A 105,517-nucleotide genomic window follows, 5' to 3' on the forward strand; every position below is an offset into this window, starting at 1 on the left:
ACCTTTACCTTCTGTGCGCCTAACAGGGTGCCCATCTGCGCATAGTGCAGCTCTGTCTCCACGCCAAGGCCGTTTAACAGGCTCTCCGCATCGGACTCAGCTTCCCAGCCGTTCATGGTGGCGAATTCCCCCTCCAGCTCGGCTGCCTTGATGCCATCCTCATCTGTGAAATCTTCCTTCATATAGATGGCTTCTTTTTCCTTCATGATCTCATACAGTCTTGCATTTCCCATAATGACCGTATCCAGAACCGTATGCTGGTCATATTTGAAATGGTCCTGCTGCAGGAAGGAGAGACGCTGCCCCGGAGTGATGATCACATCTCCGCTGGTAGGTTCCAGCTGACCTGACAGGATCCTTAAGAATGTTGACTTTCCCGCTCCATTGGCGCCAATCAGTCCGTAACAGTTGCCCTCGGTAAATTTAATGTTTACTTCCTCAAACAATGCCTTCTTGCCCACACGAAGGGATATGTTGCTTGTGCTAATCATGTTCTTGCCCTTTCTTTACATCTGATCTTAATGCTGTACCCCTTAGGGATACGGTATTAATACTATGTCCATCAAAAGAGGGGTCATATCCGGCCCCTCTTTCACGCTGTTTACTCAATATCAGATTGTACAGGGAAAATGCTTATTTTGCAAGGGTTTTTCGCAAATTGATACATTTATTCCCTTTCTTTTGTCCGATCCGCCCAGGGGTGGATTTTAATCCCCCATAGGCTCTGTGATCCGCAGGTCCATCAGTTGGCTGAGCGGATCTCCACCGGATAATTCACACCCTGGGAATTTACATAGGTAACCCTTACCTTATCCCCGCTGTCCCCGGCCAGGGCGCCGTCCTCAATGGGGCAGTTGTCCTTGAGAAAGCTGAGCTCCTGCCCGTCATCGGTCTTCATGGAAAAACTGCTCATGGCATTGGCCGTGGTCACACCCTTCTCCGTGAGAATGCTCCACTCCTCCTGTTCAGGCAGGGCCACAACCAGGATCACATCCTTAAGCTCACCCAGAGGTTCCCCGATATATGCAATGGCGATATGAACGTCCTCTTTAATGTCAACCTCCACATCCCGGATCTCAGACTGCCTGATGTCATAGTCCTTTCCGTCATCTGCCTGAAGGGTAAATACCGAACCGTCCCCGGTCACCTTGGTGACCGTGCCCTGAAGCATGTGGTGCATCTCCTTTTGTTCCGGCTGGGCCTGGGTGGTCTCCTCCGCCTGGGTGGTGGTCTCCTGGGCCTTAGTGGTCTCCTCCTCACCGGCCGACTGGGTGGTCACTGTCTCCGCGGTTTCCACCGCCGGCTTCCTGGTGCACGCAGTGGCCAGTGCAGCCGATACTGCTATGGCCGCTGCTGCTATGATCAATGAATGTCTCTTCATAATATTTGTTCCTCCCGTCTTTATGGTATAATCTCCAGATTACTAATGAAGCTTAACACCTGCATTAAAAAATTTCAATGAAATTTCCCTTAAGCCTTTATTATTTTTCCTTTATCCGCACCGCATATCCTGCGTTTTTCTTACCACCTTCCCTGTGCGCGCCCAACATTTTTGGCAAAAATTCTCAACATTTTTGGCAAAATATTTTGGGAAAACGGGAGCCTGAAATAGTTCTCTTCAAGCTCCCGTTTTTGTCACTTATTTTGAGAATTCTGCTTTAAGAATTTCCTTCTCGCTATCCGTCAATTTCGCATAGGAGTTAATTATCTCTTCCGCACTTCCCTCTCCATTTTGAAGTCTTACTTTTATTGAATTAACGAATATTACTTTCTTCCATGCTTCCATAAAGTCAACCTCCCATTATTTGAGCAAGTGCTACTGACATGGCATCAATCAACTGCACGTTATTATCTACCTTACGTTCTAAATCACTTTTTTTCAACAGCCTTATTGTAATCAGATTATCAATTAGAGCTGGCTCTGCCGTCACCTCTTCTGAAACGGTATGGCCTTCTTCATCCACAATAGCTGACCAGCCCCCTATAGCTTCTTTAACAATATAATCATTCTGAATGTTATATGTATCTAACTTAGAATAATTCATGTACTGATTTTCGAGGATTCCCTGGTCTGACATCAAAGTAAGTGTAGAAAGCTCACTCTCTGTCTTGAAAAGTTTCAACAGGTCAATTTCCTGGGCCTGAGACTGTAATATTTGAACTTCTAGGGATGGAACATTTTGGTTCCTTATTACATTAAAAACTGGAACGGATATTCCTGTCATAGTGACCAATCTTGACATCACATTTCCTCCTCTTCTTCTGAATCATCTATACCGTTGTTATTGCAATCAGATGGTCCCCCTTTACCACTTTGATGTTTTCCCGGAAATGGTACATTTGCCGGCGCATCATACAGATATGGAGTTGGCTGCTTTTCTGCAAAATCCGGTCCTATTTCTTTCTTCTGTTTTGACATAATCTTGTCCTCCTTGTTTTTGAATAAATATTTAGACTTTGTGGTTATATAAATGATAAAAATCAGTGCATAGTATCACGCAATACGGATTTGAATTATAAAAGAGAATTTCCTAGTGCATCTTGGTTTGAAGATACAGATTATGCAAAAATACATACTGATTTTGGCGCTATCTGTACTTATGGACTATTGGTACACAGTTATGTAGTAGTTGATATTTTAAAAGATGCTAGTCCATACACATGTTTACTCAAATTCAAAAGGCAGGTAGCAGAACATACTATAGCATGGGATATAAAGCATAATGAAAAGGCTGTTTACATAGCCGTGAACGGGAATGTTAACACTAATCAAACATTAGCAGCAAATAGTCAAATCACTATGATTGGAACTTTCATGATAACATCAAAATAATCATTTATTGATTAATGGGATATGAAAAGGAAACATATCCATTCCCCGCCTGGCCTGACAAATTAATCTTCAGTTCGGTCGAATTATTATCAATGTAAACCACACCTATAGCAGCAGTTCCTATACCGTTCGAGCAGTAGCGGCTTTGTCCTATGGCAGATTTAGGCATCCCACTACAAATAAGCACGTTTTCCCTTGCAGAAGCAGATGGCGTAATAATCCGGCACCTTATGTAGCATATGCCTGATTTTACACGATAGTATATTTCACCCGTTATTTCAGAATCTATGATATCTTCAATCAGTGTGACTGCACTCATTGTTAAATCCGTATTGCGCACATCAGTATGTTAATTCATCAAAAACTCATTTTTATTCATTTTAGTTGCTGTGTACAATACGGATTTATCAGACCATGGAATTGTTAAGGCATATTCTGGGGATGCCGTCATTAATTCGGATTGGGTAAGTGCTGGAACCGTGGTATACAAAGTCCTTAACGGTACGTGTTTTGTGGATTTTGATATCACTGTAAAGCAGATTACAGCAATAAACACGCTGATTGTAAGCGGACTGCCTGAATCAACAATCGTCAGGCACGGGCGCATTACAGGCTGGGAAAACGGCGACATTTCTATGCCGTTTTACTTAAATAAAAAGGATATCATTGCAAATCCCTGTGGTGCAGGGAGGTATGCAGGATGTCTTTCCTTTTCAATTATATAGTTCGCCAACCGGTCCAACCGATTCCAGCAAGAGTATAACTTCGGACAAACAAGTTAGTATCTGACACTGCAAAAGCAACCTGAATAGCCCAGGCAAGCTCAAGAGACATACCGATAACAAAGCCATTACCAAATCCACTGACTCCCTGCTTATATGGTGTATTGAGTGTATTATTATCCCAAATTGCCATTACTACCGTCTCGCTTTTACCCTCAGTAAGGAAATTGCAGTCAGCAACTCTGCTCGCAAACCTGTTACTTAAATCCGTATTATGCCCGGAAATGCAAAAATATAGCACGCATAACAATTCTATATAATTATAACTGTGCTCAACATCCCCCATAAGCGTACTTTAAGTAAGCCTCCCATCTGGCAGGCCAAAAAAATCCTGTCAGATTTTAAGAGTTAGGATGCAGCATACATGTCGTACTCATATCTAATCTTTCCGGCACCATTTTTTGCATATATCCTGGTGGTTTCTACACTCGAATGCCCCATCAAATCACATAATGTTGGAAGCGGCATACCTTTGTTCAATGCACGCGTGGCAAATGTGTGCCTCAGCAAATGCGGAAATACCCGCTTACCCAGCCCTGCCTTTTTTGCAATCTTCCGGATAATGTTCTCCAGGGCATTCTTCTTTAATCCTTGATAAGGTGCCCTTTTTGATAGTATCACAGCCCCGCTCCTACGGTCCCCCAAATATCGTTCCAAATATTCCATCGCACGGTCATTAAAGAACACCATGCGCTCCTTCTTTCCCTTTCCTAATACTTTCCCACATCCCGCCTGAAGGTCCATATCTTCTACCCGCATACTGACCACTTCGCTGACACGACAACCACTTGCCAGGAACAGCTCCAGAACTGCATTGTCACGGATATTGGTTCCACAGGCAATACGCAGTTTCTCTACTTCACGGCTGGTCAATGCCTCCCGTATTTCTGCTACATACTTGATTGGGTCCACGGTGGACATAGGATTTTTTGAGATGTAGCCTCGTTCATGTAGAAAAGTAAAGAAGGAGCTTGCAATGCGCCGTTTGTGGTCTTTGGTGCTGGAGCTAATCTTTCTAGCCTGCTCATAATAATTAAGGCATTCCACCACATCCTCTCCCGCGATTTCCTGTACTGGCTTACCTACATAAATCAGTAAGTCCGTCAAAAAACGCTGGTATTGATTGACTGTACTAACCGAATAATTTTCAAACCTGATTTTCCCGATGAAAATATCCAATTCTGGAAAGCTGATTATGTTGGTACTCAACCCGGTTTCCCTTTTGGATATTTCGTAGTTTCGCAACACTGACGATAGTGCCCCGTCAATCACCTGCAGCGCAGGCCGGTCCAGTTCATTGGACAACCTGGCCATAAGCTCATCTTTTAACCTTACTTCATCCATTTGTTCTACCTCCATACAATAAATTTGGTATCTTTATTGTATGATAGGAGGCTTGGCAGCACCAGACTGCTTTACTGTGCGCAATACGGATTTAATTAACCCATTGCTTATAAAAACATTTACATATTCACAATCCATAACTCTTGCGCCTAATGGTGGACAGGAGATACGTATACCGATTACTGTACCAGATGGATATATGTTTCTATGTGTTACCAATGTAAAAAGCAATGGGAACGTTGCATACGCATGTTACATAGCGTCATCTTCAAACATCCTGACTTGTTTCGTGGGCAATGACCGAAATGAGCAGAAAATAATCCCGCAGGGTATTTCGGCAGATGCGCTGTTCATGAAAAAATGGTGGTGAATAATCATTTAAGCTATTGCAACTTTCCAGTCCATGAATCTTTCCAGGTACCATCAGTATCTAAAAATCGCAATGTAATACGTTTCTCGCCACTGTAGTAGAAATGTATTGCGTAGCCTGCTGCCATCGACATATTGTAATAGGAGCGAAAACCGAATGATTGGTCTGCATCATCGAAAAAAGGCTGTATTATAGCTACTTTTTCAAAGTTAAAACATGAAGCAAGTAATTTTAAATCCGTATTGAGCCCACTAATACTTTTTTGCAGCCCGTCTGTTATCTTCGTGATTTTGGGTCCCACATCCGCTGCCAGGACCTGCTGTGTGTTGACGCTGTCCAGCACATGGCACAACATGCTTTTTTCTATCATCTTGTTTGCCAGCCGCTCCAGGAATGCATCATTGTTAATCAGCTTCCCGAACAGGGCATTGTATACATCCGCGTGGACCGGGTCTGAGGTTTCCAGCTTTCTCAACTCCCGGATGAGCGCCGCCTGTTCTTCATTTATCTCAAAATTCGCCATCTTCCCTGCCTCCTAAAAGATATCGTCAAACGCAAAGGTCATCTCCTCGTCATCATCCTTGTTCTTGTCCGAACAGGTGCGTATCATCACCAGGTCACCCTCCGCATCACACAATGCCATCTCATTGATGGACGTGTTGGCCAGTTCCTCCCTGGATAAGGTACAGATATACCGGAAGTTGGTGTCCGTCACCTGCTCGATGCTGCTCAGGTCCTTCCGTAACAGCTCGTTTTTCAAGGTGTTATCATCCTCTGATGGCGTCCCGTCCGCGCCGTTCCCAAATGCCATCTGTGTGACTGCCGGCAATGCCTTGATGCCCGCCCTGGCCTTCAGTATCTTATTCTTACTCAACTTGGTTATCGTTGTACTTGCCATCAGATTTCCTCCTCTATGACTTGTGCATCCATATGTTTGGCTCCATCATTGTACGTGCTCCCATCATGGATTCTCCAGTGATGCCAGGTTGTACATGTCAGCCTTCCCTCCTCATCCTCCTCCATCCGGCTGCGTATGTGCAGGTAGGGCAGGTGGTTTCCAATCACATTGTCATGATGGATGCTTCCATCGTTGTCGTGCTCCCCGTTCAGGATGTTATTGTTATACCAGCGCATCTCCGCCCGTATCAGGATGTCATGGGGGCGGATGCATTCTTCCAGTCCTGCGTCCTGAATCCGGTACAGGAAACGGTAACGGTCCAGCCCGCTTACCTTCTTTACCCGCCGTACCTCCCGGCGGATGATATCATGGCCGAGGTCAAAGGAATCATCTATATCCCGGGACAGGATGACATAAAATTCCGCCCAGTGCTCCCGGCTGCCCTCCAGTTCATACGCCGGCACCATCTCCACATCGGTAAAGCCCAGGGACCGCACCGCCTGGAGCGTGCCCACCTCCGTCCCGCCAAGCCGGCAGGTGTCTGCATACATCATCAGCCGTACCCGGAAGTTTTCCCAGGTTTCGCCCTCATAGCGCGTCAGTTTCCGGTCCAGGCCATGCTCCGGAAGCATCCGTGGGCTGGCTGTCCTTACCATGCCTTCCTCCCGTGCCCGCCGGAGCATGGTCTTGTTTTCATCGAACAGCCGCCCGGTCACTTTGAAATAGATATACCACTGGTTCCTGGCCTTCCTTGCCTGTTTGAAGGGCGTGGACAGCAGATAATACATATATTCCCCGAATGTCTCCAGCATGGCGTCCCTCCTATGTGTTCCTTACCTTGACCGTGATACTCCCCAGCATGACCACATTCCCGGCCGGCAGCTCCACATCCACTGCGGGGGCCGTGAATACGGTCTTACGGTAGTCCGGTATGCTCTGGCGGAGCACATACCGGATATCATCCTGTAAGAATAAGTTGAAGTCCGTCCGGTTGGACAGGGACATGGCCCCCGCTATCAGGGACCGGGCCGTTTCCTCCACATCCGTCACCCCTGCCCCCTGTTTGAGGTACAGGGTGATGTCCACATCCTGATAGGTGATGGTTCCGGACTTTGCCAGGTAGTCCTCGTAATTATCCTTCAGCTGGTCCGCCGCCGCCTGGGCCTTGCGCACCAGCTCCTCGCTGGCTTCCCCCGCCGTCCCCACCACAATCACATCCACCGTTCCCTGCCCCCTTGGATGCTGGTCATCAATGTAGGCGCACATCACACCCGGGATGGCCTCCACGGCTGCCTTCAGCTTGGCCGATGTGGTATTGGTGGACAGTTCCTCCCAGCTGGACAGGGTCCGGCTGCGTAAGCCGGCTTCGCTCTCTTCATCTGCCCCCTCGGAATATATCCATCCCTGCCGGTTCGTGACCTGCGACACGCCCTCCAGGTATATCATGCTTACCCTTATCTGGTCCTCACTCACATTGTAGCGCGCTCCGGCCGCTTCCGCCTCCACCAGCACGCTGCCCTCCGCCTGGCCGGCCTGTATCACCGTATCCTCTAACGTGTAGTAGACCAGCTCATCCCCGTTGATGTCCGGGGCCGTCTTGAACATATGTCCCTTCGTCACGGTCAGGGCCTGCCCGTAATCGGACCTGACAAGGGTCACATATCCCTGGGTCCGGGTCGCCGCCTTCCGGAACTTGGAAAAGTCCGCCGCCTTCAGTTCCAGCCACCTGCCTTCCGCATGCCGCAGGAACTGGTTGTTCAGGATGGTCCGCGCCAGACGGAGCAGCTCGATGTGTATCTGCACGCAGATACGTGTCAGCCAGTAAAAGACGCCTCCGCTGCCCCACTTGGTGATGGTAAACCCTTCCGCCGCCAGCTCCTCCTTCAGCTCCTGCATCTTTGTATCGGCATCAGGGACCGGTATGATTTCATCCAGAATGCTTTCATCAATCAACGAGTTTCACCTCCGCCCCGTCCAGTTCCAGGTCCATCTGATAGGACACATCCTCATTTGCAATCTTAAATCCCACATGGATGTTCACTATGTCATCCCCCATCCGGGACACGCCAACCCCAATGCTGTGCGGGTTGATTTCATCCCGCTTCCTTAACTTTTCCGTGACCCGGTTCTTTATCTGCAGCTCCTCCAGTTCGCCTATCTCCCGGTGGCAGAAATCCAACAGCGACCATCCGTAATCGGAATCAAAAAAACATTCCCCCTCCATGGTCAGGGCCTCCAGGCGGATGTCCTGCAGGAAACAGTCCAGGCCGCCCGCCAGTGCTTCCTCTCCCGATGCCAGGGGGACCGGCTGCCCGGTATCGTCTAACATCAGGTCCGTTTCCGTCAGTATCATAAGCATCTCCCCAGGATGTACGGCCGGCACTGCCCATATAAAAGCCCGACTGCCACTACATCCCCTTTCTTCAGGACCTGCTCCGTCCTTATATAAGGAATCGCGGGAAAGGCTTCATCCGTCTCCCCGTTTTCCTTCAGCAGCCGCAGCGTCACATACGATGCCCCATCCTTCACGGTCCCTTCCATCACCTTTGCCTGGTACAGGGCCGGATGGCGTATATGCGGATAGTCTGTCCCTATGGTCTCATTCACCGTCAGTTTGACAAATTCGTCAAGAAAACCGGCCATTTTGAATCCCCTTCCTTCCAGCTAAAATGATACATACATCCTCACGCTTCCCGTTTCATCCGCCTTCACCCGGACCGAGGTCACAAGGGCCTCCCCGTCAAACTTCCGGTGTCTTATCCGGATACGCTCTCCCTGGTGAATCCACGGGACCCCGATGGTCTTGATTTCGTTACCGCCGTTCCATTGGTTGAAGGAAAGGATGTTCTTCCCTTCCTCCAGTACATAGATAAGCGTCTGCTCTTCCCCGGTCCCCCAGAAAAACCGGCCGGACCGGAAATAAAAGGATGCCTCCAGACCCCAGACCCGGCCCACCTCCTGGATAAGCTCCGCCACATTCATGCGCGGGACCGGGACCACATCCTTTTTGGGGTACATGGTATCGGACAGGCGGTAATCCGCAATCCCGGCCCTTCCAAGGCCGAACCGGATGATATCCTGCGGACAGCAGTCCAGGAAGGTCTCCTTTACGTAGGTCCGTTTCAGGAACAGTGTATCGTCCAGTATCCGGTAAGGCCCCAATGCCTGGCCGTCCGCCATGTATCCGGTTAAGAGCGTGTCATAATCCCCGTCATAGCCCAGTTCCACCTGGGCCGGGGCCATGGATGCAAGGTCCAGGAGCCCGGCATAACCGGGGTCATATTCCAAGGTGGCCCAGCTGCACTGCTCCCTCCGGCTGGAATGGCATTCCACACGGATTCCCTGCGTGAATACCTGGTCCCCAACGGTTATCCGGAACCGTGGCGTAATCAGTTTCCGTTCTGCCATGCTACCTCCTATGTATCCCGGGCCGGGCTCTCCGATGTCTTATCCTTAATCCTGGGGGCCTGGCCTCTCTGTGTGTTCAGGTATTCCTGGTAGCCGGTACTGATTCCCTGGGCCTGTGACGTCCCTGCCTTGCTGCCGGAGGATGCGTTTTTCCCGCTTCCCGCCGCCTTGGTCTGCACGGTGACCGGCAGGCACTCCCAGAATTCCAGCGCTGCCTCCCCATAACTGTTTTCCGTCTTCTTGGACAGGTCGATTCCTTTAAAATACACCAGGTTCAGACCGCAGGCTGCGGCCTGGCTGTTCACCACCGGCAGCGGTATGGCAGCCGTCTGCCCCGGCGGCTTGAACAGCAGCTGGATGGTCTGCACCATGCCCTCAACGCTTTCCCCGGCACTGGGTTCCAGCAGCAGGTCCACATTCATCTTCAGCGGTTCGTACCCATTGGGCTGGTAGCCCAGGGTCACGTTATTGTCATCCGTCACCGCGTCAATCACGGCGGCCCCGGTTATCTCCAGCTTCTTTACGAGGCCCGGGACGGCCACCCCCGCCACCAGCATGGATGTATCCTTTATGTACAGCATTCTTCCTTCCTCCCAGCCGCTTTCTATGCAGGCGTGACCGATACGTTCCCGTTGGTCTTTTCCTTGATGTCGTCAATCAGCTTGAATAAGAGCGGCAGGTCCTTCAGCCGTTCCAGGGACACATGCAGCTCCAGGCGTTGGATGACGGTCCCGCCTCCCTGCTGCCTCTGGCTCCATATGTTTCCCTGGCCGGACGGTTTCCTTTCTTCCTTCCCTCCGGTCAACAGCCTGGCAAAAGCCGCGCCTCCTTCCTGGTTTTCATCACTCAGTGCCTGGAATGCGTCCCTCGCCGTATCCGCCGGCAGGGAGGCCGTCTGGCTCATGCCGGTATGGATGGTCTCAAACACACGCCGGCCGGACAGGGTAAGCTGGGACAGGGGTCCCTCCTTCGCATCGGAAAAGGGCAGCATCTGCCGGATTCTGGACAGGGCCCCCTTCACCGCCTCCACCGGCTTGTTCACGGCGGAACGGATTCCTTCGGTAAAGGTCTCCATTATCTTGGTGCCGGACTGTTTGAACAGACCTACTGCCCCGTCCACCACACCACGGACCTTTGCCAGGCCCTGGCTCCACAGCTCCTTGATGCCGTTCATCTTTCCTCCCGTCAATGTATTCAGGAAATCAAAACCTGCCGTATAGTAGCCCTTGACGCCCTCTACCGCAGCAGCCGCAATCCCACGTATGCCCCCGCCATTCTGTTCATAGGCATTTTTCATGTTGTCCAGCTTCTGTCTGACAGTCCCGACCGCAGCCCCCATCACGTTGCCCATCACGTTCCGGACCGCCTCCATCCGGCTGCTGACAGCCCCGCGGACCCGGTTGAACACATTTGATACCGTGGAGACAATCGCGCCGCCAATGTTGAAGAAGAAGTCCTTCATGGCCTGCAGGCCCGCCCGTACTTTCTCCACACAGGCATTCCAGACGTTCTGGATGAAGGCGGATACCTTATCCCAGTTCTTCCAGAGCAGGATAAGCCCGGCCGTCAGGGCCGCAATCCCGATGACAATCCAGGTCACCGGATTGGCTAACAGGGCTGTTGTGAAGCCCCACACACTGGATATCAGGCCCGGAAGGGCCGCAGCTGCCGAAGCAATCCCCTGCCGGACCATGTTGAGCAGGCCGGCCCCCATGGCCTTGATTCCATCCGCGGCGTACATCCCGTAAATCCGCAGGGTCTCAAAGCCGCTTTTTAAGCCGCCCACCATGCCGATGGTCCGTGTTATCGCCGTCCCGAAGATGCCGATGATGGAGGTCACGCTCCCCGTCACGGTCAGGAACATCCCGAGGAACAGGACCGCGTTCAGGATGCCGGATGCAAGCCCCTGGTTCTCCGCAATCCATTCGGACGCCTTCCCCACGGCCTGCCCTGCCTTCCCAATCCAGTCATTCACGGTCGGCAGCAGGTTCACCCCCAGCTCCTCCGTCACGTTGTGTAACCGCTGTTTTAACACCGTATACTTCTGGGATTCCGTTGCGTTGATGGCCGTTGCCATCTCCTGGGCGGCGCTGCTTCCTCCTCCCAGTGCATCATACATATCCAGGATGCCCGTCTGCAGTTCGCCTGTCTTCCCGTACAGGAGGTCGATGACGGCCACCGCCTCGTCCGAGCCGAAGGCCTCTTTTATCTTTTTCTTCTCCACCGCATCAATGGTATCCCCATACTTGCTTTTCAGGATTCCCAGGATTTCCGGCAGGCTCCTGAGCTGCTTGTCAGCGTCCAGGAAGTTGAGCCCCAGCTTCTCACCCGCCCCGGTGGCGGCATTTAATAACGCCTTATATTTGGTGGCTGCCTCGCTGCCCGACATGGTGGCCTGCAGCATGCCCAGCACGGACAGCTGCTCCTCCAACGGCACATTGGCCGATGTGGCGGTCCCTCCCAGGGCGCTGATGGCCGAGGCCATCTCCGAGCCGCTGGTCTTATACGCCTTGACAGCGGTCGCAATACCGCCCGCAAACATCTCCCCGAATTCCAGGTCTGACAGTTCTGAGTAATACCCTTTATAAATGCCATACCCGGTCGCAAACAGGGAGGTCATCTCCCCGGTCGTGGACTTGGTGGCCTTGGCCGTCAGGCCGGCCAGCTCCGTGAACTGCGCCACCCCTTCGTCCGTCAGGGACGCGATGCCCGATTTGATGTCATAGGCGGCTGTGATGAAATCAGCCTTTGTGGTCCCGGCCCAGGTGTCTGAAAACTGTCTGGCCGCATCCTCCACCGCTTTCAGGTCTGTGATTCCCAGCGACTTAAGCTCTGCCAGGGCATCCTGGGTCTCGAAGGTGGAACCGGCAATCTTCATCATCCCGTTTGTGATTCCCACGCCCGCCGCCGTCATCCCACCTCCGGCCAGGGCCGCCATCCCAAAACCGGACTGCAGGCCCGACAGGCGGGAACCCAGGTTCTGGGACGCCCTCCCCATGGGGGCGGTCAGCTGGTCCACCATGTTCAGTACCACGCTCAGCTTATAAACAGATTCCATCCCCATGGTTCGTTCCTCCTTGTGTCACGGGCTCGCTTATGTTATGATGATGGTATAAAGATGTGTTTGGAAAGGAGGCGCTTGTATGTTCCATGGGCTCTGGCTCATAATGGCACTCATACTGGCCGTCAGCCTGTCACTGTACCTTGTGGTCATGGCCGTCCTTGTCACCGCATATCTCCTGTTCTGTGGTCCCTATCTGTGGTGGGCCTGTGCCCATCTCCCCAAGGACAGGCGGCCCTTCTCCATGGGACGGGATTTCCACAACGCATGGCGTTTTTACCGCTCCAGGCTGACAGGCAAGCCCCCGGTCTTTCTATGACTGGGGCTTTTTTATTCCTGGAACAGGTTTCCCAGTGCCCGGGTGAATCCCTGTTCCAGGTCATCCTGCCGCCAGCGGCGTGCGCACCTGGCCAGGCCCGCCAGACGGATGAAGTCATCCGCGTCCATCCCGTCCAGTTCTCCCGGTATCATGCCGGAAGGCAGGTACATATGGATGAGCAGCCGGCTGGTCCCCACGAAGTCCGCCTCCAGTTCCCCCTGCGCATCCTCTATAACTTTTTTACTGCGGTCGCCTTTGACAGGCCAAGCATGGCCAGCAGCTTCTCCCCAACCGACAATGCCATGGCCGGGTACTCCTTAAAGTCCGCCTCCAGCGTCTCCCGCTGGTCCGGATGGATGTTATCCAGGCAGAATGCCGTCAGGGCCTTGCTGTTTGAGGTCTGGACCGTCTTTAAGTACCGGTCGTAGGATGGGGTTTTGGGTTTACGGAAGAAATAGGTCTTGTCCTCCTCCGTCTCGTCATCCACCTGGAGGGTGACGGTCACCTCGTAATACTTCTCATCCGTCCCCTTTAGCTGCTCTCTCAGTTCCTTTGCTTCCATTTCTTTCTCCTCTTTCTTATAATTAGAAATTCACGCCGTTTAACTTCCCGCCACGGCAGGCAAAACCGTCCAGGGATACCGTGTTCTCCTTATCCCCCTGCTTTGCGGAAAAGCTGTGCTTGTTAAGGATGACCTTGTTTAAGACATCCGTCACCGTATCCTGGTCCTCATTGGCATAGGATACGGTTATCTTGTCAAGCAGCAGGCGGGACAGGGTCTTTCCCTTCCGTTTGCACCAGGCTAACAGCACGTTGTAATCCTCACGCCCCATGACCACCTTCACCGTATTCTTCTTGTTTCCGGTCCCATAGCCGCATGGTGCGCCTCCCCTGCGGTAAATGAGCTCCGCTTCCTGCTCAAAGTCATAGGATATCTCCGTGATGGCGATTTCCTCCAGCCCCGGGACATTGATGGTGATGTCCTCCCAGCTGTATACCTTTCCGTTGACCATTTCCCAGTCCCTCCTAATTCCTGTATGGGTTCTCCATGGCCAGGCTGAACCGGAATTCCCGGACATACCCCCTCGGCACAAAGGATATCACCAGGTCCAGGCGCTCATCCTGCAGGATGTTCACATGCTCCAGGTCCTCAATGGACACGGAACCGCTTGACAGTTCCCCGGCCTCCGCCATGTCTTCCAGGGGGATGTTCAGGGTCTCCAGGATGTTGTTGATATCCGTCTCCATGTCATCGGAGGCGCTGATATCCATCTGCACCATGTTGACAGCCCGCTTGTAGATTTCCCGTATCATCTTGTTCAGTACGCGCACATGCTCCGCATACCGGTAATCGCTGCCCTCGCGGCACAGCACACGCGCGTTGTTTACATAGCATCCGTCAATGCCGTAGTACTTACGCCAGGTCAGGTAGCCGGCGTCATCCAGCTCGCTGATATGGTCCTCAATGCCCTCCGGCATGAGCCGGGTCATCTTGGCCTCCGAGATGGAAAAGGTATCCACGCGGCCTATGGACTGGGCCACGCCGGCTATCCCGTACAGCCCCGCCACAATCCCGGCGTTGTTGATGCACTGCTCCCGGCCGTCCCAGCGTGTGTACTGGGACCAGGCGCTGCACACCTGGACGTAATAGCTGTCTATCCCCTTGGCCTCCGCCTTCAGCGCGGCGGTATATTCATCCAGGCTTTCCTCCGCCCCTTTATTACGTGCCTCACACAGGAAGAACACAGGGCGTCTGTACAGGGACAGGAACAGTTCCGCACTGGCAGCCAGGGAGGCCCAGAGTGCTTTCGCGGATGTCCCGGCCACATGGATGAACTCAAAGTCCAGGTCACTGTTATACAGGCTTTCCACCGCCTTTAGGACCGCGCTGTTGCTCACGGCCGGGGCCGTGGTTGAAAACCGGTAGGTATCCCCTGCCTTGAATTCTTCCGCAAATGTAAGGGTGATTCCGGTACCGGCAAGCTCCTTCTTCCCGCTGAGCGGGATGGTCTCCTCCGCTTCGTAGCTGTATCCGCCATTGACGGAGCAGCAGAAGGCTGCCGTATTGGGCGGTCCGTCCTCCGTTATCTTCAGGATGATATCATATGCGTTGTTCGGTGTCCCGCTTACGCTTACGGTCCCTCCCCCCGTCCCGCTGTGGGCAACCTCCCCGTTGGTACCTGCGGTCTCCGGACGGACCGGCACGCAGTAAATCCGGGATGCCCCGTTCTCAACGCTGTCAATGCAGGCGTCCGCCAGGGGGCTGAGCCCCAGCTTTTCCTTCATCTGCTCCGGTTTCATGCTCCCTGTAATCAGGATGGGGACCGTTGTCTCAACCGGGGAAGCCCCAATCTTTACGTGGACCCCGGTCCCGGTGCTTCCGGAATTGCCCAGGCTCCCGTCCTCCACAACAAATGTCACGTCCCTCAAGCTCATCTTGTTCCTCCCGTTCCTGCCATGGGTCCCTCCTTAAATGCAGTGACGGCTTCCAGGTATTCCTGCTCCGTCACCTGTTTCCCGGGCCTCCAGCCCTTCAGGCACAGGGTGCCGGCGTAGACGGCCGGACCCGTGCCGTGCACGTTGTACCAGTGTTCTATGGTCTCATGGACAGGCACAGCCGGTTCTGCTGCGGTCTCCGCGCCCGTCCCCTTTTCTTCCTTTGCCATTGCCTTTTTCCTTTCCCTTTCTCAGGCCGGCCGGATTCCTCCGACCGATGCCGCTTTCTTTTTGTCATCCCGGTAAATGCCCCCGTGGAAGGTGACCGGTATCTGGCATGCGATGTTGGCCTTCAGGATGCTGTCCTCCTTATCGACCCACTCCACCTCTCCCAGTTCAATGTCCACATAGTTTCCATCCAGACGGATTCCTTGTCCCAGCGCTTCTAAGAACGCCAGGAAGATGGCCTCACAGGCCTCCTCCGAATATTCCCCGATGACCACCTTGAAGCGGGTGTCCACGGCATAGACCTTGGTCCGCACGCACCGAACCCCGTTTTGGTCTTCATAGTTGCGTTTTGAGCCGTCTCGCGTGATGGTCTGGCCTTCCCGCAGCACCGCTCCCACATGGCTGTCCGTCTTCAGCTGCAGCCGTTTCCAGGTGGTAATCACTTCATTTTTGATTCCTGCCTTTTCAAGGCATTCCTTCAGGTATTCCTTTTCCCGTCTCATCAGGCCCTCCTGACTGCGTATTCCACTTCGCTTCGGATTTCCTGCAGGTCCTCATCTGAAATCCCTAAAAATGGCCTTGCAGGGATATGGATGGTCACCCTCTTTGCCGTGACCCACACACCCTTGTACCGGAACCTCAGGTACTTTGCCTTCTTGGCCCGGATGGTCCTCTCATCCCCGTACTGGTGCGTGGCCGCGTAAATGGTATTGGTCCCCACCGCCGCTCCGGTGGAATCCGCGATGGCCCGGATGGACTGCTTCAGGCGGGTGGTCTGGGTCAGCGTGATGCCCTGTCCCTCCTGTTCCCGCAGGGAGACAGGCCAGGGCTTCCCCTCCGGGCTTTTCCTGCTCCGGAACCGGTCCATGGTGGTGGACCGCAGCCCCTCCGCCACGTCCTTCATCAGTGCGGACCGGTTTATGCCCGACAGGCCCGCCAGCTTTTTCTGGAGCTCCGGGAAATCCCCGGACAGGGTTGTGGTCATCCGCATCTTAAAGCCCCCTCATGGTTGCCCTGGAAAACAGCCTTGGGCTGGATGATATCCGGAATCCCTCCGCTGCTGCTTTTGACGGGTCCGTGCCTTCCTTCACGATGTCGGTCTCACCTTTTGCCACCTTTGTTAAGAACGCGATGGCGTTCTTATACCGCGTCAGGTAGTTGTTCTCCCGTTCCCCTTCATCGATTCCCGCCCGTGAAATCAGGTTATAGACCGCGATGTCCTTTGAGTACTTCCGGATGACCGCCGGCACGGGGGACATGGGGACCGGGTACCGCTTCATCAGGTACCCGTCTATCTCCGCATCTGCATCCCCTATAGCCTCACGGGCCAGGGGTTCCAGCATCTCCCGGCGTTTTTCCGGGTCCTCAATGTACCGGTCGCCGATAATAGGGTTCATGGCATCCTCTTTCAGCATGTCCATGACGTCCCCCGCTTCACAGTATGCCATGTCTGTCTCCTTCTCTTCCCTTAGCTTGATTCCCCTGTGCTGCCATAAGCCATCTGCCAGAAACCGTAGCCTACGTTATTGCGCCCGTCCGCGCCGTACAGAAATTCGTCCCGCATGAATACATTGTCATCATTATCCGCCGTCTTACTGACCAGCTTTATCTTCTTGCGCTCCTGGTAGATGATGGGTTTCAGGGACCTCCTGGTGCACAGGAGATACCACGCGTCCTCCTGGGCTGCCAGTTCCGGCTCCACCAGAAGTTTTGCTGTCCCCTTGTACACATTGGAGCTGCCGTTTATGAACTCCGCTTCCAGTATCTGCCGTCCCATCTCCTCATTGGCCGGGGATACCACTAACAGGTCCGGCACCAGGCCCAGGCTCTTGCCCTTGTCCCCCACCAGGCTCATGATGGCGGTACGTCCCGCCTTGTAGGCCTCCATGGATAACTTCCTGGTGCCCAGGTTGGATACCTTTTTCTTTTCTACCGGGTGGTCCGCACTGAAAAAGGGCTTACCATCATAACACGCGTTTTTAAACCCGGCCATGAGTGCACCGTAGCACTGTTCATTGGGATGACGTGCTGCACACTCGCCAAGGTTCTGGAACATCGGGTTGTATACGCCGTAGGTATCATCCTCAATGTCATCCCGCGGGACCGCAATGGTCATCTCAAACTTCTTGTTCTTGATGACATAATCATAGGCACTCAGGTTCTGGATTTCACGGTCCCCAATCCATTCCCGCATCTGCGGCATCTGCCCCAGCCAGTTATAGGACTGGTCCCGGGTGGTGCTGGGTACTGTGGTTGCTATCTGCTGGTAGGTCGTTGGCGTTTCCGCCAGGGCCTTGTTGAAAATCACGCTGTATCCGATGGACATGCTCCGGATGTTCGCCTGGTTAATAATCATGGCTGTTTCCTCCTCATTCTTATGCTTGCTTACTCCGCGGCCGGCATGGCCGGCTGGTTGAACCACACCGTCACCCCGTCCGCTTCTACCGCCAGCACCGTTCCGGCCGGGCTGCTTCCCGTGGAGGCCATGCTGATGGTGACCGCATCCTCCAGATAGCAGGTCCTTAAGATATCCGTTGCCTTTGCCTGGCTCCCCGGGGTGGCGGAATTCTCCATCACGAATGCCCCGCGGCGCACCTTCACCCGGATGTCCCCGGCCTCCCCGTTCCGGTTATCCGCCGGCTCCAGGGCCACCCCGGCCACCGTGAGGTTGGCCGCCTTCGAGGCCGGCACCGCATATCCGTCCGTCCCAAGGGCCACCATGGTGGCCTCCGTGATGGCCGCGCCGGCTGCCACCGGCAGCACCAGCGTATTAGGGTCTAACTTCTCATTCCCCGTCCGTATCATCTTCCATACCTCCATACTTCTTTAAATCCTCCTCGGTCACGCCCTGGTTCTTTAAAATCCTCCAGTCAACCCCGTCCTGTTTCCGTTCATCCGCCGCAAAGGCGGTCTTTCCCATGGGGACCACCACCGGGGCCTTCTCCACAAATTTGGCAAAGCCCTTGGGGTCGGACAGGGCGTACGCGACCGCCCATTCCTTCTGGGCCGGGGACAGCTTCCCATCCTTCATGGCCAGGCCCACCAGTTCCTCCGCTTTCTGGCTGGCCGCCTGCTTTTCAAGCTCCGCCACCCGCCGCTGCAGGGCAGAGTCACCGGCCTTGAATGCCATGATTCTTGCCGTCACATCCTCTGTCCTTGCATCTTCCGGAAGGCCTAACAGGTCCAGCACGGTCTTGTTGGCTACCAGCTGTGTCCCTTCCTTTGCCGGGCCCTCCTTTCCTTCCTGGCCCCCCTGTCCTTCCTCCGCTGCCTGCTGTGTAAGCTCCTTAATCCGCTTCAGGACGTCCTCTTCTGCCGTCCCTTCCTCCAGCCCCAGAAGTTCAATCAGTGCACTTAATTCCATTCTTGGTTCCTCCTCTTCCTCAATGCTCAATGCATCGGAATTTATGATTGCAAACATACCGGTGATGGCCGGGGTATTGGTCAGCGCCGCGCTGTGGAACACCGCCGCGTGCTGGTCTGCCTTTTTAACCAGTACCACCGGGGACAGGTAGCGGTATTCCTTGTTGGCGATATACTCCCGCCCCTTTTGGGTCCACTCCACCCGGGCCATCAGGGCATCCTCACCCGGATACAGGTCCTTTATCCAGCCGGCCGCCGGGGCCTGCACGTCACTCAGGGTCTGGTGCTCATAATCAATCACCAGGTCCAGCCGGCGTGCCTTGAACTGCCGGATGATTCCGGCAATATCCCGGTCATCCACCTCAAAGTCTCCCTTTGTGCTGCTCACATGCCCTTTGGGCAGCACCCGGATGACCTCCGGCACCCCGCTCAGGTCGATTCCCGACAGGGGCCGGACCGTTAATTCTGTCTTCTTCATCCCATGCGCCTTTCTGTTTTGCGTTTTAACGCGCCATTGACGCGTTTTGACGCGTTAAATTTATCCGGGGCTGGAATTCCCCGCCGGACGGTCCGGATTGGCCTTACGCGCCTTCTGCTGTTCCTGGTACAGCCTCCTTAAGACCGGTGGGAATGCAGCCAGGTCCGGCTTCCACTCCGCCTTCGCCGGGTTCGTCCGGAACTTCGGGTCCGGCAGCAGCGCCTCCGTCTCTCCTGTGGCCATATTGGACGTATCCGGCAGGGCCTGCTCCACGGTAAGCCCCATACGCCTTACCTGCTCCTCCGTCCTGGAGACAACCATACACCGGCAGCCGAATCCGTTGGGCGGATACCAGATATCCCACACCGGGGAATCCGCTGGGAATACCCGTCCGTCCATGGCCGCGTGGCTTTCCCTCACGTGCCCGTCCCCGGCCGTCTGGTACTGCCAGTACCTCCGCCGTCCCATCACATCCGGGTCCGTCATCTGCTGGTAATGGCCTACGCTGTAGGCTGTAAGCATGTTCTGACGGAAGATACGGTCCGCATGATAAGGCGTCAGGCCGTCATAGCCCCTCTCCTCCAGGAAACGGTCCATGTTTTCCTGGAATCGTGCCTTCGTGGTCCCTTCCTCTATGGCCCTTTTCAGTTCCTCCAGGAACTGGTTCAGGACCTCAAGCTCCGTATAACCGGCAACCGAAAATGCCAGGGGGCGGTACCATTCCTTCAGTTTCCTGAAGTCCTCATACCGGATGACCCCCTTCCGTTCCAGGAACGCTAAGGCTTCACCGAACACCTCCGGCTCCGTCCCTTCCTTCAGTTCCTTTAATATCTGCTCATCCATCCTGCATCCGCCCCAACATGTTTGATACATACATGACCTGCTCCACCAGCTGGTCAAAATCCTTCACCTTCATGGCATTGTATAACTGCCGCAGGGCCTCCTCGTCCTTCAGCTGCTCCTGCAGGCCTTCCAGGCTGTCGCAGTGCTCCACCAGCTCCAGGACCGGTGACATCATCTGACGGAAAAAGGCACCGGACTGCTTCACGGCCGCCGCCTCCAGGCGGTCCAGCACCCGCTGGCCGTCTGCTTCCTTTCCATCGGCCTTCAGTCTGAGGCCCTGGAACATGCCGGTGCCAGGCTGCCCCATCCCCTGCATCCCGGGAGCTGCCGGGGCCTGCCCAATGGTTTCCTCCCCCTTTTCCGGGGCCGGGATATTGAACTTCTTGTACAGCCAGCTCTTGGGGATTTCCAGACCGGTGGCCGCCAGGGTGTTCACGATTTCCGCGGTTTCCTTCAGGTCATCCGTATCGGTGGCGTTCAGGACGAAGTACGGTACATGGGCCCGGACGCCGAAGTTGAACTCCACCAGCGGCCGGATGAGGTCCCGGCGCACCGTCTCCATCACCGCCTTGCAGTCCGCCTCCGTCAGGTCCTTCCTCACATCGTTATGGGTCTTGGACTGGGCGTAGGAACCGCCGGAATCCGATGTCAGGGTCTGCCCCACGATGGCCTTGCTCATCTGTTCATCACAGAACCGGGCCAGCCTTTCATAGATATCCACGCTGGACTGCTTGTTGGATTCAATAAACCTGATGTCAGTCCCGGACGGCACGATACCCGCGGCATCCGTCCCCATCCTTACGATGGCATCCATCAGGGCTGCCTTATCCTTTTCACTGGCCGTTGCGTCATAGGTCCCCAGCCGCAGGGGCATCCCGTAGACCTCGCAGAAACTGACCCAGTCCTTCAGGTCATAGTTTTTAAACAGGTACATCCAGGCCACCACCCGCAGCACGCCATACCGGGAAGGGTGGCCCGAACGCGCCTTGTAACGGTGGACGATGAACTTGTTTTCCGGAAGGGGTATCCCTCCCGGGAACGCCTCCGTCCGGAGCATGAGCGCATCGGTCAGGGTATCATAATAAAACTTTTTCTGGTGGACGTACTCAATGTTCCCCACCACCACATGGCCGTCCCGGTATTCCCACTCGATTTCCTGGAAACTGATGCCCTTTCCGATGGCATCCAGGATGTCCATGAGGTTGTCGCTGAACCCGTCCAGCTCCTTCAGCTGTTCCTCCACGAAAGCCGCTATCTCCTGGTCTGTTCCGTCCTGCGAAAAGGGCTGCACCTCCCAGTCCAGGCCCGTCACCGCAAGCTTGCGGGTCTGCAGCTGGGAGAACAGATGGGTGTCCTTGCTTTCCATCTCCTCGAACAGCTCCATCTGCCGGAAGGGGTCCCCGGCGTCCGCCTCCTTGAATATCCGGGCCAGCTTTACCGGTGTCAGGCCGTCAGACGGGTAGCTGCTGAATTTATCGTTCACATCCCGGATGGCAACCGCTGCCATGATGGGCCCCCCGCCTTTTGCCATTTCCGGTGGGAATCCCTTCTTATTCTTCTTTGCCATCAGTATGCCCCCTCCCCAAACCGCATGGCCCGCCTTAACACGGACTTATAGTCTGTCTTCTTCGCCATGGACTTCACCGCCACCGCCAGGGCCACGGCCATCTGAAGGCCGTCCGGGGCATCATCATTCCTGCCCATCGGGAACTCCTCCAGCTGCTTAAGCAGCGTCTTATGCTTCCGGTTAAACTTGATATACCCGTTTTTAATGTAGGGCTGCAGGGACTGGATGCGCAGCATCTTGTTGGCAGTGGACTGGATTTCCTCGATGGGGATGTACTCCCCCAGTTCTGCCGACAGCTGCGCCATGACTTCCTTGAAGAAGTACTGGAACTGCACCGTCTCCACCCCGAACCGGAAGAACCCCTTATGGTAATCGCGCTTCAGGCGCCTTGACATCTCAAACACGTCCTGGATGATGGCATCCGGCTTCCTGCGTTCCACGCTGGCCGCCTCCACATACATGTATCCGGTGTACTGGTCCAGGGCCAGGTTGATGATGGAGGACGTGTCCGCCTTTTTGTTCTTCCCCAGGGACGGGTCATTGGACCCGACAAAGAGGTAGCGGCTGTCCGTAAAGTCCACCAGCTCCTCCTCGTAGTAATCAAACCACTCCGGGTTGAAGGCCGCATTGTCCGGGTCGATGGGGTTGTTCTGCAGCTCGCTGTTAAAGGCCGCCTCCCCGTCTGATACGCGGATGACCATCAGCTTGTAATAATCCATCTTCTCCGGCCACAGGACCTGGGTTCCTATCAGCATTTCCGCCTCGTTTGCCTCGTAAAATTCCCGGGCGTGTTCCTTGTGCTTATCGTCAAACAGGTTGGTATAAATCTCTGTCCAGCGCTCCCACAGGTCCTCCCGCCTTGCAAAGGACAGCACGGCCTGATAGGTCCGGGAATCATACTCCGGATTCTTCAGTACCCCGCTGAGCAGGGAATCGTAATGGAGCACCGTACCGATGTACATGATATCCGTATAGGTATCCCCTGCTTTGGATACCGCCTTCTTAAACCAGGATTCCAGCTTCCGGCGCTGCTCCGCCGTGTTGACGTTCTCGTCATTCTCCACATCGTCCAGGACAATCAGGTCCGGCCTCCAGGCCCGGTGCCGGCGGCCTCGTATCTTCTTTCCGGAGCCGATGGCCTCAATCTTGATGTCCTGGGCCGTCAGGATGACATTCCCCTTCCACACCTTTCCCTGCTGCCGGCCGAAGTCCTCCTGGATGTCCCGGTTTTCCTCCAGCTCTGTCTTGATGTCCGTTAAGAACCCTTCGGCCTGGTCGGACGAATCGGACAGGATGATGATGTAATGCTTGTACCGGTACAAAGCCGCGTGCAGGGAATCCTTAAATGTAAAGTTGGTGGACTTTGCATGGCCTCTCGGCGCTGCCACCACGTTCCGGCTCCCGTCCAGCCGCGAGATGACGGCTGCTTCCTGGTATGGATTGCGCCCCTTCAGCACACCCTTAGTCCAGACCGTGTCCAGTTCTTCATGGAAGGCTGGGGATTTGCGGACAAAGTAGTGTTTTAAATAGGCCCGCCCAAAATATCCCAGGTCGATGGCCGCCAGGCGCTTTCTGAGCCCTCTCGAACCCGTCAGGGGATGCCCGTCCTGGTACAACCGCATCAGTTCCCGGCGCTCCGGCTCATGGTCCGTCCGGCGCAGGACATAGGCCTCAAACAGCTCCCGCTGATAGGCTTCCCGTTCCTGTTCCTCCCGGCCTTCCTCTTCGTCCAGGCGCTCCAGGTATTCGTTGATATCAATCATGCAGCATCAGCTCCTTTGCACGGGTCAGGATTTCCTTCAGTCTTACCTTCAGCTCCGGGTCTGACTTGATGGTCTTCATGATTTCCTCCTCCATTTCCTTAAAGGCCAGGTCCGCCTTATCCTTCATGTCCTGGCGGACCTTATCCTTATAGACCTTGGTCCGGCTCAGGGATGCAATCAGCCGTCCCACCTTGTCTAATGGCAGGTAGTCAAACTCATCCTCCGCTGTTGCCAGGCGGTTAATCAGACCATCCATCATCAGCATCAGGCCCGCCTCGGTATAATCCGCATCCGGGTTCTTTCGGACCACATTTACCAGGGCCTCGGTCCGGGACTGGGCCTCCAGTAAGCGCTGGGCGGCCGTGTTGCTCCGGACCGCATACCGCCCCACGCTGCTTTTGCTGATTTCATAGCCCTTTTCCTTCAGCCAGCCGCTGACGTCCTGGTAGCTGTTGGATGTATCGGAAAGCATCACGTCTACCTGTCCTTTGATTTCAGACGGCAGTTCGTCAATCTTGGAGGATATGCGGTTCTTCTTCCTCGTCCTTCCCATCAGACATCCACTCCCGCGTCCTCTATGGTGCCCTCCGCCAGGTCCACACCGGCCTTGGTCAGCCGTATCACGGCGTCCTTGGCGTATGCGTTGTAGGCGGTCACCTTCAGGTTCGTAAACTCAATGTATCCGGCGTCCTTCAGGTAGTCCAGGTATTTGGTGATGTCCGGGGATACGATTAATCCCGCCGCTATCATGGAGTTGGACAGCTGCCTGGTCAGCGCCGTGTTGTTATATCCCTTTACCAGGGACCGTATGATATAGCCCCTGACTGCCTTGTTGTGCTGGATTTCAGCCAGCTCCCTATCATCCATCCGTTTTGCCTCCCTGTCTTACCAGTAACCGGTCCAGCTTACTGTCCATGGACCGCATCTTGTCCTCCACCCCGTTCATGCTCCGGAAGAAATCCTCCCGCAGCACGAAGGTCGTGGCAAAATCCCCCTTGATGGAGCTCAGCTCCTTCTGTACCGCCTTGATGTCCGCCTCCTGCTTGTCCTCCAGCTTGGTGACCCGCTCGTCAAACCTGGCAATGGTGCTGTCCAGCTTGCTCCCGACACCGCTTACGGACCGCTTGAAGTCATCAATCATCATCTTTACCAGGAACCAGAGGACCGTCCCCACCGCAGTGGCTGCCATGCCGATTGTGACTGCATCGTTCATGCGCTTCCTCCCGGATGTCTGTATCTTGCCCACAGCTGTGCCAGCTTCTCCCAGCCGTACATGGCCAGGAAGGCCACATAAAAGGCCACTACCAGGGCCAGGACCGGTCCCCACCAGGCGGCCGCGGCCTCCGTGCCGGTCACATACCACCAGTAAACCAGCTGGCATAGGATGACCGACAGCACAATCACCTGCACGGCCGTGGGTATCCTCCCCAAAAAGCCGATTTCCTTGGTTACCTCCGTGATGACGCTGACCGTAAAGGCCGCCACCGCAATGGCTGCCATCATGAGGGCCAGCTGCTGGGTATACTGCCCCGCCAAGGTCTGTAATACGTTCTCCATTTCCCATTCCTCCTCGCTCGTTCTGTCTGTCCTGGGACAAAAAAACAGGACATGACTTTCGTCATGTCCATAGGATAATCCATCTGGAAACATATTGTTAGCCCAAGCATTTTGGACAACTCATCTTTTTCCAGCCTCTCCGGATTCCCCGTCCAGGAACTCAAACAGGCTGATTTGTGTCGGGTCCAGGTCCCGTACAATCTGTAATATCTGGTTGGTGGTCAGGTCGTACTCCTTGGCCAGTTCCTTGGCGTTCCGGCCATTGTATTCCCGCCGTATCCGGCGGTTCCGCGCCGGGGCCAGGATGCGCTCCGCCTTGGGCAGGTATATCTTGTCCCCCATGAAATACCGGGACAGCTTCAGCACGTTCTTTAAACCTATCATTTCCACCACCAGGCGGTACGGCTCCGCGATATCCTCCAGGGTGGTATCCGCTTCCAGCTCCTCCATCAGCTCCCTGCGCATCCGTATCCCCTCCTCTTATTCCGCCAGGCCTTCCCACTTAAGTGCGCCGTCCGCATCCGGGGTCAGTATGACCGGCTCCGTGACCATGCCGCCGGCTCCGTCCATCAGGTACCATTTCCCATCTATGGTCTGCTGTCCCTTTACCATGGCACCATCACTTCCCAGATAGTACCAGTCCCCCTGGTACTGGTACCAGGTGTCCCTGACCATGCGGCCGGCCCCGTCAAACCAGTACCAGCGGCCATCCACGTCCAGGTACCAGGCGTTACGGACACATTGGCCTGTATCCCCCAGGTAAAACCGCCAGACGCCGTCCTCTTCCTGCCAGCCGGATTTCCTGGCCGGCTCCTCCGGGACCACGTCATCCAGCAGATAGCGCCGGACGCACACCAGTCCCTTGTTCCCGCGTTTGGTGGATGTCTTCGTGTTCTGGCGCTGGGTACAGTAGGATACCATGTTCTTATAGGATGGGCGGCCGCTTCCGTGCCCGCAGATGATGGTATCCTCCCCGTCCAGCGTATGCACCATCTCCACATGGCCGATGGTCTGCGGCCGGCTCTCGTCCGTCCCGGCAAACTCCAGCATGTCACCTACCCGCAGCAGGCCGATGTCCCGCACCTGGCCGTCCCGGATGGGGACGTCCACCGTCACCAGCCGCGCGGACTGGTAGATGCCGGCTGTGTTCAGGATGCCGAAACCATATCCAGCTTCCTTGTATGCATAACAGATGGAGCTGGAGCAGTCGCTGTAATAGTTCCCATCACTGTGTTTCCGGTAGCAGTAGTCCCGCAGCGGCTGGCTGTAGTGGTTCCTTCCGATGAGCTCGTCATACTTCCTGGCCACGGCCTGTCTCTTTTCGTCTGCTTTCATCACTTGTCCTCCCTTTCATAGGCAATTTCCAGCTTCAGCTTGGATGTCACAATCAGGGACCGCTTGATTTCATCCATGCTCCAGTCAATCCCCTCATCCGGCAGGATGGCCTGTATCAGTTCTGCGTTTTTAATCTTTGATATGTAGTACAGGTCCATGTCCAGGTTGGGGGCGGCGGCCTCCGCGGCCTCCTCCGTGGTCCCCTTGCCCAGATACCCCAGGACGGACAGCAGTGTCTTCTTATCCTCCTTGTAGTCCCCCTTCAGCCTCCGGGCCAGCACCTCCCTCTGGCCCTCGCTCACCGGTACGCTCATCTCCTTCAGGTAATCCTCTAATGTGTACTCAAAGGTATAATCGTTGGCGGCAATGGCCTTCAGGGCCTTCTGCAGCTTCCTGTCCAGGGTATAGGTGGTCTTCGTGGTCTCCGTCACCAGCCCTGTGCACACATCCTCACCGATGGCCTGTTTTAACCGGGGCATGTTGAGGATGTCTATCTCCTTCGGCTCCGACACGGCCACATAGCTGCCATCCGTCCCGTACATGCGGCAGTACTGGTTATTCCGGTCCTTTAAGACCGACAGTCCCCGGTTCTGGATTTCCGCCTTGTATTGCTCCAGGGCGGACTTGGCATCCTCGGCCACCTTCATGGCCGCCACGGCCAGGTCCACCAGCTCCTTATCATTTACCAGTCCCAAATCCATCATGCAAGCTCCTTCCGTTTCTGCTTCACGTATTCATCCACCAGCTGGTCTGCGCAGGCACGGCAGACCCCTTTGCCATTTTTCTTAAGATGGATTTCCCCGCTGCCGCAGTAGATGCAGCGGGCCTGGTAGGCCCGGATGACCAGCTCGTTCCTGTCATTGACCTCCAGCTCAATGGCGTCCCTGGGTTCCATCCCCATGGACCGCCTGAGTTTCACGGGGATGTTGACCCCGCCCTTGCTTGTAATGCGCTTGTATTCCATTGCTTCCTCCTTCTTATCCCATATCCCAGGTATGTCCCTCCCGGATGTCCTGGGCATGCTCCTCATCCAGGCGGGCCGTGGCCGCCAGGAAGATGTCCAGCATGGCGTCCTTGACTTCCTCCACGCCCATTCCGCGTTTTACTGCCTCCGCTGCCACGATGGCGGCGAACACCCCCAGCATCCGGGCCATGTCCTCCATGCTCACGTCCGTCCCGCCCATCCGGATGGTCCCGTCCTCCCGGACCAGCTCTATCCGGGCTTGTGTTGGTTCCATAGGCCCTCCCTTAAAACTTCTTTTTTCCTATCAGCGTGTTGACGATGGCCTCCACCTCGTCCGCGGCCCGGGCCAAGCCGGCCCGGCTGCTGCGCATGACTGCCTGGTACCCTTCACACATCTCCTTCAGCAGACGGATGCGCTCCTGGTATTCCTGTATCTGTCCTTCCCCCTCCTGCAGGATGGCCTGGTAGGCACGGTTCTGCTCCTCCGTTTTACGCCTTGTCTCCTCCAGGCGTCCCTGGGCTTCCTCCAGGCGCTGGACCATCCGTTCCACATACAGTTTGTCCAGGTCCGGCCCGCAGCCAAGGTCCACCCGGTACAGGGTGATGACGTTGTGGTTCTCGGCATTGGCCAGCAGTATCCACAGGCCGTTCACATATACCTCCTTGGGTACCCGGTCCTTCCCGCCCTCCGTCCGGCCCGTATAGACCCGTTTCCCGTAACGCAGCATCCGGTTGATTTCTTCCTCTATCCGTTGGCTGTGCTCTGCCACATAGGCGGTTATCTCCAGCCGGCTGTCCCGGTCCTTGCACCGCTCGGCATAACGTTCCTTTGCGTGGTTGCTCACGGTATACATGGATGTTTCCTTTCCTGTCTCCATCCCTTCGTCCCTCCTTATTCATCCTCCGGCATGACATAGGTCTTGGGTGGGATGGCCACAAAGGCCGGCTGATGACGTCCGGTAACCAGGTCCGTCCCTCCCGTGCAGGAGATGTAATTTGACTGTTCCTTCAGGATGGCCTGGAGCACCTCCTTCGCCCGCTCCTTCCGGCGGTAAAACCCTAAGGCATGCTCCTTCCGGTCCGTCTTCCGGTTAAGCAGGAGCACGTAATCCGGCCGGCCGGTACCCGGGGCTACAATGCGTATCTCATCCATGGATTCCGTGGTCAGCAGCCGCTCCTTATTCTGTGTCAGTATCCACATGTTCCTTCCCCCCTTCACCATCCGGTTCCATGCCGGTCTCCTCCGGCACTCCCGTTACCATCTCCCTTATGTAGCGGTGCGGCACGTTGCAGTCCACGGCATTTTTCATCAGTTCCGCGGATGTGCTTTCCCGTATGAGCCGGTAGAAATCGGAAAAGGTGACCTCCACCCGGTCCTCTTTTGAGAATGCATCCAGTAGCGTTCCCATCTGTTTCTCCTTCCTTCCGGTATCCCGGAAATGTTACTTTTTCTCAGTTTCCATAGCCTTCCTAATGGCCCTTAACTCCTTCAGGATTTCAATTAACACCTTCAGGGTTTCGACCTTGGTCGTATACTCAAACATTGCCATGATTTCACCTCCATAACCACCCCGGCTCCTGGCCTTTCCTCTTCCGTACCGGCCTCAGGACCTTCAGCCTGGTACCATCCCACAGGACCTTCAGCCTGGCATGGTCCCACTCCGCTGCCCAACTTCCACGCATGGGTTCCTCTATCCGTTCAATCAGATAACGAGCCTTATACTCCCTGCCGGTATCACTATAATAGGCAATCAGCTGATGATGACGGATATCCAGCAGTTCCATAAGTTCAGAGTTTCTATACTCCCCCATGTACCTGCCATGGTCATACAGCCTGAAATAGGCTGCCCGTCCTGCCATACCGGTCCCCCCTTCCCCTCAAAACCAGGCCTCATCTACCGGAGCGCTTCCACCATGAGCTGGATGCCTGCCTTCATCCCGGCTATGTAGTTCTCTTCCTGGGCCCTTCCTGATAGCTCAATATCCATTTCCTCTAATTCGTCAAACGCCTCCAGCTGGCCTTTTTTTAATGTTTTCCGGAATCTCTGGTGGGCTTCATAGTTCTCCTTCATCCAGCGTTTATATGCGCGGGAATAGTCCATTCCGTCAGCCGGACGGAAATCACCATGGAATATGCGTTTAAAGAGCTTCGTATGTTTCCCTGGCATGACTACACCTCCTGTCCTGCAAACGCAAAACACTCCGTTCCGATTCCTTCTTCATCCAGGACAATAATCCCCTTCCCATCCGGGATACCAAAGAGTCCATAAGCCGCCCAGTTGCAGCCAGACGCATCTCCCGCCTTCGGGGCCCCCTTTCCCGTATATCTTCCAAGGCACTCCTGGCAGGCACAGTTTGGTCCTTTGGCTCCGGCCTCTTTAAAATCCCTGATTGATGCAATATGTCCGCACATGGGGCACTCAAACTTCCAATCCATGTAGTCCTTACCAAAACGTCTTTTTCCTTCCTCCCTCCATTCCTGGATTGTCATTATCTTATGCGTGGCATCCTCAACGACCTTGGTCGCTCCTGTGTGTAACTTAATTGTCCGTTTCATCTCCACTCTCCTCTCTTTACTATTCTATCCTATGGCTCCGGCGCACTATCTCCTCATGGTACTGCTTTGCATTCTCCGCCTTCCGGTCCCATAAGGCCCACATGCAATGCAGGACCCCCAGGAGGTAGGACTGGGCAAGGGCCGCATCCGCCCAGGACTTTTCATCCAGATAATCCTGGTATTCCCGGTATTTCCGGTCAAACAGCTGCATCAGTCCTTCCATCAGCTCAGCATCCCTTCCGGCGTATCCTTCTTCATCTGCTCCTTCTCTATTTCCCGGCGCACATGTTCCCCCAGCTCCAGGGTCTGCTTCAGCTGGACCGCCTCCCTGGCAAGCTGGCTTTCACGGAGAAGGGCCTCCACCTCCAGCTCCATCCAATCGGATTTTTGTTGCTGTGTAGCTGGATGCCCCAGGTAGATGGCCGTGGCTTCCAACTGCGCACATAGGAACCCCGCCATAGCAGACCCAAACGTCCCCTTACCTTCCTTATCCTTCATCCCCGGCCATCCTCCTTTTCCGGCTTCCGCTCCAGGATGGCCTTCATGGCCTCAATCAATCCCTGGCACTGGTAATAGGTCAGCCATTCCACTGCGTCCACCCGGTACATCCGGTGGCACAGGGCACGGACCTGCCGCTCCTCCCAGCCCAGCTTCTCCTTCAGCTGGCCTATCTTTCGGCGCTGCCGTCCGGTCTGCGGGTTCCCCCTGCGTTCCGGCAGCCTCCCTTCCTGCCGTTTGATATCGTCCTTCTGTTTCTGCAGGATATGGCAGACATGGGACAGCTCCGACCGGTTCAGCTCACGGATGCTGTCCTTCCCGGTCTCACGGGCCACCAGCAGGTGCAGCTCCTCCTCGGTCAGCCCCAGCTCCTTTGATTTGGCTAACCCCCACAGGGTCTTGATGGTATACCTATATCCCGTTCCCATAGGCTTCCCCTCCTCCTGGCAGGCAGGGCACTTCCCTCCTGAGCCGGCTCCTGCGTTCCTGTAGGAACACAGGGATTTGGGGTCCCGTCTCCCTGACCTTTGGCGCAGCCGGTTCCCGCACCTCCGCGGAACTGGCCTTCAGGTTGATATCATAGGCTCCCAGCTCCCCAAGTTGCTGGAGGATATATCCCATGATGTCCGCCTCCCCCAGGTTCACCTTGTCCTCCGGGCATGTGTATGTGATGGTCAGTATCTTACGTTTCATCGTCCATTCCCTCCCTACAGCAGCATCATGGCGGATGCCTCGTTGATGATTGTTTCCGTGATGGTCGTCTGTTCCCGTTCCCGCATCAGACGGATGACGTTGTTCATGGTCCGGTCAAACAGCCGGAAACAGCCGTTCTTGCTGTTCCTGGCCCGGCTGGTCAGCACCTCCATGGCCCTCTCCTCCACGCTCCAGTCCTCCAGGTAGCGCTCTACCTCGGTTTTTCCCAGGCCATGGAGCCGGTACGCAAAATCCATACGGTTGGCAAACCGTTCATCATACGCAGCCAGGTGGGCCTCCAGGGACAGCTCCCCGGCCAGTACCATCCCTACCGCGGCCGAATCCATGATGGTGCGCAGCAGCTCAATCTTCTTGATGGTGTACTTGTTGATGAGCTTGTCCGCCTCGTCCACTATCATCAGATACCCCCGGTTCACGTTGAAGAACTCACAGATTTCCTCCAGACGTTCGTCATTCGTACCGTAGCGCTTTGGCAGGCACAGCTGCTTCTCTATCCGCCTTACCAGGTCCCGGCAGCTCATGGACTCGTTGCACTCGATGTAGATGACACGGGGCAGCCTGGCGTACTGCTTCAGGCTGTAGGTCTTACCGTAGCCGGACCGCCCCACCACGATGGCGCTTCCCTGCTGTTGCTGGCACAGGTTGCAGATGCCTACTATGTTGATGTAATCATTGGATTCAAACACATCCGGCTTGCCTCCCATCCGGGGCGGCGCTTCCTCTTCCAGCAGCGGCTCCTGCTCTCCCGCTTCCTCCGGTTCTTTCTGGGAGGCAAACTGGCGAGCAATCTGCTGGGCATACTTATCTGCCACCTGCGGTTTTTCCTGCCGGAAGGCTGCTTCCTGTTCCTCTGTCTCCTCCAGCCACCTCTCCAGACGTTCCTCCAGCTTTACTGGCCTGCTTGGATATTTCCCGTTTAAGTACTGGCTCAGCATGGAGCGGGAGCACTTCATCCCTTCCTTATCAAACTGCCAGGCCAGCTCCGCCTTGTTCATGTTTATGATTCTTAATCTGAGGCACACACGTTCTGCCAGACTTTTCATTTATGATACCCTTCCTTTCCGTTTGATTGGTTTATGTGTTGGGACTTAACCCATGTTGCGCAGCTTCTCCAGCGCCTCACGGCCCTGCCTGGCGATATATTCCGACTGCCGCGCCGCCTTCCTGTGTTCCCGGTAGCTCTCCTCCTTCGGCAGCGTGATGACCTTCTGGCTGTTCCCTGCCCCTTCTATCATCATGCTTCCCACGATGGTGTTAGCCTGAGCCGCGCCGGCAATCCGTTCATCCAGCGGACATCTCATTTCCTTCAGCTTCTCACGCACATCCTTCATCTGCTGCTTCTGGAGCCTGATGTGGCGCTCTAGCGCCTCCTGCGGGACCTTGTGGGCAATCTTTAACAGCTCCTGACTCTCTGCCTCACAAATCATATGGCCGTCCTGGGTGTCAAATACAAGCAGCCGGGTTACGTCCTCCGGGTCATACTTGATGTCCACAGGCCTGTCCATGTAATAAATCAGCTCCGGATGGTTATAGACCTGGCCGAATTTCCGGATTCCCACGTTATATACCCGTGCCCGTTCTGACTTCATCAGCTGCAGCAGGGCAAAGGATTTTGGCGGCAGGGCCTTCTCATACCGTTCCCCTTTGTCAAACAGTTCCTGCGGGGTACAGTATGTTTCTCCCTGGTTTTTCAGGCCCCTGTGGACCTTCACCGCATACACGTTGTGCAGGTAGTGGCTCCACTTCTCATAAAACTCCTCCATGGTCAGCAGCTTCCCCTGTTCAAGCATACGCTTGATGTCCTTGTCAATCTTGGCGCTGGTCCTGCTTCCTGTCAATGTACCCGTGTAACTCTTAAACCACCGGGAGAATCCATCGCATACCGTCTTAAACAGACGCTCTATTTCGGATTTACTCCATGGCTCATAAGGACGGCTCCGGTGGAAGTCCTCTATCCCAATGGTGTGATAGAATCCCGCTTTTACCTCCTCAAATCCGGCATACCGTTCTGTTTCTTCCCGGGTGGGATAGCGTTTGACGCCGGTCAGTTCCCTGGAGGTATAGTCCTTTCCGTTGTCAATGTTCAGGTACTTCGGCATCCCTCCCGGGGTTCCGTACAATACCTTAATCAGGGATTGCTTCAGTATCTGGGCATTGGCATCCCGGCAGATGATATCCCCCAGCACCATGCGGCTCCTGGCGTCAATCCAGGCCACCAGCTTAGGCTTGATGGCCGTCACCTTCCCATTAGGTAGCTTATAGGAGACCCAGCAGTCAAAGGTATGTTCATCCCCCAGAAGGACCTCCATGACCTGGAGGGACCGGGTATCGCGCAGGGCCTTCACCATCCGCTTGTTCTTCCACGCCCTGTCACCTTTGGCTGCAAGGAAATAGGCGCTTTCCAGCTGCCCGTCTGCCATCAGGTGGGAGATGTAACGGCATACACTCTGGTAAGATGGGATGGGCCAGCCATTGGCCGTACCGATTTCCAGCAGCTTGTCATACAGCATCTGGCGCTTTCCTTCATTCCGGGCAAAGTCCTTGTCGAACCAGATGTTGTGTATCTTCTGCTTCACTTCCGGCGTAAAGGTGGGGAAGGTGTTGGAATCCTTGGGTTTCCGGCACAGGCACAGGACCTTGTAATAATCGTAGTTGGCCCCGGTCTCCCGCAGCATCTTCAGGGCCCACCCTGCTGCCTCCAGGTATTTGTCCATGTGGCGGTACAAAGTCCTTTGGCTCATTCCCAGCTCCGCCGCCTTACGGATGATGTACTCCGTCTTGTCTGCATCCGAATAGTTGATGATGTCCTGCAGGAGCCGGGACAGCTCCACCGCCTTGTAATATGCCTGGCTGTGGTTCTCTATGTACCAGTTCACATCGGTATCCAGGTACCAGGGCTCCTCTGGGGGCAGGTTCTCCATCACGATATCACTTCCTTCTTCTGTATCTATCTTCTTCATGGCCCGGTAGGCCTTCTGGGCTTTGGGGCTTAGGTCAGTAAGTTTGATGTATTTTCGCTCTTTTCCACCAGATAAAATTTTCTCTTTTCGTAACACAATTTCTGCATTCTCTTCTCTACGGGAAACCTGTTTCATAAAAGTTCTATATAACATCCCTTCTAATTCAGCAGCATCTTTCATAGATATATAAATTTCTTCCATCAGATTTTCCCCTTTCTGTTGCAATTTGGCTGTTGGTATAGTACAATGCAGATGTGTATTTATCGGAACGCCCGACCTTCCCCCAGAAGTAGGGCGTTCTTCTTTTATGCAAGTCCATATCCAGCCCCCTATGCCACATCATTCTCATTTATCTTGAGAATTTTCAGCATTTGCTTCCGGTACTTATACCCAGGCCTCTTTCCCTTCAGCATCCGGCATAGTTCTTGAGGGGTCGTCCCCAATATATTTGCCAGCTGGACCTGGGTCATCTCCAGTTCAATCAGACGCTTCTTGACAATCTTTCCAAGCTCCCTTGTCTTTACATCTGCCATCTTACTCACTCCTATATAATCTTCTGGTCCGTTTCTTGCCTGTTCCAATCCGCTTAAGTTCCATTCTGCTTACCACTTCCAAAAACTCTCTGGTGTCCTTTATCACCAGCCAGTTCTCTGGTTGCAGGCCATGAAGTTTCATCTCCTTTTTCTGGCTTAAGGTTGGCTTTTTGCCATTTTTCATGAGAATTACCACCTCCGGTTTTATTTATCTGACCCTGTCAGGAAATGATACCCGTCAATCATTAGGCAGCCATTAGGGCTAATCCTTACTTCAAGATTTGCCAGTATCCTACGCTCTATCGCACTTATAATTGTTACCTCAGCTGATTCAGCCGTCCCTTTTATATGGGCTGTCGCTGATTCATTCAAAATCGCTTCAACTATGTCTTTCATTTCCCTCTTTTTCGGTATGCTCAATGCTTTCGTCTCGCGTTGGACCAGCTTCATGATTTTGACAAGCATATCACTCCGCTCCGTTGCCTGGCGCCACTTTTTTTCAAAGCCTTCCTTTGGATAGCCCCGTTTCCCTTCCAAGGTGTATTCATTGATACGTTCGTTCTCGTCCACCCATAAATCTTCCAGGTATAACAGTGCTTTATGCTTCCAGTCCTCTTTCTGTTCCTTCTCCTCTTCATCTGTTTCAAAATAATCAAGGACTTCAGCAAACATAAACTCTAAGTTCTTTTTTACCATCTGCCTGTCAGCCTTGAATGCATCCAGTTCAATAGTAATCCTTATTCCCGATGATTTTATATTCCCGCGAGCGTCTATTATAGATGGTTTCTCAAATGAAAATTTCTGCGGGATGATTTTTATTTCCGGCATTTCAATCTTCCCCTTTCTTAAGGTCTTTATATATGTTAAAATGGCACTGAAAGGTATAACGATACAGCCTTTCAGGGGAGGTGAGCCCCATGGTTATCTCGCCAAAGAGGCTGCCAGAAGTGAAAAATGATGCGTTGACCCGTATTGTTTCCTTCGCTTCTGGCAACTCGATTGACTGGAAATTCGTTTCCGGTCAGGTCAGTGAGGATGGTTCCTGCTCTGCTGACTTTGAAGCAGATGCTCCGAAGCCAAAAAGCAAGTTCCGCCTCCATGGTGAGGTTTCCCAATATGGGGAATCATACCACTTCAGTGCCATTTAACATCTGGCACAGGGAACCATCAGCTTTGGCTGGTGGTTCTTTCCTTTTATAATCATAGGCCAGGAACCTGGCTTTCAAAGAATGTTGCTTATTCAATCAGACTTGATTGCAGATATGCCATGGATTCAAGTTCTTTTCCTTGAAGTAATCTTCAAAATGTGGTACTTTTGTATTGGCTTATAAATCATCCATATAGATATAATAAAATAGGATATCCTATTTGTCAAGCCATTTTTTAGGATATCCTATTGTTTATCTATATTCTTTCAGGAGGTTCTATGGATAATAATATGATTGGTCAACGAATACGTGAACGTAGACTTCACAAAAAGTTAACCCAAAAACAGCTCGCATCACTAGCTAAAATACGTGGAAGTATAAGTGAATTAGAAAATAGCAAGTATTTACCATCTGCTGAAACATTACTTAATATATCTCAAATATTGGATTGTAGCATTGAATGGATTCTTACCGGAGAGGATAGGATATCCGATAATGCAATTCCCGAACAATTATCGGATATCCTGCCTCTTTTAAAACAATTATCACCACAAAGATTGGAGGAAGTAAAAAAATTTATTAACTATAAACTCTATGAACAAGAAAATGACTCGGAGTTGTCATCAACCTCGAATCATGGAAAAAACGTCATGGACGGAAATAGTGAAATAGCCTAATTTTTTTTTCTTTGTTTTGGCCTATAAATAAACCAAATAGGGGCATTTGCTTTAAGCCCTTTAAATTTCAAAAAAATATCTACAAAGCCTTGAAGATTCAGCAAATGCCCCTATTTTTATTTTTTTTCAATCAGGGCATTTGCTTATCGTTGTCATTCGCTTAATTTTACACGATTAGTTTTATGTCTTTTAACGCGTTAATCCTTGATTCTGCGTACTTTTCACATAATTTTATAACATTGATTAACGTTAATTTTTAACGGCTCAAAAAAAGGACCTTTCCATCAATTTTCTTGAAAAAGGTCCTTTTTCTATATTATCCTCATTTTATTTGTCAATAGCGATTTTCCTCTAAAAACCGCCGAAACCCTTGATATACCGTCACTTCCCGCCATATCCCACTCACTCCTCCTCTGTCTCGGTTTTGTCAAATATCTTGGTAACCTACATTCCCAAACGAACAGCCGGCCAGCCGGCACACTGTAATCCCGGGCAGAAACCGGAAATACATCAGCATAATAATCATCTTGCATCTTGGCGATAAGTCCATCCGGACACCTCCCTGCTTTCTTATATGTACTCTCGGAATCTCCTGGTACATCTTAAAATAAAGTATGCCCAAATGCACGGGGAGTTTTACAGGAAACATTGAACTTTTCCATGACAGCCCTAACTTTACGGCCGCCTACAAAAGACCCGGAGATGCCTATGTGGCTGCCTGTTTCAATCCGTATAAATTTAGGACCGCATAAATGTAAGACAAAATCCACCTGCAACACACTGTGGTATCATCACAGCGTGTTTCTGTTTGGGTATGTCTCCCTTTTTCTATTGACTTCCCCCTCCTGTAACGGTATGATAGACAAAAAGGCATAAGGAGGCACTGTCCCTATGTCCGCAAAGCAGAAGGATTCCTTAAAACATCAGGTTTACAGCGCCCTTATCTCTGATATCATCAGAGGCTGTACACATTCGATTCTATATTTACCGAAAAGTTCCTTATTGAAAAATATAATGTAAGCCGGGCGCCGGTGCGTGAGGCCCTGACCATGATGGCAGAGAATCAGATTCTGGTGAGCATACCACGACACGGCTATAAATTCAAACAGCCCAGCGAGGGCAGGCTGTTAAAAGCCGACATAGAAAGTATCCTGTGCGTCAGCCCATGGATCACCAATACAAATCAGGACAGGGAGTAAACAACACATGAACCGCACATCCAAACAAGACATGAACAGTCAGCTGGCCGGAGCCAAAGTCCTGCCCCTTTTGATCAGGCTGACCATCCCCATCACAATCGCCCAGCTGGTAAATGCGCTGTACAGCATTGTGGACAGAATGTACATAGGCCACATGCCGGAGGCAGGCACCCTGGCGCTCAGCGGGATCGGCATCACATTTCCCATTATCATGATAGCCGCCGCCTTCAGCTGTATTCCCGGAATGGGCGGCTCACCCCTGGCTTCCATTGCCATGGGAAGCGGAGATCTGGAAAAGGGGCGCAGATTTCTCTCCAATGCATTTGTCCTTCTGGTTGGAATCGGACTGATCCTCACCGTGGTGTGCACGGCATTTCTCACACCCATGCTGAAGGCATTTGGGGCTGACAGCTCCACCCTGCCCTATGCCCGTGATTATCTGAGCATCTACCTGGCCGGGACTGTGTTTGTGGAGATATCCATGGGCATGAACCCATTTATCAACGCCCAGGGATTTACCGGGGTGGGCACCTTTACCATTGTGATCGGAGCATTTTTAAATATTGTCCTGGATCCCATCTTCATATATGTGCTGGATATGGGAATCGCGGGGGCGGCTGTCGCAACCGTTATCTCACAGGCGGTATCCGCTGCCTGGGTCCTCTATTTTCTGTGTTCGGACCGCGCCACCCTGCGTCTTAGGATCAGAGACATGAAGCCCATGGCAGCCATCATCCGCCCCATGTGTGCCCTGGGCCTGTCACCCTTTACCTTCCGTGTCAATGAGAGTATTGTGGTCATTGTCCTCAACTGGCTCCTGATCCGCTACGGAGGCGCTGACAGCAATCTGCACATTGCTTCCATGGCCCTTCTCACCAGTGTAAGCCAGGTATTCTTCATGCCCCTGATCGGTATTATCACCGGCGCCCAGCCCATTCTCAGCTACAACCTGGGCGCGGGAAATTACGGGCGGATCAAGGAAACCATTCACTACGCCAGAATCCTGAGCATTGGCTGCGCCACCCTTATGTGGTTTTTCCTGGTGGCATTTCCCGGACCGATCTGCCGCATGTTCACCAATGACAGCCAGCTCCTGGGCCTTACCACGATTACCATGCGCATCATGTTCAGCACCGTGCTTGTCATCGGCCTGCAGATGGTGAACCAGAACGCCTTCGTGGCCCTGGGCAATACATGGTACTCCTTTATCTTCGGGATCATGCGCAAGCTTCTCCTGCTTCTTCCCCTGGCGATCTTCCTGCCCCATATCATAGGGGTTTGGGGAATCTACATGGCCGAAGCCATCTCCAATGTATTGACCACCTTCATCACCCAGATTTATTTTTCCAGGTATATGAGAAAGCTGGCCAAAAATTAAACATAGGATTTCCAGGGACAGCCCCTTACACCAGGAGCGTCATCTCTGGAAATCCTATGTTTTTTCATATGAACATCATGGCACAGCCATGGATTTGATGTTCCTATGGCTGAATATCACTGAAGCATAGCCCCGTACCGTCCCAGGAAGCTCTGGGTCCTCTGGTTGTCCGAGGCAAATACCTGCTCCGGTGTTCCCTGCTCCACGATCACCCCGCCTGCCATAAAGATCACCCGGTGGGAAATATCTCTGGCAAATGCCATCTCATGGGTCACAATCACCATGGCAATGTCCAGGTCTGCCAGGGATTTGATGACCTTCAGCACTTCGCCTGTCAGTTCGGGGTCCAGGGCTGAGGTAGGCTCATCAAAAAACAGGATCTTGGGATTTAAGGCCAATGCCCTGGCAATGGCCACACGCTGGCACTGTCCGCCGGAGAGCTGGCACGGATAGGCATTTTCCTTATCCTCCAGCCCCATCTTCATAAGAAGTTCCCTGGCCTCCCGGTACACCTCCTCCTTATCCCGCTTCTGCACATGGATGGGGGCATCCGTAATATTCTTCATCACACTGTAATGGGGAAACAGATTAAAGTTCTGGAACACCAGACCATACTGGCTCTGGATTTCCTTCAGCTCTTTTTTCCCCGCATACACGGCCTTTCCCTTATCTCCTGTCCAGGCCGCTTTCTTTCCCAGATAGATCACTTCGCCGCTGTCCATATCCTCAAGCATGGTGGCGCAGCGCAGAAGAGTAGATTTGCCGGAGCCGGAAGGACCGATGATGGAAACGATCTCCCCTTCCTCCACACTCATGGAGATGTCCTTGATCACAGACAGGTCTCCAAATGACTTTTCCACATGATTTAACTCTAACAGCTTCATAATCCACATTCCTCCCGCTTTTACTGGTAATAATTCAGCTTCTTCTCCACCCATTCCATTCCCACGGCAACCACCAGATTGAACACATAATAGAACAATCCTGCTGCCACAAAGGGGATCATGTTGGTCTGGGAAGCCGCCAGCGCTTTGGCAATGGAGAACATTTCCGCCACACTCAGGGTAAAGGCAAGGGACGTATCCTTTACAAGGGTGATCACCTCATTGGTGACAGAGGGAAGGATCCGCTTTACCACCTGGGGAAGGATGATCTTAAAAAATGTCTGAAACCTGCTGTATCCCAGGATCTGCGCAGCCTCATACTGCCCCACGGGCATGGACTGGATCCCGCTTCTGTATATCTCAGCAAAATAAGCGGCATAGTTGACGACAAAGCCGATAAAGGTGGCCCACAGCCTGTATCCGCTGCCCACCTTGATCCTGAACAGGTAATAGGGGCCAAAATATACCACCATCAGCTGGAGCATCAGGGGGGTTCCCCGCATGATGGATATGTAGACCTTTACAATGGCCTGAAGAAACTTGTTCCTGGACATACGCCCAAAGGCCACCACCAGGCCAAGGGGCAGGGAGAAAACAAGGGTGACCAGGAATATCTGTATACTGGTTCCCATACCGCCTGCCAACTGCAATATCATCTGCTGGATCGTCATTTTACCCATAACCTATACCACCTTCAATTTTTATCCTGAAAAACCATGCAAAGCCGCTGGGATCAGGCGGCTGTTCCGGCTACTGAAAGCCAGGACAGCACGCCTGCGCAGCGGCTTTATTTTCCTTCATTCTCTCTGTCTGCACCCTATTTCCCGATGGTGGTAACATCCTCTCCAAACCATTTCTCAGAGATGCTCTTTAATGTGCCGTCAGCAGCCATCTCCTCCAGGGTTGCCTGTACCTTATCCCGAAGCTCTGTGTTGCCCTTCTTAAAGCCAACACCATACTCTTCTGCGGATAATGTATCCTCCAGGATCACGAAATCAGCGTTCCTCTGCTGGATCTGGTATCCTGCCACGATCACATCCATGGCAATGGCGTCAACCGCGCCCTGCTCCAGATCCATGAAAGCCGTGTTGTAATCAGCGGTTGTCAGCAGTTCCTTAAAGGTGGCTGTCAGATCCGGCACTTCCTTCAAAGCTGCCTCTGCGGAAGAGTCCACCTGACACTCCACTACCTTGCCTGCCAGGTCTGCCTGGCTTGCAATACCGGAATCCTTTCCAACAACAAATACCTGGGTATTTGCCATGTATGCTTCCGTCCATGTATAGTTATCTTCCCGGCCGGTCATGGTAAAACCGTTCCAGATACAGTCAATGTTTCCTGACTCCAGTTCCATATCCTTGGAATCCCATGCAATGGGCTGTGGCTTATATTCAAGGCCAAGACGCTTTGCAACTTCCTGGGCCAGTTCCAGGTCAAATCCCGTAAACTCACCGTCATCCCCAAGGAATCCCATGGGAGGGAAGTCCTGGTCAAATCCAACGACCAATGTGCCTCCGGCGCTCTCTGCCTGAGCCGCTTCTGTGGATGCGGCCTCCGCCGATGTATCGGCTGCCGTGGTGTCCTCTGCCGAAGTATCAGCTGCCATGGTATCGGCTGCCGTGGTTGCGCCCCCATTGGAACCGCCGCACCCTGCAAGGGATAATGCCATCACAGTAGCAAGTGCTATGCCCGCCAGTCTCTTTTTCATAATAATATCCTCCTCATAATAAACACTCAAAATTTACGGCATGAAACCATGTTGTCCCAATGCCGGTGCTTTTGACACGCTATCATATTAGCACACTAAAGTGCATATGTAAAGAGGAAAATGCTATTATCATGTACAGGATGGATGACCCAGGCATGGCTGGCATATCCCGCAAGATGCCTGCAACAGTTATTGCAGCAATGCCTGAGAACAAAAGATTAAAAATGAATCAGTCTGTTTTATAATATTCTTTTCAGTTCCCCCAGGGCACAGATCTCCAGATCAGGCCGGACCCCTGTCCTGTTAATCAGGCCGGAAGGGTTATACCAGCAGGTGGCTGTGCCGGCTGCCTGGCCGCCTTTTATATCGGAGGAAAGGGAATCTCCCACTAAAAGCATGCGCTCCGGGCAGACGCCCGGTATCCGCTTAAAGCAGTACTCAAAATATTCCTTTTGTGGTTTCTGGCTTCCCGCATCCTCGGAGACAAAGATATCCTTCATGAAACAATCCAGGCCGGAGGCGGCCAGCCGTTTATATTGGGTGGATGAAGTGCCGTTTGTGACCACATACAAGTCATACCGCTCCTTCAGATATTGACACAGATCCAGAGCCCCATCAATAAGAAATGCTGAATCATCCAGCTGCCTGCGGTACAGATTTTCTGTCGCATGGCCATCTACCGTGATCCCAAGCCTGGCAAAGAACACATTAAACCGCTCCCATACCAGACGTTCCTTGGTAACCTCCCCCCGCTCAAAGGCGGACCAGAAGCCCTCGTTGATCTCATGGTACAGTTCCAGCCGTTCTTTTGTGGGCTCTACCCCGAAAGTTCTCATAACATGTTCCATCCCCAGCTTTTCCGACAGCTTAAAATCCAGGAGTGTGCCGTCCACATCCAGGAGAATGACATCATATCTCCGGTCCGTGACCTGCATTTTATTCTCCGTCCCCATAGACAATCGCTCCTCCGCATATTGTATACACTACCTGACCGGTCAAGGTTTCTCCCAGAAACGGGCTGTTGGATGATTTAGATTCAAATCCTTTTACGGTCCACTGCCTGTTCTCATCAAAGATCACCAGATCGGCCGGCGCGCCTGCTTCCATCCGGCCGCAGTCCAGCTTGTAAAGCCTGGCCGGATTACTGCTCATCTTTTCCATCAGCTGCACCATGGTCAGATGGCCGGGCTTTACCAGGCTGGTGATGCCCAGGGCCAGGGCTGTCTCCAGTCCCAGGATCCCGCTGGGAGCCGCTGTCAGAGGACGGTCCTTTTCCTCCCTGCTGTGGGGCGCATGGTCGGTGGCGATCATGTCAATGGTTCCGTCCTTCAGGCCCTGGATCAGCATCTGCCTGTCCTCCTCGGTACGCAGAGGAGGATTCATCTTGGCCAGAGTGCCGTGCTTAAGCACCGCATCTTCAGTCAGTGTAAAATGATGGGGTGTTACCTCGGCCCACACCTTTGCACCCAATTTCTTGGCCAGGCGCACCATTTCCACGGAGTGGCCGGAACTGATGTGCTGTATATCCACCACAGCCCCTGTATCCAAGGCGATCATACAGTCTCTGGCAACCAGTGAATCCTCTGCCAGGGCAGGCGACCCGTAGATTCCAAGCTGATCTGAAACCCTGCCGTGATTGATCCCGTTTTCTTTGATAAATGCCTTGTCCTCCTCGTGGAAACTTAACACAGTGTCCAGCCGGGCTGCCTTTTCCATGGCCGCACGCACGAAGTTCCCCTCCATCAGAGGGATTCCGTCATCTGTAAACCCAGCGGCTCCAGCTGCCAAAAGTCCCTCCATGTCCGTCATATCCCGGCCGTTAAAACCTTTGGATACAGCAGCGCAGCTGAGAACGTGGATTCCCGTCTTTTTTCCTTCCTCCAGCACATAGCGAAGCGTCTCTTCATTGTCCACAATAGGCTTTGTATTGGCCATGCAGACCACCGTGGTGAATCCGCCCTTTGCAGCCGCCTTCGCGCCTGTGTGAATATCTTCCTTGTAAGTGAGTCCCGGATCGCGGAAATGCACATGTACGTCCACCAGACCCGGCGCAACGATCATGCCGTTTGCATCTATGACACGCTCATAATCGCGGGATGCCTCCCGCCCGGCTGTCTGCCGCCCAGCTGTCTGCTGCCCAGCCGGTATGATCTCAGCGATCCGCCCTCCGTCCAGCACCACATCCGCCTTCATATCTATTCCCTCTGCCGGTCCGATCACGCGGCCGCCTTGAATCAAAATCATACTCCTGTTCCTCTCTCTCTAATCTGATCATATAATAAAGCTTTCACCCTTTTTACGGATCTCATGTATCCTGTCTCCATAGGATTTGGCACACGGCAGCGCTTTAAACCTGGACGCTGCTTCAAAATCTCCCCAAAAATGCATGGGGAACACCACATCTGCCCCAACCATGCGCATGAAATCATCCATACCCAGGTAGAAATCCTTTTCCTGTCTCGGGTCGATCAGCATAAACGCCACGTCAATATGGCGTCCGGCCAGTTTGGCAAGCTCCTTGTGATAGTTCTCACTCATCCTTTGGTTATCCTTCTCCGGCTCGCCTTCCCACACCCAATTGTTCAGATCCCCGGCGTGGTAGATAACCTGTCCCTCCGCCTTTATGAGAAATGCAACTCCCTCGTCCGTGGATTTAAAAGCCTCAATCTCCAAGGGCTGCCCGGCTCCGTCCGCCAAACACCCGCTCTCACCCGGCCCCATGAACGTGGTCCTGCCCAGAAGTTCCTCCGGCACCTGCCTTCTCCAGATATCGTCCGACAGCACATAGGTCACCTTTCTGCGCCCGTCCGACAGGTCAAAAATGGAGCGTGAAAAATGATCCCCGTGCCGATGGCTGGCAAACACAAACAACGGCTTGTCCTCCGGTATCTCCGGTATGTCCCCCTCAAAATAGTCAAACAGAAGCGCTGTGTGTTCCAGATCTGCCATAAAGCTGCTGTGATGGATATATGTTATCTTCATAATCTCTCCTCCTGACCTTTATGTGTACTCCGGAAGTACACTTATATATGTCTTATAGTAACATAATCCGGAAAATACGTATAGTTTTTTCTGATGGTGAATTGGATGTCTAGGGAATTCCGGAATTTGGTAAAAAATGCACCTGACCCCAACGGATCAGGTGCACAGGTAACTCCATCATTACATTGCATGGTAAAATCTTTTCCATTTCCCTGAAAAGAACCTCCAGCCAAAGAACGCCGACCGCACCACCCAGTCCGCGATCATGGCCCACCATACGCCCACTGCGCCCAGCCCCAGTCCGACAGCCAGCAGGAAGCTGAATCCGATGCGGAACAGGATCATGGACATGATGGATATGCACATAGGAAATTTCACATCATTGGCAGCTCTTAACACATTGGCCAGGCAGAAGGAACATGGCCAGATAAAGATGGCGCATCCGTTATGGATCAGCACCAGGATCGCTCCCATGCGCAGAGCCTCGGGGGACAGGCCGTACAACCGCAGTGTAAGGGGCATGGTCAGTATGACGGCGATACAGCAAAGGCCGCTGACCACATAGGTGAGCTTCATCATCTTTTTGGCATAGTACTCCGCCTGGTCAAAATCGCCTGCGCCCACCAGGCGGCCCACCACAGTAATGATCGCCAGGCTCATGGCCTGGCCGGGGAGCACGCCCATGCCGTCCAGGTTATTGGCAATGGCATTGGCGGCAATCTGGGTGGTTCCGAACATGGCGATGATGCCCACCACCAGCACACGGCCCAGCTGGAAGATACTGTTCTCGATCCCGTTTGGTATCCCAATATTTAAAATCTGCTTCATCATCCGCCGGTTGATCTTAAATCCGGTTCCGATATATAGGTCCAGATTCCTGTTGCGAAGGCGGTATAAAAGGATAAAACAGGCGGTCATACGCGATATCAGGGATGCCAGGGCAGCACCCGCCACGCCCCAGTGGAATACAAATATAAAGAGGGAATCCCCGATCACATTGATCACATTCATAATAATGGATGCCTGCATGGATATCTTGGAGTTTCCCATGGAGCGGAACAGGGCCGCACAGGAATTATACACGGACAGGAACGGATAGGATAGGGCCGATATGACCAGATAGACCCTGGCATTCCTCATCACATCCTCTGCCACCCCCTGATAAATCAGGGATAAAAAACCTTTTCTGAACAGGATGCACAAGATCATGATCCCCAGGGACAGCATTCCGGTTATGATCAGCAGCTGGTCTGCCGACTGGCAGGCCCGGTCCCGCCGTTTCTGTCCCAGATACTGGGAGGACACCACGGCCCCTCCTGTGGCCACCGCTGCAAATATATTGATAAACAGAGTATTGATCATGTCCACCAGGGATACGCCCGAGGTGGCCGCCTCCCCCACACTGGATACCATCATGGTATCCACCATGCCCACTGATACAGCCAGGATCTGTTCCACGATCAGCGGAAAAATCAGCTTTCTTAAATCTGCATTGGAAAACATGTATCCCCCCGGATTCCTTTTTTCCATGTGCCTTTACCGTCCTTTGTGCTGCGGCATCATCATCCTGGCCGGCTCATATCCAATATTTACCGGACCATATAAAAATGACGCAGAATGTTTTCTATAAAAGCCTACTCCAACCAACATTCTGCGTCAATCTTCAATTTATCCAAAAATATTAAGAGTTCCGGGGCTGACACATCCGCTTTTCACAAAGGGCTGGAAGTTTATTTTGAAGGTCTTGATTTCTCTTGAACCAATTCACTTTCAAAAGTAACTTTTGCAACAGCATGATTTATTGTAGTTCCAGTAAACCCCACAACGTACTCTTTCTCTTTTTGTAGATTATTGAGCGAAACTGTAACGGTTTTACCACTGGCATTTTCATTCCATGTATTGCTCCATAAAACTTCGCCTGCATTTCTGTCTTTTATTTCCACAATGCCGCTTTCTCCATCCCGCAGGCTGTACACAATCCCATTCCCGCTGCCTGGGACTGTTCATCCCTGACCTTCATCTCATAGAACCGGTAACCGCCGCTCATATTCCAGGTCCTGGCTCCGGCCTGGTCCAGGATCCTCTGCGCAATATAACCTCTAAGACCGATCTGGCAGGTGATGTAAATATCCTTTGAAAGATCCAGCTCGCCCATACGATCCCTCAGGCTGTCCAGAGGAATGTTGATAAATCCGGGAATGGTGCCTCCTGCATATTCTCCTTCTGTCCTCACGTCCAGCCGGATGGCGTCCTCCGGAATCTGATCCAGATCCTCCAGGTAAAACGGACGCATCAGACCGTCCATGATATTGCCGATCACATATCCGGCCATATTCACCGGATCCTTGGCAGATGAAAATGGAGGCGCATAGGCCAGTTCCATTTCCTGCAGATCATACCCGGTGAGCTTAAACCGCACTGCATTCGCCAGGTCATCGATCCGCTTGTCCACGCCTTTCCCGCCCACGATCTGGGCGCCCAGGATGACAGCTGTCTCAGGATCAAATAAGGTCTTGATGGTCATCATATCGCCGCCAGGATAATAACCTGCCTGGGATGCGGATGTGGTAATCGCTTTGCGGTAGGGCCTTCCCTGTGCCTTCAGGGATTCCTCCTTCTCCCCTGTGACCGCCACCGTCATATCAAAAAACTTCATTACGGAAGTTCCCTGGCTCCCCTTGTAGGCGGTCTTCTTTCCGCAAAGATTGTCGCCCACAATACGGCCCTGCTTGTTGGCCGGGGATGCCAAGGGGATCAGGACTTTCTGTCCGCTTACCACATGTTCCACCGATACCGCATCACCCAGAGCATATACATCCGCCGCTGACGTCTCCATGTACGTGTTTACAATGATCTCTCCTCTGGCTCCCAGCTCAATGCCGCTGTCCTTTAAAAATCCGGTGTCCGGGCGTACGCCGATGCTCATAATCACCATGTCGGCAGGAACCTTTGCACCGTTTTTCAAAATCACACCGCTCCCATCCATGGCCGTACAGGTCTGTCCCAGATAAAGATCGATTCCTTTGGACCGGATATAATTATGTACCCCATGGGCCATATCCATATCAATGGGCGGCATCACATGGGAAGCCCCTTCCACCACAGATACCTTAAGGCCCTGCTCTGCCAGATTCTCCGCCATCTCAAGGCCGATAAACCCGGCTCCTATGACAGCGCAGGACACCGGATTATGCTCCGTAACATAATCATGGATCGCATAGGTATCCGGTATATTCCTCAGGGTAAACACATGATTCTTTTCCATGCCCGGGATTCCCGGACGGACAGGGCCTGCGCCTGGTGACAGCACCAGCTTGTCGTAGCTTTCCTCATATGTCTCCCCGCCATGTTTTACCACCACACACTTCCTGGCAGTATCCACGGCAGCCACCTCGCTCATGGTGCGCACATCCACATGGAACCGGGTGCCAAAACTTTCCGGTGTCTGCAGCTGCAGCGCTTCCTTTTCCGTGATCACACCGCCAATATAATACGGCAGGCCGCAGTTGGCATACGAGATATATGAACCTCGTTCCAGCATGATGATCTCTGCCTGTTCGTCATTCCTGCGAAGCCTGGCAGCTGTTCCGGCACCGCCGGCAACCCCTCCTACAATTACAACCTTCATCACTGACTCATCTCCTTTTCAGATACTGAGGGCACACGCAGGCTGTCCGGATATGGCAGCCGGTTCCCTCTTGGGGAATCTGCCCTTGTCCCTATTATAGTACGGAAATGAGAGATAATCCAGTTCTCCTGTTTTGCCGGATGGATTTTTTACTCTTTTCTGCGTCTTCATATTACAGGGCGCCGGCTATACACAATATATACAAAAACGCGGATTTAGTTCAGAATACTAGACAATTTGCCGGGATTTCGGATGGTTTAGGCGGTAGTGAAACGATATAATGAGGTTACAAACAAACACGGAAAAGACAGGGGGATGGGTATGACAAGGGAAGAGATTCTGGTCCATGTGGACCATACACTGTTAAAGGCAGTCTCCACATGGGATGAAATACAGACACTCTGTGAGGAAGCCATTGAGAACCGCACGGCTTCGGTCTGTATACCTCCCAGCTATGTAAAGCGGGTGTCAAATGTCTATGGAGACAAGCTGAATGTGTGCACGGTCATTGGATTTCCGCTGGGATACAACACCACGGAGACAAAGGTTTACGAAACCCAGAAAGCCCTGGCGGACGGAGCCGGGGAAGTGGATATGGTGGTAAACATCGGTGATGTTAAAAACGGCGAGTTTGCCAGAATCACACGTGAAATCGAGGCAGTCAAAAAGGCTGCGGGGAGCCATGTGGTGAAAGTAATCATCGAGACCTGCTATCTGACAGAGGATGAGAAAAAAGAGCTGTGCAAATGCGTTACGGACGGGGGGGCCGACTATATCAAGACCTCCACTGGATTTGGGACAGCAGGAGCCAGGGTCGAGGATATCCGGTTATTTAAGCAGTACATTGGCGAGGGTGTGAAGATCAAGGCTGCAGGAGGTGTGAAGACCAAGGAGGATCTGGAGACGTTCCTGGAGGAAGGATGCGACCGTATAGGTACCAGCTCCGCCCTCAAGCTTTTGAGCGGACAGGAAGCAGGCACCTATTGATTCCATACTCTCAGTGGACAAGGGCACACACTCCCCTTGTCCACTGAGGGTATATAAAACATAAACCACATTAACAAAGTTTAAAGGAGGATAAAGGTAATGAAAAAAAGAAAAATAATCCCGGTTTTATGCGCAGCAGCAGTGGCGGCCAGCCTGGCAGGCTGTTCAGGCAGTTCAGGTTCTGCGGCAGAGAAAGGCGCTGACACCCAGGCACCTAAGGCTGAGGCCGGTGCAGAGGCAGGGAAGGATGAGGCAGCCGGGGCAAAGAAAGATGAGGGAGGCTCTGGTTCCGCCAATGAGAAGCTGATTATCTACAGCCCTCTTACAGAGTCCATGATTGATTCCATGCTGGCCATGTTCGAGGAGGACACAGGCATTGACACTGAGTGTCTGGCCATGGGTACCGGGGATGCTCTGAAAAGAATCCAGACAGAAGCCGACAACCCTCAGGCAGATATCCTTTGGTCGGGAACCATTGGAACCGTAAAGAATAAGAGCGAATATTTTGCAGATTACGTAACATCCAACGAGGATGCGTTCTATGATGAGTACAAGAACACAGAGGGAAACCTGACACGTTTTGATACCATCCCATCTGTTATCATGGTGAATACGGACCTGATTGGCGATATTAAGATTGAGGGATATGAGGACCTTTTGAATCCTGAATTAAAAGGTAAGATTGCATTTGCAGACCCTGCGGCATCCTCTTCTTCCTTTGAGCATCTGGTAAACATGCTCTACGCAATGGGCGGCGGCACTCCTGACAATGGCTGGGACTATGTAAAACAGTTCTGTGCACAGCTGGACGGCAAACTGTTAGGCGGTTCTTCCGCAGTATATAAGGGTGTTGCAGACGGAGAATACACCGTTGGACTTACCTTTGAGCAGGGTTCTGCCCAGTATGTGGGCGCAGGCGCGCCGGTTAAGACCGTTTATATGAGCGAAGGCGTCATCTTCCGTGGTGACGGAGTATACATCATCAAAAACTGCCCCAATGAATCCAATGCCCAGAAGTTCGTGGATTGGCTTACCAGCAAGGATGTACAGGAATTTATGAATAACACCCAGTACAGAAGAACCATCCGCAAGGATGTGGAGGCAGGAGACGCCATGGTTCCCATGGACCAGATCAAGGTGATCCAGGATGATGAGACAGACACCGCGGCACACAAGTCCGAGTGGCTGGATGAATTTAAGGAGCTGTTTATAGAGTAAACAAATCCAAACATCAGGTGTTGCATGAACAGTACATACATCGGGGGCGTGGCTTAATATGTCAGCCCCCTTCATTTTAGAAGAATTGAGGGGAAACGTATGAGTGTTTCAATCGGAATCGACAATGTTGTAAAGAAATATGGGGACATGACCATTATACCGGACCTGTCCGCCTTTATAAAAAACGGTGAATTTTTTACCCTGCTGGGACCCTCAGGATGCGGCAAGACCACCCTGCTGCGCATGATTGCCGGGTTTAACAGCATAGAGGGAGGAACCATCCAATTTGACGACAAGGTCATTAATGATATACCGGCCCAGAAAAGAAACATCGGCATGGTGTTCCAGAGCTATGCTATATTCCCCCACCTGACGGTCCGTCAGAATGTGGAATATGGCCTGAAAATCCGCAAGGTGCCAAAGAACCAAATGAAGGAGCGGGTGGATGAGATCCTGAGGGTGGTAAAAATTGACGAATACCAGGACCGTCTGCCGGAGCGTCTGTCCGGCGGCCAGCAGCAGAGAGTGGCCCTGGCAAGGGCCATTGTCATCCATCCCCAGGTGCTTCTTATGGATGAGCCTTTGTCCAATCTGGATGCCAAACTGCGTATTGAGATGCGCAGCGCCATCCGTGATGTGCAGAATCAGGTGGGCATTACCACGGTTTATGTGACCCATGACCAGGAGGAAGCCCTTGCCATATCAGATAGGATTGCAGTCATGGAGCTGGGCATTATCCAGCAGATCGGAAGTCCCCAGGACATCTATGCAAGACCATACAATGCATTTGTGTCCACCTTTATCGGCCATTCCAATCTCTTTTTCGGAACCGTAAAAAAACAGGGAAGCATACCTTCGGTTGTGTTTGCAAACGGGTACCATGTGGAGATGCCCAACCTTGTGGATACGGTAACAGAGGGACAAAAGGTGGTAATTTCTGTCCGCCCCGAGGAATTCTCACTGAACCCCGAAGGTATGGAATGCGAAATTATCAGCAGGACCTTCCTGGGCAAATACACCAACTACTTCCTGCGCTTTGGAGAAGGCATGGTGCTGGAGGATCAGCCCAGTATCGAGTACTCCCAGGATTTGGGCCATGTGGACCGCATATTCAAAGTGGGAGAAAAGATACGCCTTAGACCAAACCCTAATAAAATCAACGTGTTCACCCAGGACATGGAACAGAGTCTGATAAAGGATGTGAAGAGATATGACGAATAAGAAAATCAGATGGGACTTCTGGACCATCGTGACAGTGGTTATCATTGCTCTGTTTGCCCTCTTCCTTCTCTATCCGCTCATCAGCCTTTTCTTAAGCGGTTTCAAGGACACGGAGACAGGGGTTTGGACCATTGACAACTATGCCAGGTTCTTTTCAAAGAAATATTATAAGAGCGCATTGCTCAACTCATTTAAGCTGACCTTCTGCGTAACTGTGGTAGCCATTGTACTTGGGGTACCTCTTGCCTACTTTATGTCGTTTTATAAGATAAAGGGAAAAGGGGTGCTGGAAATCCTGTTCATCATCTCCATGATGAGTCCCAACTTCATCGGCGCCTACTCCTGGATTCTGCTTCTGGGAAGAAGCGGCACCGTGACCCAGTTCTTAAAGAGCCTGGGAATCCATATGCCGTCCATTTACGGCTTTGGCGGAATGCTGCTGGTATTTGCCCTTAAGCTGTATCCGTTCATCTATATGTATGTGTCGGGAGCCCTTAAGAAGATAGACGTGGCCCTGTCCGAGGCCGCAGAGAGCCTGGGATGCGGCGGACTTAAAAAGGTGTTTACCGTAATCATGCCCCTGGTAACCCCTACCCTTATAGCAGCCGCCCTTCTGGTGTTCATGAACTGTATGGCTGACTTTGGTACGCCTGCCCTGATCGGCGAGGGATACCGCGTCATGCCTACCCTGGTCTATTCAGAGTTCGTGGGAGAGACGGGAGGATCCGCCAACTTTGCAGCATGTATGGCAACCATTATGGTGGTAGTCACCGCAACGGTGTTCCTGCTGCAGAAATGGTATGTAAATACCAAGTCCTTTACCATGAGCTCCATGAGGCCCATCCAGCCCAAGGAGGTCCATGGTATCAAGGGGTTTTTCATCCACCTGTTCATCTATCTGCTGGCAGCAACCTCCATCATACCTCAGTGCATGGTTGTATATACCTCCTTCCGCGCTACCAAGATGCAGGTGTTTGTGGATGGTTTTTCCCTGGAAAGCTACCGCAAGGTATTTTCCACCGCTGTCCAGTCCATTAAGAATACGTATCTGTACTGCCTGGCAGCCATTGTGATCATTGTGGTACTGGGAATGCTCATTGCTTATCTGGCAGTGAGACGCAAAAGCTGGCTCACCAACATGATAGACACCATTGCCATGTTCCCTTACATTGTACCGGGTTCTGTCCTTGGCATCACGCTGCTGATTGCATTTAACCATCCTCCTATGATGCTGGCTGGTTCCGCCATCATCATGGTCATATCCCTGGTCATCCGGAGGCAGGCCTATACTCTTCGCTCCAGCTCCGCCATCCTCTATCAGATCAGCCCGAGCATGAAGGAGGCTGCCATCAGCCTGGGAGATTCGCCTTCCATGTCCTTTGTGAAGGTGACAGCGAAAATGATGCTTCCCGGCGTTGCGTCCGGCGCCATATTAAGCTGGATCACACTGATCAATGAGTTGAGCTCTTCTGTCATGCTTTATACGGCCAACACAAGGACAATGTCGGTGGCTATTTATAACGAAGTCATCCGGGCCAGCTACGGAACTGCAGCTGCCCTGGCAACCATACTGACAGTTACCACCGTAGTATCCCTGCTTATCTTCTTCAAGGTGTCAGGCAATAAGGACGTGACAATGTAGCTGTCATATGATAAACTGAAACGTGCAGTATTGTGCAAAATTAATGATAAAAGGTGCAGGCGTATGGAGAAGCGAAAACAAACATGTTTCAGGGACGAAATCCGGAAAAGTTTGATCTTCCACGCGCTTGCGCCTTGTTTTATATCGCTGGTGGTTTTACTTCTGGTGTTTACCGCAGTGGGATCCCAGCAAATCATCCGCAAAAGCAGCACCATGCTGGAACACTTTTCCAGGGAGTTTGAGGGTGTTATTGACAGCTATGTGGACGGGAACAAGAAGATGGCGGGAGAACTGGATGTGGAACGCTTTAAGGGACAGCCTTCCTATAAAACGGAGGCAGTGTCCGACATTTACCGGTTTCTTAACAGCCAGGTTTACAGGGGGGACTATTACCTGTTTGACCAGGAGCGGAACCTGGTCTTTTCCACCAACAACCAGGCCGGCGTCATACAATACATAGGCAATTACCTGCCCTGGAACACAACGGACCAGAATGACAGTAAAAATGACTGTATCTTTATTTACGACAACACGGGGGTGGACGGCAGGGCGCTTCCGGCATGGCTCATGTTCCAGACCGTTGTAAAGGACGGCAGGCTTCAGGGCTACAGCGGTTTTGTGCTGAAAGCCGATGCTTTTAAGGAGCAGCTGGGAAACATAGAGCAGCCCGTGCTGCTGATCAATAAGTTCAACCGGCTGTTCACAGACGGAGTGTCCAGGTTTCAGAATGACCGGGGGCAAGCTGATGGAGGAATTCCGGGACGGCGGCAACCTGGTGCACCTGGATAACAGATGGTACTACACGGGCAGCGTGTCCGTGCTGGATGGCGAGGCCTCGGTACAGGTCATATATGACTGTACCTCTTTTGTCCAGCTATGCTTTATGTCCCTGGTGCTGGTGGGATTTCTGGCCCTGGCAGTGACCCTGGCCATTTACCGCAGCGCGGGCAAGGTGGCGGACAAGAAAACGGAAATCATATACGACCTCATAGGCGCCCTGGACCAGGTGGAGAAGGGTGATCTGGATGTGTCTTTGAAAATCACCTCCGGGGATGAGTTTGAACGCATTGGCCATTCCTTTAACACCATGATCGGGAGCATACGCCATCTGCTGGACAGGCATCAGGAACTGGCAAAGGAAAATATGCTGGCCACGGTCCAGATTCTGGAATCCCAGTTTAATCCCCATTTTCTCTTTAACACCCTGGAATCCATCCGGTACATGATAAAGTTCGGACCGGGGGAGGCGGAGAAAATGCTGGTCAGCCTGTCCAGGATGCTTCGCTACAGCATCCAGAACGGCAAAGATGTGGTGACGGTAAAGGAGGAAATGGATTTCATTAACCGGTATCTGCAGGTCATGCTGTACCGGTATGGGGACCGGTTAAAATACAGCATTGACCTGGAGGAGGGAAGCAAAGGCGCATCCATACCAAGGATGACCCTGCAGCCCATTGTGGAGAATTCCATTAAGTACGGTTTTGGAGAGGACAGGGACTGTCTGGAGATCCGTATCCGCACCAAAATACAAAACGGAATCCTTTCCGTTATCATAGCGGACAATGGAGTGGGAATACAGCCTGGGCTGTTAAAGGAGCTGAAAGCCAATCTGAGACAGGGGCAGAACCAGACGGATCATATCGGCATCTATAATGTACATAAGAGAATACGCCTGGTATATGGCAGCCGGTTTGGAGTTGGGATTGACAGTACAACGGAAAAGGGGACAGTGGTGACGCTTCGGGTACCATGTGAGGAGTGAGGCACACTCCCGGCGTAAAGATGGGGGGATCTGTCATGTTATTAAAAGTAGTGATTGTGGAGGATGAGGAAATTATCAGAAATGGGCTTACCTTTGCCCTGAACTGGCTGGATATGGACTGCATCATTGTGGGCACGGCCAAGGACGGGGCAGAGGGGCTGGAGACCATACGGAGGGAACAGCCGGATATCGTGCTGACCGACATCAAGATGCCCAAGATGAACGGGCTTAAGATGATAGAGACAGCCATAAAAGAACAGCATTTTTACAGTCTGGTGCTGACCAGCTATTCGGAATTTGAACTGGCCCGGCAGGCCATCCATATGGGGGTTACGGACTATCTGCTAAAGCCTGTGGACGAGGATGAATTAAAGGAATCCCTGGGCAAAATCCGGCAGCAGATAGCCTATGCCAGTAAGTATGAAAAGATCGAAAGGATATCCCAGGACAGGATTCTGACTGTTTATGATGAGTGGAAGATATTTGACAGCGCAAAGAACAGCATGGACCCTTACGTAAAGAGGACCTATGAGTTTATCAAACAGCATTATAAGGAAAAGGTAAGCATTAACCAGGTAGCGGAAATCCTGGGAGTCAGCACCAGCTATCTCAGCAGGAAGCTGAAGGCAGGGCTTAACACCACCTTTGTGGACCTGCTAAACCAATACAGGATCAAAAAAGCCCTGAACATGCTAAACCAGGGCACCATGAGGATTTATGAGATATCCGATGAACTGGGCTTCAGCGAGTATAAACATTTCTGCAGCGTATTTAAGAAATATACCAATGTAACGCCCTCGGAGTTTTTAAAGAACGGCGGCGTGGCTGTGGTGGGTGAGAAGGAAACCCACGGGTGAGATAAAAGGCCGTGACGAGACGAAAAGCCGCGGTGGGATAAAAGACCGCGGTGGAATTCATAGGTAAATAAAAAGCGCATCTTTTTCTGTATGTGACATGCAAAAGAAGATACGCCTTTTTCTTGAATCTCTTTGTAATTCAGTCATGGGGAATATCCCCTATTCCACCAGCTTGCGGATGGCCTGCTCCTGCTCATCAAACAGAAGCTCCTTATTGTACTGGTAGTACCGCTCACACTCATACTGCTCCAGGAACCAGACACAGGCCTGGCTGGTATTCAGTTCAGTGACAAAGATGACCATCTCCTGGCCGTTGCCAAATGCGGCCTCCATGAAATCAAAGGCGTGCTCCAGCTTAAGCCCCAGTTCTTTCTTAAGCTCCTCGTAGGCATCGCTTCTGGACATAAACTCACCCCTGACCCACTGCCATGCCTCATCCTTCCCCGTAATGGTCCCGGACTGCATTTGCTTTACAAGTCCTTCCATAACGGTCATGCACCTGCGGTTTATGCGGTCCTCCTGCCTTCCCAGAAGACCGCTCTTCTTTTTCCGGACCCGTTCAGCTTCCATGGAATCTATGAGATGCCTTAACACCTCATCCGGCCTTTTCTCTGTACGCGCCTCTATTCGTGTCTCTATCCGCGCCTCTGCCCCCGGCTTTGCCCGCATCTCTGCCCGCATCTCTGCCCTCGGCTCTTCCCCCGGCTCTTCCCCCGGCTCCAGTTCCTGCCGGAAAGCTTTCAGCTGGACCATTAAAAGTTCCATGACCTGGTTTTCCATAAACATGCCCTTAAATCCATCCGCCAGCTTGGACAGCAGCAGTCCGGTGACACTTAAGCGCTCATCAAAGGAAGCCCTTGCCACCTTATCGCACAAGTCCTCCCTAATGATCCCCTCCAGGATCTGATCCACCTGGTACTGGTTCTGATATTTATAATAAAGTTCCAGATAATTGGCAAAATCCTTTGCGATCCTGGGATGCTGGATGTATTGACCGATCACATCCCTGTCAGCCCTCTTTTCCAGCTTTTCATAGACCAAGATCAGCTCGGACAGATCCTCCCAGCCCCTGGGAGTGGCAAACAGCTTTCCATCCACCGTGGTCTCTATATGGCAGAAATTCTGCCCCTTGATCCCCAGGTAGGATATAATGGCCGGATGGATATTTTCCTTATACGCGTATTCCTTCCACACCCCAAGGTCCGGCTCCACATCGATCCTTTTAATACGGTCCAGGGTCACCACATCAAACTCCCGGACCGACTTATTGTACTCCGGCGGATTTCCGGCAGCTGCTATGATCCATCCCTCGGGAATCCGGTGGCTGCCAAAGGTCTTGCACTGGAGAAACTGCAGCATGGTGGGTGCCAGGGTCTCGGACACACAGTTGATCTCATCAATGAAAAGAATACCTTCCTTCAGTCCTGTTTCCTCTATCATATTGTAAATGGATGCCACGATCTCGCTCATGGTGTACTCCGTCACCGTGTACTCCCGGCCTCCAAACATTTTCTTCTCTATAAAAGGGAGTCCCACAGCGCTCTGTCTTGTGTGATGGGTGATGGTGTAGGCCACCAGCCCGATCCGGCACTCCCTGGATATCTGCTCCATGATCTGGGTCTTTCCCACACCGGGAGGACCTATGAGCAGAACCGGCCTCTGCCGGATGGACGGAATGGCATATTCCCCATTCTCATCCTTTAACAGATACGCCTCTATGGTGTTTTTTATTTCTTCCTTTGCCCGTTTAATGTTCATAAATTATGGTCTCCTAAATCCTGCTCTCCTGTGTCCTTGGGCTTACTCCCATACTCCATGATCTGTTCCTCCTCCAGCACCACCTTCATGGCCCAGGCCGGAACGGATTCATCGGAAAACATGTTTTCAATAAATACAAATGCCGTGTCATAGGGCGGCGCCTGTACAGGATAGATTCCCTTACCGTCCGTAAAATAGATCAGCCCCCGCAGGTTTCCGATCTCCCTGCTGGCCCGAAGGCCGTTCACATACTCAAAAGCCGGGCGGAAATCCGTGCCTCCAAGTCCTTTGATCTCAAAATGCTCCATGTAATCCTTAAGTTCCTCCGGCTCTGTTATTACCACATCCGACTGAACCTTGTCATCACACTGGATCAGATGGATATGGACCTTCCGGAAATAGCTCTCGGTTTCAGACAGCACATCATAGGTTTCCTCCAAAAACCGCCGGACCAGATCTCCGGAACAGGACATGGAGGTGTCGATCACGATCACAAAGTCCAGGATCCTGTAGACTTCCTTTGATTCCAGCGGCTCTATCAGCGGCATATTGCCGTACAGGGACAGTCCGTAGGTGTAAAACGCATAATCAAAGGAATCGGGATCCACCTGCATTTCCTCCCTCATCACCGCAAATTTTCGGAGAAACTGGCTGTAATCATACCGCTCCCTGTTCTCCACCTGGACCTGGTCCAGCAGGCTCTGGTTGTCCTCTGATTCCTCCTTGGAACCGGTCTCCATCTGGGTCTGCATCTTTTCCCGGTTGTCATCCCACTGGTTCTGCCGCGGCCTGGACTGTTTTGGGTCATCCTCCTGCTCCCACAGGTCATGGCTGTCCACAAAAAACTCAGACTTCAGAAGCTTCACGCGGCGTTCCGGAAGGTTCATTTTCTTAAGCGCCCGGTAGATCCGTTCCGCTGTCAGGGGAACCGGGCGGTTTGCGCGGCCTGTACGGCCTTCCCCCGGACCACCCGGGTCCCTCCTGCCGTCATCCTGGGCCATCGCCTTTTCCAGGCGCAGATAGGTCTCCCTGCGCAGGGGATTCTTCGGCACATGGACACATTTCTGGTACAGTCCGTCAATTACAGACTCCATGGCGATGTCACAAGCCAAGTCCCAGTATTCCTTATCCCTGTCCTTACGGTTATACATATGGCAGAACAGACAATGGAACAGCATGTGCAGATATGCGCGGTTCACCCGGTTTCTTCCCTTCTTAAAAAGACCGGCAAGATACTCCGGCCCATAATAGATAAGCCATCCGTCCGTGGCCACCCCGTTCCTGTTCCAGTCAGCCTCAAATCCCAGACTGCTGAGGGAAAGATCCAGGAACCTCATATTCAGATATAATTCATTCCTGGCCTGATAGAGGATTCTGGTGCATAAATTAACCTGGTCCAGTTCCTCCAGCTGCCTGTGTCTGGTCGGATCTGTCATTGTCCATTTCCCGCCGCCATGGCTTCGTGTTCTTCCTTCAGTTCCTCATACAGATGATAAAAGGTCCAGGCGCTGTTGTGCTCGGTCAGCACTGCCTTCAGCGCGATCTTAGGCACTCCCGCTTTTCTCAGGTTCATGAGCAGTTCATCCAGACGCCTGTTTGAGAACTGCTTCAGCACCATCATTTCCACCGGGATTTCAGGAAGGCTTTTGTCTGCGCTGCCATCCGTATCCCGGGGCTGGAATCCTTCCATTCCCGCCAGATATCCCACGGTTTCCATCACCTGGTCCGGGCCAATGTTGCGGATCCTGATTCCCATTCTCACCAGCACGCTTTTCATCATGGCCACATACTTCATGGTCTCCGGCCTGCCCGGGTTATAATATAATACTGTCTCTGTTGTTTTCGCCATTCTATTTTACCTCGTTGATCATATGAGTCCCTTTATTTGAACAGATCATCACTGTCCAGCATTAGGGTAAAGGGCCCGTCATTTAAAAGTTCCACCTTCATGTCCGCCCCAAACTGTCCCTTTTCCACCACGTCTACGTACTGTCTGCACCGCTCCATAAACCGCTTGTACAGGGATTCCGCCATCTGAGGAGCACCGGCTTTGGTAAAGCTTGGACGGTTGCCCTTGTGGCAGTCCGCGTACAGGGTGAACTGGCTGATGATCAGCAGCTCTCCCTCCACATCTGCAAGTGACAGGTTAGTTTTTCCATTTTCATCCTCAAATATTCTTAAACGGCAGATCTTATCAGCCATTTTTTCCGCCAGCTGCACGGTGTCCCCGTCAGCCACTCCCAGCAGGATCATGAATCCTTTTCCAATCCTCCCCAGCAATTCGCCGTCCACGGTTACGCTTGCATGGGTCACTCTCTGTACTACTGCTCTCATATGCGTTGTCTCCTAATCATTTCCCATTGTCCATTGCCTGCGCCTTTATCTGATCATCATTTTCAGGTATTCCATCACGGTTTCCGTGGCTTCCTCCCTGAAAAGGATTTCCCGGGCGCGCACCGGGTCATCCGTTATGATGTTGTCCACTCCAAGAAGCTTCATCTGCTCCAGTTCCGTCTTGCTGTTCACGGTCCACACATGGACCGCCTTGCCATCCTCATGGACCGCCTCCACCAGGCGGCGGTTAACAAAGCTGGACCGGATACTGATAAAATCAAAGTCATCACTTTCATAATATTTTCCATAGGCGGCCGCAAGGATATAACCGGTCCTCAGGTCCGGATTAAATTCCTTCACCCGCTTTAAGTAGGAGGGCTTCACCGAAGTGATCACGCATTGTTCCTCCATGTCAAACTCCATGACCATGGCAGCCACCTGCTCCGGCAGGCCGGTGCTGTCCCCAATGCTTTTCAGTTCAATGTTCAGCTTCATACGGCCCTTGCATGCTTCCAGCACCTCCCTGAGGGTAGGGATCTTCTCCCCTGTATATTCCTTTGAAAAATGGCTTCCCACATCCAGTTCTTCCAGCTGGGAAAGAGTCATGGTCCCAAGCCTTCTGTCCACCCCCGCCACCCGCTTCAGGTTCAGGTCATGGCACACCACCACCACTCCGTCCGCAGAAGTCTGCACATCGATCTCGCTGTAATCCGCCATCTCATCCATGGCTTTTTCCAGGGCAGCCATGGTATTCTCCGGCGCCCGCCTGGAACTGCCCCTGTGGGCGGTTATCTCTGTCTGGCCCAGTACGGACCAGTCAGGGGAGGAGCCGTTATACACCATGTCGAATATCAGAAACAGACTGGCCCCAGCCAGCGCCCCCGTGATGGTAAGCATCCACTTTCTTTTAATATGCATCTGACGGGGAAGAGAAAAATCCCACGGGAGCCTGTGATTATTTTTCATCTCAAACTGGTAATACACCACGGTCAGGGCGCCGAAATCCACCACAGATACCAGGAGGCTTCCTATTAACAGCACCACGATCTCCAGCCTGCTGCACACCGCAGCCAGCACAGCCATGGCGGCATAACCGTCCACAAACAGGCTGACCACCACAGCTGACACAACCACGATCACGGAGTGCAGAACCAGCAAAAACAGGATCAGCAGCAGGTTCAGGGCCAAAAGAAGCACCACCGCCCCAGGCCATCTGCCCTTTAGAAGCTCCAGGCTGCGCCGGAAGCCGTCCCGGAAGCCCTTTTGCTCAATCATGCAGGTAAAGAACACCAGCATAGTGGGAATCCCGACCAGAACCAGGCCAACCACAACCAGGACCAGTCCCAGACGGGTGGCCGGGCCGTGAAGGATCTCATACATGACAAAATTAAGGGGTTTGATCCTTGTAAGCAGACGGATCAGCAGATATGAATTCATGGTCAGATACTCGGCCAGGGCCAGGGGCAGCAGTTTCCAGTCCCTCTTGTTATACTCATCCCATGTCTTTCCCAGGGCCCCCCTCAGTATGGCCAGGGAGTCGATCTTCCTGGAATAGGCAGACGCCTGATAAGCGGTGATCAGGCCCCCGATCTCGATCACCAGAAGCACCATGCCCACGGCCAGGGCCAATGCCCCGCAGATGATGGTGACAGGGCGCCAAAGAAAGGCCCCCATATTGCTCATGGTAAGGTAACTGTACCCTGCCATGCGCAAAGAGAACCTGAGAAGCTGGTTAACCAGTCTGATATAGAATGTACCTGCAACCAGCCGGTAGAGTACTTCAAAAACCACCAGCTGGCGCAGGTTCAACTTAATAACCTGATCTGTCTCCCTGATCAATCTGTTCACTGAAATTCTTCTTCCGTCTTTTCCTGATTCCGATCCTCACGCTGCTCTTTTGCAAATGCCGTGATGGCCTCATTCAATGAGAACATCTTGGCATCCAGCATATCTACCATATCAGCGCATGCCTTTAATTCCTTCAGCAGGTTCTCAGGAGCATTCCCCTCAAACTTGTAGGCTATCTTGTGTTCCAGGCTGGCCCAGAAATCCATGGCCACCGAGCGTATCTGTATCTCCACCTTGGTCTCCACCGGGCCATCGGTCAGATACACGGGGACGGTCACCACCATATGGTAGCTCTTATAGCCGTTGGGTTTCGGATTCTTGATATAATCCTTGACATGGAGGACGGTCACATCCCCCTGGGAAGATATCATCTCTGCGATCTGATATATATCTGATGTAAAGGAACAGATAATGCGTATGCCTGCAATGTCGCTGAGGCGCTCCATCATATTCTCAATGGAAACCTCATATCCGTCCTTTTTCAGTTTTTTCACAATGCTGTCAGCGGTTTTCAGCCTGGACTTGATGTGTTCAATGGGGTTATAGTCATAACGGCTTACAAACTCATTATTCAGGATCTCGATCTTGGTATTAACCTTCTTTAATGCTGAATCATACAAAAACATGACCGAACGCCACTGATCAACCTGGTCGTCCGCTTTGGGGATATTGGACATTCCTATCCCTCCTTATCTAGTTCGCTTTAGAGTTTCAGCCCCTTTAACAGGTCGCCCAACCCTGTGGATACCGATCCGGTCTCCTTGTAGTCAAATGTCTCGTGCTCTTCACGCTCTGCAGTCTGCTCTGACAGAACCCTCATGCTGAGGCTCAGTTTTCCGTTCTCCATGCTAAGTATCTTCACCTTAACGGTCTGTCCCTCTGTGAGCACAGCGCCGGGGTGTTTGATCCTCTGCGTACTGATCTGGGAAATGTGCAAAAGTCCGTCCACACCGTCTGCCAGCTTTACAAATGCTCCGTAAGGCTTGATGCTGTCCACGGTTCCTTCCACCACATCCCCTGCCTTAAACTGCTCCATGCGCGCCTTTTTCTCAGCTTCCTTTTTCTCCCGCTCCACTTCGCGTCCGGAAAGCACCAATCTCTTCTTCTCAGGGTCTACGGTGATAATGATACACTCCACATATTTCCCCTGCCAGTCTTCCAGTTTCTCCACATACTCTGTGGACAGCTGGGAAGCCGGGATAAATGCGCGCACTTCCTCCAGGGTTGTAACCACACCGCCCTTAACCGCCTCGGAGATCTTCACCTTCACGACTGTCCTGTCATCCATCATCTGCTGGAACTGGGCCCACTTTGCGCCCGCGCCGCTCTCTTCCTCTGCCAGTTCGATCTTTCTCTTGTTCAGGGTCTGATAGGAAGCCTCCAGCTCAGCTGCAAAATCCTCCATGGTCTCCACGGGTTCCTCAGCGGTTACTTTCTCCGCAGCTGCTTCCTCTGGGGCAACCTCCTGGGCGGTTACCTGGCCTTCTAATTCCTTGTTCATTTCTTCGCTCATAATAATCTCCTCACCTTCTGTATCTATAGCAAAATATATTCCTCTCCATTATAACAACAACCCACCTAATATTTCTATAGTTTTCTTATAAAAATTATACCAAATTTTACATTTTTATTCTCATTTTGTTTCTTTTCACTACAGAGATTATGTGGTATGATTCAGACAGCGGTAAATATACGTAAGAAAGGACCTGTATTCCATGATAGATCTTTTGGATCTGCACACACACACAACGGCCAGCGGCCATGCATATAACTCCCTTTATGAGATGGCCAGATCAGCCTCGGAACGTGGTATGCGCGTCTTCGGCTGCTCAGACCACGCGCCGGCCATGCCCGGCACCTGCCATTATTATCATTTTATCAATTTTAAAGTCATCCCCAGGACCCTTTACGGCATGAAGCTGATGATGGGCATAGAACTTAACATTATGGATTACGAAGGAGGGGTTGATCTGGAACAGGATCTGCTCCAGAATTTGGACTATGCCATTGCCAGCCTTCACCACCCATGTATAGAGAGCGGCACCATGACCCAGAATACAAACGCATACCTGGGCGTCATGAAGAACCCTGCCATACACATCATAGGCCATCCGGACGACAGCCGTTATCCGGTTGATTACGATACCCTGGTCAGCGCGGCCAGGGAACACAAAACCCTTTTAGAGGTTAACAACAGTTCCCTGAACCCCATGAGCTTCCGCCAGGGCGCAAGGGAGAATTACCTGAAAATGCTGGAACTCTGCAAATACTACAAAACCCCGGTCATTGTGGACAGCGACGCCCACTGCGAAGCGGATTCCGGAGACCACACCTTTGCCCACGCCCTTTTGGAGGAGGTCAGCTTCCCTCCTGAGCTGGTGGTGAACACCTCCCTTGACCTTCTGGCCGGCTACATTCCCCGGCTCACCTCCATTCTGGCGCAGCCGGATGATGCCAGGTGCGGTCAGGCGGGCAGGGACGCAGGAAATACAACGTCAGCAGGCGGCACAGCATCAGCAGGAAACACAGCATCAGCGGGAGGCACGGGCAAATGATCAATTTCCTGAACCTGGAGTATTTCCTGGTGGCAGCGGAAGAACTGAATTTTACAAGGGCGGCTAAAAAGCTGTTTATTTCCCAACAGTCCCTGAGCAACCATATATCCAATCTGGAAAAGGAGTTTGATGTGGTGCTGTTTAACCGCACCTCCCCCCTCACCCTTACCTATGCGGGCCAGGCTTTAAAGGCCAGGGCCAGGGAGCTTCTGGACCTTCGTGATGAGACTTATAAGGAGATCTCCGATATCAAGGATTTTTCAACAGGACAGCTTGCCATCGGTGTATCCCACACCAGGGGAAGGGTCATCCTTCCGGAAATCCTCCCCACCTACCAGGCCCAATTTCCAGGTATTGAGCTGCGGCTGGTGGAGGGCAATTCCAGCCAGCTGGCATCGGATCTGCTCCACGGCAACGTGGACCTGATGATCGACCTTCTGCCTTTTACTGTGGAGAATGTGGAGACCGTCCCCATCTGCGGCGAGGAGATCCTCATGGTGGTACCGGACGAACTGCTGAAAAAGATATATCCCAACCGCCTGGAGGAGATCAAACAGATCCTATCCTCCACGGCGGATGTCACGCTGCTCGAAAGGTGCCCCTTTGTTTTGTTAAAAAAGGGCAACCGGATCCGCACCATCTCCGATGAGATATTTGAGGACGCACAGATGAGCCCCAGGGTGGTACTGGAAACGGAAAACATTGAAACAGTGCTGGCCCTGTGCGCAAAAGGAATGGGGATCACATTTTACCCGAAAATGTTCATGAATCCAGACCAATCCTCCCGCTCCTACCGCAATGCCATGCTGGAAAACAGTCATCTGAACCTGTACTCCTTAAACTATTCCAGAGCCCATGGCGTACTTGGCATCGGCTACCACAAGGGCCGGTACATGTCCAGGGCGACCAGGGAATTCATCCGCATTGCCCGGGAACGCATTCCCTATCCGGCCGACCGTCCGGCAGAATAAACCGATTCTGAAACACCCCGCGCCTACATATCATAAGCTCAGGGTGTTTTTTCTTCCATAATCTTGACAGATAAGATGGAATCTGCTAGAATACAAATAGTAACTGTTATCATTATTACATCTTATAGAAGGAGATGCTATGAAAACTTTAAAGTATAGCCGTCAGAGGGAATCCATCAAAGCCAGTCTGATGAACCGACATGACCATCCTACGGCAGACGCCCTATACGCCAGCATCCGTGAAGAATTTCCCAATATCAGCTTGGGGACGGTCTATCGCAACCTGAACCTGCTGGTTGAAACCGGAGAGATAAAGAAACTGACCTGCGGAGACGGCGCTGACCATTTTGATGGTGATATCCGGCAGCATTATCATTTTGTATGTACGGAATGCAACCAGGTCTATGACATGGATTTAGGAGCCCTTGAGGAACTGAATCAGGAAGCCCAGGAGAACGCTCCGGGAATCATTGACAGCCACTATGTGCTGTTCTACGGCCGGTGTAAAAAATGTTTGGGAAAAAAAGTTGATAAAGGTATTGACAAACCGGCATAAATGATCTATATTAATATCAGTAACAATTACTATTATCAATTCAAGCAAAAATAACAAACCTGTTCCGGATGCCAGACATCCGGAACGTAACTTAAATAATGAAAAGGAAAAGGAGAATATTGATTATGAAGAAATGGGTATGTACAGTATGCGGTTATGTTTATGAGGGAGAGAATCCACCTGAGAAATGTCCACAGTGCGGTGTTCCTGCATCCAAGTTCAAAGAGCAGGAAGCTGACAAGATGGCATGGGCATGTGAGCATGAGGTTGGTGTTGCACAGGGTTCCCCTGAAGACATCATGATGGATTTAAGAGCTAATTTCGAGGGTGAATGTTCTGAGGTTGGTATGTATCTGGCCATGTCCAGAGTGGCTCACAGGGAAGGATATCCTGAGATCGGCCTGTACTGGGAAAAGGCAGCTTTTGAGGAAGCGGAGCACGCTGCCAAGTTTGCGGAGCTGTTAGGCGAGGTTGTTACCTCCTCCACTAAGAAGAACCTGGAGATGAGAGTAGCTGCTGAGAACGGCGCTACCGCAGGTAAGTTTGACCTGGCTAAGAGAGCAAAGGCCCTGAACCTGGATGCGATCCATGACACGGTTCATGAGATGGCTAAGGATGAGGCACGCCACGGCAAGGCATTTGCAGGACTGTTAGAGAGATACTTTGGTTAATAAAAGCGTCATGCCGCCGGCCTAATAGGCCGGCGGCATTTTTATGTTCTGTTTGATACCAATTGTCAGTATTTCAGAAGATTCCTATTGCATCTGGATATTATCTGTAAATCTTATACATACAGCTTTCACTTGAAAGCGTTTTTTGAATTATCCTATCACTTCTCTGCGTTATAATCAGCACACGCCTTTGTCACAATCGTTTCTACATCACTATTACTATCTGTTATAATCTCCTGAACCGCCATTGACAGCACTTCACTAAGTTTGCTGAAATCTACAGGAGCAACCCCTATCGTACCATTGGCGTCTACATAATCAACAAACCATTTTATCCGCTGTCCATTGGGATCTGTCTTAAAATAATCATCCTCCATAGCTGATTTACGGACAGGAACCTCCCCAGATACTTTCGCATAAGTGGACTGGCTGGAAGTTTCTACAAAATTTTTTATGTATTCCCACGCAAGTTCCGGATTTTTACTGTTTTTAGGTATTCCTAGTGCCCAATAGCTGATATAAGATGGTCCAGGAACCTCTCCTGTTTCGCTTGGCAAAGGCATTAACCTCAAATATTCTTCTCCAATACCTTCCAAATATTTGGAGGCCCGATGACTGCCATCCCAATACATAGCTGCACGCCCGGCCGTGAACATATCAGATGTTTCATCATATTTTAGACTGGCCACATTACTAGGAACTACCTTATATTCAAATACCATGGATTTAATCAGATAGAATGCCTTCATTGCTTCAGGTGAGTCAAATACGGCCTTCCCATTATTGTCCAGCAGCTTTCCCCCAAAACTTTCAACCATGGGCTGAAGATAATCCACTGCTGCTGGCTGGGCTGCCGACCCCCAAAACATAAACCCTGATGCTGCACTGCTGTTCATTTTTTCTGCTGCAACAAGGAACTCATCCCAAGTAGTCGGATCTTTTGTAATGCCAGCTTCTTTCATCAGATCATCCCGCACATAAACGCCATAGGGTATAATAGACATAGGAAGCGCATACTTTTTCCCGTTATAAGTACCAATTTCATCCCATAGAAGAAAATCTTCTTTTGTTGCCTCATCAAAGTCTCTTTCTATGAAATCATCCAGAGGCATTAAAGCATCTGCATTTGCCTCTACACTCAAAGACTGCATTCTAACAAATGTTACATCTGGCGGATTTCCCGACTCTACTCCTACAAGAAGCTTTGGTTCAACCTGCTCCCAGCCTACAATTTCCGTAGTCAATCCATACCCTGTCTTCTCGGTAAATGTTTTCAGCACTTCTCCCGCCCCTTGTTCTCTTGGTGAATCTCCTCCCGGCTTCAGAAATCCAAGCAATGAGATAGTCTTTGCGTCATCTGCTACCGAAGCATTTTGCCCTGACTCAGCGCCCTGGGTTGCATCCCCTGGCGAAACACTTTGAGTTTCTGTCCCTCCGCAGGCCACCATGGATATTGCCATCATACAAGATAACCACATGCCAACAATACTTTTTTTCATTAATCCTTCTCCTTTCAATTAATATATTATAAGTGTTTGATAAACATCTCAAACCTTTAATTTTATGCCATATCAGCTGGAACTAAGAGTTCCTGCCGTCATCCCTTGAACAAAATATTTCTGCAGCATTAGAAATACAATAAGAATAGGTAATATAGAAATAATACTTGCTGCAGATAAAGCCCCCCATTCAACGCCATAATCAGTCTGGAACAAATGTAGAGCTACAGGAAGGGTCCTCATATCCTGTGATTTTGTCAGGTTTAAAGCTAAAATAAATTCATTCCAGGCATTTGTAGCTGCAATAATCCCTCCTGCGATCAATGACGGCTTCATTATTGGCACGATTACACGCCAGAATGCTCCCCAGGAATTGCATCCATCCAACTTTGCAGCTTCCTCAAGGCTTTTAGGTATAGTACGGTAATAAGACTGCATCAACCATGTAACCAGAGGAATTATAAATGCTGAATATACAAATACCAATATAATATATGTATCCAAAAGCCCCAAGCGATTGGCCATAAAGTACATAGGCATTGCATTCGCAAATCTTCCTACCGCCATTCCTGTTAAAATCATAAACATAATAAATCCTTTTCCTGGAAAATGAAATCTAGCAGCCCCATACCCAGCAAACATAGAAACTAACAAAGTTACCGCAATAGATAATACAGTAACAATTGTACTGTTAAGCATAAATCTGAGAAAGTTATCCTGCGTAAGTACCTTTATATAATTATGTAAAGTAACCCGCTTGGGTAAAAGACTGGGCGGATACGATAATATCTCTCCTGTCTCCTTAAGGGACGTACTAATCGTCCATAAAAAAGGTACCAGAGTCAGGATAACAAACATTAATAAAACAATCTGGACAATTATTTTTCCCATAAATTTCCGACTCATAGTTTTACCTCTCTCCTAATAGTAGTCTTCTTCCGAAATCATTTTTTTATAAAAGAAAACAAATACCAAATTAATTACCAACATTACAGTAGTAAGAGCCGATGACAGCGGTATGTTAAAAAATGTGAATGTCTCTTTGTACAGCCTAATACTTAATATTTCCGTGGTATAGATAGGTCCGCCGCCAGTCATGGAAAGAACAAAGGATACGATATTAAAAAAACTCATAGTCAATACAATAATCATTACCAGCACAACTGATCGGATAAGTGGTAGGATGACATACCAGATACGTTGTAATTTAGAACATCCATCCACGAGAGCCGCATCCTCCAGTTCCACTGGAATTGCCGACAAAGCGGCTAGGATCATCACCAGGGAAAAACCTAGCGAACGCCACGCATTTAGAACCGTTACCGTTATTAAAGGCGTAATCCTTCCTTCAAAGAAATTTGGCAGAACTATTCCCAGCATATCACTCCAGTAATATATAATACTCATCTGCGGATTCAACACCCATGTCCACATTAATGCAAGGACCACCTCATTTGTCACCCAGGGAATCAAAATGATAGTACGGTAGATTGAATTAAGCTTTCCTGGTTTCCGAATAAGCAACGCCAGAATAAATCCTGCCACAAGGGCCAAAATAATGCCTCCTATCGTAAAAAACAGAGAGTTAAAAATATTGATCCAGAATCTTGTATCTCGCATCAGTTTTACATATTGTCCAAATCCTACAAATTTTACTTTTTGGAATATATTGCTTTCATACAAGCTGTAATCAAAAGCAAACACCAGTGGGAATACGGTTGCCAGACTGACAATAATAAATGCAGGTGCAATCCACAAATATCCTTCCTTTGATCTTTTTATGTCAGCCCACAGTTTTTTCTTTTCCATATCCATCGCCTCCCTGACGTTTGAATATTACACCCTGGTCTTCTAATAACCGGTGCAACTCGCCTGTATCAATATCGTGAATATCCTCCAGCCCCTTTGCAACTGCCAGCGCCGCTGCACTTCCTGCTCCCTGTCCTCCAACCATACAGGGTCCTATTCCTCTAGCTGCAGACTGCGCCTCGAATGTTGCAGATATGCATTTTCCCGCTACAATCAGATTCGACAGAGAACAAGTAAGGCTCCGCAACGGAATATCGTAAGCCCCATCGCTGTCAACTTTAAATTCCCTAGTAGAAGGAATATGTACACACCCATCAGGATCGTGGAAGTTAGGCGGATATGCCCCCATACCTACTGCATCATCAAACAATCGATGTTCAATGATATCGTCCATAGTCAATACGTAATCACCTATCATACGCCGGGCTTCCCTTGCCGCCAGGTCATAGATTTCCGCAATATACGCATTCTGAAATCCATCCACGTGTTTCTTTAAATATTCCACAACCCGGAATGCTTCTTCTCTCAGAAGGAAACTGGCACGGCTGACCTCCATGATATCCAAAGGATTAATGCTGGCACTGGTACAGTTAAGAATTACATCATCATTTTTACCGTGGTAATAAATTCCAAGGGACCTGGGCATATAATCAAATCCATCCAGCTTCCAGGGACACCAGTATTCGATTCCTCTGCGTATTCCTCCTGTTTCTTTTCGCCATGGATCATGATTATCTATATTAATGTACCGGTTAAGGAATTGCTCATACCGATCCATTTCCACCCCAAATACCCGGAACATATTAGAGGTACATTGCGTAATACCATGGGTTCCATGCTCCCATCTGACTCCCGCCATATTGGCCAGCATCAGTTCTCCTGTTGTATCAATAAAATATTTAGCCGCAAGCTTCTGCCTTCCAAGCCTGGATACTACCTCAATTTCTTTAATTTTTCCATTTACCAACCTGACATCGCTGAGGATGGAGAACAACATAATATCACAACCCGCATGATAAAGTTCTTTTTCAGTTACATACCTGGCAGTTTCAGGATCCACAGAAGCAAGCCCTGTGATCCATTTGTCTCCATCTCCATGATATTGGAAATAACCTCTCCCTGCAATTTCCTGACATTTTTTTACCAGTTCATCGGGTATACCTCCAATCACCTGTTGAAAATTATTGTCAAAGAACCCTCCCCAGGTCATTCCAATAGATGACAATCCACCCATATGGGCACTGGCCTCCACAATAAGGACTTTTTTGCAGCCATTTCTTGCTGCAGCCAGAGCAGCTACAACACCTGCAGTCCCTCCGCCTACTACTATTATGTCATATATTAACATAATGTTACCTCCCGGCTAATCATCAAAGATAACGCTCTGCTCTTTAAGAATCTGCCGCAATTTTTTTATATCCAAACTATGAATATCTTCTATACCGCTTTCTGCTGCAAGAGCTGCCGCCGTACCAGCCCCCTGGCCTTCTACCATACATGGTCCAATGCCTCTAGTTGCAGACTGAGCTTCAAAAGTAGCAGATATACATTTTCCCGCTACAATAAGGTTTGCAACAGAGGATGTAAGGCAACGCAAAGGGATATCGTATGCTCCATCACTCCCGGAATCAAATTCTCTTGTGCTTGGAATATGTACGGTTCCAGTCGGTGAATGTACATCTGGAGGATACGCTCCCATACCGATGGCATCTTCAAAATGCTTATGGCTTACAATATCCTCCATGGTTAAAATATAGTCTCCACACATTCGGCGTGTTTCTCTGGCAGCAAGATCATAAACTGCTGTGATATAAGCATTTTCAAATCCAGCCACATTGTGCTTCAGATAATCTACCACATGGAATGCCTCTTCCCTTAACTGATAGCTGGCTTTGCTTATCTCCATAATATCCAACGGATTAATATAAGTACTGGTACAGTTTAGAATTACATCATCATTCTTTCCATGGTAATAAATTCCCAGGGATTTTGGCATATTTTCGAACCCATCAGGTTTCCATGGACACCAATACTCAATTCCCCTTCGAATAGCACCGGTTTCTTTTTTCCAAGGATCCTGATTATCTGTATTGATATACCGGTCAAGAAAGGCTTCATATTTATCCATATCAACACCCAATACCCGAAACATATTGGAAGTACTCTGCGTAATACTTTCATCACTTCCATGCTTCCATTTTACACCGGCCATATCGGCCAGAATTAATTCTCCTGTGGCATCTATAAAATAATCAGCGCTTACTTGTTGCTTCCCTAGTCTTGATACAACCTCAATATGGCGTATTCTTCCATTCTCCATTTTCACATTATCTAGTATAGAAAATAACATAACATCACAGCCTGCATCATAAAGCTCTTTTTCCATCACATATCTGGCTGTTTCAGGGTCTACAGATGCCAGACCTGTTATCCATTTATCCCCATCTCCATGATACTGAAAATAGCCACGGCCAGCTATTTCTTTGCATTTCTTCACTAGCTCATTGGGAATGCCTCCGATTACCTGTCTGTAATTATTGTCAAAAAAACCTCCCCAAGTCATTCCGATAGCAGACAATCCTCCAACATAAGAACCAGCCTCAATAAGAAGTACTCTCAACCGTCCTCCTTCAGCCGCGGCCAGGGCTGCCACAGCACCTGCTGTACCCCCTCCTACAATCACAACATCGTACTCCAACATAATAGAACCTCCTTGTATTTTCTTTCCTTATACATTTTTAAACAGCAGAATAAATGCAGCTATTGTCATAGGAACAAATAAATTCACGTCCGGAAATGCCTGTACTTTTGCCGAAATAATTACTGCAAGATCCGAGGCAGCTGCCATAGGGCTTCTTTCATTGCTGGTAAATGCAATGGTTCTTATTCCATATTGAACCGCCTGTTCCACCATATTAAGGGCTGCTTCCGACTCCCCAGTATCGGAAATCACCAATGCCAGACCTGTTTTTCCAGAAGGAACTGGAAGAGGATTTCCTCTGTAAGCAGCATATCCATCTCCCTTTACTATGATATGACGAACCATAAAATCCACAGCCGCCATCACTTCCTCAGGACCAAACACAGAGATAACTGTCTTTCTACTCTCCTGAAAATACTCACAGAAACTTTGTTGCAAAAAAACGCTGAAATTTTTTATTACCCCTTTTAATGCCTCCTCAGTTACAGTAATTTGGGGGTTGCCTTCCTCTGCCTGGGAATGGCGTAAAAAGAATAATAAATCTCGATATCCGCTAAAGCCCATCTTTTTTGCTAACTTAACCAGTAATGCCTGGGATACAAAATTTCTTCTGGCAACTGCATTGATCGTCATATCCTTGTCGTCTTCCTGTACATCATTTTTAATTGAATTCAAAACATCCTTTTCCAAAACAGAAAGTCGTTCGATCATAATCTTCTGCATGATTCTTTTTCCTTTTCCTATAGAAGCTATCGTTAAGTATCACTAATTGTGAATGTTGGAGGGGGGTATATTTTCTATCTTTTTATTTTTTACGGCTTAATTATATATTTTTAAAGTACTATTTTCAATATTTGGCAAGAATCTATGTGCTTTTTCATGGATTCGTGAGAAAATTCACTTTTATATTTCGCAACATTAAGATTTAGACCTTTCTATAACCATTTACACATCCAAGATGGGGATCTTTATACTTACTTTTACAATTAGGAATTTTAGGAGGTATATTTTGGCTAATAAAGCCATCTGCCGCCAATTGTCATAGAATCTTCAGAAATATTTCCTTGAACAAGGCCTGCATCTGTGCTAGAGTGTGTTTGAATCAAGATGGGAGGTCATTTTTTGATACAGAACATACTTTGTTTTCTGGAGGGATCAGCCGGGACATATCCGGATAAACCGGCTTTTTCCGATGAGCATACAAGCCTGACATACAGGGAGCTGTTGGAGCTGTCCCGCCGGATCGGCACCTATCTCGGCCAGCGGTCCGGTCCGCGCCGTCCTATCCCTGTGATGACTGAAAAGAACGTATTTGCCCTGGGCGCCTTTATGGGTGCTGTGACAGCCGGATGCTTCTATGTATATCTGGATCCCAGTCAGCCGGCCAAACGTCTGAACCGGATTCTGGACAGCCTTCAGGCCCAGTGGATGATCGCGGACAGTGAAAGCCTTAACATAGCTGGAGATATCACATTTTCCGGAGAAATAATAGACCTTGAAACACTGAAAGCCCTGCCGCCTGGCAGCACGGACTCCGGCCTTCTGGCATCCATCCGTAGCCAGTCCCTGGATACGGACCCTCTGTACGGGATTTTTACCTCAGGTTCCACAGGCACGCCCAAGGGAGTGGTGGTGGGTCACCGCTCAGTGATCGATTTTATAGGACATTTTACAGACATGTTCCATATCACGTCCCAAGATGTGATCGGCAACCAGGCCCCCTTTGATTTTGATGTTTCCGTAAAGGATATTTACTCCACCCTTAAAACCGGTGCGACCATGGAAATCATACCAAAGCGGCTGTTCTCCATCCCCACCGGGCTTTTGGATTACCTCTGCCAAAAGCAGGTCACCACAGCCATCTGGGCCGTTTCCGCCCTGTGCATCATCACTACCCTGAACGGTTTTACTTACCGTGTGCCCACACACCTGGATAAAATACTGTTCAGCGGGGAGGTCATGCCGGTCAAACACCTGAACACGTGGAGGAAGTATCTTCCCCATGCCATGTTTGTCAATCTGTACGGTCCCACTGAAATCACCTGCAACTGCACATACTATGTGATAGACCGGGATTTTGAACCGGGAAGTACGATTCCCATGGGAACTGCATTTCCCAATGAAAAGGTATTTCTGCTGGATGAGGAGGACCATCTTGTGACCACTCCCCACAGACAGGGGGAGGTCTGCGTGGCAGGCACCGCCCTGGCCCTTGGATATTACAGGGACCCGCAGCGGACCGGTGCATCCTTTGTACAGAATCCCCTAAACCAGTCATACCCTGAGATCATCTACCGCACGGGCGACATGGCCTGTTACGGCCCGGATGGCCTTTTGTATTTCCAGGCAAGAAAAGATTTCCAAATCAAACACATGGGGCACAGGATCGAACTGGGTGAGATCGAGACAGCCCTTATGGCCGTGGAGGGTGTTACCAGGGCCGTATGCATTTTCCTGGAGGAAAAAAACAAGATTGCTGCATTCTATGAAGGGAATGCCCATAAAAGGCAGATTGCCGCCGGGCTGGAACCGCTGCTGCCCCGCTATATGTTCCCAAATATTTACAAAAATCTGGATCAACTCCCGCTTACAAAGAATGGGAAAATTGACCGGAAGGCCCTGAGGGAACTCTGCGTCTAGTGTACTTCCAGAATCTCCGGGTACTCAGATTTGTGCGTGACTGGCGAAAAATCAGCCGCAAAGATGGATGCCGGAGGGATTCCGAGAGCACGCTCTGAAAAAGGAGGTTTTATGGACGATCAGATACTGCAAACAGCCGCTGATATGTACGGCACGCCGTCCTATGTCTTTGACCTGGATGAATTCCATCAACGTATACGGCATATGAAAGAAATATTGGGCCATGAGATAAAGATCTGCTATGCAATGAAAGCCAACCCCTTCCTGGCAGCCACATCCGCCCAGGCAGCCGATGGTCTTGAGGTGTGCTCTCCCGGGGAATACGCCATCTGCCGGCGGGCGGGCGTCCCCGGGAAGAAGATCGTACTATCCGGCGTTAACAAAGAACCGCAGCAGATCCTGGAAGTGATGGGGGAGGGAGGGGCTGCGGCCTTTACCGCCGAGTCCCTGTACCAGCTTCAGATCCTGGAAGCATGTGCTGCACAGGAATCCGGCCAGAGAACCGCGCAAAAATCCGCTGTCCCTGTCCTGCTGCGCCTGACCAGCGGAAACCAGTTTGGGATGGATGAGGAGACGGTCCGGGCCATTATCCGGGACCGCGGCTCTTATCCCCACCTGGATTTTATAGGACTTCAGTACTACTCAGGAACCCAGAAGAAACAGATGTCCAAGCTAAAAAAAGAATTGGAGTACCTGGATGGGGTCCTGGCCGGGATCCGGGAGGAACTGGTGTATGAACTTCGTGAACTGGAATATGGACCGGGTCTCTCTATTCCATACTTTGAGGGCCAGGAAATCCAGGATGAGGATCTTATGCTCAGGGAATTTCGGGATTTCCTTGACCAAATGGAATTTACGGGAACCATAACCCTGGAAGCCGGCCGGTTCCTGGCAGCCCCCTGCGGCAGCTATATCACCCAGGTGGTTGACCTTAAGCGCAGTCAGGGACAAAATTACTGCATTGTGGACGGAGGCATCCACCATGTGAACTATTACGGACAGGCCATGGCCATGAAGATCCCGCTCCACCGCTTTATGCCCCGGCAGGCCTCAGGAAGACGGGAGGAAGAACGATGGACGGTCTGCGGATCCCTGTGCACTTCCGGAGATATGCTGGTCAAGAATCTTCCCCTGCCCGATCCGGCAATGGGGGATCTTTTGGTCTTTGACCGCATCGGCGCCTATTCTGTGACGGAAGGGATCTACCTGTTCCTGAGCAGAAGGCTGCCCAGGATCCTGACCTATACAGAAGCGGACGGGCTTTGCCTGGTGCGCAGGGATCTGCCCACGGATCCGCTCAATGACGGCAGTATCCATATCGATCAATTATAAAAGGAGAATAAAACATGGATGAATTATTAGAAATTTTAGAGGATATCAAACCCAATGTGGATTTTAAGACCTGCACGGACCTGATTGACGGTGGGTATCTGGATTCCTTTGATATCCTCTCCATTGTCAGCGAATTAAACGATGCATTTGGCGTTGAGATCTCACCTGTGGATATTGTACCTGGCAACTTCAACTCCGCAGACGCTTTGTGGAAAATGGTACAGCGTCTGGGCGATGACTAACAGAGGGAGGACGGGATGTCTTTTCTCTCAATGAACTTCCTTCTTTTCCTGGCTGCAGCCGCCCTGGGATATTATCTGATTCCGGGACGGCTTCAGTGGGTATGGCTTCTTTTGTTCAGTTACCTGTTCTACCTGGCTTCAGGCACATGGGCGGCGGTGTTTATCCTTACCACCACCCTCACCACCTTTCTCGGGGGCCTGTGCCTGGAAAGGGCGGATCTCAGACTGGCTCTGATCCTAAGATCCATAGAGAACCCCATACCCCGGCAGAAAAAGATATTAAAAGAGCGTTACCGCAAGTACAAGAAATGGATCACAGCCGCTGTGCTCCTTATTAATTTCGGCATACTGGCTGTTTTAAAATACCGCAACTTTGCGGTGGAAAACATAAGCCGGATGTTCGGCGCCCCCTATACCCCGGGAAATCTTCTGCTTCCCCTGGGTATTTCCTTTTATACCTTCCAGTCCATGGGGTATCTCATTGATGTTTACAGAGGGAAATATCCTCCTGACCACAACCCCTTCCGCTTTGCCCTGTTCGTATCATTTTTCCCGCAGATCCTTCAGGGTCCCATCGGACGCTATGACCGGCTGTCAGATCAGCTCTTTGGCCAGAGGACCTTCTGTCTTTCACGGATCGAAAGCGGGCTGCAGCTGATGCTTTGGGGATATTTTAAGAAAATAGTCATTGCGGACCGGGCCGCGGTCATTGTAAACCAGGTGTTCGGCAATTACGAATCCTACGGGGGGATCGTGGTCATTACAGCGGTCCTGTTTTATTCCATTCAGCTGTACGGTGATTTCTCCGGAGGCATGGATGTGGTGATGGGCGCTGCAGAGTGCTTTGGCATTTCCCTGGACGCCAACTTTAAACGTCCCTATTTTGCGCGGTCCATCTCGGATTTCTGGCACCGCTGGCACATTACCCTGGGCACATGGATGAAAGACTATGTATTCTATCCCTTTTCTCTTTCCAAGGGCATGAATAAGTTTGGAAAATACTGTAAGAACCACTGTGGAAAACATATAGGCCGTGTCCTTCCGGTGTGTATAGCCAACCTGCTGGTGTTTTTCCTTGTGGGCGTATGGCATGGACCTGCATGGAAATATATTGTTTACGGCCTCTATAACGGCGTGATCATTGCTGCCAGCAACCTGTTTGCCCCCTGTTACCAGAAGGCAGCCAAATCCCTCCGCGTCCCGGCGGAATCCAGGGCCTGGATGGTGGTCCAGATCCTGCGGACCTTTATACTGGTGAATATCAGCTGGTATTTTGACATGGCACCAAGTCTTGGGGCTGCCCTGACCATGATGAAGAACACGGTGAGTGGATTTTCCCTTTCCGCGCTCACAGATGGAAGCCTGTTAGATCTGGGGTTGGACAAAAAGGATTACGTGGCCCTTGCTCTATCCTGCGGGGTCTTGTTTGCTGTCAGTTTTTTCCAGGAAAACCATATGGAAATAAGAAAGACCCTGGCCAGACAGCCCCTGGCCGCCAGGTGGAGCGTGTATCTTCTCCTGCTCTTTGCCATTCCCCTTCTGGGGCAGATCAATCTAACGGGAGGAGGTTTTATCTATGCCCAGTTCTAATTGGCTAAAAGCCGCCAGGGCTGTCCTGTTCCCGGCCCTTTGCCTGGGGATTACCCTGGCGCTCAATTATGCCCTTATTCCTCCCGGTTCCGTGAGGATCAATCTTCACAACCTGAGGAATGGACAGGACTATGACACGGTATTCATCGGGACTTCCCACGGACAGTATGGAATCGATCCCGGAACCATGGACCGGGACGGGATCAGTTCCGTCAGCCTGTGCATGGCAGACGCCTATCCGGATGATATGTACTACCTGCTGCGTCTGGCCGCTGAGACCCAGAACCCGTCTCAGGTGGTGTATGAGCTGGACCCATCCTACTGGATGAATGAGCAGCGCAGCGGTTCCACCGAGATATTCTTTTACCAGGACTTCCCTCCATCCGCCGCAAAGTTCCTCTATTTCATGGACAAAATAGCAGGGCTGGATTTCCGCTCCACCCTGGCGCCCTGGAGCTATTACCGGAATCTTTACGCCCAGATACCGTCCAATATACAAAAGAAGCTAAGTCCCGCCTACCGAAGCTACGATCCCACCATACTGGATGTCCCTGCCGGCCATTACGGAGGACGGGGATTCATCTACCGCAACCGGGTGGAGGGCGAAGACAAGGGAACCTTTAACAATATTCCCTGGGATGAAAGCCGGGTCAAGGAAAAGGCACTCCGGTATTTTGACCGCATCGCGGCATTTTGCAAGGACAGGGACATAGAGCTGATCGTCATCACCACCCCTGTCCCCCTTGACACCCTTTCCCAGTTTGAGGAATCCTATCAGGCCTCCCATGAATATTTTACCGGCCTAATGGAACGCTACGGCCTGAAGTACTACAACTTTAACTACATGAATCCCCAGCTTATGGACCGTACCATGGAGGGATACTGGGATTATGACGGACACATGGACGGAATTAAAGCCCGGGAATACAGCACCATACTTGGAAGGTTCCTTGCAGATATAAAAAACAAGGAAATGGACCCGGAAAAATATTTCTCCTATACTCCTTAAAATATTGGTTGACAAACCGGATAAAATGGTATATATTGATATTAGTAACAATTACTATTATCAATTACGAACTATAAATATATGGGAAAAAGGAGAATATTGATTATGAAAAAATGGGTATGTACAGTATGCGGTTATGTTTATGAGGGAGAGAATCCACCTGAGAAGTGTCCACAGTGCGGTGTTCCTGCATCCAAGTTCAAAGAGCAGGAAGCTGACAAGATGGCATGGGCATGCGAGCACGAGGTTGGTGTTGCACAGGGTTCCCCTGAAGATATCATGATGGATTTAAGAGCTAATTTCGAGGGCGAGTGCTCCGAGGTTGGCATGTACCTGGCCATGTCCAGAGTGGCCCACAGGGAAGGATATCCTGAGATTGGTATGTACTGGGCTCAGGCAGCTTTTGAGGAAGCAGAGCACGCCGCCAAGTTCGCGGAGCTGTTAGGCGAGGTTGTTACCTCCTCCACCAAGAAGAACCTGGAGATGAGAGTGGCTGCTGAGAACGGCGCTACTGCCGGCAAGTTCGACCTGGCCAAGAGAGCAAAGGCCCTGAACCTGGATGCGATCCATGACACGGTTCATGAGATGGCTAAGGATGAGGCACGCCACGGCAAGGCGTTTGAAGGTCTGCTACAGAGGTACTTTGGCTAATATATAAAAATTTCATCAGAATAAACATCCCAGCCCGTACCAGAATAGCGGAATACGGACTGCGGCGCACCGCAAGGCGGGCAGGCCCCCATACTCGGGGATCCTGCCCACTTTTTTTGGAAATGCCGGGGAACCCTATCCCATCTCCATTCCTATTTTCTTAAAACCTGCAATCGCTGCCCCCACAATACCGTTGGCCGGCGATGGTTGGGAGAAATAGATCTGAAGGTTCTCAGCCGGATACGGCTTTCTCGTATGCTCCAGTATACAGCGTACCAGCTTTTCCCTTGGAAATGACTTCATCTGTACAATCCCGCCTCCGATCACCACTGCCTCGGGGTCAAGTATATTGATCTCCGCCACCACCGGAATGGACATGGCTTGTACAAATTCGTCCAGCACCTGCGTGTGCCCCCATTGGGTGAACAGATCCCCGATCCCGGTATGGGGAAAATGGGCTTTCTGCAATTGCTCCAGGGCTTTTCCGCAGCAGTACATCTCCACACATCCCTTATTGCCGCAGCTGCACGGGCGTTGCTCAAGTCCCATCTGTATATGGCCCACCTCGGCAGCCGTGCCGTTCTTGCCAATAAAAGGACGTCCGTTTATGTAGATCGCATTTCCCATTCCCGTGCCAAAATAAAAGCCTGCCACTGCTCCCTCTGAAGGCAGCTTAAGCTGCCATATGTCATTGGCCAGCAGATAATATGCATCATGGTCTATGATGACCGGTATGCCCAGCCTATCTTCCAGCGCCTCCACAATATCCACACCATCCAGTCCCGGAAAATTGGTGGATGAATACAGTCTGCGTCTGTGCCTGTCCACAACAGAGGGAAATCCTGCCGCCACCATCACAGGGACACGGCCATTTGAATTTCTCCTGATATAATCCAGGATCACAGCGCCAAGGGCCTGGGGCGTGTCGTCCGCCTCATATACCTGTCTGGCCGGAATCACTTCAAGGGCTGACACAATGAGCGTTTCATCCACCAGCCCCATGCGCAGGTTGGTGCCGCCGATGTCCATGCCAAGTATCCTCCTGGCGCCCGCCCCAAGATCCAATCCCGATACGGCCTCGTCTTTTATCCCGTCTTTTATCCTGTCTCTTATCCCGTCTTCCATTCCGTCTCCTAATCCCTGGCGAGAATGTAGTTGGCATATTCCTTTAAAAGCGGCGTCTCCTTTTCAGTTATGATCGTGCACTCCGACAGCTCCATGGCTTTGCACATGGTGCGTTTTCCCGACTTTGAACTGTCTGCCAGCACGTAGATCTGCGCTGAATTTTCTTTTACGATCCGCTTTTTATTGGCCTCCCTGCTGTCAGGGGTATTGACACCGGACTGAAGGTCATACCCGGTAGCGCCAATAAAGGCTTTGTCAAAAAACATGTTCTTTAAACTGTTATCCGCCATGCTGCCCACAATAGACGCCGTGGACTTCAGTACATCCCCGCCAATCATTATTACATTGATCTCAGTTTCCAAAATGCTGGGAACCACCATTGCATTGGTTGTCACCACTGTTATCTTCTTATTCTTGAGATAAGGGATCATCTTTAAGCAGGTGGTTCCCGCATCGATATAAATGACCTCTCCATCGCCTACCAGCTGTGCCGCCGTCTTTGCAATGGCCTCTTTCTCCTTGATCTTATATAAGCCCCTGGAATTGATGGGAGTATCATAGGAGCCTGTTTTGATCTTGGCAGCTCCTCCCCGCAAAAGGACGATCTGCCCTTCCCCCTCCAATATCTTCAAATCCCTTCTGATCGTGGATTCCGAAACCCCGTTTAATGCTTTGGCAAAATCCCCAAGGGTTACCATATCCTGCTTTTCCAGTTCTGTAAGCAATATCTGCCGTCTTTCGTATGGAATCATCAGACCCCTCCCTGTATCTTTCACATCACTATTTACCTTAAAGTATACATGAAATGCAAAGATTGTCAATTTTACAGTGGTCTCATTTCAACCATTTATTACGGAAATCCAACACCTGTCCAATATCCGGCATGGAGTCCTGTGCGCCCGTATCCTGTACGGTCAGGGCGCTGCAGCAGGTGGCAAGATCCAGCATATCCTCCAGCTCCATATGGTTTAGGATGCCGTATGCCAGGCCGCCCACAAAGGAGTCCCCGGCCCCGGTGGTCTCAACTGCCGCGACCGGATAGGATCCCTTGTAACAGAGCCGTTCTCCTTTACAGGCCACCGCCCCCAGACTTCCCAAGGTAAAGATACAGACATTCCCCATCTCCCCTGCAAAACGCTTTAATGCCTCCTCTGCCTTTTCCACAGAGTCAATTGCTTCACCTGTATAAAATTCAGCTTCCACCTCATTCATGATCAGGTAACCGCAAAGCTTCATATATCTTTTATGGATCTTTGCAGCCGGTGCCATATTAAACAGGATGGTACATCCGGCCTTTGCAGCCGTCTCAATGGCGTACCGGATCACTTCCTCCGGGATCTCCATTTGCAGAATGACAACCGTATGCTCATCCAGCAGGCAGCGTATCCCATCAATGTCCTCCGTACCCATGGAATAATTGGCGCCCCTGGTAATGGAGGCATACACGCTCCCATCCGGCAGTGTGTGTACGACTCCCATGCCGCTGCTGCCGTTTCTGCGTTTCACAAATTCCGTGTCCACCCCGTATTTCTGCAGACCCTCCAGAAGCTTTAGACCATTTACATCCATGCCCACATTGCCGGCCATATAGGTCTTGATCCCCAGCCTGGCGCACTGCACCGCCTGGTTGCCGCCCTTGCCCCCGCAGCAGAACTCCGCGCTTTTTGCCTGGTGCGTCTCACCTTTGTACGGCATCCTGTCTGTCTTTAGAATAATGTCATAATTCAGGCTTCCTATTACAACTGCCTTTCCCTCCATTTTCACCATCCGTCCTTATGCCTGTGACTTTGAAAATTTTGAGGACAACTTGCTCTGTATCACCTCAAAATAGGCTGCTATGACAATGATGATACCTGTCACAATATACTGCCAGAAGGTGCTGACCCCGGTGATGATCAGACCGATCTTCAGGGCTGCCAACAGCAATGCGCCTAAAAAGGTGCCCAAAATACTGCCCTTTCCTCCCGCCATACGGGTTCCGCCAATAGCCGAGGCAGCGATGGCATCCAGTTCATATCCCTGTCCGGTGGCCGGTTCGCCGGTGCCCAGGTTGGCCAGCATGATCATGCCGGCAAATGCTACGCAGAACCCGCACATGGAATATGCAAGGATCTTTGTCCTGTCCACATTCACGCCCGACAGTTTTGCCGCCTCCTCGTTGCCTCCCACGGCAAAGAGATAATTTCCAAACCTGGTCTTCTTAAGCAGGATATGGGCGATTACCGCGATGGCAAACAGCACAAAGATAGATATGGGCACATCCCCGATCACCTTTGCCCCCAGGGATTTTCTGTACGCATCCGGTATGTTGAGGACCGGCCATCCGCCTGTGACCACATAGGCGATACCCCGGAATACGCTCATGGTGCCCAGGGTGGCGATAAATGGCTGCAGCCTCATCTTGGTGACCAGCAGTCCATTGATGGATCCCATAAAGGTTCCCAGCACCGCGCCTGCGCATATGGCGGCTACAGGCGGCACACCCAGTACCGTAAGCTGTCCGACCGCCACAATGACAATGGCGAATGTACTTCCCAGGGACAGGTCGATTCCCCCTGAAATGATCGCAAAGGTGATGCCGATGGCCAGGATCCCGTTAATGGTGGCCTGCTTTACAATATCCACAAAATTTCCCACGGTCACATAAGAGGAGTCAATCAGCGCAAATATGATGACCATGATGATCAAAGCAACAAAAACCCCTATTTCACGGACAGAACCGCTGAACATCATCCGCGATACGGCCTTTTGCCGGCTGTTATTCTCTTTCCCCATTGTCTTTTCCTCCCATTGCGTAATTTAGGATCACCTGCTCTGCAAACTCTTCCTTTTGCAGCTCCCCTGTCTTTTTTCCTTCACACATAATAATAATGCGGTCGCTGATACCCATGACCTCCGGAAGTTCTGAGGACACCACGATCACGGATTTTCCATTGTGGACAATGTCCTCCATCAGCCTGTATATCTCCGCCTTGGCCGCCACGTCCACGCCTTTGGTGGGCTCATCGAAAATGAGTATATCCACATCCGTGGACATCCACCTGGCCAATATAATCTTCTGCTGGTTTCCCCCGGACATGTTCTGGGTCATATAATCCGGCTTCTTGGGATTGACGTTCAGTTCACTCTCATACTTCAGATAGTTCTTTCGTTTTTTCCTCTCATCCACAAAGTGGTTGGTCAAATATTTTTCCAGGGAGGACAGGGCTGCGTTATCTATGTTGCTCATCATATTGATAAAGCCCTGGGTTTTGCGCTCCTCGGGAAGAAGGCCGATTCCCAGGCGCAGGGCGTCCTGGGTATTATGTATGGCCGCCTCCCTGCCCTTTAGGAAAATGTGTCCGGCCGTCTTGGCATCCGCTCCAAAGATCGCCCTCATCACCTCGGTCCTTCCCGCTCCCACCAGACCGGCAAATCCCAATATCTCACCCTTTCTCAGTTCAAAGCTGACGTCCTCAAATACCCCTTTACGGCTCAGACCCTGAACCTTAAGGACCACCTCATCCCGGACACAGCTCTCTCTCATTCTGGATGCCACCGCATTCACATCCCTGCCCACCATGTGCCTGATCAGGGTCTCCCTGCTGATATCCCCCACATTCAGGGTGGTAATATAAGCCCCGTCCCTCAGGATCGTAGCCCTGTCGCAGATCTGGAAAATCTCCTCCAGCCTGTGGCTTACATAGATGATGGTAATGCCTGACTCCTTTAGCTCCCGGATAATCTTAAACAATTCAGCCGTTTCCCCGGTTGTCAGCGAGGCGGTGGGCTCATCCAGGGAGATCACCTCCGCCTTATGAAAAAGGGCTTTGGCAATGGCCAGCATCTGCATCCCGCCTGCCGTCAGGCGGCTGGCCATGTCCTCAGCCCTGAAATCGCATTTTAACCTGTCCAATATCTCATTCACAGTCCTGTTCAGCGTGCGGTAATCCACTATCATGCCATGATGGGGCTCATATCCCAGGGTAACGTTCTGGCCAACAGTCAGATCCCTCACCACATTGATCTCCTGGTGTACCTTAACAATGCGGCCTTTCCTAATGGCCTCATTGGGGTTCTTAAAAGATACCTGACTGCCGTTAAGCCAAATACTGCCCTCATATTCCTGGTAAACCCCATGAAGGATATTCAGCAGCGTGGATTTGCCGGCCCCGTTTTCCCCTAACAGCGCATGGACCTCCCCCTTACACACGGAAAAACTGATGTCCTTTAGTACCCTGACGCCGGAAAACTGTTTGCCTATCTGCCTAAACTCGATTGATTTTTCCATTTGCAAGCCCCTTTCAGCTATGGGGCCTGTGCAAAGCCCTACCGAGCATTCTGCATTGGCCCCATGTATTGATCCTGTATATTACTAGCTGTATTCTGCTGAGCTGTATATTACTGGGCTTTATATTCTGTGGGAACCCAATTAATGATCTCTTTTGCGTCAGTATCCACGTTGGTGGAATCGATCAGGGCCTGCGGCGTCCAGATAACTCTTGGAAGCTTCTGTCCGGCCAGTTCACGCAGGGCACATTCAAGGGCGATCTGCGCCTTGTAGAATGGGAAGGAATCAATGGTTGCGCTTAATTCACCCTTTCTGATGGAATCATAGGCCTCGCCGATTCCGTCAACACCTACAATCAGGATATCTTTTCCGGATTCCTTGACCGCTTCCACAACACCAAGGGCCATCCCGTCATTGTTACAGAAGATCGCTTTCAGGTCGGGATAGTTCTTGATCCATGTTTCAGCCAGTTCCTTGGCCTTGTTTCTGTCCCAGTCGGCATTCTGCTTTGCAACAATCTCAATGTCCGGTGAATTTGCCGTCATCCAGTTTTCAAAGCCTTCGGTCCTCTGCCTTGCGGCAAATGCCTTGGGCATACCGATCACAATGGCAACCTGACCCTTGCCGTCCAGCTGTTTGGAGATCCACTCCGCTGCCAGTTCACCGTTTTGGTCTGCCTTTGGCCCTACAAAGTTAGGTGCATTTGCAATCAGGCCATCGTTTACATTGATCACAGGTATGTTTTTCTCAACCGCGCTCTCAACACCCGGCACCAGGTTTCCGTCAGAAATGGGAGACAGTAGCAGCACAGAGTATTTTTTATTGATCATATTATTAAGGATGGCAAGCTGTCCCTGCTCATCGTTCTCATCCAGGGCGGCCTGGACATCGATGGTAACCTTTACCCCTGCCTCGGATGCCAGTCTGGCTCCTTCCTCATATCCCTCTTTCAGGGTGCGCCAGTATTCATTCTGGAACTGCTTGGCAACTGCCCCGACTACGATATCCTGGCTTCCGTAAGGGACCTCTGCTCCAAATTCCTCACGCACATCCTCAATGCTGACGCCCGCCTCCTTATCAGGATTAAAACCTTCGCTGACCACGGCCTCAGTCTCCTCTTTTGCAGCTTCCGCGCCCTTATCCTCCCCTTTTGTCTCCTGGGACTGGGCCTCGCTCTGCGCAGGGGCTGTTGTCTGGACCGCTGCGGTACTGCCGCCGCCTGAACTACATCCCATTAACATGGCCCCTACAATTGCTGATGTAACCAAAATTCCCAATACCTTTTTTCTCATCGCTTGCTCCTCCTTTTGTTGGATTCCTTTTTATTATTTTGAGAACATGTCCAGTACCAGCTTTTGAGCCTTGATACCATCCTGTTCTTTTATAACCTCCTCGATCCGGTCCATACCATAGCTGTCAATGGCGTTTGACAGTGCCTTAAACGCCTTGATATTGGCGCTGACCTCCTGCTGCGCCTCCTCCCTGATGGGGAAGGAATCAAAAAATACCACTTCGTCATAATTGTATTTCTTAAGGTAATACACAAACTCCAGCGCCTGGGGCATGCTCACAGAGGCAAAGATCAAACCGTTATCCAGTTCCCCGTATCCGTCATTCATATGCAGCCCGTACAGCTTATTCTTCCTGGCAGCCAAAGCCAGGGAATAAGCCGGGTTCTCACGCTTCATCAGCATATGGCAGAAATCCAGGGTAACTCCGATATTAGGCCGGTCCACCTCATCGATCATCTGCAGGGTCAGCCCTATGCCATCGATCATGGAAAATGCCCTGGGCTCACATGGTTTATACTCAATGCTCACCTTAAGCCCCTTGCCTCCTGCGTAATCCGCCACTTCCCTGAACGCCCTGACGATCTTGTCCCAGTTTTTCTCATAGTCAACCTGGAAGGGATAATCAAACCCGTCAAACCCAAGCCATATTGTTATAACACTTCCCCCCAGCGCCTCACAGGCATCCGCAGCATCCTTGCAAAGCTGAACAGAACGTCTGCTCACATCCTCACGGGTGCCTGTAAATTCTCCTTCAGCAAACTCATTGCCCCGAAATCTTAAGGCAACCCCGTTCACCCCCAGGCCGCCCATATGCTCCCTGATTTCATCCAGATCATAACCGTCCACATGCTCCGGGTAATTAAACTCCAGGTGGGTGATCCCCTCCAGGTTTCGGTATGCATCTATGGTTTGGAACAGATCATAATTTCCTTTAAACATAAAAGAGTTCATTCTTCCAGAAAATTTCATATTTTGTCACCTTCTTTCATATTGTTAGTAATAATATATAATTATTTTTATTTTTTGTCAACTATTTTTACTTTTTTTCTTATTTTTTCATTTTTCTTCATTTTCCCCCTGGCGTTCTTCCCTGGCCCCTTAATACTTTTCATTTCTTTTCAGCAGTATTTCCAACCCGGGATTTGCACAAATATATTTTAAATATTTTTAAAAATCTATTGACTTATGGGGTTGTTTGTATTATATTAATATCAGTAACAATTACTATTATTGATAGAAACAAAACATTTAATCATAAATCAAAAAGGAGAATATAAGTTATGAAGAAATGGGTATGTACAGTATGCGGTTATGTTTATGAAGGCGAGAATGCACCTGAGAAATGTCCACAGTGCGGCGTTCCTGCATCCAAGTTCAAGGAGCAGGAAGCTGACAAGATGGCATGGGCATGCGAGCATGAGGTAGGGGTTGCCCAGGGCGCTCCTGAAGATATCATGATGGATTTAAGGGCTAATTTTGAGGGTGAGTGCTCTGAGGTTGGCATGTACCTGGCCATGTCCAGAGTCGCCCACAGGGAAGGATATCCCGAGATCGGCATGTACTGGGCAAAGGCTGCTTTTGAGGAAGCGGAGCACGCTGCCAAGTTTGCGGAGCTGTTAGGCGAGGTTGTCACCTCCTCCACTAAGAAGAACCTGGAGATGAGAGTGGCTGCTGAGAACGGCGCTACTGCCGGCAAGTTCGACCTGGCTAAAAGAGCCAAAGCCCTGAACCTGGATGCGATCCATGACACGGTTCATGAGATGGCCAAGGATGAGGCACGCCACGGCAAGGCATTTGAAGGCCTGTTAAATAGATACTTCGGCTAATCTGTTAGCATAATCAATAGAACCCTCCTTTTAAACGGTCAGGCGGTCTCCCCAAGGCTGCCTGCACTGCCCTTAACACCGGCTGTCAGTTACAAAGGAGGAATTAGCAAAATATGGATTGAAATATTTGAAATTTAAGGATACAATAGGAATTAGCAGTAAACGGCAGCAATATATAATATTCAAAAGAGAAAGGTGAGGTAAAACTATGGCATCAAAATACGCAGGAACTAAAACAGAACAGAACTTAAAGGACGCATTCTCCGGAGAGTCCCAGGCACGCAATAAGTATACATACTATGCATCCGCAGCTAAGAAGGCTGGCTATGAGCAGATGTCCGCATTATATCTGGAGACCGCCGATCAGGAGAAGGAGCATGCTAAGATGTGGTTCAAGGAGCTTCACGGGATCGGAACTCCTGAGGAGAACCTGGTTGACGCTGCTGCAGGCGAGAACTACGAGTGGACCGACATGTACGCACGTATGGCGCGTGAGGCGCGTGAGGAAGGCTTTGAGGAACTGGCTGTTAAGTTTGAACTGGTTGCCAAGGTTGAGGCAGCTCATGAGAGAAGATACAACACCCTGTTAAACAGCTTAAAGAACGACAAGACCTTTAAGGGTGATGCTCCTCTGGGCTGGAAGTGCAGAAACTGCGGATACATCCATGAGGGCGAGGAAGCTCCTGAAGTATGTCCATGCTGTGCACATCCAAGAGCTTACTTTGAGAGAAAAGTTGAGAATTATTAATTCATACCCTATCATAAAAGCAGGGCCGGGAAACTTCATATCCCGGCCCTGCTTTTATGATCCTACTGATTCTCGATCTCCATGATCATATTCACCCTGCGCTCATGTCTTCCGCCCTCAAACTTGGCATCCAGCCACGCCTCAGTGATCATCTTGGCAAGTTCACTTCCCACCACCCTGGCGCCAAAAGCCAGGACATTGGAGTTGTTGTGCATTCTGGAAAGTTTGGCCGTGTAAGGCTCACTGCACACGCATGCGCGGATACCCTTTACCTTGTTGGCAGCCAGGGAGATCCCAACGCCCGTGCCGCAGATTGCGATTCCCAGGTCAGCCTCTCCTGAAGCCACTGCCTTTCCCACCTTTTCCCCATATACAGGGTAATCACAGCTTTCCGTTGAATTGGTTCCCAGGTCAATAACCTCATATCCCTTGCTTTCCACAAACTCTTTGATGATCTCCTTCAGCTCGATGGCTGTATGGTCATTACCGATTGCGATTTTCATAATCTTTCTCCTATCTCCTGATGCGTCAGTTTTCTTTATCCCTTAAATGCACAATTCTATCCGCGTCCAAAAAAGCCCTGGATCCGGTCCAGCCTGGATGTCATGGACACCAGCAGCAGGTCGGCCGCTGTCAGCGCAGCCATGGCCTCCACCACCACCACGGCCCTTGGCACAATGATGGGATCGTGACGTCCCCTGATCTCAATATCCAGTTCCTGTCCGGTCCTGGTGACCGTGTGCTGGCTTCTGGCAATGGATGGGGTTGGCTTAAATGCTGCCCGGATCACGATATCGCTGCCGTCACTGATACCTCCCAGGGTGCCCCCGGAGTGGTTGCTGCTCTTGACCACCTTATACTCCTGTCCGGCCCTTTTTCCGTTCCCTCCGCCGTCCTCTTTTTTGTCTTCTTTGCCGTCTTCTTTGCCTTCCCGGCTTATGATAAACCCGTCATTGTTAGATGACCCAAGAGCCCTGGCGGCCTCAAAACCGTCCCCGATCTCAAATCCCTTCACTGCCCCAATGGACAGAATGGCCTTTGCCAGGTTGGCGTCCAGCTTTTCAAATACCGGTTCACCCACCCCCACAGGCATTCCCTGGATCACGCACTCCACCACGCCTCCGCAGGAATCCCTCCTGGCCATCATCTCCTCCAGATAGGCCTGGGCCTTCTGCGCCGCACCGGCATCCGGCATATACAGGCGGTTGTTCCACATCTCATCCAACTGAAACGCCTGGTCATTGATCTCTATCTCACCCACGGACCGGGTATAAGCCCTCACAGTGATTCCAAGGCTTTTAAGCAGCTTACAGGCAATAGCCCCTGCAGCCACCCGGCCGGTAGTCTCACGGCCTGAGGAACGCCCGCCGCCGCGGTAATCCCTAAACCCATATTTACAGTCAAAGGTATAATCCGCATGTCCGGGACGATATACATCCATGATGTTGCCGTAGTCGTGGGAGCGCTGATCCGTGTTGCGCACTTCCAGGGCAATGGGCGTTCCCGTGGTCCTGCCCTCAAATACCCCTGAAAGAATTTCCACCACGTCCCCTTCCTGGCGGGCCGTGGTGAATTTACTCTGTCCTGGTTTTCTTCTGTCCAAATACACCTGGATGTCCGCCTCAGTCAGGGGAAGGCCGGCCGGGCACCCGTCCACGACCACGCCGATCCCCTTTCCATGGGATTCACCCCAGGTAGTAACTTTTAAAATTGTTCCATATGTTGAACCTGCCATGTATCCTTATCCTGCCTCCATATCATGCCCGTATTTGTTCTGCCCACAGTATCCTATGTTCTGATAGTATACCCTGATCGTGCGCCTGATAATACACCCTCATCACATCCCCTGCTATGACCTGCCGATCCTGGCAATGGCACAGCAGTTGGGCTGGTTCACGCTGATGCTGCGTCCGCACATGACCAAAAGCCCTTTTTCATAATTCACCTCAAAGAAACTGATGGAGCCGCTGTCATGGTTGATGGACGCAATGTGCTTTTGATCCGGGAAAATAGCCACATCCTTGGGATATTCGCCGCTGACAGGCAGGCAGCTGATCATGGTCAGCAGTCCTGATTCCTCATCCCTTCTGTAGATCGTCACCGTGTTCTCACCTGCATTGGTGCAGTAAATATACTTTTCGTCCGGAGACAGCCTCATGGCGCAGGCAGCCGTCAGATTGCCCGGATTCTTGGTGGCCGTGGTGGAAATGGTCTGGATCTTCTCGATCACCGGCGCCCTGTCCCCGGTCTCATAGGAATACACGCTGATCACATTCTGGAGTTCATGCATCAGATAAAGGAATCTTCCGTCCGAACTGTAGCGGAAATGTCTGGGTGCCGACTCCAGGTCACAGTGGATGGCATCCACCTGGACCAGTTTTTTATCCTTATCATTAAACCGGTAAACTTTTACCTGGTCCGTGCCGTTGTCCACGGACAGGACATACCTGCCGTCAGGCATCCTTCTGGTACATGTTACATGGGAGCGGAAATTTCGCTCCGCCACACTGCCGTAACCTTTATTATAAACCTCATCCACGATCTCACCCACGGAACCGTCCTTATTCAGGCTCAGCACAGTGGTCTTGCCGTCATGGTAGCCGGACACAAACACATACTCGTCCTTCACATCCGTGCACAAATGGCAGCCCCTCATACCGCGTATGGGAGAACTGTTCAGCCTGGCCAGGCTTCCGTTCTGAAGGATACGGAAGGATACCACACCTTCATCTGCTATGGAGTACAAGGTCTTTCCATCGCTGGAAGCAATGACATAGGAGGAGTTGTCCACTTCCACCTCACACCGCTCCTTAAACACACCCTTTTCCACATCCACATCATACACTGTGATTCCCTTGGCCTTGCCGGTGTAAGAATAGGATCCTACATATGCCATATATTTTCCATTCATACCTGTTCTACCTCCCTGATTCACGTCCGTCTTAATGCCGGCCCAATCCCTGATTTTTCATTGGACGCTGCGCTAAAAACATCATATCATAATTTTGTGAATTTGTTAACCGGATATTTATGAAATTGTTGCCCGGAACTTTACAAAAAAGTATTGACATACTATCAATTTAATGTATAATGAAATTCGCGCTTGTTTATTATTACTAAACTTTTTGCTTAATTTTACAGTCAGTTAGTATTTGTAAACTTTTTGTTCAGATTAGAGTGTGTCCGCAGACACACCCGGGATACAGGGAGGGTTTCCATGGAGATCGGAAGTAAATTAAAAGAACTGAGGGTGCTGAAGGGTCTGACCCAGGAGGAACTTGCGGACCGGGCCGAGCTTTCCAAAGGCTTTATATCCCAGCTTGAGCGGGACCTGACTTCCCCATCCATCGCAACCCTGATGGATATACTGCAGTGCCTGGGCACCACCATCGGGGATTTCTTCACCGAAACACCGGACGAACAGATTGTATTCGGTAAACAGGATTATTTTGAAAAAATTGACACAGACTTGAATAATGAGATCAAATGGATCATCCCCAATGCACAGAAGAATGTGATGGAGCCCATTCTCCTGACCTTAAAGGCGGGAGGATCCACTTATCCGGATAATCCCCATGAAGGAGAAGAGTTCGGGTACGTGCTTCAGGGGGCTGTCTCCATTCATCTGGGGACCAAGACATACAAGGCCAAAAAGGGGGAATCCTTTTATTTCACCCCGGACAAGAAACATTACCTGACCAGCAAGAACGGGGCACTCCTGCTGTGGGTAAGCTCACCGCCCAGCTTTTAGAAGCTTCACATTACGATAAAAGGAGAACGTATTTATCATGAGCCAGCCATTCATTGATTTACAGCACATTTCAAAAAGTTTTGACGGTGAGATGGTTTTGGACGACCTGAACCTCTCCATTAAGGAGAACAGTTTCGTCACCCTGCTTGGCCCCAGCGGCTGCGGCAAGACCACCACCCTTCGTATCCTCGGCGGCTTTACCACACAGGACACAGGAAAGGTCATGTTTGAGGGGCAGGATATCACCAGGATCCCTCCCAACAAACGCCAGTTAAATACAGTATTCCAGAAGTACGCTCTGTTTCCCCATATGAATATTGCGGAAAACATTGCCTTTGGGCTTAAGATCAAGAACAAATCAAAAGCTTACATTGATGATAAGATAAAATACGCCTTAAAGCTGGTGAACCTGTCCGGCTATGAGAAGCGTACCGTGGATTCCCTGTCCGGCGGCCAGCAGCAGCGTATTGCCATTGCCAGGGCCATTGTGAACGAACCCCGGGTCCTCCTTCTGGATGAACCCCTGGGCGCACTGGACCTGAAGCTGCGCCAGGATATGCAGTACGAGCTGATCCGCCTTAAGAATGAACTGGGAATCACCTTTATCTATGTGACCCATGACCAGGAGGAAGCCCTCACCATGTCAGACACGATTGTGGTCATGAACCAGGGATATATCCAGCAGATGGGTTCCCCTGAACAGATTTATAATGAACCGGAAAATGCCTTTGTGGCTGACTTTATCGGAGAGAGCAACATTGTACCCGGCATTATGATCAAGGATGAACTGGTTGAAATTTTCGGCGCCAGGTTTGTATGTGTTGACAAGGGCTTTGGAAATAATAGGCCTGTGGACGTTGTGATCCGTCCTGAAGATATTGATCTTGTAAAACCCGAGGAGGGCAGTATACAGGGTGTTGTGACCCATCTGATCTTTAAGGGTGTGCACTATGAGATGGAGGTAACCACCCCGGATGGTTTTGAGTGGCTGGTACACTCCACCGACATGTTCCCGGTTGGCCGGCAGGTTGGCATCCATGTGGAGCCGTTTGATATCCAGATCATGAACAAACCTGCTTCTGAGGATGAGGAGGCGCTGGGAGTCAATGAATAGCGAGAAAAAAGGCGCTGCCATCGGCAAAGCGCTGTTATCCGGACCTTATCTGCTGTGGATGATCGGTTTTACCCTGATACCCCTGGCACTGATCATGTGGTATGGCCTTACCGACAAACACGGCGCCGTCACCCTGTCCAACATCATTGCCATCGCGTCAGCAGACCATGCAAAAGCCTTGTGGCTGTCCCTGGGACTTTCCCTGGTGAGCACTGTCCTGTGCCTGTTCCTGGCCTATCCCCTGGCTATGATCCTCCGGGGCCGCGGGGCTGCGGCTGGAGGATTTATTGTGTTCATATTCATCCTTCCCATGTGGATGAACTTTCTTCTGAGGACCCTGGCCTGGCAGACACTGCTGGAAAAGAACGGGGTGATCAACGGACTGCTCACATGGCTGCACCTGCCAACACAGTCCCTGATCAACACGCCCTCAGCCATTGTGCTGGGCATGGTATATAATTTCCTGCCCTTTATGGTACTGCCCATCTACAATGTGCTGTCCAAGATAGACGACAATATCATCAACGCTGCCAAAGACCTGGGGGCCAACGGTTTCCAGCGCTTTATCAGGATATGGTTCCCCTTAAGCATCCCGGGCATCATAAGCGGCATTACCATGGTGTTCGTACCTTCCCTGACCACCTTTGTGATCTCCGACCTGCTGGGCGGAAGCAAGATCCTTCTCATCGGCAATGTCATTGAGCAGGAGTTCACCAGGGGAAGCAACTGGCATCTGGGCAGCGGACTTTCACTGGTACTTATGGTCTTTATCCTGATCAGTATGGCCATGATCGCCAAATACGATAAAAATGGAGAGGGGACTGCATTCTGATGACAAAAGGTTCAAGAGCGCTGCGCAAAATTGTTTCTGATTTTTATATGGTGCTGATATTAATCTTTTTATATGCCCCTATCCTGACCATGATGGTATTATCCTTTAACCAGTCCAAGTCCAGGACACAGTGGGGCGGTTTTACCCTGCAGTGGTATGCCCAGATGTTTGACAGCCGCTCCATTATGAGCGCTTTGACCACCACACTGGTCATTGCCTTTGTGTCCGCCCTGGCAGCCACTGTCATCGGCACGGCCGCCGCCCTGTCCATAGGCTCCATGAGGGCGGTTCCAAAGACCATTGTGATGGGGATTACCAATATACCCATGCTGAACGCTGATATCGTAACAGGCATATCCCTGATGCTGGCGTTTATCGCCTTTGGCATTTCCCTGGGATTTAAGACCGTGCTCATATCACATATCACGTTCAACATACCTTATGTGATACTGAGCGTGATGCCAAAGCTGAAGCAGACCGACAAATATACCTATGAGGCAGCCCTGGATCTGGGCGCGTCCCCGTCCTACGCTTTTTTTAAGGTGGTGTTCCCGGACATCATGCCCGGCGTGCTCTCCGGCTTTTTGCTGGCATTTACCATGTCCCTGGATGACTTTATCATCACCCACTTTACCAAGGGAGCCGGTATCAACACCCTTTCCACCCTCATATACAGCGAGGTGAGGCGCGGTATCCGCCCGTCCATGTACGCACTGTCCACCATCATTTTCCTGACAGTGCTGATCCTTCTTATTATTGTTAATTTCCGGTCCATTAAAAAACCGGAACAAGCATAGAGTGATCCACTCTGACCTATTTTGAGATCTAAAGGAGAATAATTATGAAAAAGAAAATGGTCATCACCCTGACAGCTGCTTCCATTGCAGTACTGTCCGCCGCCCTGGTTACAGGATGCGGCAAATCCGGTTCCTCCGAGGGAGGAAACAAAGAGGACAACAAGCTCAATGTCTACAACTGGGGCGAATACATTGACGAGGATGTGATCTCCCAGTTTGAGGAGGAGACAGGGATCAAGGTTGTCTATGATGTATTTGAGACAAATGAGGAAATGTACCCTGTCATCGAGGCCGGCGCTGTGAAATATGATGTGGTCTGCCCATCGGATTACATGATCCAGCGTATGAGCCAGAACAATCTGCTGGCCGAGATCAACCTTGACAACATCCCCAACTATAAGGAGATCGGCGAGGACTACCTGGATATCTCCAAAGGATTTGATCCTGAGAACAAGTACTCCGTACCCTACTGCTGGGGCACCATGGGAATCCTCTACAACACCAAGCGGCTGGAGGAACTGGGCGTGCCGGCTCCCACTAAGTGGTCTGACCTCTGGGATGAGCGTCTCAGCGGCGAGATCCTGATGCAGAACAGCGTAAGGGACGCATTTACAGTTGCCCTGAAAATGGAGGGTTATTCCTTAAACTCCACCAACCCGGACGAACTGGCCCAGGCCCGTGACCTTTTGATCCAGCAGAAACCCCTGGTACAGGCATATGTCATTGACCAGGTAAGGGATAAGATGATCGGCGGCGAGGCAGCCGTGGGCGTGATCTACTCCGGAGAAATGCTCTATATTCAGGAAGCAGTGGCCGACCAGGGCCTGGACTACAGCCTGGAGTATGTGATTCCCGAGGAAGGAACCAACTACTGGATCGACTCCTGGGTAATTCCCGCCAATGCGGAGCACAAGGAAAATGCCGAGAAATGGATCGACTTCCTGTGCCGTCCTGACATTGCCAAGAAGAACTTTGAATATATCACCTACGCAACACCCAACAAAGGCGCATACGACCTGCTGGATGACGAGTTAAAGAACAACAAAGCGCTGTTCCCTGATATCCGCAGCCTGCCAAACTGCGAGATCATCAAATACCTGGGAGATGACGTGGATACCATCTATAATGATATGTGGAAAGAGATCAAATCCGAATAAATATAAGATCCATGTGCGGATCATTGTAATGGAAAAGGCCCGGGCGCAGGAAGCGCCCAGGGCCTTTTCCGGTATGTTTTATAAATGTAACGGCCGGATGCCGCGTTCCTGAATTGTTACCAGTAATTTGTAGGGGACCTACAGGATCACATACTGCTCCAGCGCGTCCCAGTCCAGCTCTATGCCCAATCCGTGTGACCGGGGTACATAAAAATTCATATGTTCATCCGCCTCAAAGGGGGTTGTAAGGATCCCTGATTTCAGCATGTTTTCATTTTCTTCCGACTCTATGCATTCCGTATTGGGCAGGGCGGCCGCCACCTGAAGGCTTGCTGCAAAATGGATGGCGGAACCAAAAGAGTGAAGGGAAACCGGTTTGTGGTTGGCCAAAGCCATGGCGCCTATTTTTACAAGTTCACTGACCCCTCCGCCCCAGCCGATATCCGGCTGTACGATATCCACCATCTGATCCTCCACCAGATGCGTAAAATTGCTTAATCCCTGCTCTGTCTCAAAGCCCATAAGGCTGATCCCGGGCATCTCACGCACCAGCATCCTGCACCCTTCCCTGTCCTCAAACCTGACCGGTTCCTCCAGCCAGTCCAGTCCAACCCGGGCAAAGTCCTTTCTGGCCGCAAGGACCTGCATGGGAGTCCAGGCCGCATTGATATCAGCTGCCAGCTTCCCTTTTCCCAGAATCCTTCTGGCTGTCTCCAGACGCCTCATATCCTCCTCGTAGCTGACGCCAAAGCTCTGGTCCGCCGTGTAGCGTATGGCATTGTGGGGCATGTGGGGATTGCGTCCGATCTTAATCTTAATGGCAGAATATCCTTTCTTTACATATCCTTCCAATTCCCGTTCCAGCCCATCCAGGGATTTTCCCGGCGCATAGAAACCGCCGCTGGCATACGCAGGGACCCGGTCTTGGTGGCGGCCCAGCAATGTACTGATAGGGGCCTTCAGCATTTTCCCCAGCAGATCCCACAATGCAATATCAATTCCGCTGACAGCAGCCATGACAACTCCCCTGCGGCCATTGGCAATGGTGCGCCAGTACATGGTCTGCCACAGGTTCTCTATCTGTTCCGGATCCTGACCTATGAGCATGGGGGCCAGCTGCTCCTCAACAATGGATCTTCCCACATGGAGTGGGCTTCCATAGCAGAATGCCTCCCCTATGCCGTACAGTTCAGTGTCAGTCTCTATTTTTACAAGAAGCGCCTGGCGGGCAGTGCACACGGACAGGGCATCACTCATTACAGGGCATTCCCATTTCAGTAAGATGGTTTTTACGGATGTGATCTTCATAAGCTGATATAATATTCCCTTCTACTAATTATACCCTCAGTGGACAAGGGTAGATATTTTGTTACAGTAATCCTATGGTATTGAGGATAAAAAGCAGTATAAAGCCAATGATCCCCGCCAGGGTGGTAATGGGAGTAACATACTTTAAGTACTGCTCCGGCTTCAGGTTAAACATTTCGCAGCACATCCACATACCGCTGTCATTCACATGGCCAAAGAGCAGGGAGCCCATACCAATGGACAGTGCAACCGCCACCGGTGTAAGGCCCATGGCTCCCATGATGGGGGCGCAGATTCCGGCAGCCGTCATGGTGGCAGTGGCCATGGAACCGCATGCAGCCCTCATCACCGCAGAGATGGCAAAGGGGATCAGCAGCATAGGAATACCGCTGGCAACCACTGCACTGGCGATCTCATTCACAGCCGGATGGCTCTTAAGGATGGTGCTGAACGCTCCTCCCATGGCGGTAATCATGATCACCATGGCAGCTACCTTGATCCCCCGCTCAATCCAGTTTCCAAAACCCAGTTCCAAAAATGAGGGCTTGTCGCTGACAGGGGAGCCGGAATTCCTGGCAGCGTCCACCAGTTGGTCCTTTCTTGCAGCGCAGGTTATCAGAAGGATGATGATACCAATAAGCATTGCCACGGTTTTGTCTCCTATAAAGGAGGTCACGGCAAGTATGTTTCCATTGTCCTTGAAAAACATGTTCCCCAGGGAGCCCACTGTTATAAGCAGGGCAGGTACCACTAGCGGCAGGAAAGCGGCTATTGGATGCAGGGGACGGTCCTCTTTGATCAACAGTTCCTCCACAGAAGCGGCCTGGTCCGCCTCCACGACTCCTGTAACAAATTCCGGCTTTGCCTCCACAAATTCAGTTTTCTTCATAAACCCAATGGTAAGCGCGTAAGTGATGAGAAGGGTTGCAAGGCATACCAGGATGCTCCAGAATATGGACATTCCCACGTCCGCTCCAAGGAGGATGCACACGGCCAGAATCCCTGCCGAGGGAGGCACCACCCCGTGGGTGAGCCACACGCCCACAATGGTGTACGGTGTTATTACGGACATACTGATGTTCCTGCGCTTTCCGATACGCGCTGCAATGGGGGAGGTGAGAAGCTGTGTGACATCCCCAAAAACGGAAATAGACATGATAAATGCTGTGAGGGCCGGTGCCAGTTCAAGGCGTTTTCCCTTAAACAGGCGTATAAAGAAATTGGTGATCGCGGTTGCTGCGCCAGAGTCCTGGACTCCCATGGCCAGCACGGCCCCCAGGATCACAACCATACCAATGTTTCCAATGGTGGATCCAAAGGCATTGTTCACCGCGGCCAGGGCTTCCGATGGAGTGGCGCCAAACAGTATCCCCAAAGCTGCGGCAGTGACAAAAAGAGCCATAAAGCTGTTCACTTTTAATTTCACATTCAAAAATATCAGTACTGCCACTGACAGCAGTAAGATAATAAGATATGTTACAGTATTCATCTTTCCCTCCGATTGCATCTACCGCCTTTTCAGGCGGTAAGTCATAATAAATTTGTATTGGCAGCTGCCGGCATAGTCCCTTGTTGCGTTCACGTGATATTTGAATTATACTATTTTAAGCGGTCCGGCACCAATGAAAGGATTTAATACCAGGTATTAATTTTTTTGAGCATTTGGGGAATGGGGGATTGATATATGGAGATGAAGTTTGTGACTTATTTTATGGCCATTGCAAAATACAGGAACCTGTCAAAGGCAGCGGATTATCTTTTTGTGTCCCAGTCCACTCTCAGCCAGTTCCTGGCCAGGGAGGAACAGGAACTGGGGGTTAAGCTGGTTTCCAGGAACCGCAGCGAACTCACCCTCACCCATGCGGGGGAGTTATATGAGGAAACCTGCCGCAACATGATGGAATTGCAGAGCAGCCTGTACAAAAAGCTTTCTGATATTGAACAGTCCAAGACAGGGCATATTTCCATCGGGATCACGCCCCAGTGGGGAGGGGAAATGTTTGCGGAAATCTACCCAATATTCAAGCAGAAATACCCCAATTATTTGGTCAACCTGTTGGAGGATACCACAAAGCCCCTGCTGGAACAGGTGGTAAAGGGAACCCTGGATATAGCCATCCTGGCAGTCGCGGATGACGCACCTGTCTCACTTCCCAGCGTCAGCGTGTCCAGGGAGGAGCTTGTGCTTGCCGTGCCCGTATCCTTGGGAAAAATGCCGGATTGCCAAAGGCGGCCGGGCACAGCGCTGAAAGCCCTGGATATCAGCAAGGTAAAGAATGAAAACTTTATCATATCCTGTTCAGGAACAGCCATCCGGGATATCACCAACTCGGTATTTGAACAGTACCGGATCTCACCCCGGATCATCTGCGAGATCAACAACCATTCATCTTCCCTGAAAATGGTGGCAAGCGGCCTGGGGATTACCGTGATCCCGCTCAGCTATGTGGACAGTAACCCCCATATCAGCTATTTCTCCATTGGGGACGGGGTCTTCTGGAACATATGTACTGTCGCCAAACGCAATTTTAAGCCCTGCGAGCCGGACCATTATCTCATGGACCTGGTGGGGGAATATTTTGTGAAGGAACGGATGGGGAATTGAGGATATAAAAAACGGAACCGGATCCGACTGCGGGAGATCGATCCCCCTGTCAGGTCCAGTTCCGTTTTCTCTTTTCCTATTGATGTTCCCCGTGAACATCCTGATGGGTACCGCAGCCGCCTGAGGAGCAGCCGGAGCACCCTGAACATCCGGAACAACCCTTTCCTGCTTTTTTATCCCGTATCATGCCCCTTATGACCGCGCCTATGATCACTGCCAGTACGACTAAAATTATAAATGTTGAAAGATTCATATATATATTCCCCCTTCTGTCTCTGTCCGTCCGGTTTATCATTTACACAAATGTTTATAGAACACGTTGGTTAGGTAATTCTAACTTCGTTTTCAGATTAGCACTTTCTAACTCTCTTGTCAATCTTTTTTTTATATGTTACACTTAAGGTTAAAGACAAACGGGGGTGTTATTACATTGAAGATACAGGAATCAGCGGAAAACTACTTAGAAACCATATTAATGTTGGGAAAGGAAAAACCATATGTGCGTTCCATTGACATTGCCAATGAACTGAATTTTTCCAAGCCCAGCGTCAGCGTTGCCATGAAAAACCTCCGTGAAAACGGATACATCCTGATGGATGACCAGGGCCACATTACCCTTACCGCCTCAGGGCAGACTATTGCAGATACCATGTACGAGCGCCATACCATGCTGTCCAACTGGCTGATCTACCTGGGAGTGGATGCCAAGACAGCGGCCGAGGATGCCTGCCGCATGGAGCATGTTCTCAGCGCCCAGACATTTGAAGCCATCAAGCGCCACATTACCCTGGGCCATGAACTGCCGGACGGGGTATGACCATAACATCATAAGCACAGGAGGAGATGTCCATGTTAAAAGACCTTGTGAACCAATGCCGTTCCTACAGAAGATTTTACGAAGATGTGCGGATTCCCTTTGATGAACTGAAGGATATGGTGGACACTGCAAGGGTCACAGGCAGTGCAGCCAATGCCCAGCCGTTAAAATACAGAATCATATGCGATCCCGACCAGTGCGCCAAGGTGTTTCCCACCATCGGATGGGCCGCTGCGTTAAAGGACTGGGGCGGGCCTGAACCGGGTGAACGTCCAAGCGCATATATTGCCGTTATCTGTGATCTCTCCATAGGAAAGAACAAACAGTGGGATGAAGGGATTACCTCCCAGACCATTATGCTCAGCGCTGTGGAAAAGGGTTATGGCGGATGTATAATTGGAAACTGCAGGCGCTCTGAACTTTTGAAGATCCTTAACCTGGACCCGGACAAATATTGTGTGGGCCTGCTTCTGGCTCTTGGGAAACCAAAGGAAGAGGTGGTCATGGTCCCTGTGGGCGAGGACCAAAACACGGTGTATTACAGGGATGAGAACCAGACCCACTACGTCCCCAAGAGAAGCTTGGAAGATATCCTGATCTGATCGCAGAATAAAAGAGGAGTCCATTAATCCGGACCTCCTCTTTTTATGATCCCATCGTATGATCCTGCATCCACTCAAGTCCTACAGGGACAGCGCTCTCATGGCATTGATGATCGCTATCACCGACACGCCCACATCCGCAAATACGGCTTCCCACATATTGGCCATACCAAAGGCCCCCATGAGAAGAACAATGGCCTTCACTCCCAGGGCAAATATGATATTCTGCTTTACAATGGTCATGGTCTTGCGGGATATACGCACCACATCCGCAATCTTGGAAGGATCGTCATCCATGAGCACTATATCCGCTGCCTCAATGGCTGCATCGGACCCCATACTTCCCATGGCGATCCCTATGTCTGCTCTGGAAAGCACCGGGGCATCATTGATCCCGTCTCCCACAAAGGCCAGCTTATCCTTTCCTTTCAGTTCGGCCAGCAGTTCCTCCACCTTGGCTACCTTACCGTCCGGAAGAAGCTCTGCATGGACCTCATCCAGGCCCAGACGGGCAGCCACTGCCTCGCCCACCTCTTTCTTGTCGCCGGTAAGCATGACGGTCCGCTTTACTCCCACCCGTTTAAGGCTCCTGATGGCCTCATACGCCTCCTCCTTGATGGTGTCGGATATAATGATGGAGCCGTAAAATGTTCCGTCCATTGCAATGTAGACCGCTGTACCGATGCTGGGACTCTCCGTATATTCTACCTTCATCTCCTTCATCAGCTTGCTGTTGCCGGCAAGGACCACATGACCATCGATCACTGCCTTAACACCGTGGCCGGAAATCTCCTCCGTGTCGGATACGCGGTTCATATCCAGGGCGTGGCCGCAGGCTTCCTTAATGGAGCGGGAAATGGGATGGTCGGAATAGCTCTCCGCCAGTGCTGCCAGTTCCAAAAGTGACTCCTGGGTGCCAACTGCCGCATGTATTTCCGTCACCTTGAACTCACCTTTAGTAAGAGTTCCGGTCTTATCAAAGACAATGGTGTTCATCTCGGATAATGCCTCCAGATAGTTGCTTCCCTTGATCAGCACGCCCCGTCTGGACGCGGCGCCGATCCCTGAGAAAAAGCTCATGGGAACGGATATGACAAGGGCGCATGGGCAGGAAATTACCAGGAAGGTACATGCCCTTCTCACCCACTCGGCCCAGGACTGGCCAAAGACAAGGGGCGGGAGTACTGCAAGGATCACGGCGCCCACGACCACTACCGGTGTGTAATACCTGGCAAACCTGGTAATAAAATTTTCCACCTGTGCCTTTTTGCTGCTGGCATTTTCCACCAGTTCCAGTATCTTGGCAACAGTGGAGTCATCAAACTCCTTTGTAACCTGTACCCTCAGAAGGCCGCTTCCATTGACACAGCCGCTGATCACATCATCCCCCACAGACGCCTTCCTTGGCACGGACTCACCGGTCAGGGCCGAGGTATCCACCATGGAATCGCCGAACACCACCTTGCCGTCCAGGGGAATCCTCTCCCCTGCCTTTACCACAATGATATCCCCTACCTGCACATCATCCGGATCCACCTGCTTAAGCTGTCCGTCCTCTTCTATATTGGCATATTCAGGACAGATATCCATCAGCTCCGTGATGGACTGTCTGGATCGGTTCACCGCGTAACTCTGGAACAACTCTCCTACCTGATAGAACAACATAACCGCAACTGCTTCTGAATATTCCCCGATTCCGAATGCGCCAAAGGTGGCCACGGTCATAAGGAAGTTCTCATCAAACACCTGCCCGTTCCGTATATTGCGCAGGGCTTTATACACAATATCCCATCCGATCAGAACATAGGGGATCAGGTACACCGCCAGCTTTCCCCAGGTTCCCAGACCGGCCGGCAGCATATCCATATGGTCTGCGACCGCCATGGGAACATATATGATAAATGTAAGCAGGATGCGTCCCAGCATTGCCTTTTGTTTCTTAGTCATAACGATTTCCTTTCCAATACAGGCATGGCCTGCAATTCCTCACCGCAAGATCAAGTCCGGATTAAAGCTGGATCATAGCTGGACCACAGCCAAATTACAGCTGGACCATATATGGATCACAGCTGGATCACACAGTCCGGTTCAACCTTTTTACACACTGCTACAACTTCCTGCATGATCTCGTCAAACCTGCCGTCCTCAGCCTCAATGGTCATCTTCTGTGTCATGAAGCTCACATTGGCATCCGATACACCCTGGATCTTTTTGATGGCTTCCTCCATCTTAGCCGCACAGTTGGCGCAATCCAGATCCTGTAATTTGAATTTCTTTTTCATTTTCATATCCTCCATCTATTATTATTTTAAGAACTACTGCTTTTATTCCTGAATGTGTTCCATACCCTGGTTGATAATGGTCCTCACATGACCGTCCGCCAGGGAATAGAACACAGCCTTTCCCTCCCTGCGGCTCTTCACCAGCCGGTTCTGCTTTAATATCCTCAGCTGGTGGGAGATCGCCGACTGGTTCATGTTCAGCAGCTGCGCTATGTCGCACACGCACATCTCAGACTCAAAGAGCACATACAGTATCTTGATCCGGGTGGAATCACCAAAAACCTTAAATATCTCTGCCAGGTCATAGAGTTCATCCTCCTCCGGCATCTTATTGTTAACAGCTTTAACCACATCCTCATGGACCTGGTAAAAATCACAGCACTCCACATCGTTTATCGCCATGGCCTTGACCCCCTTTTTCTCATTCACATCTGTTCATATGAATTATTGTTCATATGTTTATATCTACATTATATGCTCAAATCAAAAAATGTCAACCCCAAATTTTAAATAGCCGGAAACTTTTTAAAGCAAAAAATCCTGGGGCTGTCGGGAAATAGATGGTTCCGAACAGGGGCAGGCGTGACTCATGCGAGTCACGCCTGCCCCTGAAATTTATCCTCTAAAAAGAAAAAAAGATGGCTAACAACAACCATCTTTCTCTCCGTTCCATGTTATAATGGAACTATGCTAAAACAAGATTATTATAACAACTTTTTTGAAATT

The 105,517-nt window shown here is 51.1% G+C and carries 123 protein-coding genes and 1 pseudogene (1 of these 124 running past the window's edge); 33 read left to right on the forward strand and 91 right to left on the reverse strand.

Going from position 1 to position 105,517, the window contains the following annotated elements; translation table 11 throughout:
* The 5 genes from ABID13_RS08790 to ABID13_RS08810 form a co-directional block, all read right to left on the reverse strand.
* Nucleotides 1-491: the start of an ABC-F family ATP-binding cassette domain-containing protein gene (locus tag ABID13_RS08790; RefSeq protein ID WP_048929112.1), read on the reverse strand. Its footprint begins 1,147 nt before the window's first position; 491 of the gene's 1,638 nt are visible here — the first part of the coding sequence; it begins with the start codon at nucleotides 489-491; its stop codon lies beyond the left edge, outside the window.
* A gap of 251 nt (nucleotides 492-742) precedes the next feature.
* A complete protein-coding gene (locus ABID13_RS08795; RefSeq protein ID WP_048929113.1) occupies nucleotides 743-1,381 on the reverse strand; it encodes a hypothetical protein in 639 nt (212 codons plus the stop codon).
* A gap of 258 nt (nucleotides 1,382-1,639) precedes the next feature.
* Nucleotides 1,640-1,786, reverse strand: a complete 147-nt coding sequence (locus ABID13_RS08800; protein ID WP_002593045.1) for a hypothetical protein — start codon at nucleotides 1,784-1,786, stop codon at nucleotides 1,640-1,642.
* 4 nt (nucleotides 1,787-1,790) lie between these two features.
* Nucleotides 1,791-2,243 (reverse strand): hypothetical protein, encoded by a 453-nt coding sequence (locus ABID13_RS08805; RefSeq protein ID WP_002595063.1) that lies wholly within the window; start codon nucleotides 2,241-2,243, stop codon nucleotides 1,791-1,793.
* Entirely contained in the window at nucleotides 2,243-2,419 is a 177-nt protein-coding gene (locus tag ABID13_RS08810) for a hypothetical protein (protein ID WP_002593043.1), read from the reverse strand. The genes ABID13_RS08805 and ABID13_RS08810 overlap by 1 nt, the downstream gene beginning before the upstream one ends.
* 90 nt (nucleotides 2,420-2,509) lie before the next feature.
* Here ABID13_RS08810 and ABID13_RS08815 point away from each other — a divergent pair, with 90 nt between their 5' ends.
* Together ABID13_RS08815 and ABID13_RS08820 are read left to right on the forward strand one after the other, a co-directional pair.
* On the forward strand, nucleotides 2,510-2,833 hold the full coding sequence (locus ABID13_RS08815) for a hypothetical protein (RefSeq protein WP_227138288.1): 324 nt from the start codon (nucleotides 2,510-2,512) through the stop codon (nucleotides 2,831-2,833).
* A 512-nt stretch (nucleotides 2,834-3,345) separates the two neighbouring features.
* Entirely contained in the window at nucleotides 3,346-3,558 is a 213-nt protein-coding gene (locus ABID13_RS08820; RefSeq protein WP_157045611.1) for a hypothetical protein, read from the forward strand.
* A gap of 405 nt (nucleotides 3,559-3,963) precedes the next feature.
* On the opposite strand, the gene ABID13_RS08825 is transcribed toward ABID13_RS08820, so the two are convergent.
* The 10 genes from ABID13_RS08825 to ABID13_RS08870 form a co-directional block, all read right to left on the reverse strand.
* On the reverse strand, nucleotides 3,964-4,959 hold the full coding sequence (locus ABID13_RS08825; protein WP_002593041.1) for a tyrosine-type recombinase/integrase: 996 nt from the start codon (nucleotides 4,957-4,959) through the stop codon (nucleotides 3,964-3,966).
* 383 nt (nucleotides 4,960-5,342) lie between these two features.
* Entirely contained in the window at nucleotides 5,343-5,852 is a 510-nt protein-coding gene (locus ABID13_RS08830) for a hypothetical protein (protein ID WP_235845120.1), read from the reverse strand.
* A gap of 12 nt (nucleotides 5,853-5,864) precedes the next feature.
* Nucleotides 5,865-6,227, reverse strand: coding sequence for a phage tail-collar fiber domain-containing protein (locus ABID13_RS08835; protein ID WP_002593039.1), 363 nt, complete (start codon nucleotides 6,225-6,227; stop codon nucleotides 5,865-5,867).
* Entirely contained in the window at nucleotides 6,227-7,039 is an 813-nt protein-coding gene (locus ABID13_RS08840; RefSeq protein WP_002593038.1) for a hypothetical protein, read from the reverse strand. The genes ABID13_RS08835 and ABID13_RS08840 overlap by 1 nt, the downstream gene beginning before the upstream one ends.
* A gap of 10 nt (nucleotides 7,040-7,049) precedes the next feature.
* Nucleotides 7,050-8,180, reverse strand: coding sequence for a baseplate J/gp47 family protein (locus tag ABID13_RS08845; protein ID WP_002593037.1), 1,131 nt, complete (start codon nucleotides 8,178-8,180; stop codon nucleotides 7,050-7,052).
* Entirely contained in the window at nucleotides 8,173-8,580 is a 408-nt protein-coding gene (locus ABID13_RS08850; protein WP_002593036.1) for a hypothetical protein, read from the reverse strand. The genes ABID13_RS08845 and ABID13_RS08850 overlap by 8 nt, the downstream gene beginning before the upstream one ends.
* Complete coding sequence (locus ABID13_RS08855) at nucleotides 8,577-8,870, reverse strand: hypothetical protein (RefSeq protein WP_007868010.1); 294 nt, start codon at nucleotides 8,868-8,870, stop codon at nucleotides 8,577-8,579. Before ABID13_RS08855 ends, ABID13_RS08850 begins: the two co-directional genes overlap by 4 nt.
* Before the next feature lie 21 nt (nucleotides 8,871-8,891).
* Complete coding sequence (locus ABID13_RS08860) at nucleotides 8,892-9,635, reverse strand: hypothetical protein (RefSeq protein ID WP_002593035.1); 744 nt, start codon at nucleotides 9,633-9,635, stop codon at nucleotides 8,892-8,894.
* Nucleotides 9,636-9,643: 8 nt separating this feature from the next.
* Complete coding sequence (locus tag ABID13_RS08865) at nucleotides 9,644-10,216, reverse strand: hypothetical protein (RefSeq protein WP_002593034.1); 573 nt, start codon at nucleotides 10,214-10,216, stop codon at nucleotides 9,644-9,646.
* A 23-nt stretch (nucleotides 10,217-10,239) separates the two neighbouring features.
* On the reverse strand, nucleotides 10,240-12,699 hold the full coding sequence (locus ABID13_RS08870; protein ID WP_007868014.1) for a phage tail tape measure protein: 2,460 nt from the start codon (nucleotides 12,697-12,699) through the stop codon (nucleotides 10,240-10,242).
* 79 nt (nucleotides 12,700-12,778) lie between these two features.
* Between ABID13_RS08870 and ABID13_RS08875 the strand changes: the two genes are divergently transcribed.
* Nucleotides 12,779-13,015 (forward strand): hypothetical protein, encoded by a 237-nt coding sequence (locus ABID13_RS08875; RefSeq protein WP_002572712.1) that lies wholly within the window; start codon nucleotides 12,779-12,781, stop codon nucleotides 13,013-13,015.
* A gap of 11 nt (nucleotides 13,016-13,026) precedes the next feature.
* Here the strand turns inward: ABID13_RS08875 and ABID13_RS08880 are convergent, their stop codons facing one another.
* From ABID13_RS08880 to ABID13_RS09065, 38 genes are all read right to left on the reverse strand, one after another.
* The gene (locus tag ABID13_RS08880) at nucleotides 13,027-13,212 is read right to left on the reverse strand and encodes a hypothetical protein (RefSeq protein ID WP_002593032.1); all 186 of its coding nucleotides are present in this window, start codon (nucleotides 13,210-13,212) and stop codon (nucleotides 13,027-13,029) included.
* Between the two features lie 32 nt (nucleotides 13,213-13,244).
* Nucleotides 13,245-13,577, reverse strand: a complete 333-nt coding sequence (locus tag ABID13_RS08885; RefSeq protein WP_002593031.1) for a DUF6848 family protein — start codon at nucleotides 13,575-13,577, stop codon at nucleotides 13,245-13,247.
* Between the two features lie 22 nt (nucleotides 13,578-13,599).
* Entirely contained in the window at nucleotides 13,600-14,028 is a 429-nt protein-coding gene (locus tag ABID13_RS08890; protein ID WP_002584815.1) for a hypothetical protein, read from the reverse strand.
* A 13-nt stretch (nucleotides 14,029-14,041) separates the two neighbouring features.
* A complete protein-coding gene (locus ABID13_RS08895; RefSeq protein WP_002593030.1) occupies nucleotides 14,042-15,451 on the reverse strand; it encodes a DUF2586 domain-containing protein in 1,410 nt (469 codons plus the stop codon).
* Entirely contained in the window at nucleotides 15,448-15,681 is a 234-nt protein-coding gene (locus ABID13_RS08900) for a hypothetical protein (RefSeq protein WP_002594543.1), read from the reverse strand. Before ABID13_RS08900 ends, ABID13_RS08895 begins: the two co-directional genes overlap by 4 nt.
* A 21-nt stretch (nucleotides 15,682-15,702) precedes the next feature.
* Nucleotides 15,703-16,182, reverse strand: coding sequence for a hypothetical protein (locus ABID13_RS08905; RefSeq protein ID WP_002594542.1), 480 nt, complete (start codon nucleotides 16,180-16,182; stop codon nucleotides 15,703-15,705).
* Entirely contained in the window at nucleotides 16,182-16,670 is a 489-nt protein-coding gene (locus tag ABID13_RS08910) for a phage virion morphogenesis protein (protein WP_002594541.1), read from the reverse strand. The genes ABID13_RS08905 and ABID13_RS08910 overlap by 1 nt, the downstream gene beginning before the upstream one ends.
* A 1-nt stretch (nucleotide 16,671) precedes the next feature.
* Nucleotides 16,672-17,127, reverse strand: coding sequence for a gp436 family protein (locus tag ABID13_RS08915; protein WP_008718591.1), 456 nt, complete (start codon nucleotides 17,125-17,127; stop codon nucleotides 16,672-16,674).
* A gap of 20 nt (nucleotides 17,128-17,147) precedes the next feature.
* Nucleotides 17,148-18,035, reverse strand: a complete 888-nt coding sequence (locus ABID13_RS08920; protein WP_002594540.1) for a Mu-like prophage major head subunit gpT family protein — start codon at nucleotides 18,033-18,035, stop codon at nucleotides 17,148-17,150.
* A gap of 29 nt (nucleotides 18,036-18,064) precedes the next feature.
* Nucleotides 18,065-18,484 (reverse strand): hypothetical protein, encoded by a 420-nt coding sequence (locus ABID13_RS08925; RefSeq protein WP_008718592.1) that lies wholly within the window; start codon nucleotides 18,482-18,484, stop codon nucleotides 18,065-18,067.
* Complete coding sequence (locus ABID13_RS08930) at nucleotides 18,465-19,520, reverse strand: phage protease (protein WP_002594538.1); 1,056 nt, start codon at nucleotides 19,518-19,520, stop codon at nucleotides 18,465-18,467. The genes ABID13_RS08925 and ABID13_RS08930 overlap by 20 nt, the downstream gene beginning before the upstream one ends.
* A 60-nt stretch (nucleotides 19,521-19,580) precedes the next feature.
* Nucleotides 19,581-20,393, reverse strand: a complete 813-nt coding sequence (locus ABID13_RS08935) for a phage head morphogenesis protein (RefSeq protein WP_008718593.1) — start codon at nucleotides 20,391-20,393, stop codon at nucleotides 19,581-19,583.
* Nucleotides 20,356-21,930 (reverse strand): DUF935 domain-containing protein, encoded by a 1,575-nt coding sequence (locus tag ABID13_RS08940; RefSeq protein WP_040379959.1) that lies wholly within the window; start codon nucleotides 21,928-21,930, stop codon nucleotides 20,356-20,358. The genes ABID13_RS08935 and ABID13_RS08940 overlap by 38 nt, the downstream gene beginning before the upstream one ends.
* Nucleotides 21,930-23,693 (reverse strand): phage terminase large subunit, encoded by a 1,764-nt coding sequence (gene terL, locus ABID13_RS08945; RefSeq protein ID WP_040379962.1) that lies wholly within the window; start codon nucleotides 23,691-23,693, stop codon nucleotides 21,930-21,932. Before terL ends, ABID13_RS08940 begins: the two co-directional genes overlap by 1 nt.
* Nucleotides 23,686-24,246, reverse strand: coding sequence for a phage protein Gp27 family protein (locus tag ABID13_RS08950; protein WP_002596417.1), 561 nt, complete (start codon nucleotides 24,244-24,246; stop codon nucleotides 23,686-23,688). The genes terL and ABID13_RS08950 overlap by 8 nt, the downstream gene beginning before the upstream one ends.
* Entirely contained in the window at nucleotides 24,246-24,560 is a 315-nt protein-coding gene (locus tag ABID13_RS08955; RefSeq protein WP_002593019.1) for a hypothetical protein, read from the reverse strand. The genes ABID13_RS08950 and ABID13_RS08955 overlap by 1 nt, the downstream gene beginning before the upstream one ends.
* Complete coding sequence (locus tag ABID13_RS08960) at nucleotides 24,553-24,906, reverse strand: hypothetical protein (protein ID WP_002596416.1); 354 nt, start codon at nucleotides 24,904-24,906, stop codon at nucleotides 24,553-24,555. The genes ABID13_RS08955 and ABID13_RS08960 overlap by 8 nt, the downstream gene beginning before the upstream one ends.
* Nucleotides 24,903-25,250 carry a hypothetical protein gene (locus tag ABID13_RS08965; protein ID WP_002593017.1) on the reverse strand — a complete coding sequence of 116 codons (348 nt, stop codon included), beginning with the start codon at nucleotides 25,248-25,250 and terminating at the stop codon, nucleotides 24,903-24,905. The genes ABID13_RS08960 and ABID13_RS08965 overlap by 4 nt, the downstream gene beginning before the upstream one ends.
* A gap of 120 nt (nucleotides 25,251-25,370) precedes the next feature.
* Nucleotides 25,371-25,715: a Mor transcription activator family protein gene (locus tag ABID13_RS08970; protein WP_002593016.1), complete on the reverse strand. Its 345-nt coding sequence runs from the start codon at nucleotides 25,713-25,715 to the stop codon at nucleotides 25,371-25,373.
* Nucleotides 25,716-25,730: 15 nt separating this feature from the next.
* Nucleotides 25,731-26,585: an N-acetylmuramoyl-L-alanine amidase family protein gene (locus ABID13_RS08975; RefSeq protein ID WP_002596415.1), complete on the reverse strand. Its 855-nt coding sequence runs from the start codon at nucleotides 26,583-26,585 to the stop codon at nucleotides 25,731-25,733.
* On the reverse strand, nucleotides 26,585-27,289 hold the full coding sequence (locus ABID13_RS08980; protein WP_002595193.1) for a hypothetical protein: 705 nt from the start codon (nucleotides 27,287-27,289) through the stop codon (nucleotides 26,585-26,587). The genes ABID13_RS08975 and ABID13_RS08980 overlap by 1 nt, the downstream gene beginning before the upstream one ends.
* On the reverse strand, nucleotides 27,286-27,549 hold the full coding sequence (locus ABID13_RS08985) for an AbrB/MazE/SpoVT family DNA-binding domain-containing protein (RefSeq protein WP_002596414.1): 264 nt from the start codon (nucleotides 27,547-27,549) through the stop codon (nucleotides 27,286-27,288). The genes ABID13_RS08980 and ABID13_RS08985 overlap by 4 nt, the downstream gene beginning before the upstream one ends.
* Nucleotides 27,550-27,562: 13 nt before the next feature.
* A complete protein-coding gene (locus ABID13_RS08990; protein ID WP_002593012.1) occupies nucleotides 27,563-27,823 on the reverse strand; it encodes a hypothetical protein in 261 nt (86 codons plus the stop codon).
* Nucleotides 27,824-27,833: 10 nt separating this feature from the next.
* On the reverse strand, nucleotides 27,834-28,427 hold the full coding sequence (locus tag ABID13_RS08995) for a hypothetical protein (RefSeq protein WP_002593011.1): 594 nt from the start codon (nucleotides 28,425-28,427) through the stop codon (nucleotides 27,834-27,836).
* Nucleotides 28,428-28,441: 14 nt separating this feature from the next.
* On the reverse strand, nucleotides 28,442-28,750 hold the full coding sequence (locus ABID13_RS09000) for a hypothetical protein (RefSeq protein WP_002596413.1): 309 nt from the start codon (nucleotides 28,748-28,750) through the stop codon (nucleotides 28,442-28,444).
* Complete coding sequence (locus tag ABID13_RS09005; protein ID WP_002596412.1) at nucleotides 28,728-28,958, reverse strand: hypothetical protein; 231 nt, start codon at nucleotides 28,956-28,958, stop codon at nucleotides 28,728-28,730. The genes ABID13_RS09000 and ABID13_RS09005 overlap by 23 nt, the downstream gene beginning before the upstream one ends.
* A gap of 145 nt (nucleotides 28,959-29,103) precedes the next feature.
* Nucleotides 29,104-29,409 carry a hypothetical protein gene (locus ABID13_RS09010; RefSeq protein ID WP_002596410.1) on the reverse strand — a complete coding sequence of 102 codons (306 nt, stop codon included), beginning with the start codon at nucleotides 29,407-29,409 and terminating at the stop codon, nucleotides 29,104-29,106.
* A 35-nt stretch (nucleotides 29,410-29,444) separates the two neighbouring features.
* The gene (locus ABID13_RS09015; RefSeq protein ID WP_002572741.1) at nucleotides 29,445-29,717 is read right to left on the reverse strand and encodes a DUF6809 family protein; all 273 of its coding nucleotides are present in this window, start codon (nucleotides 29,715-29,717) and stop codon (nucleotides 29,445-29,447) included.
* Nucleotides 29,718-29,719: 2 nt separating this feature from the next.
* Nucleotides 29,720-30,106 (reverse strand): VVA0879 family protein, encoded by a 387-nt coding sequence (locus ABID13_RS09020; RefSeq protein WP_002596409.1) that lies wholly within the window; start codon nucleotides 30,104-30,106, stop codon nucleotides 29,720-29,722.
* Between the two features lie 19 nt (nucleotides 30,107-30,125).
* Complete coding sequence (locus tag ABID13_RS09025; protein WP_002572743.1) at nucleotides 30,126-30,329, reverse strand: hypothetical protein; 204 nt, start codon at nucleotides 30,327-30,329, stop codon at nucleotides 30,126-30,128.
* On the reverse strand, nucleotides 30,329-30,604 hold the full coding sequence (locus ABID13_RS09030) for a hypothetical protein (protein WP_007868075.1): 276 nt from the start codon (nucleotides 30,602-30,604) through the stop codon (nucleotides 30,329-30,331). The genes ABID13_RS09025 and ABID13_RS09030 overlap by 1 nt, the downstream gene beginning before the upstream one ends.
* On the reverse strand, nucleotides 30,601-31,032 hold the full coding sequence (locus ABID13_RS09035; RefSeq protein ID WP_002572745.1) for a regulatory protein GemA: 432 nt from the start codon (nucleotides 31,030-31,032) through the stop codon (nucleotides 30,601-30,603). The genes ABID13_RS09030 and ABID13_RS09035 overlap by 4 nt, the downstream gene beginning before the upstream one ends.
* Complete coding sequence (locus tag ABID13_RS09040) at nucleotides 31,016-31,297, reverse strand: hypothetical protein (RefSeq protein ID WP_007868078.1); 282 nt, start codon at nucleotides 31,295-31,297, stop codon at nucleotides 31,016-31,018. Before ABID13_RS09040 ends, ABID13_RS09035 begins: the two co-directional genes overlap by 17 nt.
* A 14-nt stretch (nucleotides 31,298-31,311) precedes the next feature.
* Nucleotides 31,312-32,361, reverse strand: coding sequence for an AAA family ATPase (locus tag ABID13_RS09045; protein WP_048929114.1), 1,050 nt, complete (start codon nucleotides 32,359-32,361; stop codon nucleotides 31,312-31,314).
* Between the two features lie 45 nt (nucleotides 32,362-32,406).
* Nucleotides 32,407-34,479, reverse strand: a complete 2,073-nt coding sequence (locus ABID13_RS09050) for a Mu transposase C-terminal domain-containing protein (protein ID WP_048929115.1) — start codon at nucleotides 34,477-34,479, stop codon at nucleotides 32,407-32,409.
* Between the two features lie 128 nt (nucleotides 34,480-34,607).
* Nucleotides 34,608-34,811: a transcriptional regulator gene (locus ABID13_RS09055; protein WP_002572750.1), complete on the reverse strand. Its 204-nt coding sequence runs from the start codon at nucleotides 34,809-34,811 to the stop codon at nucleotides 34,608-34,610.
* Nucleotide 34,812: 1 nt separating this feature from the next.
* Nucleotides 34,813-34,995: a DUF6906 family protein gene (locus ABID13_RS09060; protein WP_048929116.1), complete on the reverse strand. Its 183-nt coding sequence runs from the start codon at nucleotides 34,993-34,995 to the stop codon at nucleotides 34,813-34,815.
* A gap of 20 nt (nucleotides 34,996-35,015) precedes the next feature.
* Complete coding sequence (locus ABID13_RS09065) at nucleotides 35,016-35,639, reverse strand: hypothetical protein (protein WP_082173780.1); 624 nt, start codon at nucleotides 35,637-35,639, stop codon at nucleotides 35,016-35,018.
* Nucleotides 35,640-35,728: 89 nt separating this feature from the next.
* On the opposite strand from ABID13_RS09065, the gene ABID13_RS09070 reads away from it, so the two are divergent.
* The 4 genes from ABID13_RS09070 to ABID13_RS09085 all read left to right on the forward strand — a co-directional run bounded on the left by ABID13_RS09070 (nucleotide 35,729) and on the right by ABID13_RS09085 (nucleotide 39,213).
* Entirely contained in the window at nucleotides 35,729-35,959 is a 231-nt protein-coding gene (locus ABID13_RS09070; protein WP_007868106.1) for a hypothetical protein, read from the forward strand.
* A gap of 278 nt (nucleotides 35,960-36,237) precedes the next feature.
* Nucleotides 36,238-36,636, forward strand: a complete 399-nt coding sequence (locus tag ABID13_RS09075) for a helix-turn-helix transcriptional regulator (protein WP_002572755.1) — start codon at nucleotides 36,238-36,240, stop codon at nucleotides 36,634-36,636.
* Nucleotides 36,637-37,616: 980 nt separating this feature from the next.
* On the forward strand, nucleotides 37,617-37,835 hold the full coding sequence (locus tag ABID13_RS09080) for a GntR family transcriptional regulator (RefSeq protein ID WP_330376602.1): 219 nt from the start codon (nucleotides 37,617-37,619) through the stop codon (nucleotides 37,833-37,835).
* A 7-nt stretch (nucleotides 37,836-37,842) separates the two neighbouring features.
* Nucleotides 37,843-39,213 (forward strand): MATE family efflux transporter, encoded by a 1,371-nt coding sequence (locus ABID13_RS09085; RefSeq protein ID WP_007862040.1) that lies wholly within the window; start codon nucleotides 37,843-37,845, stop codon nucleotides 39,211-39,213.
* 116 nt (nucleotides 39,214-39,329) lie between these two features.
* On the opposite strand, the gene ABID13_RS09090 is transcribed toward ABID13_RS09085, so the two are convergent.
* The 9 genes from ABID13_RS09090 to ABID13_RS09130 all read right to left on the reverse strand — a co-directional run bounded on the left by ABID13_RS09090 (nucleotide 39,330) and on the right by ABID13_RS09130 (nucleotide 48,412).
* A complete protein-coding gene (locus ABID13_RS09090; RefSeq protein WP_007862041.1) occupies nucleotides 39,330-40,097 on the reverse strand; it encodes an amino acid ABC transporter ATP-binding protein in 768 nt (255 codons plus the stop codon).
* A gap of 20 nt (nucleotides 40,098-40,117) precedes the next feature.
* The gene (locus tag ABID13_RS09095; RefSeq protein ID WP_007862044.1) at nucleotides 40,118-40,777 is read right to left on the reverse strand and encodes an amino acid ABC transporter permease; all 660 of its coding nucleotides are present in this window, start codon (nucleotides 40,775-40,777) and stop codon (nucleotides 40,118-40,120) included.
* Nucleotides 40,778-40,914: 137 nt separating this feature from the next.
* A complete protein-coding gene (locus ABID13_RS09100) occupies nucleotides 40,915-41,802 on the reverse strand; it encodes an amino acid ABC transporter substrate-binding protein (RefSeq protein ID WP_048929118.1) in 888 nt (295 codons plus the stop codon).
* Nucleotides 41,803-42,041: 239 nt separating this feature from the next.
* A complete protein-coding gene (locus ABID13_RS09105) occupies nucleotides 42,042-42,737 on the reverse strand; it encodes a YjjG family noncanonical pyrimidine nucleotidase (RefSeq protein WP_048929264.1) in 696 nt (231 codons plus the stop codon).
* A gap of 1 nt (nucleotide 42,738) precedes the next feature.
* Nucleotides 42,739-44,046, reverse strand: coding sequence for a dihydroorotase (locus ABID13_RS09110; protein ID WP_048929119.1), 1,308 nt, complete (start codon nucleotides 44,044-44,046; stop codon nucleotides 42,739-42,741).
* Between the two features lie 27 nt (nucleotides 44,047-44,073).
* On the reverse strand, nucleotides 44,074-44,784 hold the full coding sequence (locus tag ABID13_RS09115; protein WP_048929120.1) for an MBL fold metallo-hydrolase: 711 nt from the start codon (nucleotides 44,782-44,784) through the stop codon (nucleotides 44,074-44,076).
* Nucleotides 44,785-44,964: 180 nt separating this feature from the next.
* Entirely contained in the window at nucleotides 44,965-46,287 is a 1,323-nt protein-coding gene (locus ABID13_RS09120; RefSeq protein WP_007862053.1) for an MATE family efflux transporter, read from the reverse strand.
* Nucleotides 46,288-46,514: 227 nt separating this feature from the next.
* Entirely contained in the window at nucleotides 46,515-46,727 is a 213-nt protein-coding gene (locus ABID13_RS09125; RefSeq protein WP_242849208.1) for a DUF4624 family lipoprotein, read from the reverse strand.
* On the reverse strand, nucleotides 46,718-48,412 hold the full coding sequence (locus ABID13_RS09130) for an FAD-dependent oxidoreductase (RefSeq protein WP_007862055.1): 1,695 nt from the start codon (nucleotides 48,410-48,412) through the stop codon (nucleotides 46,718-46,720). The genes ABID13_RS09125 and ABID13_RS09130 overlap by 10 nt, the downstream gene beginning before the upstream one ends.
* A 321-nt stretch (nucleotides 48,413-48,733) precedes the next feature.
* On the opposite strand from ABID13_RS09130, the gene deoC reads away from it, so the two are divergent.
* The 6 genes and pseudogenes from deoC to ABID13_RS09160 all read left to right on the forward strand — a co-directional run bounded on the left by deoC (nucleotide 48,734) and on the right by ABID13_RS09160 (nucleotide 56,099).
* Nucleotides 48,734-49,399: a deoxyribose-phosphate aldolase gene (deoC, locus tag ABID13_RS09135; RefSeq protein WP_048929121.1), complete on the forward strand. Its 666-nt coding sequence runs from the start codon at nucleotides 48,734-48,736 to the stop codon at nucleotides 49,397-49,399.
* Between the two features lie 99 nt (nucleotides 49,400-49,498).
* Complete coding sequence (locus ABID13_RS09140) at nucleotides 49,499-50,617, forward strand: ABC transporter substrate-binding protein (RefSeq protein WP_048929122.1); 1,119 nt, start codon at nucleotides 49,499-49,501, stop codon at nucleotides 50,615-50,617.
* Between the two features lie 99 nt (nucleotides 50,618-50,716).
* Nucleotides 50,717-51,838, forward strand: coding sequence for an ABC transporter ATP-binding protein (locus tag ABID13_RS09145; protein WP_048929123.1), 1,122 nt, complete (start codon nucleotides 50,717-50,719; stop codon nucleotides 51,836-51,838).
* A complete protein-coding gene (locus ABID13_RS09150) occupies nucleotides 51,828-53,480 on the forward strand; it encodes an ABC transporter permease (protein WP_048929124.1) in 1,653 nt (550 codons plus the stop codon). Before ABID13_RS09145 ends, ABID13_RS09150 begins: the two co-directional genes overlap by 11 nt.
* 63 nt (nucleotides 53,481-53,543) lie before the next feature.
* Nucleotides 53,544-55,242 (forward strand): annotated as a pseudogene (locus tag ABID13_RS09155) (sensor histidine kinase).
* A 35-nt stretch (nucleotides 55,243-55,277) separates the two neighbouring features.
* On the forward strand, nucleotides 55,278-56,099 hold the full coding sequence (locus ABID13_RS09160; protein ID WP_045091409.1) for a response regulator transcription factor: 822 nt from the start codon (nucleotides 55,278-55,280) through the stop codon (nucleotides 56,097-56,099).
* A 159-nt stretch (nucleotides 56,100-56,258) separates the two neighbouring features.
* On the opposite strand, the gene ABID13_RS09165 is transcribed toward ABID13_RS09160, so the two are convergent.
* The 7 genes from ABID13_RS09165 to ABID13_RS09195 are packed head-to-tail and all read right to left on the reverse strand — an operon-like array spanning nucleotide 56,259 to nucleotide 63,552.
* The gene (locus tag ABID13_RS09165) at nucleotides 56,259-57,857 is read right to left on the reverse strand and encodes an ATP-binding protein (protein ID WP_048929125.1); all 1,599 of its coding nucleotides are present in this window, start codon (nucleotides 57,855-57,857) and stop codon (nucleotides 56,259-56,261) included.
* Nucleotides 57,854-59,293, reverse strand: a complete 1,440-nt coding sequence (locus ABID13_RS09170; protein ID WP_048929126.1) for a vWA domain-containing protein — start codon at nucleotides 59,291-59,293, stop codon at nucleotides 57,854-57,856. The genes ABID13_RS09165 and ABID13_RS09170 overlap by 4 nt, the downstream gene beginning before the upstream one ends.
* Nucleotides 59,290-59,706 carry a DUF3783 domain-containing protein gene (locus ABID13_RS09175; protein WP_048929127.1) on the reverse strand — a complete coding sequence of 139 codons (417 nt, stop codon included), beginning with the start codon at nucleotides 59,704-59,706 and terminating at the stop codon, nucleotides 59,290-59,292. Before ABID13_RS09175 ends, ABID13_RS09170 begins: the two co-directional genes overlap by 4 nt.
* A 32-nt stretch (nucleotides 59,707-59,738) precedes the next feature.
* On the reverse strand, nucleotides 59,739-60,191 hold the full coding sequence (gene dtd, locus ABID13_RS09180; protein WP_007862073.1) for a D-aminoacyl-tRNA deacylase: 453 nt from the start codon (nucleotides 60,189-60,191) through the stop codon (nucleotides 59,739-59,741).
* Between the two features lie 45 nt (nucleotides 60,192-60,236).
* On the reverse strand, nucleotides 60,237-62,039 hold the full coding sequence (locus ABID13_RS09185) for a glycerophosphodiester phosphodiesterase (RefSeq protein WP_048929128.1): 1,803 nt from the start codon (nucleotides 62,037-62,039) through the stop codon (nucleotides 60,237-60,239).
* Nucleotides 62,036-62,716, reverse strand: a complete 681-nt coding sequence (locus tag ABID13_RS09190; protein ID WP_007862075.1) for a GTP pyrophosphokinase — start codon at nucleotides 62,714-62,716, stop codon at nucleotides 62,036-62,038. The genes ABID13_RS09185 and ABID13_RS09190 overlap by 4 nt, the downstream gene beginning before the upstream one ends.
* A gap of 26 nt (nucleotides 62,717-62,742) precedes the next feature.
* Entirely contained in the window at nucleotides 62,743-63,552 is an 810-nt protein-coding gene (locus ABID13_RS09195) for a S1 RNA-binding domain-containing protein (RefSeq protein WP_007862076.1), read from the reverse strand.
* A gap of 202 nt (nucleotides 63,553-63,754) precedes the next feature.
* Between ABID13_RS09195 and ABID13_RS09200 the strand changes: the two genes are divergently transcribed.
* The 4 genes from ABID13_RS09200 to ABID13_RS09215 all read left to right on the forward strand — a co-directional run bounded on the left by ABID13_RS09200 (nucleotide 63,755) and on the right by ABID13_RS09215 (nucleotide 66,792).
* A complete protein-coding gene (locus ABID13_RS09200) occupies nucleotides 63,755-64,594 on the forward strand; it encodes a phosphatase (protein ID WP_048929129.1) in 840 nt (279 codons plus the stop codon).
* Nucleotides 64,591-65,565, forward strand: coding sequence for a LysR family transcriptional regulator (locus ABID13_RS09205; protein ID WP_007862079.1), 975 nt, complete (start codon nucleotides 64,591-64,593; stop codon nucleotides 65,563-65,565). The genes ABID13_RS09200 and ABID13_RS09205 overlap by 4 nt, the downstream gene beginning before the upstream one ends.
* A gap of 139 nt (nucleotides 65,566-65,704) precedes the next feature.
* Nucleotides 65,705-66,121 (forward strand): Fur family transcriptional regulator, encoded by a 417-nt coding sequence (locus ABID13_RS09210; RefSeq protein ID WP_045091402.1) that lies wholly within the window; start codon nucleotides 65,705-65,707, stop codon nucleotides 66,119-66,121.
* 125 nt (nucleotides 66,122-66,246) lie between these two features.
* Nucleotides 66,247-66,792, forward strand: coding sequence for an NADH peroxidase (locus ABID13_RS09215; RefSeq protein ID WP_007862081.1), 546 nt, complete (start codon nucleotides 66,247-66,249; stop codon nucleotides 66,790-66,792).
* 158 nt (nucleotides 66,793-66,950) lie between these two features.
* On the opposite strand, the gene ABID13_RS09220 is transcribed toward ABID13_RS09215, so the two are convergent.
* From ABID13_RS09220 to ABID13_RS09245, 6 genes are all read right to left on the reverse strand, one after another.
* Nucleotides 66,951-68,291, reverse strand: coding sequence for an ABC transporter substrate-binding protein (locus ABID13_RS09220; protein WP_048929130.1), 1,341 nt, complete (start codon nucleotides 68,289-68,291; stop codon nucleotides 66,951-66,953).
* 72 nt (nucleotides 68,292-68,363) lie between these two features.
* A complete protein-coding gene (locus ABID13_RS09225) occupies nucleotides 68,364-69,197 on the reverse strand; it encodes a carbohydrate ABC transporter permease (RefSeq protein WP_048929131.1) in 834 nt (277 codons plus the stop codon).
* A gap of 15 nt (nucleotides 69,198-69,212) precedes the next feature.
* The gene (locus ABID13_RS09230; protein WP_048929132.1) at nucleotides 69,213-70,100 is read right to left on the reverse strand and encodes a carbohydrate ABC transporter permease; all 888 of its coding nucleotides are present in this window, start codon (nucleotides 70,098-70,100) and stop codon (nucleotides 69,213-69,215) included.
* The gene (locus ABID13_RS09235) at nucleotides 70,075-71,448 is read right to left on the reverse strand and encodes an FAD-dependent oxidoreductase (protein WP_048929133.1); all 1,374 of its coding nucleotides are present in this window, start codon (nucleotides 71,446-71,448) and stop codon (nucleotides 70,075-70,077) included. The genes ABID13_RS09230 and ABID13_RS09235 overlap by 26 nt, the downstream gene beginning before the upstream one ends.
* 15 nt (nucleotides 71,449-71,463) lie before the next feature.
* A complete protein-coding gene (locus ABID13_RS09240) occupies nucleotides 71,464-72,801 on the reverse strand; it encodes an FAD-dependent oxidoreductase (RefSeq protein WP_048929134.1) in 1,338 nt (445 codons plus the stop codon).
* Nucleotides 72,802-72,828: 27 nt separating this feature from the next.
* The gene (locus ABID13_RS09245) at nucleotides 72,829-73,524 is read right to left on the reverse strand and encodes a MurR/RpiR family transcriptional regulator (RefSeq protein ID WP_048929135.1); all 696 of its coding nucleotides are present in this window, start codon (nucleotides 73,522-73,524) and stop codon (nucleotides 72,829-72,831) included.
* A 399-nt stretch (nucleotides 73,525-73,923) separates the two neighbouring features.
* Here ABID13_RS09245 and ABID13_RS09250 point away from each other — a divergent pair, with 399 nt between their 5' ends.
* The 6 genes from ABID13_RS09250 to ABID13_RS09275 all read left to right on the forward strand — a co-directional run bounded on the left by ABID13_RS09250 (nucleotide 73,924) and on the right by ABID13_RS09275 (nucleotide 80,265).
* Nucleotides 73,924-75,441, forward strand: a complete 1,518-nt coding sequence (locus ABID13_RS09250) for an amino acid adenylation domain-containing protein (RefSeq protein ID WP_048929136.1) — start codon at nucleotides 73,924-73,926, stop codon at nucleotides 75,439-75,441.
* A 111-nt stretch (nucleotides 75,442-75,552) separates the two neighbouring features.
* Complete coding sequence (locus ABID13_RS09255; protein ID WP_048929137.1) at nucleotides 75,553-76,773, forward strand: alanine racemase; 1,221 nt, start codon at nucleotides 75,553-75,555, stop codon at nucleotides 76,771-76,773.
* Between the two features lie 14 nt (nucleotides 76,774-76,787).
* Entirely contained in the window at nucleotides 76,788-77,015 is a 228-nt protein-coding gene (locus ABID13_RS09260) for an acyl carrier protein (protein WP_007862086.1), read from the forward strand.
* Nucleotides 77,016-77,030: 15 nt separating this feature from the next.
* Nucleotides 77,031-78,605 carry an MBOAT family O-acyltransferase gene (locus ABID13_RS09265; RefSeq protein WP_048929138.1) on the forward strand — a complete coding sequence of 525 codons (1,575 nt, stop codon included), beginning with the start codon at nucleotides 77,031-77,033 and terminating at the stop codon, nucleotides 78,603-78,605.
* A complete protein-coding gene (locus ABID13_RS09270; protein ID WP_048929139.1) occupies nucleotides 78,592-79,614 on the forward strand; it encodes a hypothetical protein in 1,023 nt (340 codons plus the stop codon). The genes ABID13_RS09265 and ABID13_RS09270 overlap by 14 nt, the downstream gene beginning before the upstream one ends.
* Nucleotides 79,615-79,719: 105 nt before the next feature.
* Entirely contained in the window at nucleotides 79,720-80,265 is a 546-nt protein-coding gene (locus ABID13_RS09275) for an NADH peroxidase (RefSeq protein WP_007862106.1), read from the forward strand.
* Nucleotides 80,266-80,400: 135 nt separating this feature from the next.
* On the opposite strand, the gene alsK is transcribed toward ABID13_RS09275, so the two are convergent.
* From alsK to ABID13_RS09310, 7 genes are all read right to left on the reverse strand, one after another.
* On the reverse strand, nucleotides 80,401-81,390 hold the full coding sequence (alsK, locus tag ABID13_RS09280; RefSeq protein WP_048929140.1) for an allose kinase: 990 nt from the start codon (nucleotides 81,388-81,390) through the stop codon (nucleotides 80,401-80,403).
* An 8-nt stretch (nucleotides 81,391-81,398) separates the two neighbouring features.
* Nucleotides 81,399-82,142, reverse strand: coding sequence for a DeoR/GlpR family DNA-binding transcription regulator (locus ABID13_RS09285; RefSeq protein WP_007862109.1), 744 nt, complete (start codon nucleotides 82,140-82,142; stop codon nucleotides 81,399-81,401).
* Nucleotides 82,143-82,224: 82 nt separating this feature from the next.
* Nucleotides 82,225-83,148, reverse strand: a complete 924-nt coding sequence (locus ABID13_RS09290; RefSeq protein ID WP_048929141.1) for a ribokinase — start codon at nucleotides 83,146-83,148, stop codon at nucleotides 82,225-82,227.
* Nucleotides 83,149-83,163: 15 nt separating this feature from the next.
* On the reverse strand, nucleotides 83,164-84,165 hold the full coding sequence (locus ABID13_RS09295; protein WP_082082483.1) for an ABC transporter permease: 1,002 nt from the start codon (nucleotides 84,163-84,165) through the stop codon (nucleotides 83,164-83,166).
* Complete coding sequence (locus tag ABID13_RS09300) at nucleotides 84,149-85,660, reverse strand: sugar ABC transporter ATP-binding protein (protein ID WP_007862114.1); 1,512 nt, start codon at nucleotides 85,658-85,660, stop codon at nucleotides 84,149-84,151. The genes ABID13_RS09295 and ABID13_RS09300 overlap by 17 nt, the downstream gene beginning before the upstream one ends.
* A gap of 110 nt (nucleotides 85,661-85,770) precedes the next feature.
* Nucleotides 85,771-86,952: a sugar ABC transporter substrate-binding protein gene (locus tag ABID13_RS09305; protein ID WP_048929142.1), complete on the reverse strand. Its 1,182-nt coding sequence runs from the start codon at nucleotides 86,950-86,952 to the stop codon at nucleotides 85,771-85,773.
* 33 nt (nucleotides 86,953-86,985) lie between these two features.
* Nucleotides 86,986-87,891: a sugar phosphate isomerase/epimerase family protein gene (locus ABID13_RS09310; RefSeq protein WP_227884217.1), complete on the reverse strand. Its 906-nt coding sequence runs from the start codon at nucleotides 87,889-87,891 to the stop codon at nucleotides 86,986-86,988.
* Between the two features lie 341 nt (nucleotides 87,892-88,232).
* Between ABID13_RS09310 and ABID13_RS09315 the strand changes: the two genes are divergently transcribed.
* Entirely contained in the window at nucleotides 88,233-88,778 is a 546-nt protein-coding gene (locus ABID13_RS09315; protein WP_007862117.1) for an NADH peroxidase, read from the forward strand.
* Between the two features lie 208 nt (nucleotides 88,779-88,986).
* Nucleotides 88,987-89,526, forward strand: coding sequence for a rubrerythrin (gene rbr / locus ABID13_RS09320; protein ID WP_007862118.1), 540 nt, complete (start codon nucleotides 88,987-88,989; stop codon nucleotides 89,524-89,526).
* A 62-nt stretch (nucleotides 89,527-89,588) separates the two neighbouring features.
* Here rbr and rpiB read toward each other — a convergent pair whose 3' ends face one another.
* The 3 genes from rpiB to ABID13_RS09335 form a co-directional block, all read right to left on the reverse strand.
* Nucleotides 89,589-90,029, reverse strand: a complete 441-nt coding sequence (gene rpiB / locus ABID13_RS09325; protein WP_007862120.1) for a ribose 5-phosphate isomerase B — start codon at nucleotides 90,027-90,029, stop codon at nucleotides 89,589-89,591.
* A 56-nt stretch (nucleotides 90,030-90,085) separates the two neighbouring features.
* Nucleotides 90,086-91,261, reverse strand: a complete 1,176-nt coding sequence (aroC, locus tag ABID13_RS09330) for a chorismate synthase (RefSeq protein ID WP_048929143.1) — start codon at nucleotides 91,259-91,261, stop codon at nucleotides 90,086-90,088.
* Nucleotides 91,262-91,375: 114 nt separating this feature from the next.
* Complete coding sequence (locus ABID13_RS09335) at nucleotides 91,376-92,437, reverse strand: lactonase family protein (protein ID WP_045091391.1); 1,062 nt, start codon at nucleotides 92,435-92,437, stop codon at nucleotides 91,376-91,378.
* 306 nt (nucleotides 92,438-92,743) lie between these two features.
* On the opposite strand from ABID13_RS09335, the gene ABID13_RS09340 reads away from it, so the two are divergent.
* The 5 genes from ABID13_RS09340 to ABID13_RS09360 are packed head-to-tail and all read left to right on the forward strand — an operon-like array spanning nucleotide 92,744 to nucleotide 97,177.
* Nucleotides 92,744-93,277 carry a helix-turn-helix domain-containing protein gene (locus ABID13_RS09340; RefSeq protein ID WP_007862124.1) on the forward strand — a complete coding sequence of 178 codons (534 nt, stop codon included), beginning with the start codon at nucleotides 92,744-92,746 and terminating at the stop codon, nucleotides 93,275-93,277.
* Nucleotides 93,278-93,314: 37 nt separating this feature from the next.
* Nucleotides 93,315-94,391, forward strand: a complete 1,077-nt coding sequence (potA, locus tag ABID13_RS09345) for a spermidine/putrescine ABC transporter ATP-binding protein (RefSeq protein WP_007862125.1) — start codon at nucleotides 93,315-93,317, stop codon at nucleotides 94,389-94,391.
* Nucleotides 94,384-95,223 carry an ABC transporter permease gene (locus ABID13_RS09350; protein WP_007862127.1) on the forward strand — a complete coding sequence of 280 codons (840 nt, stop codon included), beginning with the start codon at nucleotides 94,384-94,386 and terminating at the stop codon, nucleotides 95,221-95,223. The genes potA and ABID13_RS09350 overlap by 8 nt, the downstream gene beginning before the upstream one ends.
* Entirely contained in the window at nucleotides 95,223-96,020 is a 798-nt protein-coding gene (locus ABID13_RS09355; protein ID WP_007862129.1) for an ABC transporter permease, read from the forward strand. The genes ABID13_RS09350 and ABID13_RS09355 overlap by 1 nt, the downstream gene beginning before the upstream one ends.
* A gap of 44 nt (nucleotides 96,021-96,064) precedes the next feature.
* A complete protein-coding gene (locus tag ABID13_RS09360; RefSeq protein WP_045091389.1) occupies nucleotides 96,065-97,177 on the forward strand; it encodes an ABC transporter substrate-binding protein in 1,113 nt (370 codons plus the stop codon).
* A 138-nt stretch (nucleotides 97,178-97,315) separates the two neighbouring features.
* Here the strand turns inward: ABID13_RS09360 and ABID13_RS09365 are convergent, their stop codons facing one another.
* Both ABID13_RS09365 and ABID13_RS09370 read right to left on the reverse strand, forming a co-directional pair.
* On the reverse strand, nucleotides 97,316-98,485 hold the full coding sequence (locus ABID13_RS09365; protein WP_082173782.1) for a mandelate racemase/muconate lactonizing enzyme family protein: 1,170 nt from the start codon (nucleotides 98,483-98,485) through the stop codon (nucleotides 97,316-97,318).
* 61 nt (nucleotides 98,486-98,546) lie between these two features.
* Nucleotides 98,547-99,974, reverse strand: a complete 1,428-nt coding sequence (locus tag ABID13_RS09370) for a GntP family permease (RefSeq protein WP_045091387.1) — start codon at nucleotides 99,972-99,974, stop codon at nucleotides 98,547-98,549.
* A gap of 195 nt (nucleotides 99,975-100,169) precedes the next feature.
* On the opposite strand from ABID13_RS09370, the gene ABID13_RS09375 reads away from it, so the two are divergent.
* A complete protein-coding gene (locus ABID13_RS09375; protein ID WP_045091386.1) occupies nucleotides 100,170-101,090 on the forward strand; it encodes a LysR family transcriptional regulator in 921 nt (306 codons plus the stop codon).
* Nucleotides 101,091-101,166: 76 nt separating this feature from the next.
* Here ABID13_RS09375 and ABID13_RS09380 read toward each other — a convergent pair whose 3' ends face one another.
* On the reverse strand, nucleotides 101,167-101,343 hold the full coding sequence (locus ABID13_RS09380) for a FeoB-associated Cys-rich membrane protein (protein ID WP_082173784.1): 177 nt from the start codon (nucleotides 101,341-101,343) through the stop codon (nucleotides 101,167-101,169).
* Nucleotides 101,344-101,520: 177 nt separating this feature from the next.
* Here ABID13_RS09380 and ABID13_RS09385 point away from each other — a divergent pair, with 177 nt between their 5' ends.
* A complete protein-coding gene (locus ABID13_RS09385; protein WP_007862155.1) occupies nucleotides 101,521-101,907 on the forward strand; it encodes a metal-dependent transcriptional regulator in 387 nt (128 codons plus the stop codon).
* A 32-nt stretch (nucleotides 101,908-101,939) separates the two neighbouring features.
* Complete coding sequence (locus ABID13_RS09390; RefSeq protein WP_048929144.1) at nucleotides 101,940-102,509, forward strand: nitroreductase family protein; 570 nt, start codon at nucleotides 101,940-101,942, stop codon at nucleotides 102,507-102,509.
* An 81-nt stretch (nucleotides 102,510-102,590) separates the two neighbouring features.
* Here the strand turns inward: ABID13_RS09390 and ABID13_RS09395 are convergent, their stop codons facing one another.
* From ABID13_RS09395 to ABID13_RS09405, 3 genes are all read right to left on the reverse strand, one after another.
* Entirely contained in the window at nucleotides 102,591-104,456 is a 1,866-nt protein-coding gene (locus tag ABID13_RS09395) for a heavy metal translocating P-type ATPase (RefSeq protein ID WP_048929145.1), read from the reverse strand.
* Nucleotides 104,457-104,572: 116 nt separating this feature from the next.
* Nucleotides 104,573-104,791 (reverse strand): cation transporter, encoded by a 219-nt coding sequence (locus tag ABID13_RS09400; protein WP_007862163.1) that lies wholly within the window; start codon nucleotides 104,789-104,791, stop codon nucleotides 104,573-104,575.
* A gap of 42 nt (nucleotides 104,792-104,833) precedes the next feature.
* Entirely contained in the window at nucleotides 104,834-105,193 is a 360-nt protein-coding gene (locus tag ABID13_RS09405; RefSeq protein WP_045091382.1) for an ArsR/SmtB family transcription factor, read from the reverse strand.
* Between the last annotated feature and the right edge of the window lie 324 nt (nucleotides 105,194-105,517).

It is taken from the genome of Enterocloster citroniae, assembly GCF_040545455.1.
In the GTDB taxonomy this organism is placed as follows: Bacteria; Bacillota; Clostridia; order Lachnospirales; family Lachnospiraceae; genus Enterocloster; species Enterocloster citroniae.

Coding starts and splice junctions, on each gene's coding strand:
- ABID13_RS08990 (WP_002593012.1), bottom strand. CDS start 27,823: ATGGAACCAACACAAGCCCGGATAGAGCTGGTCCGGGAGGACGGGACC.
- ABID13_RS09005 (WP_002596412.1), bottom strand. CDS start 28,958: ATGGGAACGCTACTGGATGCATTCTCAAAAGAGGACCGGGTGGAGGTC.
- ABID13_RS08870 (WP_007868014.1), bottom strand. CDS start 12,699: ATGGGGATGGAATCTGTTTATAAGCTGAGCGTGGTACTGAACATGGTG.
- ABID13_RS09200 (WP_048929129.1), top strand. CDS start 63,755: ATGATAGATCTTTTGGATCTGCACACACACACAACGGCCAGCGGCCAT.
- ABID13_RS09395 (WP_048929145.1), bottom strand. CDS start 104,456: ATGACTAAGAAACAAAAGGCAATGCTGGGACGCATCCTGCTTACATTT.
- ABID13_RS08985 (WP_002596414.1), bottom strand. CDS start 27,549: ATGGAATACAAGCGCATTACAAGCAAGGGCGGGGTCAACATCCCCGTG.
- ABID13_RS08960 (WP_002596416.1), bottom strand. CDS start 24,906: ATGAACGATGCAGTCACAATCGGCATGGCAGCCACTGCGGTGGGGACG.
- ABID13_RS09105 (WP_048929264.1), bottom strand. CDS start 42,737: ATGCAGGTCACGGACCGGAGATATGATGTCATTCTCCTGGATGTGGAC.
- ABID13_RS09255 (WP_048929137.1), top strand. CDS start 75,553: ATGGACGATCAGATACTGCAAACAGCCGCTGATATGTACGGCACGCCG.
- ABID13_RS09085 (WP_007862040.1), top strand. CDS start 37,843: ATGAACCGCACATCCAAACAAGACATGAACAGTCAGCTGGCCGGAGCC.
- ABID13_RS09405 (WP_045091382.1), bottom strand. CDS start 105,193: ATGGCGATAAACGATGTGGAGTGCTGTGATTTTTACCAGGTCCATGAG.
- ABID13_RS08900 (WP_002594543.1), bottom strand. CDS start 15,681: ATGGCAAAGGAAGAAAAGGGGACGGGCGCGGAGACCGCAGCAGAACCG.
- ABID13_RS08850 (WP_002593036.1), bottom strand. CDS start 8,580: ATGATACTGACGGAAACGGACCTGATGTTAGACGATACCGGGCAGCCG.
- ABID13_RS09055 (WP_002572750.1), bottom strand. CDS start 34,811: ATGGCAGATGTAAAGACAAGGGAGCTTGGAAAGATTGTCAAGAAGCGT.
- ABID13_RS09365 (WP_082173782.1), bottom strand. CDS start 98,485: ATGAAGATCACATCCGTAAAAACCATCTTACTGAAATGGGAATGCCCT.
- ABID13_RS09375 (WP_045091386.1), top strand. CDS start 100,170: ATGGAGATGAAGTTTGTGACTTATTTTATGGCCATTGCAAAATACAGG.
- ABID13_RS08895 (WP_002593030.1), bottom strand. CDS start 15,451: ATGAGCTTGAGGGACGTGACATTTGTTGTGGAGGACGGGAGCCTGGGC.
- ABID13_RS09075 (WP_002572755.1), top strand. CDS start 36,238: ATGGATAATAATATGATTGGTCAACGAATACGTGAACGTAGACTTCAC.
- ABID13_RS08875 (WP_002572712.1), top strand. CDS start 12,779: ATGTTCCATGGGCTCTGGCTCATAATGGCACTCATACTGGCCGTCAGC.
- ABID13_RS08970 (WP_002593016.1), bottom strand. CDS start 25,715: ATGCGCAGGGAGCTGATGGAGGAGCTGGAAGCGGATACCACCCTGGAG.
- ABID13_RS09030 (WP_007868075.1), bottom strand. CDS start 30,604: ATGAAGGATAAGGAAGGTAAGGGGACGTTTGGGTCTGCTATGGCGGGG.
- ABID13_RS09235 (WP_048929133.1), bottom strand. CDS start 71,448: ATGTTAATATATGACATAATAGTAGTAGGCGGAGGGACTGCAGGTGTT.
- ABID13_RS08995 (WP_002593011.1), bottom strand. CDS start 28,427: ATGGAGACAGGAAAGGAAACATCCATGTATACCGTGAGCAACCACGCA.
- ABID13_RS09305 (WP_048929142.1), bottom strand. CDS start 86,952: ATGAGAAAAAAGGTATTGGGAATTTTGGTTACATCAGCAATTGTAGGG.
- ABID13_RS09120 (WP_007862053.1), bottom strand. CDS start 46,287: ATGTTTTCCAATGCAGATTTAAGAAAGCTGATTTTTCCGCTGATCGTG.
- ABID13_RS09065 (WP_082173780.1), bottom strand. CDS start 35,639: ATGCCGGAAATAAAAATCATCCCGCAGAAATTTTCATTTGAGAAACCA.
- ABID13_RS08795 (WP_048929113.1), bottom strand. CDS start 1,381: ATGAAGAGACATTCATTGATCATAGCAGCAGCGGCCATAGCAGTATCG.
- ABID13_RS09210 (WP_045091402.1), top strand. CDS start 65,705: ATGAAAACTTTAAAGTATAGCCGTCAGAGGGAATCCATCAAAGCCAGT.
- ABID13_RS09165 (WP_048929125.1), bottom strand. CDS start 57,857: ATGAACATTAAACGGGCAAAGGAAGAAATAAAAAACACCATAGAGGCG.
- ABID13_RS08830 (WP_235845120.1), bottom strand. CDS start 5,852: ATGGCGAATTTTGAGATAAATGAAGAACAGGCGGCGCTCATCCGGGAG.
- ABID13_RS09340 (WP_007862124.1), top strand. CDS start 92,744: ATGGAGATCGGAAGTAAATTAAAAGAACTGAGGGTGCTGAAGGGTCTG.
- ABID13_RS09290 (WP_048929141.1), bottom strand. CDS start 83,148: ATGGAGGGAAAGGCAGTTGTAATAGGAAGCCTGAATTATGACATTATT.
- ABID13_RS09150 (WP_048929124.1), top strand. CDS start 51,828: ATGACGAATAAGAAAATCAGATGGGACTTCTGGACCATCGTGACAGTG.
- ABID13_RS09115 (WP_048929120.1), bottom strand. CDS start 44,784: ATGAAGATAACATATATCCATCACAGCAGCTTTATGGCAGATCTGGAA.
- rpiB (WP_007862120.1), bottom strand. CDS start 90,029: ATGAAAATCGCAATCGGTAATGACCATACAGCCATCGAGCTGAAGGAG.
- ABID13_RS09355 (WP_007862129.1), top strand. CDS start 95,223: ATGACAAAAGGTTCAAGAGCGCTGCGCAAAATTGTTTCTGATTTTTAT.
- ABID13_RS09110 (WP_048929119.1), bottom strand. CDS start 44,046: ATGATTTTGATTCAAGGCGGCCGCGTGATCGGACCGGCAGAGGGAATA.
- ABID13_RS09380 (WP_082173784.1), bottom strand. CDS start 101,343: ATGAATCTTTCAACATTTATAATTTTAGTCGTACTGGCAGTGATCATA.
- ABID13_RS09060 (WP_048929116.1), bottom strand. CDS start 34,995: ATGAAAAATGGCAAAAAGCCAACCTTAAGCCAGAAAAAGGAGATGAAA.
- ABID13_RS08825 (WP_002593041.1), bottom strand. CDS start 4,959: ATGGATGAAGTAAGGTTAAAAGATGAGCTTATGGCCAGGTTGTCCAAT.
- potA (WP_007862125.1), top strand. CDS start 93,315: ATGAGCCAGCCATTCATTGATTTACAGCACATTTCAAAAAGTTTTGAC.
- ABID13_RS08915 (WP_008718591.1), bottom strand. CDS start 17,127: ATGGCATACTGTGAAGCGGGGGACGTCATGGACATGCTGAAAGAGGAT.
- ABID13_RS09020 (WP_002596409.1), bottom strand. CDS start 30,106: ATGAAACGGACAATTAAGTTACACACAGGAGCGACCAAGGTCGTTGAG.
- ABID13_RS09350 (WP_007862127.1), top strand. CDS start 94,384: ATGAATAGCGAGAAAAAAGGCGCTGCCATCGGCAAAGCGCTGTTATCC.
- ABID13_RS09240 (WP_048929134.1), bottom strand. CDS start 72,801: ATGTTGGAGTACGATGTTGTGATTGTAGGAGGGGGTACAGCAGGTGCT.
- ABID13_RS08890 (WP_002584815.1), bottom strand. CDS start 14,028: ATGGTCAACGGAAAGGTATACAGCTGGGAGGACATCACCATCAATGTC.
- ABID13_RS09015 (WP_002572741.1), bottom strand. CDS start 29,717: ATGCCAGGGAAACATACGAAGCTCTTTAAACGCATATTCCATGGTGAT.
- ABID13_RS08910 (WP_002594541.1), bottom strand. CDS start 16,670: ATGCGGATGACCACAACCCTGTCCGGGGATTTCCCGGAGCTCCAGAAA.
- ABID13_RS08940 (WP_040379959.1), bottom strand. CDS start 21,930: ATGGCAAAGAAGAATAAGAAGGGATTCCCACCGGAAATGGCAAAAGGC.
- ABID13_RS09260 (WP_007862086.1), top strand. CDS start 76,788: ATGGATGAATTATTAGAAATTTTAGAGGATATCAAACCCAATGTGGAT.
- ABID13_RS09095 (WP_007862044.1), bottom strand. CDS start 40,777: ATGGGTAAAATGACGATCCAGCAGATGATATTGCAGTTGGCAGGCGGT.
- ABID13_RS08920 (WP_002594540.1), bottom strand. CDS start 18,035: ATGATTATTAACCAGGCGAACATCCGGAGCATGTCCATCGGATACAGC.
- ABID13_RS08865 (WP_002593034.1), bottom strand. CDS start 10,216: ATGCTGTACATAAAGGATACATCCATGCTGGTGGCGGGGGTGGCCGTC.
- ABID13_RS09275 (WP_007862106.1), top strand. CDS start 79,720: ATGAAAAAATGGGTATGTACAGTATGCGGTTATGTTTATGAGGGAGAG.
- terL (WP_040379962.1), bottom strand. CDS start 23,693: ATGATTGATATCAACGAATACCTGGAGCGCCTGGACGAAGAGGAAGGC.
- ABID13_RS09270 (WP_048929139.1), top strand. CDS start 78,592: ATGCCCAGTTCTAATTGGCTAAAAGCCGCCAGGGCTGTCCTGTTCCCG.
- ABID13_RS08800 (WP_002593045.1), bottom strand. CDS start 1,786: ATGGAAGCATGGAAGAAAGTAATATTCGTTAATTCAATAAAAGTAAGA.
- ABID13_RS09050 (WP_048929115.1), bottom strand. CDS start 34,479: ATGGAAGAAATTTATATATCTATGAAAGATGCTGCTGAATTAGAAGGG.
- ABID13_RS09195 (WP_007862076.1), bottom strand. CDS start 63,552: ATGAGCGAAGAAATGAACAAGGAATTAGAAGGCCAGGTAACCGCCCAG.
- ABID13_RS09370 (WP_045091387.1), bottom strand. CDS start 99,974: ATGAATACTGTAACATATCTTATTATCTTACTGCTGTCAGTGGCAGTA.
- ABID13_RS08975 (WP_002596415.1), bottom strand. CDS start 26,585: ATGAAAGCAGACGAAAAGAGACAGGCCGTGGCCAGGAAGTATGACGAG.
- ABID13_RS09310 (WP_227884217.1), bottom strand. CDS start 87,891: ATGTTTAAAGGAAATTATGATCTGTTCCAAACCATAGATGCATACCGA.
- ABID13_RS08860 (WP_002593035.1), bottom strand. CDS start 9,635: ATGGCAGAACGGAAACTGATTACGCCACGGTTCCGGATAACCGTTGGG.
- ABID13_RS09035 (WP_002572745.1), bottom strand. CDS start 31,032: ATGGGAACGGGATATAGGTATACCATCAAGACCCTGTGGGGGTTAGCC.
- ABID13_RS09225 (WP_048929131.1), bottom strand. CDS start 69,197: ATGAGTCGGAAATTTATGGGAAAAATAATTGTCCAGATTGTTTTATTA.
- ABID13_RS09230 (WP_048929132.1), bottom strand. CDS start 70,100: ATGGAAAAGAAAAAACTGTGGGCTGACATAAAAAGATCAAAGGAAGGA.
- ABID13_RS09190 (WP_007862075.1), bottom strand. CDS start 62,716: ATGTCCAATATCCCCAAAGCGGACGACCAGGTTGATCAGTGGCGTTCG.
- ABID13_RS09220 (WP_048929130.1), bottom strand. CDS start 68,291: ATGAAAAAAAGTATTGTTGGCATGTGGTTATCTTGTATGATGGCAATA.
- rbr (WP_007862118.1), top strand. CDS start 88,987: ATGGCATCAAAATACGCAGGAACTAAAACAGAACAGAACTTAAAGGAC.
- dtd (WP_007862073.1), bottom strand. CDS start 60,191: ATGAGAGCAGTAGTACAGAGAGTGACCCATGCAAGCGTAACCGTGGAC.
- ABID13_RS09130 (WP_007862055.1), bottom strand. CDS start 48,412: ATGAAGGTTGTAATTGTAGGAGGGGTTGCCGGCGGTGCCGGAACAGCT.
- ABID13_RS09010 (WP_002596410.1), bottom strand. CDS start 29,409: ATGGCAGGACGGGCAGCCTATTTCAGGCTGTATGACCATGGCAGGTAC.
- ABID13_RS09170 (WP_048929126.1), bottom strand. CDS start 59,293: ATGACAGATCCGACCAGACACAGGCAGCTGGAGGAACTGGACCAGGTT.
- ABID13_RS09265 (WP_048929138.1), top strand. CDS start 77,031: ATGTCTTTTCTCTCAATGAACTTCCTTCTTTTCCTGGCTGCAGCCGCC.
- ABID13_RS09000 (WP_002596413.1), bottom strand. CDS start 28,750: ATGTGGATACTGACACAGAATAAGGAGCGGCTGCTGACCACGGAATCC.
- ABID13_RS09400 (WP_007862163.1), bottom strand. CDS start 104,791: ATGAAAAAGAAATTCAAATTACAGGATCTGGATTGCGCCAACTGTGCG.
- aroC (WP_048929143.1), bottom strand. CDS start 91,261: ATGGCAGGTTCAACATATGGAACAATTTTAAAAGTTACTACCTGGGGT.
- ABID13_RS08930 (WP_002594538.1), bottom strand. CDS start 19,520: ATGAAGAAGACAGAATTAACGGTCCGGCCCCTGTCGGGAATCGACCTG.
- ABID13_RS08805 (WP_002595063.1), bottom strand. CDS start 2,243: ATGTCAAGATTGGTCACTATGACAGGAATATCCGTTCCAGTTTTTAAT.
- ABID13_RS09205 (WP_007862079.1), top strand. CDS start 64,591: ATGATCAATTTCCTGAACCTGGAGTATTTCCTGGTGGCAGCGGAAGAA.
- ABID13_RS09360 (WP_045091389.1), top strand. CDS start 96,065: ATGAAAAAGAAAATGGTCATCACCCTGACAGCTGCTTCCATTGCAGTA.
- ABID13_RS09175 (WP_048929127.1), bottom strand. CDS start 59,706: ATGGCGAAAACAACAGAGACAGTATTATATTATAACCCGGGCAGGCCG.
- ABID13_RS08980 (WP_002595193.1), bottom strand. CDS start 27,289: ATGATGGATTTGGGACTGGTAAATGATAAGGAGCTGGTGGACCTGGCC.
- ABID13_RS08935 (WP_008718593.1), bottom strand. CDS start 20,393: ATGTATCAAACATGTTGGGGCGGATGCAGGATGGATGAGCAGATATTA.
- ABID13_RS08835 (WP_002593039.1), bottom strand. CDS start 6,227: ATGGCAAGTACAACGATAACCAAGTTGAGTAAGAATAAGATACTGAAG.
- ABID13_RS08950 (WP_002596417.1), bottom strand. CDS start 24,246: ATGGGAAGGACGAGGAAGAAGAACCGCATATCCTCCAAGATTGACGAA.
- ABID13_RS09025 (WP_002572743.1), bottom strand. CDS start 30,329: ATGGAAGGACTGATGCAGCTGTTTGACCGGAAATACCGGGAATACCAG.
- ABID13_RS08855 (WP_007868010.1), bottom strand. CDS start 8,870: ATGGCCGGTTTTCTTGACGAATTTGTCAAACTGACGGTGAATGAGACC.
- ABID13_RS08810 (WP_002593043.1), bottom strand. CDS start 2,419: ATGTCAAAACAGAAGAAAGAAATAGGACCGGATTTTGCAGAAAAGCAG.
- ABID13_RS09140 (WP_048929122.1), top strand. CDS start 49,499: ATGAAAAAAAGAAAAATAATCCCGGTTTTATGCGCAGCAGCAGTGGCG.
- ABID13_RS09145 (WP_048929123.1), top strand. CDS start 50,717: ATGAGTGTTTCAATCGGAATCGACAATGTTGTAAAGAAATATGGGGAC.
- ABID13_RS09045 (WP_048929114.1), bottom strand. CDS start 32,361: ATGAAAAGTCTGGCAGAACGTGTGTGCCTCAGATTAAGAATCATAAAC.
- ABID13_RS09285 (WP_007862109.1), bottom strand. CDS start 82,142: ATGATTCCATACGAAAGACGGCAGATATTGCTTACAGAACTGGAAAAG.
- ABID13_RS09315 (WP_007862117.1), top strand. CDS start 88,233: ATGAAGAAATGGGTATGTACAGTATGCGGTTATGTTTATGAAGGCGAG.
- ABID13_RS08965 (WP_002593017.1), bottom strand. CDS start 25,250: ATGGAGAACGTATTACAGACCTTGGCGGGGCAGTATACCCAGCAGCTG.
- ABID13_RS08905 (WP_002594542.1), bottom strand. CDS start 16,182: ATGAGACGGGAAAAGGAATACCTGAAGGAATGCCTTGAAAAGGCAGGA.
- ABID13_RS09040 (WP_007868078.1), bottom strand. CDS start 31,297: ATGAAACGTAAGATACTGACCATCACATACACATGCCCGGAGGACAAG.
- ABID13_RS09090 (WP_007862041.1), bottom strand. CDS start 40,097: ATGAAGCTGTTAGAGTTAAATCATGTGGAAAAGTCATTTGGAGACCTG.
- deoC (WP_048929121.1), top strand. CDS start 48,734: ATGACAAGGGAAGAGATTCTGGTCCATGTGGACCATACACTGTTAAAG.
- ABID13_RS09245 (WP_048929135.1), bottom strand. CDS start 73,524: ATGCAGAAGATTATGATCGAACGACTTTCTGTTTTGGAAAAGGATGTT.
- ABID13_RS09390 (WP_048929144.1), top strand. CDS start 101,940: ATGTTAAAAGACCTTGTGAACCAATGCCGTTCCTACAGAAGATTTTAC.
- ABID13_RS09335 (WP_045091391.1), bottom strand. CDS start 92,437: ATGAATGGAAAATATATGGCATATGTAGGATCCTATTCTTACACCGGC.
- ABID13_RS08840 (WP_002593038.1), bottom strand. CDS start 7,039: ATGCTGGAGACATTCGGGGAATATATGTATTATCTGCTGTCCACGCCC.
- ABID13_RS09070 (WP_007868106.1), top strand. CDS start 35,729: ATGGTTATCTCGCCAAAGAGGCTGCCAGAAGTGAAAAATGATGCGTTG.
- ABID13_RS08955 (WP_002593019.1), bottom strand. CDS start 24,560: ATGGATGATAGGGAGCTGGCTGAAATCCAGCACAACAAGGCAGTCAGG.
- ABID13_RS09160 (WP_045091409.1), top strand. CDS start 55,278: ATGTTATTAAAAGTAGTGATTGTGGAGGATGAGGAAATTATCAGAAAT.
- ABID13_RS09300 (WP_007862114.1), bottom strand. CDS start 85,660: ATGGAAAAATCAATCGAGTTTAGGCAGATAGGCAAACAGTTTTCCGGC.
- ABID13_RS09100 (WP_048929118.1), bottom strand. CDS start 41,802: ATGAAAAAGAGACTGGCGGGCATAGCACTTGCTACTGTGATGGCATTA.
- ABID13_RS09215 (WP_007862081.1), top strand. CDS start 66,247: ATGAAGAAATGGGTATGTACAGTATGCGGTTATGTTTATGAGGGAGAG.
- ABID13_RS09295 (WP_082082483.1), bottom strand. CDS start 84,165: ATGGGGAAAGAGAATAACAGCCGGCAAAAGGCCGTATCGCGGATGATG.
- alsK (WP_048929140.1), bottom strand. CDS start 81,390: ATGGAAGACGGGATAAGAGACAGGATAAAAGACGGGATAAAAGACGAG.
- ABID13_RS08885 (WP_002593031.1), bottom strand. CDS start 13,577: ATGGAAGCAAAGGAACTGAGAGAGCAGCTAAAGGGGACGGATGAGAAG.
- ABID13_RS08925 (WP_008718592.1), bottom strand. CDS start 18,484: ATGATACGGACGGGGAATGAGAAGTTAGACCCTAATACGCTGGTGCTG.